This is a genomic window from Pontibacter chinhatensis (genome assembly GCF_900113285.1).
Classification (GTDB): Bacteria; Bacteroidota; Bacteroidia; order Cytophagales; family Hymenobacteraceae; genus Pontibacter; species Pontibacter chinhatensis.
Genome location: NZ_FOOT01000001.1, coordinates 1 through 115,343, shown reverse-complemented (window position 1 = coordinate 115,343; position 115,343 = coordinate 1). Strand labels below are relative to the sequence as shown.

At 51.0% G+C, this 115,343-nt stretch carries 91 protein-coding genes and 3 tRNA genes (1 of these 94 running past the window's edge); 38 read left to right on the top strand and 56 right to left on the bottom strand.

The genetic code is table 11. The features are described from left to right. A protein-coding gene (ispG, locus tag BM040_RS00475; RefSeq protein ID WP_092097962.1) for a (E)-4-hydroxy-3-methylbut-2-enyl-diphosphate synthase crosses the window boundary here: on the bottom strand, positions 1–1,616 show its 5' portion. Its footprint begins 385 nt before the window's first position; the window shows 1,616 of its 2,001 coding nt (coding positions 1–1,616); its start codon is at positions 1,614–1,616; its stop codon lies beyond the left edge, outside the window. 174 nt (positions 1,617–1,790) lie between these two features. On the opposite strand from ispG, the gene BM040_RS00470 reads away from it, so the two are divergent. Further along, positions 1,791–2,156 (top strand): hypothetical protein, encoded by a 366-nt coding sequence (locus tag BM040_RS00470; protein WP_092097960.1) that lies wholly within the window; start codon positions 1,791–1,793, stop codon positions 2,154–2,156. Positions 2,157–2,202: 46 nt separating this feature from the next. Here the strand turns inward: BM040_RS00470 and BM040_RS00465 are convergent, their stop codons facing one another. Then, positions 2,203–4,392, bottom strand: coding sequence for a glutamine synthetase III family protein (locus tag BM040_RS00465; protein WP_092097958.1), 2,190 nt, complete (start codon positions 4,390–4,392; stop codon positions 2,203–2,205). 269 nt (positions 4,393–4,661) lie between these two features. On the opposite strand from BM040_RS00465, the gene BM040_RS00460 reads away from it, so the two are divergent. The 5 genes from BM040_RS00460 to BM040_RS00440 all read left to right on the top strand — a co-directional run bounded on the left by BM040_RS00460 (position 4,662) and on the right by BM040_RS00440 (position 9,818). Then, complete coding sequence (locus BM040_RS00460) at positions 4,662–6,503, top strand: LTA synthase family protein (RefSeq protein WP_092097956.1); 1,842 nt, start codon at positions 4,662–4,664, stop codon at positions 6,501–6,503. A gap of 153 nt (positions 6,504–6,656) precedes the next feature. After that, positions 6,657–7,979, top strand: a complete 1,323-nt coding sequence (gene mtaB / locus BM040_RS00455; RefSeq protein WP_092097953.1) for a tRNA (N(6)-L-threonylcarbamoyladenosine(37)-C(2))-methylthiotransferase MtaB — start codon at positions 6,657–6,659, stop codon at positions 7,977–7,979. Between the two features lie 81 nt (positions 7,980–8,060). After that, positions 8,061–8,669: an OmpH/Skp family outer membrane protein gene (locus BM040_RS00450; RefSeq protein WP_092097951.1), complete on the top strand. Its 609-nt coding sequence runs from the start codon at positions 8,061–8,063 to the stop codon at positions 8,667–8,669. A gap of 316 nt (positions 8,670–8,985) precedes the next feature. Beyond that, a complete protein-coding gene (locus BM040_RS00445; RefSeq protein WP_092097949.1) occupies positions 8,986–9,306 on the top strand; it encodes an ArsR/SmtB family transcription factor in 321 nt (106 codons plus the stop codon). Further along, positions 9,303–9,818 (top strand): SRPBCC family protein, encoded by a 516-nt coding sequence (locus tag BM040_RS00440; protein WP_092097947.1) that lies wholly within the window; start codon positions 9,303–9,305, stop codon positions 9,816–9,818. The genes BM040_RS00445 and BM040_RS00440 overlap by 4 nt, the downstream gene beginning before the upstream one ends. Before the next feature lie 97 nt (positions 9,819–9,915). Here BM040_RS00440 and BM040_RS00435 read toward each other — a convergent pair whose 3' ends face one another. Next, positions 9,916–11,160 (bottom strand): ABC transporter permease, encoded by a 1,245-nt coding sequence (locus BM040_RS00435; protein ID WP_092097945.1) that lies wholly within the window; start codon positions 11,158–11,160, stop codon positions 9,916–9,918. 133 nt (positions 11,161–11,293) lie between these two features. Here BM040_RS00435 and BM040_RS00430 point away from each other — a divergent pair, with 133 nt between their 5' ends. Then, the gene (locus tag BM040_RS00430; RefSeq protein WP_092097943.1) at positions 11,294–12,559 is read left to right on the top strand and encodes an asparagine synthetase B; all 1,266 of its coding nucleotides are present in this window, start codon (positions 11,294–11,296) and stop codon (positions 12,557–12,559) included. Between the two features lie 74 nt (positions 12,560–12,633). On the opposite strand, the gene miaE is transcribed toward BM040_RS00430, so the two are convergent. The 3 genes from miaE to lpxK form a co-directional block, all read right to left on the bottom strand. Next, complete coding sequence (gene miaE / locus BM040_RS00425; protein WP_092097941.1) at positions 12,634–13,242, bottom strand: MiaE family protein; 609 nt, start codon at positions 13,240–13,242, stop codon at positions 12,634–12,636. A 159-nt stretch (positions 13,243–13,401) separates the two neighbouring features. Beyond that, a complete protein-coding gene (locus BM040_RS00420; protein WP_139217733.1) occupies positions 13,402–15,378 on the bottom strand; it encodes a putative porin in 1,977 nt (658 codons plus the stop codon). 39 nt (positions 15,379–15,417) lie between these two features. Further along, positions 15,418–16,470: a tetraacyldisaccharide 4'-kinase gene (gene lpxK, locus BM040_RS00415; protein WP_092097937.1), complete on the bottom strand. Its 1,053-nt coding sequence runs from the start codon at positions 16,468–16,470 to the stop codon at positions 15,418–15,420. A gap of 67 nt (positions 16,471–16,537) precedes the next feature. Between lpxK and BM040_RS00410 the strand changes: the two genes are divergently transcribed. The 11 genes from BM040_RS00410 (at position 16,538) to groL (ending at position 28,773) form a co-directional block, all read left to right on the top strand. After that, positions 16,538–17,638, top strand: a complete 1,101-nt coding sequence (locus BM040_RS00410; protein ID WP_092097935.1) for a Nif3-like dinuclear metal center hexameric protein — start codon at positions 16,538–16,540, stop codon at positions 17,636–17,638. A gap of 3 nt (positions 17,639–17,641) precedes the next feature. Further along, entirely contained in the window at positions 17,642–18,373 is a 732-nt protein-coding gene (locus BM040_RS00405) for a zinc ribbon domain-containing protein (protein ID WP_092097933.1), read from the top strand. A 51-nt stretch (positions 18,374–18,424) separates the two neighbouring features. Beyond that, the gene (locus BM040_RS00400) at positions 18,425–19,894 is read left to right on the top strand and encodes a tetratricopeptide repeat protein (RefSeq protein WP_092097931.1); all 1,470 of its coding nucleotides are present in this window, start codon (positions 18,425–18,427) and stop codon (positions 19,892–19,894) included. After that, complete coding sequence (pabB, locus tag BM040_RS00395) at positions 19,891–21,186, top strand: aminodeoxychorismate synthase component I (RefSeq protein WP_092097929.1); 1,296 nt, start codon at positions 19,891–19,893, stop codon at positions 21,184–21,186. The genes BM040_RS00400 and pabB overlap by 4 nt, the downstream gene beginning before the upstream one ends. 217 nt (positions 21,187–21,403) lie before the next feature. Continuing rightward, a complete protein-coding gene (gene miaB / locus BM040_RS00390; RefSeq protein WP_092097927.1) occupies positions 21,404–22,846 on the top strand; it encodes a tRNA (N6-isopentenyl adenosine(37)-C2)-methylthiotransferase MiaB in 1,443 nt (480 codons plus the stop codon). Between the two features lie 95 nt (positions 22,847–22,941). Next, positions 22,942–24,219 (top strand): sigma-54 interaction domain-containing protein, encoded by a 1,278-nt coding sequence (locus BM040_RS00385; protein ID WP_092097925.1) that lies wholly within the window; start codon positions 22,942–22,944, stop codon positions 24,217–24,219. Then, the gene (gene lptE, locus BM040_RS00380) at positions 24,203–24,733 is read left to right on the top strand and encodes an LPS assembly lipoprotein LptE (protein WP_092097923.1); all 531 of its coding nucleotides are present in this window, start codon (positions 24,203–24,205) and stop codon (positions 24,731–24,733) included. The genes BM040_RS00385 and lptE overlap by 17 nt, the downstream gene beginning before the upstream one ends. Before the next feature lie 28 nt (positions 24,734–24,761). After that, positions 24,762–26,165 carry a hypothetical protein gene (locus BM040_RS00375; protein WP_092097921.1) on the top strand — a complete coding sequence of 468 codons (1,404 nt, stop codon included), beginning with the start codon at positions 24,762–24,764 and terminating at the stop codon, positions 26,163–26,165. A gap of 1 nt (position 26,166) precedes the next feature. Beyond that, positions 26,167–26,547 (top strand): preprotein translocase subunit SecG, encoded by a 381-nt coding sequence (secG, locus tag BM040_RS00370; protein ID WP_092097919.1) that lies wholly within the window; start codon positions 26,167–26,169, stop codon positions 26,545–26,547. Positions 26,548–26,808: 261 nt separating this feature from the next. Beyond that, entirely contained in the window at positions 26,809–27,099 is a 291-nt protein-coding gene (groES, locus tag BM040_RS00365) for a co-chaperone GroES (protein ID WP_092097918.1), read from the top strand. 39 nt (positions 27,100–27,138) lie between these two features. Further along, positions 27,139–28,773, top strand: coding sequence for a chaperonin GroEL (groL, locus tag BM040_RS00360; RefSeq protein WP_092097916.1), 1,635 nt, complete (start codon positions 27,139–27,141; stop codon positions 28,771–28,773). A gap of 88 nt (positions 28,774–28,861) precedes the next feature. Here groL and BM040_RS00355 read toward each other — a convergent pair whose 3' ends face one another. Together BM040_RS00355 and BM040_RS00350 are read right to left on the bottom strand one after the other, a co-directional pair. After that, complete coding sequence (locus BM040_RS00355) at positions 28,862–29,458, bottom strand: hypothetical protein (RefSeq protein ID WP_092097915.1); 597 nt, start codon at positions 29,456–29,458, stop codon at positions 28,862–28,864. A 196-nt stretch (positions 29,459–29,654) separates the two neighbouring features. Then, on the bottom strand, positions 29,655–31,229 hold the full coding sequence (locus BM040_RS00350) for a peptide MFS transporter (RefSeq protein WP_092097913.1): 1,575 nt from the start codon (positions 31,227–31,229) through the stop codon (positions 29,655–29,657). A gap of 224 nt (positions 31,230–31,453) precedes the next feature. Between BM040_RS00350 and pckA the strand changes: the two genes are divergently transcribed. From pckA to BM040_RS00335, 3 genes are all read left to right on the top strand, one after another. After that, positions 31,454–33,067 carry a phosphoenolpyruvate carboxykinase (ATP) gene (gene pckA / locus BM040_RS00345; protein WP_092097912.1) on the top strand — a complete coding sequence of 538 codons (1,614 nt, stop codon included), beginning with the start codon at positions 31,454–31,456 and terminating at the stop codon, positions 33,065–33,067. Between the two features lie 280 nt (positions 33,068–33,347). Further along, positions 33,348–34,064, top strand: coding sequence for a 16S rRNA (uracil(1498)-N(3))-methyltransferase (locus BM040_RS00340; RefSeq protein ID WP_092097910.1), 717 nt, complete (start codon positions 33,348–33,350; stop codon positions 34,062–34,064). 23 nt (positions 34,065–34,087) lie between these two features. After that, complete coding sequence (locus tag BM040_RS00335) at positions 34,088–34,750, top strand: DUF4159 domain-containing protein (RefSeq protein ID WP_092097909.1); 663 nt, start codon at positions 34,088–34,090, stop codon at positions 34,748–34,750. A 213-nt stretch (positions 34,751–34,963) separates the two neighbouring features. Here the strand turns inward: BM040_RS00335 and BM040_RS00330 are convergent, their stop codons facing one another. Next, positions 34,964–35,491, bottom strand: a complete 528-nt coding sequence (locus tag BM040_RS00330; RefSeq protein ID WP_092097907.1) for a hypothetical protein — start codon at positions 35,489–35,491, stop codon at positions 34,964–34,966. A gap of 144 nt (positions 35,492–35,635) precedes the next feature. Between BM040_RS00330 and smc the strand changes: the two genes are divergently transcribed. Beyond that, positions 35,636–39,172: a chromosome segregation protein SMC gene (gene smc / locus BM040_RS00325; protein ID WP_092097906.1), complete on the top strand. Its 3,537-nt coding sequence runs from the start codon at positions 35,636–35,638 to the stop codon at positions 39,170–39,172. A 92-nt stretch (positions 39,173–39,264) separates the two neighbouring features. On the opposite strand, the gene BM040_RS00320 is transcribed toward smc, so the two are convergent. The 5 genes from BM040_RS00320 to BM040_RS00300 all read right to left on the bottom strand — a co-directional run bounded on the left by BM040_RS00320 (position 39,265) and on the right by BM040_RS00300 (position 43,319). Continuing rightward, on the bottom strand, positions 39,265–39,816 hold the full coding sequence (locus tag BM040_RS00320) for a 1-acyl-sn-glycerol-3-phosphate acyltransferase (protein ID WP_092097904.1): 552 nt from the start codon (positions 39,814–39,816) through the stop codon (positions 39,265–39,267). Between the two features lie 97 nt (positions 39,817–39,913). Next, entirely contained in the window at positions 39,914–40,546 is a 633-nt protein-coding gene (locus BM040_RS00315) for a hypothetical protein (protein ID WP_139217732.1), read from the bottom strand. A 90-nt stretch (positions 40,547–40,636) separates the two neighbouring features. Then, a complete protein-coding gene (locus BM040_RS00310; protein ID WP_092097901.1) occupies positions 40,637–41,401 on the bottom strand; it encodes a patatin-like phospholipase family protein in 765 nt (254 codons plus the stop codon). A gap of 1 nt (position 41,402) precedes the next feature. Continuing rightward, on the bottom strand, positions 41,403–42,245 hold the full coding sequence (locus BM040_RS00305) for an MBL fold metallo-hydrolase (protein ID WP_092097900.1): 843 nt from the start codon (positions 42,243–42,245) through the stop codon (positions 41,403–41,405). A 123-nt stretch (positions 42,246–42,368) separates the two neighbouring features. Then, a complete protein-coding gene (locus BM040_RS00300) occupies positions 42,369–43,319 on the bottom strand; it encodes an acetyl-CoA carboxylase carboxyltransferase subunit alpha (RefSeq protein WP_092097899.1) in 951 nt (316 codons plus the stop codon). A 224-nt stretch (positions 43,320–43,543) separates the two neighbouring features. Between BM040_RS00300 and BM040_RS00295 the strand changes: the two genes are divergently transcribed. The 3 genes from BM040_RS00295 to BM040_RS00285 all read left to right on the top strand — a co-directional run bounded on the left by BM040_RS00295 (position 43,544) and on the right by BM040_RS00285 (position 43,887). Next, positions 43,544–43,617: transfer RNA gene (locus BM040_RS00295), tRNA-Asp, on the top strand. 61 nt (positions 43,618–43,678) lie between these two features. Next, positions 43,679–43,752, top strand: a tRNA-Asp gene (locus BM040_RS00290). A 61-nt stretch (positions 43,753–43,813) separates the two neighbouring features. Beyond that, positions 43,814–43,887 (top strand) — tRNA-Asp (locus tag BM040_RS00285). A 126-nt stretch (positions 43,888–44,013) separates the two neighbouring features. Here BM040_RS00285 and gmd read toward each other — a convergent pair. The 5 genes from gmd to BM040_RS00260 all read right to left on the bottom strand — a co-directional run bounded on the left by gmd (position 44,014) and on the right by BM040_RS00260 (position 50,133). Beyond that, positions 44,014–45,132, bottom strand: coding sequence for a GDP-mannose 4,6-dehydratase (gene gmd / locus BM040_RS00280; protein ID WP_092097897.1), 1,119 nt, complete (start codon positions 45,130–45,132; stop codon positions 44,014–44,016). Positions 45,133–45,181: 49 nt separating this feature from the next. Next, complete coding sequence (fcl, locus tag BM040_RS00275; RefSeq protein WP_092097896.1) at positions 45,182–46,117, bottom strand: GDP-L-fucose synthase; 936 nt, start codon at positions 46,115–46,117, stop codon at positions 45,182–45,184. A 37-nt stretch (positions 46,118–46,154) separates the two neighbouring features. Next, the gene (locus BM040_RS00270; RefSeq protein ID WP_092097894.1) at positions 46,155–48,530 is read right to left on the bottom strand and encodes a GumC family protein; all 2,376 of its coding nucleotides are present in this window, start codon (positions 48,528–48,530) and stop codon (positions 46,155–46,157) included. Positions 48,531–48,538: 8 nt separating this feature from the next. Further along, positions 48,539–49,321, bottom strand: a complete 783-nt coding sequence (locus tag BM040_RS00265; protein ID WP_092097892.1) for a polysaccharide biosynthesis/export family protein — start codon at positions 49,319–49,321, stop codon at positions 48,539–48,541. A 137-nt stretch (positions 49,322–49,458) separates the two neighbouring features. Next, positions 49,459–50,133 (bottom strand): DUF481 domain-containing protein, encoded by a 675-nt coding sequence (locus BM040_RS00260; RefSeq protein WP_175490935.1) that lies wholly within the window; start codon positions 50,131–50,133, stop codon positions 49,459–49,461. 309 nt (positions 50,134–50,442) lie between these two features. Between BM040_RS00260 and BM040_RS00255 the strand changes: the two genes are divergently transcribed. Both BM040_RS00255 and BM040_RS00250 read left to right on the top strand, forming a co-directional pair. Further along, a complete protein-coding gene (locus BM040_RS00255) occupies positions 50,443–50,904 on the top strand; it encodes a UBA domain-containing protein (protein WP_175490934.1) in 462 nt (153 codons plus the stop codon). Between the two features lie 63 nt (positions 50,905–50,967). Then, positions 50,968–51,621, top strand: a complete 654-nt coding sequence (locus tag BM040_RS00250; protein WP_092097887.1) for an HD domain-containing protein — start codon at positions 50,968–50,970, stop codon at positions 51,619–51,621. 41 nt (positions 51,622–51,662) lie between these two features. On the opposite strand, the gene BM040_RS00245 is transcribed toward BM040_RS00250, so the two are convergent. Beyond that, entirely contained in the window at positions 51,663–52,250 is a 588-nt protein-coding gene (locus BM040_RS00245; RefSeq protein ID WP_092097886.1) for a DUF4136 domain-containing protein, read from the bottom strand. A 243-nt stretch (positions 52,251–52,493) separates the two neighbouring features. Here BM040_RS00245 and BM040_RS00240 point away from each other — a divergent pair, with 243 nt between their 5' ends. The 5 genes from BM040_RS00240 (at position 52,494) to alr (ending at position 61,968) form a co-directional block, all read left to right on the top strand. Continuing rightward, the gene (locus BM040_RS00240; protein ID WP_175490933.1) at positions 52,494–53,324 is read left to right on the top strand and encodes a DUF1206 domain-containing protein; all 831 of its coding nucleotides are present in this window, start codon (positions 52,494–52,496) and stop codon (positions 53,322–53,324) included. Positions 53,325–53,631: 307 nt separating this feature from the next. Next, complete coding sequence (locus tag BM040_RS00235) at positions 53,632–54,990, top strand: sigma-54-dependent transcriptional regulator (protein WP_092097884.1); 1,359 nt, start codon at positions 53,632–53,634, stop codon at positions 54,988–54,990. Positions 54,991–55,134: 144 nt separating this feature from the next. Beyond that, complete coding sequence (locus BM040_RS00230; RefSeq protein WP_092097883.1) at positions 55,135–59,469, top strand: PAS domain-containing hybrid sensor histidine kinase/response regulator; 4,335 nt, start codon at positions 55,135–55,137, stop codon at positions 59,467–59,469. Positions 59,470–59,646: 177 nt separating this feature from the next. Further along, positions 59,647–60,810, top strand: a complete 1,164-nt coding sequence (locus BM040_RS00225; RefSeq protein WP_092097881.1) for an amidohydrolase — start codon at positions 59,647–59,649, stop codon at positions 60,808–60,810. 6 nt (positions 60,811–60,816) lie between these two features. Further along, positions 60,817–61,968 carry an alanine racemase gene (alr, locus tag BM040_RS00220; RefSeq protein WP_092097880.1) on the top strand — a complete coding sequence of 384 codons (1,152 nt, stop codon included), beginning with the start codon at positions 60,817–60,819 and terminating at the stop codon, positions 61,966–61,968. 19 nt (positions 61,969–61,987) lie between these two features. On the opposite strand, the gene BM040_RS00215 is transcribed toward alr, so the two are convergent. After that, the gene (locus BM040_RS00215) at positions 61,988–63,661 is read right to left on the bottom strand and encodes a DUF748 domain-containing protein (RefSeq protein ID WP_092097878.1); all 1,674 of its coding nucleotides are present in this window, start codon (positions 63,659–63,661) and stop codon (positions 61,988–61,990) included. A gap of 176 nt (positions 63,662–63,837) precedes the next feature. On the opposite strand from BM040_RS00215, the gene BM040_RS00210 reads away from it, so the two are divergent. Continuing rightward, positions 63,838–64,710, top strand: coding sequence for an alpha/beta fold hydrolase (locus tag BM040_RS00210; RefSeq protein WP_092097877.1), 873 nt, complete (start codon positions 63,838–63,840; stop codon positions 64,708–64,710). A 50-nt stretch (positions 64,711–64,760) separates the two neighbouring features. On the opposite strand, the gene hisIE is transcribed toward BM040_RS00210, so the two are convergent. From hisIE to hisH, 4 genes are all read right to left on the bottom strand, one after another. Next, positions 64,761–65,366, bottom strand: a complete 606-nt coding sequence (gene hisIE, locus BM040_RS00205; RefSeq protein WP_092097875.1) for a bifunctional phosphoribosyl-AMP cyclohydrolase/phosphoribosyl-ATP diphosphatase HisIE — start codon at positions 65,364–65,366, stop codon at positions 64,761–64,763. A gap of 236 nt (positions 65,367–65,602) precedes the next feature. Beyond that, the gene (hisF, locus tag BM040_RS00200; protein ID WP_092097873.1) at positions 65,603–66,361 is read right to left on the bottom strand and encodes an imidazole glycerol phosphate synthase subunit HisF; all 759 of its coding nucleotides are present in this window, start codon (positions 66,359–66,361) and stop codon (positions 65,603–65,605) included. Then, positions 66,355–67,077 carry a 1-(5-phosphoribosyl)-5-[(5-phosphoribosylamino)methylideneamino]imidazole-4-carboxamide isomerase gene (gene hisA / locus BM040_RS00195; RefSeq protein ID WP_092097871.1) on the bottom strand — a complete coding sequence of 241 codons (723 nt, stop codon included), beginning with the start codon at positions 67,075–67,077 and terminating at the stop codon, positions 66,355–66,357. Before hisA ends, hisF begins: the two co-directional genes overlap by 7 nt. Further along, positions 67,074–67,655, bottom strand: a complete 582-nt coding sequence (hisH, locus tag BM040_RS00190; RefSeq protein WP_092097869.1) for an imidazole glycerol phosphate synthase subunit HisH — start codon at positions 67,653–67,655, stop codon at positions 67,074–67,076. Before hisH ends, hisA begins: the two co-directional genes overlap by 4 nt. A gap of 700 nt (positions 67,656–68,355) precedes the next feature. Here hisH and BM040_RS00180 point away from each other — a divergent pair. After that, positions 68,356–70,404, top strand: a complete 2,049-nt coding sequence (locus BM040_RS00180; protein WP_092097866.1) for a S9 family peptidase — start codon at positions 68,356–68,358, stop codon at positions 70,402–70,404. A 190-nt stretch (positions 70,405–70,594) separates the two neighbouring features. On the opposite strand, the gene BM040_RS00175 is transcribed toward BM040_RS00180, so the two are convergent. From BM040_RS00175 to BM040_RS00135, 9 genes are all read right to left on the bottom strand, one after another. Next, on the bottom strand, positions 70,595–71,605 hold the full coding sequence (locus BM040_RS00175; protein WP_092097864.1) for a bifunctional 3-deoxy-7-phosphoheptulonate synthase/chorismate mutase: 1,011 nt from the start codon (positions 71,603–71,605) through the stop codon (positions 70,595–70,597). A 1-nt stretch (position 71,606) separates the two neighbouring features. After that, positions 71,607–72,383: a tryptophan synthase subunit alpha gene (gene trpA, locus BM040_RS00170; protein WP_092097863.1), complete on the bottom strand. Its 777-nt coding sequence runs from the start codon at positions 72,381–72,383 to the stop codon at positions 71,607–71,609. Continuing rightward, positions 72,373–73,563 carry a tryptophan synthase subunit beta gene (trpB, locus tag BM040_RS00165; protein WP_092097861.1) on the bottom strand — a complete coding sequence of 397 codons (1,191 nt, stop codon included), beginning with the start codon at positions 73,561–73,563 and terminating at the stop codon, positions 72,373–72,375. Before trpB ends, trpA begins: the two co-directional genes overlap by 11 nt. A gap of 112 nt (positions 73,564–73,675) precedes the next feature. Further along, positions 73,676–74,296, bottom strand: coding sequence for a phosphoribosylanthranilate isomerase (locus BM040_RS00160; RefSeq protein WP_092097860.1), 621 nt, complete (start codon positions 74,294–74,296; stop codon positions 73,676–73,678). Next, on the bottom strand, positions 74,293–75,108 hold the full coding sequence (gene trpC / locus BM040_RS00155) for an indole-3-glycerol phosphate synthase TrpC (RefSeq protein WP_092097858.1): 816 nt from the start codon (positions 75,106–75,108) through the stop codon (positions 74,293–74,295). Before trpC ends, BM040_RS00160 begins: the two co-directional genes overlap by 4 nt. A 46-nt stretch (positions 75,109–75,154) precedes the next feature. Continuing rightward, positions 75,155–76,162, bottom strand: coding sequence for an anthranilate phosphoribosyltransferase (gene trpD / locus BM040_RS00150; protein WP_092097856.1), 1,008 nt, complete (start codon positions 76,160–76,162; stop codon positions 75,155–75,157). A 51-nt stretch (positions 76,163–76,213) separates the two neighbouring features. Next, on the bottom strand, positions 76,214–76,777 hold the full coding sequence (locus BM040_RS00145; protein WP_092097855.1) for an anthranilate synthase component II: 564 nt from the start codon (positions 76,775–76,777) through the stop codon (positions 76,214–76,216). A 1-nt stretch (position 76,778) separates the two neighbouring features. Further along, on the bottom strand, positions 76,779–78,191 hold the full coding sequence (locus BM040_RS00140) for an anthranilate synthase component I family protein (protein WP_092097853.1): 1,413 nt from the start codon (positions 78,189–78,191) through the stop codon (positions 76,779–76,781). A gap of 280 nt (positions 78,192–78,471) precedes the next feature. After that, the gene (locus BM040_RS00135) at positions 78,472–79,875 is read right to left on the bottom strand and encodes a M20/M25/M40 family metallo-hydrolase (RefSeq protein WP_175490932.1); all 1,404 of its coding nucleotides are present in this window, start codon (positions 79,873–79,875) and stop codon (positions 78,472–78,474) included. A gap of 358 nt (positions 79,876–80,233) precedes the next feature. On the opposite strand from BM040_RS00135, the gene BM040_RS00130 reads away from it, so the two are divergent. Next, complete coding sequence (locus BM040_RS00130; protein ID WP_092097851.1) at positions 80,234–80,644, top strand: hypothetical protein; 411 nt, start codon at positions 80,234–80,236, stop codon at positions 80,642–80,644. Positions 80,645–80,718: 74 nt separating this feature from the next. Here BM040_RS00130 and hisB read toward each other — a convergent pair whose 3' ends face one another. From hisB to BM040_RS00105, 5 genes are all read right to left on the bottom strand, one after another. Continuing rightward, positions 80,719–81,822: a bifunctional histidinol-phosphatase/imidazoleglycerol-phosphate dehydratase HisB gene (gene hisB, locus BM040_RS00125; RefSeq protein ID WP_092097849.1), complete on the bottom strand. Its 1,104-nt coding sequence runs from the start codon at positions 81,820–81,822 to the stop codon at positions 80,719–80,721. A 79-nt stretch (positions 81,823–81,901) separates the two neighbouring features. After that, positions 81,902–82,957 carry a histidinol-phosphate transaminase gene (gene hisC / locus BM040_RS00120; protein WP_092097848.1) on the bottom strand — a complete coding sequence of 352 codons (1,056 nt, stop codon included), beginning with the start codon at positions 82,955–82,957 and terminating at the stop codon, positions 81,902–81,904. Further along, the gene (gene hisD, locus BM040_RS00115) at positions 82,950–84,239 is read right to left on the bottom strand and encodes a histidinol dehydrogenase (protein WP_092097846.1); all 1,290 of its coding nucleotides are present in this window, start codon (positions 84,237–84,239) and stop codon (positions 82,950–82,952) included. The genes hisC and hisD overlap by 8 nt, the downstream gene beginning before the upstream one ends. Positions 84,240–84,243: 4 nt before the next feature. Then, positions 84,244–85,095, bottom strand: a complete 852-nt coding sequence (hisG, locus tag BM040_RS00110; RefSeq protein WP_092097844.1) for an ATP phosphoribosyltransferase — start codon at positions 85,093–85,095, stop codon at positions 84,244–84,246. A gap of 761 nt (positions 85,096–85,856) precedes the next feature. Continuing rightward, positions 85,857–90,359 carry an MBG domain-containing protein gene (locus tag BM040_RS00105; RefSeq protein ID WP_394333073.1) on the bottom strand — a complete coding sequence of 1,501 codons (4,503 nt, stop codon included), beginning with the start codon at positions 90,357–90,359 and terminating at the stop codon, positions 85,857–85,859. 517 nt (positions 90,360–90,876) lie between these two features. Here BM040_RS00105 and BM040_RS00100 point away from each other — a divergent pair. Further along, the gene (locus BM040_RS00100) at positions 90,877–91,722 is read left to right on the top strand and encodes a DUF2911 domain-containing protein (RefSeq protein WP_245756055.1); all 846 of its coding nucleotides are present in this window, start codon (positions 90,877–90,879) and stop codon (positions 91,720–91,722) included. Between the two features lie 63 nt (positions 91,723–91,785). Here BM040_RS00100 and BM040_RS00095 read toward each other — a convergent pair whose 3' ends face one another. From BM040_RS00095 to mnmA, 6 genes are all read right to left on the bottom strand, one after another. After that, positions 91,786–94,218, bottom strand: coding sequence for a TonB-dependent receptor (locus BM040_RS00095; RefSeq protein WP_245756054.1), 2,433 nt, complete (start codon positions 94,216–94,218; stop codon positions 91,786–91,788). Between the two features lie 13 nt (positions 94,219–94,231). Further along, positions 94,232–94,885 carry a ribulose-phosphate 3-epimerase gene (rpe, locus tag BM040_RS00090; protein WP_092097837.1) on the bottom strand — a complete coding sequence of 218 codons (654 nt, stop codon included), beginning with the start codon at positions 94,883–94,885 and terminating at the stop codon, positions 94,232–94,234. Between the two features lie 141 nt (positions 94,886–95,026). After that, positions 95,027–96,208, bottom strand: a complete 1,182-nt coding sequence (locus BM040_RS00085) for a hypothetical protein (RefSeq protein WP_139217731.1) — start codon at positions 96,206–96,208, stop codon at positions 95,027–95,029. A 29-nt stretch (positions 96,209–96,237) separates the two neighbouring features. Continuing rightward, positions 96,238–97,911, bottom strand: coding sequence for a S8 family serine peptidase (locus BM040_RS00080; RefSeq protein ID WP_092097832.1), 1,674 nt, complete (start codon positions 97,909–97,911; stop codon positions 96,238–96,240). Between the two features lie 3 nt (positions 97,912–97,914). Continuing rightward, complete coding sequence (locus tag BM040_RS00075; RefSeq protein ID WP_092097830.1) at positions 97,915–98,679, bottom strand: hypothetical protein; 765 nt, start codon at positions 98,677–98,679, stop codon at positions 97,915–97,917. Beyond that, positions 98,679–99,806: a tRNA 2-thiouridine(34) synthase MnmA gene (mnmA, locus tag BM040_RS00070; protein WP_092097829.1), complete on the bottom strand. Its 1,128-nt coding sequence runs from the start codon at positions 99,804–99,806 to the stop codon at positions 98,679–98,681. Before mnmA ends, BM040_RS00075 begins: the two co-directional genes overlap by 1 nt. Before the next feature lie 212 nt (positions 99,807–100,018). Between mnmA and trpF the strand changes: the two genes are divergently transcribed. After that, positions 100,019–100,642 carry a phosphoribosylanthranilate isomerase gene (gene trpF / locus BM040_RS00065; RefSeq protein ID WP_092097827.1) on the top strand — a complete coding sequence of 208 codons (624 nt, stop codon included), beginning with the start codon at positions 100,019–100,021 and terminating at the stop codon, positions 100,640–100,642. 234 nt (positions 100,643–100,876) lie between these two features. On the opposite strand, the gene trmB is transcribed toward trpF, so the two are convergent. The 9 genes from trmB to holA all read right to left on the bottom strand — a co-directional run bounded on the left by trmB (position 100,877) and on the right by holA (position 112,128). Beyond that, positions 100,877–101,533 (bottom strand): tRNA (guanosine(46)-N7)-methyltransferase TrmB, encoded by a 657-nt coding sequence (gene trmB, locus BM040_RS00060; RefSeq protein ID WP_092097826.1) that lies wholly within the window; start codon positions 101,531–101,533, stop codon positions 100,877–100,879. 2 nt (positions 101,534–101,535) lie between these two features. Further along, complete coding sequence (locus tag BM040_RS00055; protein WP_092097824.1) at positions 101,536–102,831, bottom strand: bifunctional folylpolyglutamate synthase/dihydrofolate synthase; 1,296 nt, start codon at positions 102,829–102,831, stop codon at positions 101,536–101,538. An 18-nt stretch (positions 102,832–102,849) separates the two neighbouring features. After that, the gene (locus tag BM040_RS00050) at positions 102,850–103,773 is read right to left on the bottom strand and encodes a hypothetical protein (RefSeq protein WP_092097822.1); all 924 of its coding nucleotides are present in this window, start codon (positions 103,771–103,773) and stop codon (positions 102,850–102,852) included. Between the two features lie 11 nt (positions 103,774–103,784). Continuing rightward, positions 103,785–104,186, bottom strand: a complete 402-nt coding sequence (locus BM040_RS00045; protein ID WP_092097820.1) for an ExbD/TolR family protein — start codon at positions 104,184–104,186, stop codon at positions 103,785–103,787. Between the two features lie 2 nt (positions 104,187–104,188). Next, complete coding sequence (locus BM040_RS00040; protein WP_175490931.1) at positions 104,189–104,899, bottom strand: MotA/TolQ/ExbB proton channel family protein; 711 nt, start codon at positions 104,897–104,899, stop codon at positions 104,189–104,191. Between the two features lies 1 nt (position 104,900). Beyond that, complete coding sequence (locus tag BM040_RS00035) at positions 104,901–106,004, bottom strand: HU domain-containing protein (protein ID WP_092097817.1); 1,104 nt, start codon at positions 106,002–106,004, stop codon at positions 104,901–104,903. Positions 106,005–106,013: 9 nt separating this feature from the next. After that, on the bottom strand, positions 106,014–107,705 hold the full coding sequence (locus BM040_RS00030; protein ID WP_092097816.1) for a TonB-dependent receptor: 1,692 nt from the start codon (positions 107,703–107,705) through the stop codon (positions 106,014–106,016). Positions 107,706–107,736: 31 nt separating this feature from the next. Further along, the gene (locus BM040_RS00025) at positions 107,737–110,856 is read right to left on the bottom strand and encodes a tetratricopeptide repeat protein (RefSeq protein ID WP_092097814.1); all 3,120 of its coding nucleotides are present in this window, start codon (positions 110,854–110,856) and stop codon (positions 107,737–107,739) included. A gap of 225 nt (positions 110,857–111,081) precedes the next feature. Continuing rightward, positions 111,082–112,128, bottom strand: a complete 1,047-nt coding sequence (holA, locus tag BM040_RS00020) for a DNA polymerase III subunit delta (protein WP_092097813.1) — start codon at positions 112,126–112,128, stop codon at positions 111,082–111,084. A 101-nt stretch (positions 112,129–112,229) separates the two neighbouring features. Between holA and BM040_RS00015 the strand changes: the two genes are divergently transcribed. Continuing rightward, positions 112,230–113,489, top strand: coding sequence for a hypothetical protein (locus tag BM040_RS00015; RefSeq protein ID WP_139217730.1), 1,260 nt, complete (start codon positions 112,230–112,232; stop codon positions 113,487–113,489). Positions 113,490–113,495: 6 nt separating this feature from the next. Here BM040_RS00015 and BM040_RS00010 read toward each other — a convergent pair whose 3' ends face one another. Both BM040_RS00010 and BM040_RS00005 read right to left on the bottom strand, forming a co-directional pair. Continuing rightward, positions 113,496–114,416, bottom strand: a complete 921-nt coding sequence (locus BM040_RS00010; protein WP_092097810.1) for an arginase family protein — start codon at positions 114,414–114,416, stop codon at positions 113,496–113,498. A gap of 350 nt (positions 114,417–114,766) precedes the next feature. Continuing rightward, a complete protein-coding gene (locus BM040_RS00005) occupies positions 114,767–115,039 on the bottom strand; it encodes a hypothetical protein (protein WP_139217729.1) in 273 nt (90 codons plus the stop codon). Between the last annotated feature and the right edge of the window lie 304 nt (positions 115,040–115,343).

Genomic DNA, 115,343 nt, shown 5'->3' with positions numbered 1-115,343 from the left:
TGCAGCTCGTCCTGCTTCTCCTGTACGGGCAGCAGCTCGGTGCTCAGCAGGATGCCGTCGCCCAATCCATCGATAAGCAAACCACCTACATCGGTGGCAGCGTACAGCTGCACCTGGTCTGGTGTCAGCTGGCCATACTCCCGCTTCACGATGCAGGGCGTTTGCACCCCGTTATTCATCAGGCGGATAAAGCACTTGCGCAACTCCGGCATGGCGTGCTCGTTCTGCGTGTGCAGCACCAGCACGGCGGTATTGTCTTTCTTCAGTGCATCCATCAGCCCCGGCGTCAAATCATGCACGGAGGCAAGTATAAAATTCAGCTTGCTGTGCCTACTAGCCTCGCTCAAGTATACTTCCGGGGTCAAGAGCGGATGCCGGTCCTCCTGGTGTTCTGCCTGCTGCCAGGCGGTGTAATTCACTATTTCCTTCAGGCCGTTGGGCAGCATAAAAGTGACAGGGTTGTCGCCGGTATAAATATAGTCGGCCCCCAGGTCGTTCATGTTGAACTTGTCGAGTAGCATGGAGTACAGGTGCCCGACGGCTTTTAGGTCGGCATACTTTACATCCGTTAGTCGGCTCAGGTCGGCTACCACGCGCGGCACGTTCAGCCCGCCCAGGTTCTCCACCTCCACCGTCTCGCGGCGGCGGTACTGGAACGGATCGATCAGGTTATGGCAGATAGGTTTGATGGGCTGTGCCTTTTCAGCACGGTGCGTATAGCGGTCTATCAGCGCCTGCGCTACCGGTGCCTCTGCCTCCGGCGCCTCCGTCAGCGACACGCGCACGGTATCGCCCAAACCGTCCTCCAGCAAAGTGCCGATACCAACCGCCGACTTGATGCGTCCGTCCTCTGCCTCTCCGGCCTCTGTCACGCCCAGGTGCAGCGGATAGGGCTGCAGCCCCTCCTCGTCCAGTTTCCGCACCAGCAAACGGTACGCCTGTACCATCACCTGCGTGTTGGAGGCTTTCATCGAAATCACAATATCGTAGAAACCCTCATCCTCGCAGATGCGGATAAACTCCAGCGCGCTCTCCACCATACCCAGCGGAGTGTCGCCATAGCGGCTCAGGATACGGTCTGACAGTGAGCCGTGGTTGGTGCCGATGCGCATGGCCGTGCCGTGCTCCTTGCAGATGCGCACCAGCGGCACAAAGCGCTCCCGGATCCGGTCCAGCTCGGCCTGGTACGAGGCATCGTCGTACTCAATTACCTGAAATTTCTTCTTATCAGCATAATTACCGGGGTTTACGCGCACCTTCTCTACAATTCGGGCGGCCACCTCGGCAGCGTTTGGCGTGAAATGGATGTCGGCTATAAGCGGCACGTTATAGCCACGTTTGCGGAGCTCCTCCTTGATGTTTTGCAGGTTTTCGGCCTCTTTTATACTTGGGGCCGTGATGCGGATATACTCACAGCCAGCCTCTATCATGCGGATGCACTGCTCCACAGAGCCCAGGGTGTCCATGGTGTCAACGGTGGTCATCGACTGCACCCGGATAGGGTAATCGCCCCCCACAGGTACTCCTCCAATATTCACAACGCGCGTTCTGCGGCGCTTATACGCTACCAGGCTAGGGCAGTAAGTTTTATCTGTGCGATCAAGTTGACACTCCATATGTCTCTAACTAATGTATCGTCTGCTTTGTTCAATCGGCAAAATACGGAATTTTCCGGGCATCCTCCTGCTAAAGGGAAGCTTTAAAGTATAGCTGAACCAGCAGAAGTATAGAATAACAGCCTCCTCCCCGATGCTGCCTGATTTACGTACAAAAAAGAAAACGTTAAAACCATGATTTACATGCACCAGTTCATCCCCCGAAACACATCCCATAGGCTGCAGCAGCTGCAGCACTGGGGCCGGCTGCGGCAAGAGCAGGTTGGCCAGGCCTACTACCTCACCAAAGACACCGTGCTTCAGTTTCTGCGCCGGCAGCTGGAGCGCGGCAACTGGCGTGAGGTGCAGGAGGTGCTTCGGGGCAAGCCCATGACACGAGCCGGACAATTCCTCTACCACGAGCTCCGTGACCGGGTAGTGGGGAAACTAATCATGCGGCTGGGTTTGCGCAAGATTATTGCGGTTGGCCTGGCCATGGTGCTGCTTCCGGTAATACTTGCGCAAGTGGCCGGCGAGCTGCTCAGGCGCATCAGAAAATAAAAAAGGCACCCGGTGCGGGTGCCTTTCTTCATTATAAAGTATAGACTTAGTGGCGGAACAGCAGCTCGCGGTATTTTACCAGCGGCCAATCGTTGTCGTCTACCATCAGCTCCAGCTTGTCTACAGCGTAGCGGATAGGCTCGAAGTAGCTTAGCACCTCTTCGTTGTACATGATCGCACGCTCACGGGCATCCTCAATCTTGTTGGCCACCTTACGGGCGTTCACCATGTCGCGCACGTTTTTCTGAATAGCTGTGATATAGCCGGACATTTTCTTGATTCCCTGGATGGTGCTTTCGGTGTACTCATCCTCCAGGCCAAGTTCCTTCAGGCCGCGCACGTTCTGGATCAGCTTGTTCTGGTAGGCAATGGCCGTTGGTACCACGTGGTTCATGGCCAGGTCACCCATAATGCGTGATTCGATCTGGATCTTCTTCACATATTCTTCCAGGAGAATTTCATGGCGTGCCTCCAGCTCCAGTTCGGTGTAAATACCGTGCTTGCTGAAAACCTCCTTCACTTCTTCCCTCTCAAATACATCCAGCGCTCGCGGGGTCGACTTGATGTTGGAAAGTCCGCGAAGGGCGGCTTCTTCTTCCCATTCTTTGGAGTAACCGTTGCCTTCAAAAATGATGTTTTGGGAAGCAGCCACGTACTCACGCAGTATCTGAATGATGGCCAGTTCTTTCTTCATGCCGCTTTCGATCAGCTCATCCACCGACTTGCGGAACTCCTGCAGCTGATCGGCCACGATGGTGTTCAGAGCCGTAACCGGTGAAGAGGAGTTGGCAGAAGAGCCTACGGCACGGAACTCAAACTTATTGCCTGTGAAGGCGAACGGAGAAGTACGGTTGCGGTCGGTGTTGTCGCGCAATACCTCCGGAATCCGGTCGATGCCCAGCTTCAGGTACATGTTGTCGCCTTTCTCAATTGGAATCTTTGACGTGCGCTCAAACTCGTCGAGTACCGCAGAAAGTTGCTGCCCGATGAAAACCGACATGATGGCCGGAGGCGCCTCGTTGGCACCCAAACGGTGGTCGTTGCTGGCTGAGGCAATGCTGGCGCGCAGCAGGTCGGCGTGCTTATGCACGGCCATGATGGTATTGATGAAGAAAGTCAGGAATTGCAGGTTTTCCTTCGGCTTCTTGCCCGGGCTCAGCAGATTGACACCAGTGTTGGTGCTCATTGCCCAGTTGTTGTGCTTGCCGCTGCCATTTACGCCTTTAAAAGGCTTCTCGTGCAACAACACCTTAAAGTTATGGCGCTCCGCCACACGACCCATAATATCCATCAGCAGCTGGTTGTGGTCAACGGCCAGGTTGGCATCTTCGAAGGTTGGGGCGCACTCATACTGGTTGGGGGCCACCTCGTTGTGGCGCGTTCTCAGCGGAATGCCCAGGCGCAGGGCCGAACGCTCGAAATCAACCATGAACGCGTGTACGCGGCTTGGGATGCTGCCGAAGTAATGATCCTCCAGCTGCTGGCCTTTTGCCGGCGCATGGCCAAAAATAGTGCGGCCTGTAATTACAAGGTCCGGGCGCGCCTCGTACAGCGCCTTGTCTACTAGGAAGTACTCCTGCTCTATACCCAGCGTAGTGTTTACCTTCACCACATCCTTGTCGAAGTACTGGCAAACCGGAACAGCCGAATCATTGAGCAGCTTCAGCGACTTAAGAAGCGGCGTTTTATAGTCAAGGGCCTCACCGGTGTAAGAAACGAAAATGGTCGGGATACAAAGGGTCTTGGATCCGGCGTTCTCAATCAGGAAGGCGGGGGAAGACGGGTCCCAGGCGCTGTACCCACGGGCCTCGAAGGTATTACGGATGCCGCCGCTTGGGAATGAAGAAGCGTCGGGCTCCTGTTGCACCAGTGCACTGCCTTTAAAGGTTTCAATGGCCTCACCATCGCCGGAAAGATCGAAAAAGGAGTCGTGCTTCTCGGCAGTGGCGCCATTTAGTGGCTGAAACCAGTGTGTGTAGTGGGTAGCTCCTTTACTGATGGCCCAGGTTTTCATGGCCGCAGCCACAGCATCGGCCAGTTCACGGTCTACCCGCTCTCCTGCCTCGATGGTGCGCTGCAGGCGCTTGTAGTTCTCCGAGGACATGGTAGAACGCAGGGCACCGTTGCCAAATACGTTTTCGCCGAAAAAGTCCGAGATGATGTGAGAAGGCAGTTTTACCTCTCCTGGTTTGTGCTGGTTAGCCTGCTCCAGCGCTTTGATACGGATGGTTGCCATGGGCGTGTGGGTTTGGGTTTTAAATCTGCTCCAAATTTAAGCACAAAATTCAAAACCAAATTATATACCCTCTATTTTTTTAGGGGGTACCTGCAATTTTTTTTGACTTAACCTCCAACACCCCCTTCTTTTACATACCCCCTTTATAACAAACACCTAACATTCACCTAATCCCCCTATTAAAAACCAACCCTCTATACTTTCGCATAAATAAGTGCATTCCGGAAACTCTTGTAGACTGCTGCAGAGTTATAGGCTATATTTGTGTCGTGAAACGCCGTATCTTCTACCAACCCTTATACTTTCTGTTCTGGATACTTTACTTTATAGTGGCCAGAGCCATCTTCCTGGTATACCACCTCGACCGCAGCGCCGACCTAAGCTCCTCGGAAGTGCTTTATACTTTTATGTACGGTCTGCGGATGGATGCCTCCTTTGCTGCTTATATAAGTATAGTGCCATTCCTGCTCCTGCTGCTTTCCAGCCTGTGGAAGCGCCTGCCGGTAGCAAAGATTATCCGCTACTACACCACTATATTACTGGTACTGCTGTCTACCCTGCTTACGGTGGATTTGGAGTTATACAACCACTGGGGGTTCCGGCTGGATGCCTCGCCGCTGCAGTACCTGAGCTCCCCGGCCGAAATGGCTGCCTCCGCTGCTGCCGCTCCCCTGTTTATACTTTTCATCGTGACTTTTGCCGTCGCTACAGTATTTATACTTTTCTTCCGCCGTTTCATCGACCTGGCAAAGTATAAACCAGATGCCAAGCCATGGGTGCTGGCCGGCTTTTCGCTGCTTTTCGCTGCCCTGCTGGTGCTCCCGCTGCGCGGCGGGTGGCAGCAGATCCCGATAAACCAGAGCGTGGTATACTTCTCGGAGAAGCCTTTTGCCAACCACGCCGGCATCAACATGCCCTGGAACCTGATGCACGCCCTGCTCAAGTATGAAAAGTCGGGCAGTAACCCCTATCAATATATGCCTGAGGAAGAGGCCGCGGAGCTGGTGCAGGCGCTGTATACTGCTGCCGCCACGGATTCGTCTGAAAACCTTTTGCGGGTACAGCAACCGAATGTACTTTTCATCATCCTGGAAAGCTATACCGCCAAGTTTGTAGGAAGCCTGGGCGGCGAGAAGGGCGTAACGCCAAACCTGGACAAGCTAGCTGCTGAGGGGATTAATTTTACCAACATCTACGCCTCCGGCGACCGCAGCGAAAAAGGGATGGTGGCCCTACTGAGCGGCTACCCGGTGCAGACGACCACTTCTATTATTAAGTATCCGCAGAAAACGGAAAAACTACCCCAGCTAAGCCAGGTTTTACAGGAGCAGGGCTACAGCACCAGCTACTATTATGGCGGTGAGTTGGAGTTTGCCAACATCAAGTCGTACTTGCGCAACGGCGGCTACAAAAGGCTGATCGACAAGTATGACTTTGACCCGAGCACCTATAACTCCAAGTGGGGCACCCACGACCATGTGCTGTTTGCGCGCGTGCAGCGGGATCTAAAGTCGGAAAAGCAGCCCTTTTTCTGCACTGTTTATACTTTGAGCAGCCACGAGCCCTTCGAGATTCCAATACCGGCCAAGTTTCCGGGCACGGACGAGGAGGCGCAGTTCCGCAACAGCGTATACTATACCGACTGGGCGCTGGGCAAGTTTATAGAAGAGGCCAAGCAGCAGGATTGGTGGCAAAACACGCTTGTGGTGCTGGCCGCCGACCATGGCCACCGCCTGCCGGGCAACGACCCAAATCACGTTCCTTCCAAGTTCAAGATTCCGTTTATACTTACGGGGGGCGCCTTGGCTAAGGGAGGCATCACCATCGACGCTATCGGCAGCCAGGCTGATATTGCCGCTACCTTACTGGCGCAGCTACAGTTGCCGCACCAGCAGTTTACCTGGAGCCGCAACCTGCTGTCGCCTACAGCCTCCCCTTTTGCCTTTTATGTCTTCAACGATGGCTTTGGCTACATCACCCCCAACGGCGTGCTCACCTACGACAACGTGGCCAAACAACCTATTATAAAGGAAGAAGGCGTAACAGAGGAACAATTAAAGCAAGGGCAGGCTTACATGCAGGCTTCGTTTGAGGATTTTGTTAGAAAGTAGTGTTGTTCAGGAGATCGGAATGCAGGTAAAGTGCTGATGGACTTGGCTGAAGTATAGCCCCAGCTATACTTCGTTTATACTTTGTAACAGCGCTCATTTCGATTCTCTGATCCGCACATCTAAAAATTTATTTCGTACCTTTGCCCCCTGATTATGAAGAAGAAAGTTGCCTTTTATACTTTAGGTTGTAAGCTTAACTACTCCGAAACCAGCACAATCGGGCGCATTTTCCAGGAGCGCGGGTTCGAGAAAGTGGAGTTTACCGATGCGCCGGATATTTACGTTATCAATACCTGCTCGGTAACCGATAACGCCGACAAGAAGTGCCGCAAGATTGTGAAGGAGGCGCAGAAGCACTCCACTAATGCCTTTATCGCCATCCTCGGATGCTACGCGCAGCTTAAGCCGAAGGAAATCTCTGAGATTCCGGGGGTGGATGCCGTGCTGGGTGCCGCCGAGAAATTTCAGCTGGTAGATATCCTGGAAACCTTCGAGAAGAAAGACAAGGCGGAAATTTTTGCTAGCCCGATATCGGAGGCTAACACTTTCCATAACTCCTACTCTTTCGGCGACCGCACCCGCACTTTTCTGAAAGTACAGGACGGATGCGACTACTCCTGCACCTTCTGCACCATTCCGCTGGCGCGTGGCAACAGCCGCTCCGATAGTATAGAAAACGTCGTGAGGTCGGCAAACGAGATTGCGGAGTCGGGAGTGAAGGAAATTGTGCTGACCGGCGTGAACACCGGCGACTTTGGCCTGCAGGACGGCAAACGCGTGGAGACGTTCTACGAGCTGATTCAGGAGCTGGACAAGGTGGAAGGCATTGAACGTTTCCGCATCTCCTCTATCGAGCCAAACCTGCTGAAAGACGAGGTGATTGAGTTTGTGGCCGGCAGCCGCCGCTTCATGCCGCACTTCCATATCCCGCTGCAGTCAGGCTCCAACAAAATCCTGAAGCTCATGCGCCGCCGCTACCTCCGCGAGCTGTATGCCGACCGTGTAGCTAAAATTAAATCGCTGATGCCTCATTGCTGCATTGGTGTGGACGTGATTGTGGGTTTTCCGGGCGAGACGGAGGAGGATTTCCTGGAGACCTATAACTTCATCAACGGCCTGGATGTGAGCTACCTGCACGTGTTCCCATACTCTGAGCGCGAGAACACCTTGGCCCCGGAAATGGAGGGCAAGGTAAGTATAAAAGACCGCAACCGCCGTGCCGACATGCTCCGCATACTTTCTGAGAAGAAAAAGCGCCACTTCTACGAGCAGAATATTGGCCGCGAGTTTACGGTGCTGTTTGAGGACGATGTGAAGGACGGGCAAATGGAAGGCTGGACGGAGAATTACGTGCGTGTGGTAGCCAAGTATGACCCTGTGCTGGTGAACGAAATGAAGCACGTGCGCCTGACCAACATTAACGCTCAGGGGCTGATGGAAGCTGAGGAAACTTACCAGGAGGTGCTCCGGCATTAGGTTTTTGCCTCAGAAATCATTTATATTTAGGCTGCGAAATATTCCAACTAAAAATTAAGCTAAAGCGTGAAACTTTTAAAAATGACATTAGGTCTGGCTGCTGCCTCTGCCATGATGGTAGCCTGCAACCAGAAGGACAGCACCCCAACTGCTGCATCACCTGCCACTGAGACAACCACAGCCGCCAACCCGGATATCGTTTACGTAAACTCTGATTCGCTGCTGGCTAACTACGAATACTTTAAGGATGTGCGTAGCCGCCTGCAGAAGAAGGCCGAGCAGAAGGAAAAAGACCTGCGCACCCAGGCCGAGTCCTTCCAAAAAGAAGTACAGCGCTTCCAGCAGAACGCCCCTACCATGACGCAGCAACAGGCTCAGGCCACCGAGCAGCGCCTGATGCAAAAGCAGCAGCAACTACAGGCACTACAGCAGAGCTCCGGCAACGAGCTGATGACAGAGGAGTCTGAGGAGATGAATAAAATTTACGACCGTGTAGAAGAGTATCTGAAGCAACTGAGTACCGAGCAAGGTTATAAAATGGTACTTACTTACCAGCGTGGCAACAGCGCCATCCTATACGGCGACTCTACCCTGGACGTAACCAAAGAAGTGGTGGATGCCCTGAATAAGACGTATGAGTCTGAGAAGGCCGAAGCCGACAAGAAGAAAGAAGCAGAAAAGAAGAAATAGCTTTCCTGAAGCAACTATGATAAAGCCTGTAGCTTAAATGCTGCAGGCTTTTTTGTTTCTGTTTATACATGCTCCATCTGAGCCATCACAGCTCAACTCCGGCCTCCTTCAGCATTTTATACTTTGATTTATACTTCAAAAAGGTAAGAATTCAGCTTTTGCAGTTCATACTGCCAGTATAAAAGATAGAAGCCCCCACTACACTAGCAGGCCGATTTTGCCTAAGCTATACTTCTTCAGAAGAAAATATAAAAAAATATTGCGCAACCTATTAGCTGCACATAACTTGCAACCATTCAGTTGCGTATTATACTATATGAGGCGAGACGTATTTCAGGCCATAGCAGATCCTACCCGAAGAGCCATTATCGGGCTTATAGCGGTGCAGGCGATGACACCCAATGCCATCGCCGCGCATTTTAATAGCAGCAGACAAGCTGTGTCAAAGCACCTTCAGATACTGACCGAGTGCCAGTTGGTAAAGCAAGAGCAACAGGGAAGAGAAGTATACTACCATCTCGAAGCAAGCAAAATGAAAGAGGTGGATCAGTGGCTGGAGCAGTTCAGGAAGATATGGGAAGGCCGCTTCCAGGAGCTCGACAATGTGTTATCCACTTTAAAACAAAATAAACAATGAAAGAAGCCTTAGCATTTGACTTTTCTGTAGATAAGGAAAGCAAAACAATTACCGTAAAAAGAGAATTTGCAGCAGAGTTTGCGCTCGTGTGGGATGCCTACACCAAAAGTGAGCTTCTTGACCAGTGGTGGGCGCCCAAGCCATGGAAGGCAAAAACCAAAACGATGGACTTCAGGGAAGGCGGCTCGTGGCATTATGCCATGGTCGGGCCAGAAGGAGAAGAGCACTGGGCTTTGGCTAACTATAAGCGCATTCAGCCCCATAAAGGTTTTACCGTAGAGGACGCTTTTGCAGACGCAGAAGGCAACATCAACGAAGAATTGCCCCAATCGAGATGGGAAGTGACTTTCACTGGCAACGGCAATGTAACATTAGTAAAGAATATCATTACGTTCGATGACCTGGCACAATTGGAAACCACCATCCAAATGGGCTTCAAAGAGGGTCTGACCATGGCCATGGAAGGCCTGGATGAGTTGCTGGCTCAATGGCAGGGAGCAGCGGGAAAATAGCCGTATCTCGACGAGTTCTACTTTAAAAGTATAAAAAGGGTCCAAACAAGAAGAGACGCAGTGTGTGCGTCTCTTCTTGTTTGGCTGCTCCTGGTCGTTACTCGTAGCGCAACGACTCAATCGGATCAAGTTTGGAAGCTTTGTAAGCCGGGTAATACCCGGATACTACCCCAACCAGCACGCAGATTGTGAGGCCAGTGATAACCCATAGCCAGGGCACGAAAAAGCCGGAGCCTTCGGCAATCAGGGATGCGATGCCGTTGCCCATCAGTATACCGAGTAATATCCCCACCAGGCCACCTAGTACACAGATCACAATCGCCTCAATCAGGAACTGCTGGCGAATCTGGAAAGAGGTGGCACCAAGTGCCTTGCGAACACCAATTTCGCGGGTGCGCTCGTTTACCGAAACCATCATAATGTTCATCAGGCCCACAGAGGCACCCAGCAGGGTAATAAAACCAATCACACCGCCACCCAGCTTCAGGTAACCAGAGATCTCATCCAGACTTTGCACCAGCGAATCGGAACGGCGAATCTCAAAGGAATCCTCCTGCCCTAGGCCATCCTGCCGTATACTGCGCATTTTGCCTGTCGCCTCCCCCATCACATAGTTCAGCTCATCTGCTCTATAGATAGCTGTCTTGATATCGAAGTTAAGCAGGGCGTTGCCGTTGCGGGGAATTTGCCGACCAGTCTCGAGCGGAATTAGTATGCGTCTGTCGCTGCCGCCGCCCATGCTGCTCCCCTTTTTCTCTATCTGCCCTACAATTTTAAACCTGCGCCCCAGAAAGGTGATGTACTCGCCTATTGCGTCTTTGTCTTTAAATAGTGTTGTGGCTATTTCATCCCCTACCACGGCCACATTAATGCCCTGCTCCTGCTCAAAAACTGAGAAATCACGTCCTTTGGCCAGGTTCAGGTTGTTGTTGAGCATGTAGTTTTCGTCAACACCCACCACACTGATGTTGGGGTTAGTTTTCTCCGTCTGGCTTTTCACCACGGTGGCCCCCGAAATAAAGGCCGAGAGGCTCACGCGCGCGTCCCCCTCCATCATGCGCTTATACTGGGTAGCCTGCTCGTAGGTAATATTAGGGTATACCCGCTCTGTGCGGCCTCCCTGGCTTCCACGGTTATCCATCCCTTTCCTGCGGATGTCAAACGCGTTGGCACCCAGGTTAGAGAATGTCTGTGTTAGCGACTGCTTCATCCCGTCCACCGCCGTAAGTATACCCACCAACGACATGATGCCAATGGAGATGATTAGCCCCGTCAGGATGGTGCGCAGCAAGTTACTCTGGATTGCCCGGAGGCCCTCTAAAATGTTTTCGGCTAGGTTCATGGGTTGAAAAGATGTGCGCTTTTGTTTTCTTTTACGTTAAGTATAAAAATCGGCACGCTGCTTCTAAGTTAGTTGCATTTTCTGAAAAAAGAACCACTTTTATACAGTTATTGACTTTTTAAAGACCAAACAGATGTTTTTCCGTACCACCGCACTTCTACTTTGCCTCCTCACCTTCTGCCTGCCGGGTTGGGCCAGCACCATCCTGATTCCGATGGATGAGACGCAGAAGGATCACCTGAAGTCTTATGGTATGGCGTACTGGGTACTGGAGCAAAACATCCCTGTGGATTGGCTGCTGAACTACCGGGGGGGCAGTTTTGCCTTTAATCACATGCCGCAGCTGGAGAATGAGCTGATTGTGCGCGGCGTGAGCTATACCGTTATCTCGGACGCACAGTATAACGGCGTGCTCAGCGAAATCGGCAACCCGGAAGCCAACATGGACATCATGAAGCTGGAGAAGGTACCGAAAGTGGCGGTGTATACGCCGAAGTCTAAAATGCCCTGGGATGATGCCGTAACACTGGTTCTGACCTATGCCGAGATTCCCTATGATATTATTTACGACAAGGAGATTATAGAGGGCGCCCTGCCAAAGTATGATTGGCTGCACCTGCACCACGAGGACTTTACCGGGCAGTACGGCAAGTTCTACGCCAGCTACCGCCACTACCCCTGGTACCAGGAACAGCAACGCGAGTCGGAGGAATCTGCCGCTGAGCTGGGCTTTGCCAAGGTGTCTCAGCTAAAGTTAGGGGTGGTAAAGAAGATAAAGGAGTTTACCGCGGGCGGGGGTTTCCTGTTTGCCATGTGCTCGGCCACCGACACCTATGACATTGCCCTGGCCGCCGAAGGGGTGGACATTGTTGAGGCGATGTTTGATGGCGATGCCGCCGACCCGAATGCGCAGGAGAAGCTGGACTTCAGCCAGACTTTTGCGTTTCAGAACTTCCGGATTTCGCGCAACCCGCTGGAGTACGAGTACTCTGACATCGACATGCAGCCGCAGGAGCGGCCGGTAACGGAGGCCAACGATTTTTTTCAGCTCTTTACCTTCTCCGCCAAGTGGGACCCTATTCCGACGATGCTGACCCAGAACCACGCCAAAACCATCAAAGGCTTTATGGGTCAGACGACTGCCTTCCGAAACAGCCTGGTGAAGCCGGAGGTGGTGGTAATGGGTGAGAACAAGGAACTGGGCGAGATACGTTACATGCACGGCACCTACGGCCGCGGCACCTGGACCTTCTATGGCGGACACGACCCGGAGGATTATCAGCACCTGGTAGGCGAAGAGCCCACAGACCTGGCCCTGCACCCTAACTCGCCCGGCTACCGTCTCATCCTGAACAACATCCTGTTCCCGGCAGCCAAAAAGAAGAAGCAGAAAACGTGAGTTATAGTTTTGAGTTATGAGTTAAAAGTTAAGAGTCTAGCATACAATTATAAACTCTTAACTTTTAACTATACTTAGTGCATCCTGTCCGGGCGGGGCTCCAGGCTGCGAATGATATCGGCTTCTATGGCCAGCAATTCCTTCAGGCGGGCGTCTACTTCGTCAGCGGGCATGTATTCCTTGGCCAGCTTCACGAAGCTCACATAGTGCCCTGCCTCTGACACCATCAGCTCGTAATAGAATTTCTGCAGCTCCTCGTCCTGGATATTTTTCCAAAGCAGTTTAAAGCGCTCGCAGCTGCGGGCCTCGATCAGGGCGTTTACCAGCAAGTGATCCATGAGCTGCCGCTCGCGCTTGCCACCTTTGCGGATGTGCTTAGCCAGTTCCACTACGTATTCGTCGGGTCTGTTACGGCCCAGTTTATAGCCGCGCTTCTTCAGTTGTTCCATAACGCGCTCAAAATGGCTCCACTCCTCGGCCACCAGTTCCGTCATCTCGTCTACCAGGCGCTCCTTGTCGGGGTACTTCACAATCAGCGAGATACCAGACGTAGCCGCTTTCTGCTCACAGTAAGCATGGTCTACCAGGATTTCCTCAATGTTCTTCTCGGCGATATTTACCCAGCGCGGGTCGGTAGGCAGCTCCAGCCGAAGTATGGTTTTGGTTGGTTGTGTCGTGGACATGGGTAATTAATTTTGAATGAGAGGGTGAGTGAATGAGTGAATATTAGAAATGCTCTTCTAGAAGTATAATGTGAGGTGGCTGCGTGTTCAACTCTTCCTTACACTTCTGAGACTCTTAATCCACCTGCAGCAGTTCAGCCAATTAACAAGTTGCCAATATTAATCAAAGAACCTCCATGTTACCCCAAAGGTAAAGCTGCGGCGCAGGCCAGGGTATAACGGCGTCAGGAAGTATACTGGCTCAGTTAAGCCTTGGTTGATGTGGCTCATTTTCAGGAACACGTTTACCGTTTTGATGTCGGCGTTGAGGAAAGCCTCTGCCACCGGGTAGCCCTGCACGGCAAAGTTATCCTGCACATAGAATTGCTGAATAACCGGCATGTAGCCATAGCCATAGTACTCCGACATATAGGTACCCTGCACACCCAGTTGCACAAACAAGGCGTTCTTAAACAGAGGCCCCTGCAAGTATAACTTCGACTCCACCAGCCAATCCGGTGTCCGGATATACTTGGCTTCGTCGGTGTTGGTATAGACAACGTAATTATCAAAGTATAGCGGGCCAAAGTTGATCTTATGCGCCAGGCTGATACCCCAAAATCGCTGGTCGTCTTCATCCTGTTTGGGTATAACATTCTCGTTAAAGTAAATCCAGCGCCTTAAATCTGTAAAATGGCCATCCAGCTTCAGGTACTGGCGTTTACCGATTTTCTGATGAAGACCTGCCCCGATACGGTTTACCGCAATATTGGCCCAGTCCTTAGTCTCAATTTTGCCTTCCGTATCCCTCCACACAAAGTGGTTGCTCAGCATGAAACGCTGCACTCGTGAGGGTGAATAATTTACACGCTCAAGTGAGCCATAAACTCCCCCTATCCTGGCCATACCCTTGATGCGGTAATCACCGGCCAATTGGTACTCTGCGCTGCCCGTCAACTCCGCCAGTTCCTTATAGAATAGCCTGATATCCCCACCTATAAATACCTGAGTAAAGTTACCGTCTGTTTTAAATTCATCCCCTGGAACTACCTCCCGGTATACCGTTCCAGCCTGCACCGAATCTGGCAAAAGCGAAGCGGGAACCTGCTGAATAGCGCTATACTTAAGGCTTGCATTTCGTAACTTTACATATGCTTTATAAGACGAGAGCTTATTATTGCCTGTTAATCCAAAGGTGTTCTCCAGCTCCCTGTAATTCGTCGCATCGCGGGTGCGGGTGGTGTCAAATACAATACTTGGGTAAAGGTATGCAGCCGAGTCAACCAGACGTCTAGGCAAGGCGTCGTCAACATACTCGTTCTTCTGGCGGCCGAAATCAAAGGTGTGGTATACTTTCAGGTTTTCCTGGGCGAGACGGTAAATGTGCGTCAGGTGGAAGTTGTTTCTCGCTTCGTTGTTCAGGGCCTGGTTCAGGTAGACGGGTGCTTCCTCAAACTGCTCCAGTTCGCCTCTACCCCTGCCCCCAACCAAGGTCGTGTCCACGCCCCCTGTTTCTACCTGCTCCACTTTCATGGTCGTAAAGTTGAAGAAGAGATCATACTTCTCGTTCGTGGAGCGGTAGTGCGTAAAAACTTTCACAGACTGGTTGTCCAGAAAGTCGCGGAGTTGCCTGTTGCGCGAGGCGGGGCCTATTTGCTGGTTGGCGGATAAAATTTGGTAAGCGACGCCAAAGTTCCAGTTGGGGTTGATGTTGCGCGTATGCAGGGCCTCAAACACTGTTTCGCCGCGCCCGCCCTGCACATACTTTAAATGCGTGTAGGGTGAGCGGGTGTTGTAATATAGTGTTTTGTGAGGATCATAGGCATAGCGGTCAAAGATGTTTTTGCCCAACCGTACACCAATTTTCTCCGGCATCTGAAAAAAGATGGGAGTAGCTGCCGTGCCGATATTGCCCAGGTGCTGGTAGAAAGCCGTGTCGTTATACCAGTAGCGCTCGTTGTTGTGATTATTCAGCGACGTATCGATGGGCACCGCCTCATAACGCCCCATCAGCACATCCTGCTCATAGAACCTCAGAACCGTTTTAGGCCCGTAAAGCATCTTAGTGGTATCATCGATGATTTGGGCAAAGCTGACAGTGTTTACCAGCAGTAGGCCCAGCACTAAAAGTATAAAGGCGGATAGTTTTCTCTTCACGTCTCAAAAATAGTGAAATAATAATGTAAATCTGCAGCCTTAGGCTGGTAACAGCTGTTTTACGTGCCCCAGCACCAGCTTGTCAAACATATCACCGTCTGCCAGGAATTGTACCTCAATCGGCACAAAAAAGATGGGCAATTGCCTAGTAATGGCTTCCAAACCATCATCCGTCAGCTTCACAGCGTCCTTTCTGGTGGTCAGTACTGCGGCTCCTCTATAATCCTCCTGCTGCAGCAGTTCCTCCAGGTCCTGCAGGTCTTTGGAAGTATACGGGTGATGGTCAGGGTACGCGATATGCCGCAGCAACGTATAGCCCTGGCCGCTCAGGTATTTTTTAAGTGGCTCCGCATTGGCAATGCCCGTCAGCAGCAACACCTTCTGCCCCGGCTTTGCGCCAGACCCCACCGCCACAGGTGCTCCGTAGGTAAATGTAGAGAAAAAGACAGGAGTGCCTGCAGTGGTATACTGCGTCACCTGTTGCGCTATCTCCTCACGCTCCCGCTGCCCTAATTCCGCCGGGCACTTGCTAACAATAACAGCATCGGCACGCTTTGCCCCCGTTCTTGGCTCACGTAGCCTGCCGGCAGGAAGCACATGGTCCCTGTAGAAAGGCCGGTTGAAATCCGTTATCAGCAGGTTCAGCGAGGGTGCTACCGGCCGGTGTTGCATGGCATCGTCCAGCACCACTACCTGCAGCTCCGGCACCTGCTGCTGCAGCTGCTCTACCCCCTTCACGCGATCCTCGCACACAGCCACAGCAACGCCTTTAAAGTCAAGGTGGTATTGAAAGGGCTCATCTCCCAGTATCGAGGCCGTCACCGTATCATCGGCAAGTATAAACCCTTTGCTCTTTCGCTTGTAGCCCCGGCTTAGTGTGGCTACTTTGTACTGGTGCAGCAGGCGCAGCAGGTACTCTACGTGCGGGGTCTTGCCCGTGCCCCCCACGGTCAGGTTTCCGACAGCGATAACAGGTAGGCCGAACCGCCGCGACGGGCGCACTCCCTTGTCGTACGCCAGGTTGCGGAGCCGCATAATGCCCCCGTACAGCTGCGCGAAAGGCCAGAGTGGTATGTGCAGATATTTGTGCATGGTTTTGTAACGCGTGCAATTTACGTTAATTTTAACGAGCCGAAGGGTACAACGAAAGAGAAAAACTATGGCAAAGATACACGAGGTAACCGCACTTTTGGAGCAACTGGCCCCGCTCCGCTACCAGGAAAGCTACGACAATGCCGGTCTGCAGACTGGAGACGCCAACGCAGAAGTTACGGGCGTGCTGGTAACGCTGGACTGCACGGAGGCTGTACTGGAAGAGGCCATCGAGAACGGCTGTAACCTGGTGGTGGCCCATCACCCGATTATCTTTAAAGGATTAAAGCAACTGACAGGCCGCAGCTACGTGGAGCGCACCATCATCAAGGCTATTCAAAACAACATCGCCATTTATGCCAGCCACACCAACCTGGACAACGTGCTAAACGGGGTGAACACCAAAATTGCTGATAAACTTGGCTTGCAGCAGCAGCGGATACTGGTTAATAAGCCCAACACACTCATGCAACTGGTAACTTTTGTGCCCGCAGAGCATACGGAAGAGGTGCTGGCCGCCCTGCATGCGGCTGGCGCCGGGAACATCGGGGAGTATAGTGAATGCAGCTTCAGCGTTACCGGCACCGGCCGCTTTACGCCTTCGGAGCAGGCAAACCCCACGATAGGCGGTGCCAACATGCCGGAACAGGTGCAGGAAGACCGACTTGAGCTTTTGTTTCCGGCCGTGCTGCAGGGTAAAATCATGGCGGCACTAAAGCAGGCACACCCTTACGAGGAAGTGGCCCATTACCTTTATAACCTGGAGAACCAGAACCAGGAAGTGGGCATTGGCATGATTGGGGAACTGGAAAGGGAGCTGACAGAGCAGGAGTTTCTGGCTTACCTGAAGGAGAAAATGGGGCTACAGGGACTGCGTTATACTTCCATCGGGAGCAAAAAAGTGAAGCGTGTGGCCGTTTGCGGCGGTGCCGGAAGTTTCCTGATAAAAGACGCCCTGCGACAAGGGGCTGATGCGCTCGTAACCGGAGATGTAAAATACCACGAATTCTTCGATGCCGAGGGGAAATTGATGATTGCAGACATTGGCCACTACGAAAGCGAGGTATATACAAAGGAGATATTTTATGACGCTATTTCAAAAAGTTTTACTAATTTTGCAGTCTTAATATCGCAAGTAAACACTAACCCCGTCAGATACACTTTTTAATACATGGAAAGTACTGTAGCCAGCAAACTGGAAGCGTTATCCAAGCTTCAAAGCATCGATTCGCAGCTTGATGAAATTAAAAGAGTCAGAGGAGACCTGCCTGAAGAGGTTCAGGACCTGGAAGACGAAATTGAAGGCTATGAGGTGAGGGTTCGTAAGTTTGATGATGAGGTAGCTGCCCTGAACGATGCCATCGCGCAGCGCCGTCAGGCTATCAAAGATTCTGAAGGCCTTATCCGCAAGTACGAGGACCAGCAGCAGAACGTACGCAACAACCGTGAGTACGACGCCATCACAAAAGAAATTGAGCTTCAGAAACTGGAAATCCAGATCTCGGAGAAGAAGATAAAGGAAGCCCACTACCAGATAGAGCAGAAAAACTCTGAAATAGAAGAAACAAAGCACCGCCTGGAAGAGCGCCGCAAAGACCTGGAGAACAAGCAGAAGGAGCTGGAGCAGATTGTAGCGGAGAGCCAGGAGGAGGAGAAAAAACTGGAGGAAGAGCGTCAGGAGGCAGCCTCTGTGGTAGAAGATCGCCTTTTAAGCGCCTACAGCCGTATCCGCAAGAACGTGCGCAACGGCCTGGCCGTGGTAGCCGTGAAGCGTGACGCCTGCGGAGGTTGCTTTAACACCGTGCCGCCTCAGCGACAGGCTGACATTGCGGCTCAGAAGAAAATCATCGTTTGCGAGCACTGCGGTCGTATTCTGGCTGGCGTGGAGCTGCGTGCTTATTAATTTGTATCTATCTTGAGCGAATATCGCTTGCATACAACAAACCGAAAGAGGATGGCTAAACCCCATCCTTTTTTTTTGTTGCCGGCCCTCTGGCTCCTGAGCCATACCTTGTTCGCCTCCCCGACTATCTCCCCCCAGCACAATGCCATTTACCAGCAACTGCTGAGGCTGCAGGTTGCCCAGGCCCAAACACAACTAGAGCAGCAGGCGCAAAACAATGCCACTACCCTGCTGCTGGCCAACTACGCCGACTTCCTGGAGCTTTGCGTGCAGCAGGATCAGAGAAAGTATGCGCCACTGCTGGCGGCACAGGAAGCACGACTAGAGAAACTGGCAGACCTGCCAAAGGAAGTATGGCGCGACTATGCCCTGGCAGAAGTAAGACTTCAGCTTGGCATGTCTAAACTACTATTCGGAAACAGGTTATCTGCTGCATGGGATATCCGGAGAGCTTACCTGCAGTACCGCCAGAACGAACAGCAGTACCCGGACTTCATCGCCAACAAAAAGAACCTGGGGGTATTGCAGGTGCTCATCGGGTCTGTGCCGGACAAGTATAAATGGTTCCTGAACATCATCGGCCTGAAGGGAAGTATAAATCAGGGAGTGGCTAATTTAAAAGCAGCCTCCTCCAGCGACAACCCATTTTACCAGGAGGCCCGGTTGCTGCATGCCGTTATACTTCACCTGACTGATCCGGAGAAACGGGAGCAGGCCGTTCGGCAGGCAACCGCCTTGGCTAAGAAAGATTCCGACAACCTGTTGTTTCAGTTCGTGGCCATGCACCTGCTCAAGAAAACACAGGCCAGCGAGCAAGCTCTGCAAGTATACCTGCACCGTCCGCATGGGAGCGCTTACCTTACCTTCCCGTACCTGCACCACATGGCTGCCGATTTATACTTGTATCGCGCCGATTTTGACGCCTCTATCCAGGAGAACCGCAAGTTTCTGAAGCTGCATCAGGGGCAGCACTACCTTAAATCGGTCAACTATAAGCTATACCTGGCTTATGCACTAAGCAATCATAAGCCACAGGCACAGTGGCATTTTAAGCAAATAGCTGAAGTAGGCATTGAAGACACTGAAGAAGACCGCTATGCAGCCAAGTACGCCCAAAAACAGGAGGCCCTGGTAAAGCCGCTGATGCAGGCCCGTCTCCACTCCGATGGCGGGTACTTCCCGGAGGCGCTGCAGGCCCTGCAGCGGTTAAAACTTACTCCGGCCACACCGGCGGCTGTGCAGGCGGAGTATTTTTACCGCAAGGCCCGCATCTACCACGGCACCGACTCGCTGCAGCAGGCGCTTCCGCTATATAAGAGAGCCATCGAACTGTGCCAGGGCACCGATTTATACTTTGCCCCGAGCGCTGCCCTGCAGGCAGGTTATATTTACAAGGAGCTACATCAACCACAAAAAGCCAGGCTATACTTTAAGCAGGCAATCAGTTATAAAAACCACGAGTATAAAAACAGTGTCGACGCCAAAGCAAAACTGGCACTGGCGGCCATGCAAGGTTCATGAAGTATAAAATAGACATAAGGCTCACTGATTTACCGGTACCAGTGGCGGAGTTCCGGCTGAAGGCGCTGGCTTGGGCTGATGCGCATCCACTGGCGGCGTACTATACTTCCAACGGCATCGCCTACCCTCACCAAGGCTTTGAAGAAGTCCTGGCTGTTTCTGGCGGAGACATACTTCCGCTGCAGCAGGAAAACGCTTTTGAGGAGCTGCGCCGGCTCCTGGAAGCGCAACACCCGCTGCTGTGCGGCTTCCTGAGCTACGACCTTAAAAACCAGACCGAGCGCCTCAGCAGCCACAACCCGGATGGACTTGGCTTTCCCCTGCTGGCTTTCTTTGCCCCGAAAGTATACTTATACTTTAAATCAACAAGTATAAGTATCTATACTTTAGACAATAATTCATCTTTTATACTTGACAACATACTTGCCACTCCTACGCCCAAACCGGCTGCACCACAAAGTATAAAACTGCAGCAGCGGGTTTCCAGGGAGCAGTATGTAGCACAGGTGAAACGGGTACAGGAGCATATTTTAGAGGGTGATGTATATGAGCTGAACTACTGCATGGAGTTCTTTGCCGAGCAGGTGCGACTGCAACCTTTGGTGCTTTATTTGGCCCTGAACGCCGCTTCCCCCACTCCTTTTTCTGGTTACCTGAAGCTGCACGACAAGTACCTCCTTTGTGCCTCGCCGGAACGCTTTCTCAAAAAAGAAGGGCAGAAGCTGATATCGCAGCCAATTAAGGGCACCATTCGCCGGGGCAACACATCGGAGGAAGATCTACAGCTAAAGCACCGGCTCCGGCACGACGAAAAGGAACTGGCCGAAAACATGATGATCGTGGACCTGGTCCGTAACGATTTAAGCCGCTCCTGCGCCACCGGAACCGTGCACGTGGAAGAAATGTTCGGGATTTATGGCTTTCAGCAGGTCTGGCAGATGATTTCGACGGTGGCAGGCGAGCTGAAGCCAGAGAAGGACTTGGTGGACGCCTTAAGGGGTGCCTTTCCGATGGGAAGTATGACCGGAGCCCCTAAAATCAGCGCCATGCAACTGATTGAGGAATTAGAAGACTCCAGACGCGGGCTGTACTCCGGTGCCTTTGGCTACATCAAACCCAACGGCGATTGCGATTTTAATGTGGTGATCCGAAGTATACAGTACAACGCCAGTAACGGCTACCTCAGTTTTATGGTGGGAAGCGCCATCACCTACGACTCTGATCCGGAATTGGAGTATGAAGAGTGCCTGCTGAAGGCAAAAGCCATGTTCAAGGTGCTCTCTAATGAATAATCAATAATGAGTAATGATTAATAAGTGCTGATGTGCCGGGAAGGTTAAGAAGTCGATGAGCAGGCCAATTTAGACAGCCAGAAGCTGGGATTCTCCTTCCATATCAGTTCATTTCTCATTATTCATCCTTCATTATCAATTACTAATCACTTCTTCTCTGCCATTCTGTCACGTTTTTGAATTCATTATAGTATATTTGCAGCTATACTAACGTATTATGGAGCCAATAGTAGATTTAGACTTTATAGATAACCGCACACCGGAGCAGGCCGCAGCCGCTGCCAACTCCTGCGATACCAAAGTAACCGAGGAAACAAACACAGGTAAAAGCCGCAAACTATACATCGAGAGCTACGGCTGCCAGATGAACTTCTCCGACAGTGAGATTGTGTCGTCGATTATGTTTGATCAGGGTTTCGATACGACTTCCGACATCGAGCAGGCCGACCTGGTGTTTCTGAACACCTGCTCCATCCGCGAGAAGGCGGAGCAGACGGTGCGCAACCGTTTGGGCCAGATAAACTACTATAAGAAGAAAAAGCCGGAAATGATGGTGGGCATACTTGGCTGTATGGCCGAGCGCCTCAAAAAATCATTGCTGGAAGAGGAGAAAATCGTGGACCTGGTAGTAGGCCCGGACGCTTACCGCGACCTGCCGAACCTGGTGAACCATGTGGATGGCGGTCAAAAAGCCGTGAACGTACTCCTGTCGCGCGAGGAAACATATGCCGACATCAACCCGATTCGCCTGAACAGCAATGGCGTGAGCGCTTTCATCTCGATTATGCGCGGCTGCGATAACATGTGCTCTTTCTGCGTGGTGCCGTTTACCCGAGGCCGTGAACGCTCCCGCGACGCCCACTCGATTGTGCGAGAGGCAGAAGCATTGGTAGCGCAGGGCTATAAGGAAGTGACGCTGCTGGGCCAGAACGTGGACTCCTATAAATGGGCCTCTGAAGACGGCTCCGAAAATGTAAATTTTGCCCAGCTGCTGGAAAAGGTGGCTTTGGTATCGCCAGATCTGCGCGTGCGCTTCTCCACCTCCCACCCGAAAGACATTACCGACGAGGTGTTGTATACGATGAAAAAGTATGACAACATCTGCAAATACATCCACCTGCCGGCTCAGAGCGGAAACTCTCGAGTGCTGGAGCTTATGAACCGTACCTACGACCGCGATTGGTATATTAACCGCGTGGACGCCATCCGCCGCATATTGGGTGAAGACTGCGGTATCTCCTCGGATATGATTGCGGGCTTCTGCTCCGAAACTGAGGAAGAGCACCAGGACACGCTCTCGCTCATGGACTACGTGCAGTACGATTACTCCTACATGTTCTTCTACTCTGAGCGCCCCGGCACGCTGGCAGCGCGTAAACTGGAGGATGACGTACCGTTGGAGGTAAAAAAACGCCGCCTGCAGGAAATCATCGACAAGCAGCGCGAAACGTCGCACAACCGCAACAAGCGCGACGTAGGCAAGGTGCACAAGGTGCTGGTAGAGAACTTCTCTAAAAAATCTGACGAGTTCCTGAGTGGCCGCAACGACCAAAACAAGGTGGTTATCTTCCCGAAAAAGCACTACAAGAAAGGTGATTACGTGAACGTGTTTGTGAACGACTGTTCGGTAGGCACCCTGTTTGGCGAGGCGGTAGATTAGATTTGGAGATTTGGAAATGTGAGGATTTAAAAATAAAAGTCTTCACAACACCTCATCTTCAAATTTCCAAAAAGTCTAATCTTCAAATCTAAAACATGCGCAATATCGATATTCAAAGTATAAAACAACGATTCGGCATCATCGGCAACTCGCCCCTGCTGAATTATGCCATCCAGGTGGCCGCGCAGGTTGCCCCTACCGATATGACGGTGCTTATCACCGGCGAGAGCGGCAGCGGCAAGGAGTCCTTCTCCAAGATTATCCACCAGTTGAGCCCACGCAAGCATGGCCAGTTTATTGCCATCAACTGCGGCGCCATCCCTGAGGGTACCATCGACTCCGAATTGTTCGGTCACGAAAAGGGCTCTTTTACCGGTGCGCACGATACCCGCAAGGGTTATTTCGAGGTGACTGACGGCGGCACTATTTTCCTCGACGAGATCGGGGAAATGCCGCTGGGCACGCAGTCGCGCCTGCTGCGCGTGCTGGAAAACGGCGAATTCATTAAAGTTGGATCCTCCAAAGTACAGAAAACCGATGTGCGCGTGGTGGCAGCCACGAACGTGAACCTGCTGAAGGCGGTGGAGAAGGGCGAGTTCCGCGAAGACCTGTACTACCGACTGAACACGGTGCCGATTACGGTGCCCTCCCTCCGCGACCGCGGGGACGACATACATCTGCTCTTCCGCAAGTTTGCCGCCGACTTCTCTGAGAAGTATAAAATGCAGCCCATCCAGCTCACCCCGGAGGCGGTGCAGGAACTGCAGGCCTACCGCTGGCCCGGCAACATCCGCCAGCTGAAGAATATTGTCGAGCAGATTTCGGTGCTGGAGTTTGAACGCTTGGTAAATGCCGATACCCTGCGCCGCTACCTGCCCAAGGAGACCAGCTCCTCGCTGGCCGTGATCCAGCAGAAAGAGGGTTCTGGCGAGGGGGCTTTCTCCGAGCGTGATCTGCTCTACAAGGTGCTCTTCGACATGCGCCGCGATGTATCTGAACTTAAGAAGCTTGTTTTTAACATGCTGGCCCATCAGCCAAACGATGAAGACCTGCTGCGCGAGCACAGTCACTTGTTTGAGAACATGGAGCAGCCGCAGTTTAACGGGCGTTCCTACAAACCCGAGCCTGTGCAAAGCGAGCCGCTGTACCTGCCCATCAAGCAAAGCCCGACGCGGGAGTATGAGGAGGAAAAGGTGGAGGATATTCCGCACGAAACCGAGGAAGAAAGCCTTTCTTTGGAAGACAAGGAGCGCGAGCTGATTTTAAAGGCGCTGAAAAAGCACAATAACAAGCGCAAGTATGCCGCCCAGGACCTGGGCATATCGGAGCGCACCCTTTACCGCAAATTAAAGCAGTATGACATCGAAGATTAATTCCCGCTTTTTAGGCCAGATATTGCTGTTGCTGCTGTTTATAAGTAGCAGTGGCTGCGGCATCTATTCTTTTACCGGCACCAACCTCTCTCCGGATATCAGGACAATGTCCATTCAGAACATTGAGAACAGTACCGGAGAAGGGCCTTCTAACCTGACGCAGGTAGTGACCGACAACATGAAGGATTATTTCCGCCGCAACACCAACTTAACGATTGTGCAGAGCGAGGGAGACTTGCAATTAGCTGGTCAGATTGTTAGCTTTACCTACTCTCCGGCCGCCATTCAGCGCGACGGGCAGCAAGACATTGCCTCTCTTAACCGCTTAACGCTGGGCATTCAGATAAGATATGCCAACGTGAAGCAGCCAGAGAAGGATTTTGAGAGAACATTTACCATTTCGCAGGACTTCCCGCAGAACGTGGACGTCACCCAGCTTTCGACGGCGCAGATAGAACAGCTGACGGAGCAGTTGGTGGTAGATGTTTTCAACAAAACCGTGGCAGATTGGTAATGCCGTTTTTTCCGGAACCTAAGCAAGTATGAATAAATCGGCATTTTTACAACTGATCAAGCAGGCCTCCAGCATCTCCGACCAACAGACGGAAGAACTGGAGAAGGTGGCGGCTACCTTCCCCTACTGCCAGACGGCGCACCTGCTGCTGGCCAAGTCAGCCTACGACAAGGGAAGCATGCTCTCCACGCAGCGCCTGCGCAGGGCCTCTGCCTATGCCACTAACCGCCAACTGCTCAAGCGCATCATTTATACTTCACCGGTAGCCGAGCCGCAGTTTGATGAGGCCGCAGTGGAAGATCAGTACATAGCACAAGTCGAGGAACTTCCCGAAGCACCTACTGCACCTGCAGTAGCAGATGAACCTGAAGAACATAACATCGCTATTGTAGAAGAAGTTATACTTTCGGAGTCGCTTGCTGAACCGGAAGAAGTTGATCCTGTGCAGGCAGAAGTAGCAACTACTGAAAGTATAGCTGAGGCACCACTGGCAAGTATAAATAAGGAAGAGGAAGTTGAAGATGCCATAGTTCTGGAGGAGACCGAAGAGGAAAGTATAAAAAGCTCCTTCCCGGCTGACAAGGCCATTCTGGAGCAGCCTATGGAAAAGCTTGACTCCGAGCTTGCCCTGCTGCTTACCATAAAGAGCCTGAGCCCCTCCTTCACCGACCTGCTGGCCCAAAAGCCCGATGTAGACCCAGCACCGAACTTGCCAGTAGCCGAGCTGCCGCAGCAGACAATTCAGCAAGAGGTTATTGAGCCGCAGCAGGAAGAGGACACACCGGTACCCCAACCTGCTGATGACCTGGCTAGCATCATCGCAAAAGAGGCCGCTGCAGCAGCAAGCACTTATTATAGTATAGAAGACGCCGAAGAGGAGGCTGTTCCTACCCTGCCCCATGCGGAGCCGGAGGCAATAAGCCCGGAGCCTGAAGAAGCTGAGGTAAAGTATGCCTTCGATGAGATAGACATGATGTACCAGCAGGATGTGCTGGGATACTGGATGTCGTCGAGCCGGACGGGCGAGGTGCTGGTGTTGAAAGAAGAAAATGAGTTTGTGCGCGAGCGGCCTGCTGCTTTCCACCCAGAGCTTATACTTGAGTACAGCAAGGTGCATGGTCTCTTAAAGGTGGAAGACGACCGCACGCCTGCCCTGCACGAGCAGCAGGACATCATTGACCAGTTCCTGAAAATCAGCCCGCGCCTTAAAACGCTTAATAACATTAAGCTAAAGCCCGAGCCCCAGGAAGACTTGTCGCTGAAAAGCACCAAAATAAAGCGGGGAATCGCCTCCGAGAGCCTTGCCAACATCTTTGTAAAGCAGGGAAAGGCGAAGAAAGCCATCAAAATATATGAGCAACTCATTTTGAAATATCCGGAAAAAAAGAGTTACTTTGCCGAACAGATCGAAAAATTACAAAACATAAGCTAACATGTATATCGCCCTTATTAGTATCATTATCTTTATCTGCGTGCTGCTTGTATTGGTTGTACTTGCTCAGAACCCTAAGGGAGGCGGCCTCTCAAGCCAGTTTGGCGGTAGCACCAGCCAGCTAATGGGCGTAAAACGCACCGGCGACCTGCTCGAGAAACTGACATGGGGCTTTGCAATCGGCCTTGTGGTACTTACTTTAGCTACGCATATGCTGGGTAGCTCTGGAAGTGGAGCCGTAAGAAGCGTTAACGAGGAGCGTGCCCGCCAGTCCCAGTTACCGGCTGCCCCGGGAGCGCTGCCAGGTGCTGCCACTGACACGACTGCTGCCATACCAGGTGCCGGTGAAATCCCAACGATGATTGACACCGCTGCCGAGTAAAGACATATAGCCCATAGGGTGAAAAGCCGGTTCTGCCAAGAGCCGGCTTTTTTATTTGCTCCCCTCCTGCCGCAGTCTGACAGAATTACAAAAAAGTTCCTGGTAGTGGCAGAAAATGACAAACCTGACAGGGAAACGGGCGTTAGAGACTGAAAAATTGGCTTAAAATGGCAGCTTTGCTGCATTGGCACAGGAAATGATAATACACCGGTAGTTATTGTAGATTCATAACAACATAACATAACTAAATAACCAAAAACTATGTCGATCAACATCAAACCATTAGCAGACAGAGTGATTGTGGCTCCTGCTGCAGCAGAAGAAAAGACTAAGTCTGGTATCATTATTCCTGACACTGCTAAAGAGAAACCTCAGCGTGGAGAGGTGGTAGCCGTTGGTGAAGGCAAAGTATCAGAGCAAGGTGCCCTGATGAAGCCACAGGTTAACGTTGGCGATACCGTGTTGTACGGCAAGTATGCCGGTACGGAGATATCCATCGATGGCAATGATTACCTGATCATGCGCGAGTCTGACATCCTGGCTGTTCTCTAATCAACCCAAACTTAAACCTAATCCATAAAAAATAAAGATATGGCTAAAAACATCACATTCGATGCCGATGCACGCACCAAAATTAAGTCTGGTGTAGATAAACTGGCTAACGCTGTTAAAGTAACCCTGGGCCCTAAAGGCAGAAACGTTATCATCGACAAGAAATTCGGTGCCCCTACCATCACCAAGGACGGTGTTTCTGTTGCAAAGGAAATCGAGCTGAAAGACGCTATCGAGAACATGGGCGCGCAGCTGGTGAAAGAGGTTGCCTCTAAAACAGCTGATCAGGCTGGTGACGGTACTACTACCGCTACCGTACTGGCGCAGGCAATTTACACTGCCGGTATTAAGAACGTGGCTGCAGGTGCCAACCCAATGGACCTGAAGCGTGGTATCGACAAGGCTGTTGAGGCTGTAGTAGAGAACCTGCGTTCACAGTCAAAGAAAATCGAGAACTCTTCTGAGATCTCTCAGGTGGGTACTATCTCTGCCAACAACGACGCTGAGATCGGTAAAATGATCGCTGATGCGATGGACAAAGTTGGTAAAGACGGGGTAATTACCGTTGAAGAGGCCAAAGGAACTGAAACTGAGGTTAAAACTGTGGAAGGTATGCAGTTTGACCGCGGTTACCTGTCTCCATACTTCGTGACGAATGCGGAGAAAATGGAAGCTGACTTCGACAACCCGTTCATCCTGATCTACGACAAGAAAGTGTCTACCATGAAGGAGCTGCTTCCTGTACTGGAGCAAGTAGTTCAGACTGGCAAAGGCCTGGTAATTGTTGCGGAGGATGTAGACGGCGAGGCGCTTGCCACACTGGTGGTTAACAAACTGCGCGGTTCCCTGAAAATCGCTGCCGTGAAAGCCCCTGGCTTCGGCGACAGAAGAAAAGCCATGCTGGAGGACATTGCTATCCTGACTGGCGGTACTGTAATCTCTGAGGAGCGCGGCTACAAGCTAGAGAACGCTACCCTGGATTACCTGGGCCAAGCAGAGAAAGTGATCATCGACAAAGACAACACCACCATCGTGAACGGTGCCGGTACAAAAGACGATATCACGGCTCGCATCAACCAGATCAAAGCCCAGATGGAGACAACTACATCTGACTACGACAGAGAGAAACTGCAGGAGCGCCTTGCCAAGCTTTCCGGTGGTGTAGCTATCCTGTACATCGGTGCTTCTACTGAGGTAGAGATGAAGGAGAAGAAAGACCGCGTAGACGATGCCCTGCATGCAACACGTGCTGCTGTTGAGGAAGGTATCGTAGCTGGCGGTGGCGTTGCCCTAATCCGCGCTATTGATGCCCTGGAGAGCCTGGAAGTTGAGAACGCTGACCAGAAAACAGGTATTCAGATCATCAGAACGGCTATTGAGGCTCCTCTGAGAACTATCGTGGCTAACGCTGGTGGCGAAGGTTCTGTAGTTGTTCAGGCTGTACGCGAGGGTAAAGGTGACTACGGTTACAACGCCCGCACCGACAAGTATGAGAACATGTTCGCGGCCGGTATCATCGACCCAACTAAAGTTACGCGTCTTGCCTTGGAGAACGCAGCCTCTATCGCTGGTCTTCTGCTTACTACCGAGTGTGTAGTTTCTGAAGAGCCTGCTGAGGAAGGTGCTGCTCCAGCTATGCCAGGTGGCATGGGTGGCATGGGCGGCATGATGTAATCAGCCCCCGCGCTTTAAGTATAAAAAAGGCCTAAGCTCATCGCTTAGGCCTTTTGCTTTTTACCATACTTTGAAAGTATAAAAGCGGCTATTGCAGCTCCTTAATACTGATGGTGATATCATGCGGGGCTGTTTCGTCGCCGCCAAAGTATGGGTAAAGCTGATAACCCTCTGCTGTACCGGTGCAGGCGCGTGGCATCGCTACCTGTTGCCCATACATCACAAAAACATACTTGTCCTCTTCCACACGCAGCTCCAGCGGAACCGGCTGTCCCAGCGGCACTGCACCCAGCAGTTTATAATCCCACTTCTTGTTCAGGTAAGTATAGGCCAGCACTTCCAGCCTGTTGTTGTGCCATCGCCAGCCAAAGCGCGCACTGTTCACCTGGTGGCTGGTGCTGCAGTCTGAGAACCCATAAAGCTTGTTGATGTCGGCTTGGTTGTTAGGCTTTGCGGAAGTATAAACGGCCGAGCTGTCAAATGTTACTTCGAAGCGGAGCGCAGTTGCGTTTACCTGCTTCACCGCGTTCTTATCCGAGTAATGCGACCCTTTTTTGATGGTATGTACAACGGCAGGCTTTTCCTCAATTTTTGGGCTAACTGCTTTTTCGGTTGTGCAACCAGCTAGGCAAAGTATAAACAGCAACGACAGCAGAGCCCCAAGAGGCTTTACAGTAAATAACATGGCTAAAAGTATAGAAATTAAAAGTTGTTACCTCGGCAAAACACCAAACAGTGTCTTAATGGTTCTACGCTGCCCCACTAAGTATAAAATAAATGATAAAAAAAGCCCCTGACGAAATACATCAGGGGCCTTGAAAAAGTATAAATCAAAATTATTCATCTCACTACTATTTCCAAGTTAGGAGATAAAGTATGGATTAATGAATGCCGTGCATCCACTTTCTCATGATCGGGGTGAGCAGGAGTGCCAGTAAGGCAAATCCGAAGGCCACATAGCCAATCTGCTCAAACACGCTAGTATACACTAACAGCGAATCCATGCCTCCTACTTCTCCATCTCCGCTGCCGCTTACAGAAGTAAGCTTGGCGATAATGCCCGCAATGTGGTGGGCAAATGAAGAAGACAGGAACCAGATACCCATGATGAATGATACAATCTTAACTGGAGAAAGCTCCGTTACTTTTGAAAGGCCTACAGGGGAAACGAAAAGCTCACCTGTTGTGATAAACATGTAACCTAGAATCAGGAACCAAATAGACACTCTACCATCGGCATCAGCATAATTGGCGCTCCAGGCAAAAATCATGAAACCCAAACCCAGCTGCGCTATACCTAAGGCAAACTTCACAGGCGTGAACGGGTTCATGCGCATCTTAGAGAAAAACAGCCACATGGCCGAAAACGGAAGCGCAAAAAGCACGATGAAGAACGGGTTGATGGAGTTCGTTTGTGCCGCGTTCAGGAACGTCAGGTTAACGTTACGCTCAGCGAAAAGCGTGAGAGAGGAGCCGGCCTGCTCGAAGAACGACCAGAACACGGTAATGAAGAACGTCAGCAGGATTACCACAATTAGCCTTTCCCGCTCTACCTTATCCACCTTAACCAGGTTATAGAAGAGCACAATGGCTATAACTGGCAGCAGGATGTAGTACATAATAATGTCTATCAAACTACCATCAAGCGACACCTGACCCAGACCAGGGATATCCATTGTTCCGTTAAACAGGAGAATGGCGAAGATTGGCAGCGACACAACTGAGAGTATGGAAACCCATGCACCTCTTGTTACCCCAGCCACTTTTTCATTAAGCACTTCCTGGCTAGGTGGCAAACCGTTCTGACCAAACACACCGCTTCTGGTGCCGTTCCAGAACATGATCAGTCCGATTAACATACCAATACCGGCAGCGCCGAAACCGTAATGCCAGCCATACTCGTGGCCCAGGTAACCACAGATAAGCGGCGCCAGCATGGCTCCTATGTTAATACCCATGTAGAAGATGGTAAAACCGGCGTCTCTTCTCTTGTCGCCCTGCTTGTAAAGGGAGCCTACAAGGGTAGAAATATTTGGTTTAAAAAAGCCGTTACCAACGATAATAAGCGCTAGCGCGCCGTAGAAGAAGATAGGATGTTCGATAGCCAGGGCAAAGTGACCAAGCGCCATCAGAACAGCACCCAGCATAATGGCCTTACGATAGCCCAGCAGTTTATCAGCAATCATGCCTCCCAGAACAGGAGTGGCATAAACTAAGGCTCCGTAAGCTGCGTAAATACCGATAGCTACATTGTCGCTATAAAGCAACTCGTTTACCATATAGAGAACCAGCAGCGCGCGCATGCCATAAAAGCTGAAGCGCTCCCAGAGTTCTGCGAAAAAGAGGTAAAAAAGCCCCTTTGGGTGACCGAACATTTCGGGTCCTGTCGGATCTGCACCAATCGGGGCACTGTGCTCCGTAATCACATCGGTAGCAGTGTGTTCTGTTAAAGACATAGATTTAGATTAGTTGATTGTTAGTTTATGTAAGTATAAGCCCGCTTACAAAGAAGGTAAATATATCAGGTTAGGGTCAAACAGCCAAATATTTTACGTTTTATAAACCGCCGGGTATATCGTATTATATTAAAATCATATCTAGTTTTTGGATATACTATTTTTTATATTTTTGTGTAATAGTTGCGAAAAACCTATCATTTTAATCAAACCCATAATTTTCAATGAAACAATCTGGAGATAAAACTAACACAGTAGGTCTCGAGAATATCGGCATTAAGGAGGCCAGGGAAGTGCTCTGGAACCTAACCCCTGCTGAGTTGGTGGAGGAGGCCATCAAAAATGGCGAAGGTGTGCTTACTGACAATGGCGCGTTAATGTGCGATACCGGTAAGTTTACCGGCCGCTCGCCCAAAGACCGCTTTATCGTAAAAGACGCCAAAACAGAGGACTCTGTTTGGTGGGGGGACATCAACATACCATTCGACCCGGAGAAGTTTGATAAGCTTCATGCCAAGATGGTGGACTTCCTGAAGGACAAGAAGCTGTATGTTCGCGATGCCTATGCCGGTGCTCACCCGGACTACCGCCTCAACCTGCGTATCGTGAATACCCAGGCCTGGCACAACCTCTTCTGCAACAACATGTTCCTGCGTTTGTCGCAAGAAGAGCTTGAAAACCATTCTCCGGATTTCACCATCATCTGTGCCCCAGAGTTTGAGGCTGACCCGGCTGAAGACGGCACCCGCCAAAGCAACTTTGCGATCATCAACTTTACTAAAAATATGATCCTGCTGGGAGGCACGGGCTACGCCGGCGAAATGAAGAAAGGCATTTTCGGAGTGCTTAACTACATCCTTCCTCACGAGAAAAACACCCTTTCGATGCACTGCTCCGCAAACATTGGCGCAGATGGCGACACAGCCATTTTCTTCGGGCTTTCCGGTACTGGTAAGACGACGCTCTCGGCAGATCCGAACCGTGGCCTTATCGGCGACGACGAGCACGGCTGGACAGAAGACAGCGTGTTTAACTTTGAAGGTGGCTGCTATGCCAAGGTTATCGACCTGACCCGCGAGAAAGAGCCGCAGATCTGGGACGCTATCCGATTCGGGTCTATTGTGGAGAATACCCGCTTCTTCCCAGGCACCCGTACCGTTGATTACACGAACAAAACTGTTACAGAGAATACGCGCACGGCCTACCCTATCAACTTCATCGATAATGCGATTGAGCCTTCGAGAGCTGATATTCCAAAAAATATCTTCTTCCTGACTGCGGATGCTTTCGGGGTGCTGCCTCCTATCTCCAAACTGAACGCGAGTCAGGCCATGTACCACTTCATTTCGGGCTATACTGCAAAAGTTGCCGGTACCGAAGTGGGTATTACGGAGCCGCAAACAACCTTCTCCGCCTGCTTTGGAGCAGCTTTCCTGCCACTGCACCCTACCAAGTATGCCGAAATGCTGGGCAAGAAAATGGAAGAGAACAATGTGAACGTGTGGCTGGTCAACACCGGTTGGACGGGCGGACCTTACGGAGTAGGAAGCCGTATGAAGCTGGGCTACACCCGCGCCATGATCACGGCAGCCCTGAACGGAGAACTCAACCAGGTAGAATACACGAAGCATCCTGTATTTGGCGTTGAAATGCCTGTTTCCTGCCCTAATGTTCCGGAGGAAGTGCTCAACCCGCGCAACACCTGGGCAAACAAGGAAGAGTACGATGCCAAGGCAACCGACCTTGCTTCTAAATTCGTGAAGAATTTCCAGAAATTCGCTGATTTTGCCAGTGATGAGATACTGGCAGGCGCTCCGAACGTGGAAGTAACTGCTTAAGCGGGTAAATATTTTACTTTAAAGAGGCCTCTCTGCTTCCTGCAGAGGGGCCTCTTGATTTAAAGAGAGCCACAGGATTACTCCATCTGGAAATCGCTCCATTTTCACTGTAGAATACTCTGAAAAGATGGTTTTTATTAAATCCTATACAGTCAGTTGAGGTGTGTGGAAGAGCCGGGATTACAGTATAAAGCCTTCAAAAGAAAACTTTTTATCCCGAGGAAGCATATATTTGTATAGTAAGTACAATAATAATCATCTACCGCTACAATATAAAACCGTGCACCTGTTCTACACACCTGACATCCAAGGCGAAATCTATACTTTAAGCGAGGAAGAGTCAAAGCATTGCACGCGGGTGCTGCGGCTGAACCATGGCGATACGGTGTACTTAATAGACGGCTTTGGTGGGATGTATACGGCTATCATACAGGATGCACACCAGAAACGCTGCCAACTCCAGATCATTGACAAGCAAATGGAGTATGGCAAGCTGCCGTACGTGTCTCACATAGCGGTGGCCCCTACCAAAAACCTGGACCGCATGGAGTGGTTTGTGGAGAAAGCAGTAGAGATTGGAATTAGTGAGATAACGTTTCTGCTTTGTGAGCACTCCGAGCGCCGCAGCCTACGCCTTGACCGGCTTGAGAAGATTGCCGTGAGCGCGATGAAGCAATCAAAGAAAGGCTACCTACCGCTGCTGAATGACCTGACTCCCTTTGATCGTTTCATTCAGAAAGCTGTACCTGAGAACACTTTTATTGCTCATCTGGAGGATGATGCTACCAAAAGTATAAAGGATTACTACAAGCACGGATTGCCGCACTGCATCATGATCGGCCCAGAGGGAGACTTCTCGACAGAGGAAATTAAGGCAGCCTATGCGGTGGGTATAAAGCCCGTAACCCTTGGCCAGAGCAGGCTGCGCACGGAGACGGCCGCCCTGGTAGCTTGCCATACCCTGAGCGTACTACATGATATTTACGCACCGTTATAAAGTATGAACCAGTACATCCGCCTATGAAAAGCTTCCTGCTCCTGTTTTTTATACTTGCAACAGCCCTTTCGCCAGCCTTTGCACAAAACTACGGCTTTAAGATTGCCAAGCTCAAGTATAACGGCGGCGGCGACTGGTATGCCAACAAAACCTCGCTCCCTAACCTGATCCGCTACTGCAACCAGAATTTAAACATGAACATTGCTGCACAGGAAGATGTGGTGGAAGTAGGAAGCCCGGAGCTGTTCTCCTACCCTTTCGTGCACATGACCGGGCACGGCAACGTCGTTTTCTCGGAGGCGGAGGCACGCAACCTGCGAAATTACCTTATCGGCGGTGGCTTCCTGCACATTGACGATAACTATGGCCTTGATAAGTACATCCGCAAGGAGATGAAGAAAGTGTTCCCGGAACTGGAGTTGGTAGAACTTCCCTTTGAACACCCCATCTACAAGCAAAAGTATAACTTCCCCAGAGGGTTGCCAAAAGTGCACGAGCATGACAACAAGCCTCCACAGGGCTTTGGCATTATTTACGAGGGGCGCCTGGTGTGCTTCTACACGTATGAGACCGACCTTGGCAACGGCTGGGAAGACCAGGAAGTACACAATGACCCGGAGCCAATCCGGCAGCAGGCTTTACGCATGGGGGCCAACATACTTACCTTCGCGCTAACGCAGGAGTAGGTTAGGAATGTTGAGAGTAGCCTGAGACTAAGTATAACTAAAATAGGTTAAAGCATAATAAGTCACGCAGTTAGACTTTAGTAAGATGAAAACCATCGGATGTCAGCACATGTACCTGAAAGTATAAATTTTAAGGCACTGCATATCCTGCTGCAAAGAGAGAAATTAACCACCCGTGCAGGGTAAAATCACTCCTTCAGAATTCATACTTAACTAACTATACCTTCTGTTGAAGATCTCTGAAAGTATAACGGCATCACGCGCCGAGGCGGGGTTTCGCAGCATCTCTTTGTAACGGTTGGTCCGTGTAACACGGGCAGGCTCTGCTTCCCTTATACTTTTCTGCTCGCGCAACTTCGATTGTTTGGCTGCTTCAATCGCTTCTGCACGCTTCTCCCAGGATAACGCTTTAGGAGCTACCTCATCATAGTTTTTATACTTTCTGGCTGGGGCTTCGGCCGGCACCATAGCAGGCGCAGTCTGTACAATCTCTCGTGTGCGCTCTTTTGTCTGCTGCACTACCTCCTGCCCCTGCCGGTTTGCCTGGTCTAACTTAGGTTGTAACTCCCGGAGGATGTCCTCAAACGAGGTTACGGGCTTGGGCGGTTGCTGCTGCGGTCGCGGCCTTCTGGGTTCCACGTCCACGTCCTCATCCCCGCCACTAAACGCCTTGCGCCACTGCGTGATGATAAAGTAGGCCACGGCTGCCAGTATATAAATGATTATCTGAAGATCTTCCATAGTCACCGGTTCTTATCCAAATATAGCAAAATAAATGGGTGCCTCTACCCCATATAACCATTAATTATACCTTTGCAAGAGATGTTCTATTGAAAATTCGTCTTATTTTTGAAGATAAGATCATAGAGTTTCCGCAATACGCGAATGCAAGTTTCAAGATTAGAAATCAAAGGGTTCAAGAGTTTTGGCGACCGCGTCGTCATCAACTTCGACAACGGGATTACCGGCATTGTGGGGCCCAATGGCTGTGGCAAGTCCAACATTGTGGATGCCATACGCTGGGTGCTGGGTGAGCAGAGAACACGTAACCTCCGCTCCGATAAGATGGAGAACGTAATTTTTAACGGCTCCAAAACCCGCAAGCCCGTGCAGATGGCCGAGGTGTCTATCACTTTCGACAACAACAAAGGCATCCTTCCGACAGAGTACTCGCAGGTAACAGTGACGCGTAAATACTACCGCACCGGCGAGAGTGAGTATATGCTGAACGGAGTAACCTGCCGCCTGAAAGACATCAACGAGCTTTTCCTTGATACGGGTATCGGTTCCGACAGCTACGCCATCATCGAGCTGAAAATGGTGGACGAGATCCTGAACGACAAGGAAAACTCTCGCCGCCTGCTGTTTGAAGAGGCTGCCGGTATTTCCAAGTTCCGGGTGCGCAAAAAGCAAACGCTGAAGAAACTTGAGGAGACTGATGCTGACCTGGAACGCGTGGAGGACCTGCTGCACGAAATCGACAAGAACATGAAGACGCTGGAACGACAGGCAAAGCAGGCCGTTAAGTATTTTAACCTGAAGGACGACTACAAGAAGCACAGCCTGGAGTTTGCCCGCCGCAACATTGCCCAGTACCAGCAAACGCTGGAGCGACTGGAGCAGGATGTGCAGCAGGAAGCCTCGCTGAAGGAGAACTATATCGCCGTCGTAACAGAGGCCGAAGAGGCTATCGCCGGACAGAAGGAGGAGCTGAACGAGACGCAGGAAAGGCTGGCCGAGATGCAGCGTACCATGCAGGTGCAGACGGCCAAGCTGCGCCAGCTCGAAAACGACATCAAACTCAGGTCAGAGCGTAGCACTTACCTGAAGGAGCGCATGCAGCAGCTGCGCCAGCAAATCAGCCAGGACACGGCTAACGTAGAGCACACCCAGGAAAGTATACTGGAGCTGCGCGACGAACTGGCGGCCGTACAAGACAACTTTGCCGAGGCGGAAGAGCAGGTAGCTGCCATGAAAGAGCAGCTGCAGGAGGCCAACGAGCAGAAAGCAAGTATGCAGGAAGTTTACCAGGAACTGGTGCAGCAGCAGAAAGCCAAGCAGAACGAAGTATACCAACTGAGCAAATCGCTTGAGATTAGCCAGGTACAGATACAGAACATCAACCAGGAGCTCGAACGCTTGCAACAGCAGCAACTAACCGCCGACGAGGATGGTCGCGTGCTGCAGGAGCAGTTGCAGGAAGCCCAACAGGTCCTGGAGGAGCGCACTTCTGAGCTGGTGCGCCTGCAGGCCAAAGAGGAAACGCTGCAGCAAAGTATAGAAACCACCGAGGCTAACATTGAAGAGCTAAAAGGCGAGCTCGTAGAGCAAAACCGTACCCTAGACTCCAAGCAAAACCAGTATAACCTGACCAAGTCGCTGGTGGAGAACATGGAGGGATTCCCGGAAGCGATTAAGTTCCTGAGCAAGGCCGACAGCTGGAGCAAACCTGCCCCGCTCCTATCCGATATACTTGTCTGTAAGCCTGAGTATAAAGGCCTTATTGAAAGTTACCTGGAGCAGTACATGAACTACTTCGTAGTGGATGAACTGCAGGACGCGGTGGACGCAGTTGCCCTTTTGAAGACCGAAAATAAGGGTCGCGCCAACTTTATTATATTTTCGGAAATTGAAGATCTGGAGCCGACGGCCACCTTCAGCGAGGGCAACCTGCAAGCCGCCTACGAACTGGTTTCGGCAGACAAAAAGTATAGCACCCTGCTCAAGTATATGCTCCGCAACGTCTACATCACCGACGACGCGGAGGAGGAGCTTTATGGACACGAGTATAAAACCATCATCCTCAAAGACGGCAGTGCTATCCGTAAGCCATTAAGTCTGACAGGCGGTTCAGTGGGTGTATTCGATGGAAACCGTCTGGGCCGTAAGCAAAACCTGGAGAAACTGGCCGAAGAGGTCGCTGAGCTACAAGAGCAGGTAGAGGTATTGCAGGGCCGCATCAACACGCAGCACCAGATCCTGCAGAACTACCGAAATGAGTCGGAGCGGGAAACTATAAAAGCGCTGGAAAAAGAAGTTAGTAAGTTGCAGCAGGATTTGCTTACGGTGCGCATCCGGCACGAGCAACACCAGCAGAACATCCGCAATTTTGATCAGAAGCGTGATGAGCTGCAAGAGCGCCTGCTGGAACTGCGCGAGCAAAGTATGGAAGTATCGCCGCAGGCCGAGGCGGACCAGCGGGATCTGCAGCGCCTGGAGGAGGAAATTGCCGTGCATGCTGCCAACCTGGAGCGCCAGCAGGAACAGATTGCCGTTATCTCGGGCCGCTATAACCAGGAAAACATCCAGTTCCACCAGCTCAAGAACCGTTTTGCCAGTTTGCAGCAGGAAATCAGCTACAAGCAGAAGTCGGTGGAGACAAACCTGGAGCGTATTGAAGGGCTGAAGCAGGAACTGGTTAAATCGGAACAGGAAATATCAGAGGCAGAGGGATTTATACTTGAAAACCAGCAGGTGGTGGAAAGTATGAACGAAGCCCGCCAGGCCTATGCCGAGGAGTTGGAGGAGATAGAGAAGGAATACTTCTCCCTGCGCGGCGACCTGGACGAGAAAGAGAAAAGTATACGCGAGATGCAGCGCAAGCGCCAGAACTCTGATGAACTGCTGATGCGCATGCAACAGGCCAAAAACGACACCCAACTGAAGCTGGTGGCGATTAAAGAGCGCCTGGCTGCCGAGTTTAACATTTCAGACGAGGATTTCGCGAGCCCACTGCCGGAGGAAGACCTGCTGATCCCGTTATCGAACGACGAACTGAGCCAGCACATTGCCAGCGTCAGATCGCAGCTTGACAAGATGGGGCCGGTAAACGCCATGGCTGCCGAAGCCTACGCCGAGATTGAGGAGCGTGAAAAATTCATCACCGAGCAGCGCAATGATCTGGTTAACGCCAAAAACGCGCTGATTGACACTATCAACGAGATTGACACGGTGGCTAAGGAGAAGTTCATGGACTCGTTCAACCAGATTAAGGATAACTTCAAGCACGTGTTCCGCAGCCTCTTCACCGAGGAAGACAACTGCGACCTGGTTATCTCCGACCCGAAAAATCCGCTGGAGGCAAAGATAGAGATCATGGCCCAGCCAAAAGGCAAGCGTCCGCTCACGATCAACCAGCTGTCGGGCGGGGAGAAAACGCTAACAGCCATCTCGCTGCTGTTTGCCATCTACCTACTCAAGCCAGCGCCGTTTTGTATCTTCGATGAGGTGGACGCGCCGCTGGACGACGCCAACATCGACAAGTTTAACAACATCATCCGCAAGTTCTCGAACGAGTCGCAGTTCATCGTGGTAACGCACAACAAGCGCACCATGTCCTCAACCGACGTGATGTACGGCATCACCATGATTGAAGCAGGCATCTCCAGGGTAATCCCTGTGGATTTGCGCCAGATTGCCTAGCACCAGAACACAAGTATAAAAACAAGAAGAGCCGCTAACGTATAGCGGCTCTCCTTGTTAAATGCAAAAGTATAAATTGAGCTTCGTAAGGCTTACCTTACCCCCTGCTCCGGAAACTTACCCGTCTTGGTGCGATAGAAAGCCAGGATTTTCTCCATGTCAGCCTCTATGTCACCCGTAGGAATAATGGTGGGCCCGATGCCAGCCTCCTTTTTGGCATAATCGAGATATCCGAGCACAATAGGCACATTAGCGCCTTGGGCAACATAATAAAAACCCCTGCGCCAACGCGGCTGGTATTTTCGGGTTCCCTCCGGCGTCACCATTACACAGATGTCCCCCGGGTTCTCCTCGAACATTTTAATCATGGCGTCTACCATGCGTGTGTTCCTGGCCCTGTCAATCGGTATGGCGCCCATCGCCTTCAGTAGCGGCCCAAAGGGAAACTTCATGAACTCCTTCTTAATGGTATACTTGATAGGTGCTCCCATCAGGTAAAAGGCGGCGCGGGCATAGATAAAGTCCCAATTGCTAGTATGTGGGGCCGCTACCATCACACAGCGTCGGTTCTCAGGAGTAAGATTGCCTTCTAATCTCCATCCCGCTACTTTAAAAATCAGCTTCGAAATAAACTTTCCGACCATGAATTGTTAAGGGTGTAAAGTAAAAAAGTAGGCTAGGTAAAAACCAGCCTACTTTATAGGTTAAATAGAATGTATAGATACGCACTTCTGCGCTTTTTTACAACGACTCTTTAATAGTATGCGAAGTTTTGCGCCACAGGTATGCCTGTACCCCTACTCCCAGCACCGGTCCGAAGGATGTGTTTGCGTTGTCGCCTCTCCACTCGCGGGTATACCGGAAAGATAGCATCGGCTCCACGGATATTTTCTCATTTACAAACAGGGCATACCCAACACCTAGTGCCCCTTGGGCAATGTTTGTTTTACTACCCCCTGAGGATAGCGACAACAGGCCGCCTTTCAAGTTGAGCTCCCCAAACACGCCATTATCCAGGTAATAGCGCGTAAAGGGCCCTGCCAGCAGGTACGTCTGCCTGAAACTCTGCTTGGCCCCTTCCACTGATACAATGTAGCTGTCGTGGCTCAGCCCAATGTCTACCCCTATGGCAAAGTCGTGTAAAGGGAAATACCCGCCCTTAAAGTTGAGGTTGGCTAGTATATTCGTTCCCTCTTCCGGCCCCAGGGGTAGGTTGAGTTCCCGCGTGGTCTTCTGAATCGAGGCATCCATGTTGCCTCCTATCAGTATAGAGCCATGCTTTACTTTCGCCTTCCACATAAAGCTCTTGTTCTCCTGCGCCATTACAACCGCCGGAAACATTATCAATAAAAGTATAAGCCTTAGTGATTTCATGTTTATTTTGCCCATTCCTTCAGCACAATTCTACGTTATAAAGACAAAAAAATATACAATATTTAATATTTATTTATTAAAATGTTGCAGCTATTTGTTGACATGCTGCCTGATGTACCGCTCCATGTGCATAGCGTACCGGTAGCCCACATCAAATATCTCGTCTGCTTTGCGGAAACTCGTTAAACGGTAAGATTTCAGCTCCTTCGGCTCCAGAAACAAATCGCATTTATTCAACCGGAGTTTCACGTTGTTGTTGATGGCCAGCATGACGGTGCGCTCTATCATGCCAGTTAGCGAGGTAATCTGCGCCTGGTGGTTTACAGGGTTCACGTGTACGGCAATCTTCACGTCGCAGTTATTATGCAGCGGCTCGATAGGCAGGTTGTTGAGCAGTCCCCCATCATTCAAGGTCTTGCCCTCAAACAAAACGGGCTGATAAAGTATGGGCACGGCAGAAGAAGCCAGCAAAGGTTTGATTACATTCCCGGAAGAAAAATAGGCTGTTACGCCCTCATTCATTTCTGTTGCGCTCACCACCACCGGAATTTTCAGGTCTTCGAATCGCAGCTGCGGGCCCAGGTACTTGTTGAAAAGCTTCTCCACCTCTTCCAGGTGCAGCAAGCCCCGCTTCCCGAACACCGGCCGCATCACATGGAAAACGCTAAGCTCTTTGATCAGCTTCAGGATTTCGTCAGGAGCATACCCGTAGGCATACAGCACGCCTGCAATTGCCCCAGAGCTGACACCAGAAATCATACTGACCTTCACCCCCTGCTCATCCAGCGCCTTTAAAACACCCAGGTGCGCGATACCTCTTGCCCCGCCCCCAGATAACGCAAGCCCCACCCGCATGTTATACTTCTGAAAGACTAAATGTCTCTCTCACGCGCACGCCTTTCTCGGTGTGTTGCACAGAGCAGCACTCGTTTACCGCATCATGCTCCAAAAACAGCACCATCTCCTCGTCTGCTGCCTGGTTCAGGAAACGTGCTTTCTCATCCAAGGTAAGCAGCGGTCTGGTGTCATAACCCATCACATAAGGCAGCGGAATGTGGCCAACCGATGGGAGCAAATCAGCCATATACGCCAGTTTCCGGCCCTTATACTTAAGTATAGGCACCATCATTTTATCGGTGTGGCCGTCGGCAAAGAAGATATCGAACTGCGGGAAAGGAGAAGGCGCCGCAGGGTCAATAAATTTCAGCTGGCCGCTCTCCTGCATGGGATATATGTTTTCTCTCAGGAAGGAAGCTTTCTCCCTTGGGTTCGGTTCTGTCGCCCATTTCCAGTGGTCAGCGTTAGACCAATAAGTAGCATTGGGAAAGACGAGCTCAAGCCCCCCGTTACTGTTTTTATACTTTACCCCGCCTCCGCAATGGTCGAAGTGCAGGTGCGTCAGGAACATGTCCGTCACGTCCTCCGGGGAGAAGCCAGCTGCCTTAAGAGAACCCAGAAGCGTGTCATCCCCATGCAGGTAATAATGGCTAAAGAACTTCGCGTCCTGCTTATCCCCTATCCCATTGTCAATCAGTATCAGCCTGTCACCGTCCTCAATCAATAAACAGCGCATGGCCCACGTGCACAGGTTGTTCTCATCAGCGGGATTGGTCCTTTGCCAAAGCGTTTTGGGTACTACGCCGAACATAGCACCGCCATCCAGTTTAAAAAATCCTGTGTCGATAACGTGTAGTTTCATTTTGCTGTGTGGTTGGGTTAGGGTTTATACTTCTGACAGGCTATAAATAAAAATGAATTAGAGCGTAGCACTGGTGCTCCCGCCTCTAATTCATCCTTATAAGTGTAGGTATTTATGCTGAATTTATGCCTCCAGCACAACGCCCATGTTAGAGAACTTCTCGATACGCTCCATGATACGTTCCTCCGGGTCCATGGTTCCGAGCTCGTCCAGTAATCTGATAACTTCCTTTTTAAGGGTTGTCATCATCTTGTTCGGGTCCAGGTGTGCGCCCCCGAGCGGCTCTTTGATGATGCCATCAATAAGCTTGTGCTTGAGCATGTCTGAAGCCGTTAGCTTAAGCGCCTCAGCTGCCTGCTCTTTGTAGTTCCAGCTGCGCCAAAGTATAGACGAGCAGGATTCCGGAGAAATAACCGAGTACCAGGTATTCTCCAGCATCATCACACGATCGCCAATAGCAATGCCAAGCGCACCGCCTGAGGCTCCCTCGCCAATAATGACGCAGATAACAGGAACTTTCAGCATGAACATCTCCTTCAGATTTCGGGCAATTGCCTCACCCTGTCCGCGCTCCTCTGCCTCCAGCCCTGGAAATGCGCCCGGTGTGTCGATGAAGGTAACGATAGGCTTGTTAAACTTCTCAGCCATTTTCATCAGGCGCAGTGCCTTTCGGTACCCCTCTGGGTTAGCCATACCAAAGTTGCGCATCTGGCGCTGCTTGGTGTTGCGGCCCTTCTGCTGACCGATGAACATCACGCTACGGCCATCCAGCTCGCCAAAACCACCAACCATGGCCTTGTCGTCGCTTACAGTGCGGTCGCCGTGCAGCTCAACAAACTTCTCGGTGATGCCGTGAATGTAGTCTAACGTATAGGGTCTGTCGGGATGACGGGAAAGCTGAACACGCTGCCAGCGTGTAAGGTTAGCGTAAGTCTCTTTCTTAAGTGTCTTGATTTTCTCTTCGAGCGCCTTAACCGCCTCGGAAACATCTACCTGACTCTCCTCGGCCAGTTTTTTCATCTCCTGCAGTTTGCCCTCCAGTGCAGCTATAGGCTGTTCAAAATCTAAAAGCATAGTTTCGTAGCTGTGTTTAGCGTTACAAATTTAAGATTTTCTGCCAATGAACGCAGTAGAACCGTAAATTTATACTTGCCCTTTAAAATAATTGGGCTGTAAATGAAGCTGTTCGCTAAAATGGTTCAAAATATAGCTCCAAAATGATGCTAAGCATTTGCACAATTGAATCCGAGAACATACCTTTGCATCACTTTAACAGTCACAGTTAAGGAAAAACATTAGGTCTGGTAGTTCAGTTGGTTAGAATGCCGCCCTGTCACGGCGGAGGTCGCGGGTTCGAGTCCCGTCCAGACCGCAGCTTAATAACTGCGGTAGACGCAAAGCAGCAGCAAAAGGCACTGCATCATAAAAACATTGGTCTGGTAGTTCAGTTGGTTAGAATGCCGCCCTGTCACGGCGGAGGTCGCGGGTTCGAGTCCCGTCCAGACCGCAGCTTAATAACTGCGGTAGACGCAAAGCAGCAGCAAAAGGCACTGCATCATAAAAACATTGGTCTGGTAGTTCAGTTGGTTAGAATGCCGCCCTGTCACGGCGGAGGTCGCGGGTTCGAGTCCCGTCCAGACCGCTCCTTTAAAAGAGCTTATACTTAAAGTATAAGCTCTTTTTTTGTGCCTATACTTCTGCCATAAAAAAAGCCAGCTGCTGTTTGCAACCGGCTTTTTTATACTTTAAAAGTATACGTTATACTTTGTTATTGAAGCTCGTGGTAGTTGTACACTTTATGTCCCCCTTCTACCAGGTAGCTGTCACGCTTGAACAGCTCAATATCCGAGTCCATCATGTCTTTCACCAGAGCTGGCAAGTCATACTTTGGAGTCCAGCCAAGTTTCTCCTTGGCCTTGGTGGCATCCCCTATCAGCAGGTCCACCTCGGTCGGACGGAAGTAGTTCGGATCAACGCACACTACCTCTTTGCCAACTTCCACCTGGTAATCGGGGTTGTTGCAGGCGGCTACGTAACCTCTCTCCTCTACTCCTTCGCCTCTGAACTCAATCACAATTCCAAGCTCTCCAAAAGCCATCTTCACGAAGTCGCGCACGGTAGTAGTTACACCCGTCGCAATTACGTAGTCCTCCGGCTCGTCCTGCTGCAGGATGCGCCACATTGCCTCTACATAATCTTTAGCATGGCCCCAGTCGCGCTTGGCATCCAGGTTACCTAAGTATAGCTTTTCCTGAAGGCCCAGTCCAATACGGGCAGCTGCGCGGGTGATTTTTCTTGTCACGAACGTTTCGCCTCTGAGTGGCGACTCGTGGTTAAACAGGATGCCGTTGCAGGCAAACATGCCGTAAGCCTCACGGTAGTTCACCGTAATCCAATAGCCGTAAAGTTTAGCTACTGCATATGGCGAGCGAGGGTAAAATGGCGTCGTCTCAGACTGCGGTACAGCCTGCACCAGGCCATAAAGTTCAGAGGTAGAAGCCTGGTATACCTTTGTTTTCTTAGTAAGGCCGAGTATACGGATTGCCTCCAGTATGCGCAGCGTGCCTAATCCATCAGCGTTGGCTGTATACTCAGGTGTGTCGAAGCTCACCTTCACGTGGCTCATGGCCGCCAGGTTATAAATCTCATCTGGCTGCGTTTCCTGTATAATACGGATCAGGTTTGTGGAGTCAGTCAGGTCGCCGTAGTGCAGCTTAAAGTTGATGTTCTTTTCGTGCGGGTCCTGGTATAAGTGATCGATCCTGTCTGTGTTGAAGCTGGAGCTACGGCGCTTGATGCCGTGCACTTTATATCCTTTGCTGAGAAGCAACTCTGCCAGGTACGCTCCGTCCTGGCCGGTCACTCCGGTAATAAGGGCAGTTTTCATCTGTAAAGGGTTCGTAATAAGTATAGATTTCAGTAAACGGGTATATATACTATACTTCTACAAATTTGTTTTTAAAATCTGCGTATGCCAACGCAATTCCTTCTTCCAGGTTTGTAGAGTGTTTAAAACCAAGTGAATGCAGTTTGGAGACATCCATCAGTTTTCGTGGGGTGCCGTCCGGCTTGGAAGTGTCAAACACAATTTCCCCTTCATACCCTGTTACCTTTTTTACCAGCAACGCCAGGTCCTTGATAGTAATATCCTCCCCAGTGCCAATATTAACCAGCTCCCGACCATCATATTGATCCATCAAAAACAGGCAGGCTTGGGCCAGGTCATCGGCGAAAAGGAACTCACGGCGCGGACTACCAGTTCCCCATACTGTTACGGTAGGAGCTCCAGATTCCTTCGCCTCATGGAACTTCCGGATTAAGGCTGGGAGCACGTGGGAGTTATTCAGGTCGTAGTTATCGTTGTAGCCATACAAGTTAGTAGGCATAACGCTGATAAAGTTACAACCATACTGGTCCCTATATGACTCACAAAGTTTGATACCGGTGATTTTAGCAATAGCGTAAGGCTCGTTTGTCGGTTCCAGCGGCCCAGTCAACAAGTAGTCCTCTTTCAAGGGCTGAGGGGCCATTTTAGGATAAATACAGGAGGAACCGAGGAACATCAGTTTCTGCACCTTATGCTTATAGGCGGCATGTATGATGTTAGCCTCTATCATCAGGTTATCATACAGAAAGTCGGCGCGGTAGGTGTTGTTAGCGTGAATGCCGCCCACCTTGGCAGCCGCCAGGAAGACATACTCCGGCCCTTCTTCTTCAAAAAAGTGCTCTACAGCACCTTGGTTTCTGAGATCAAGTTCTTGGGATGTGCGGGTGATGATATTGGTGAATCCCTCATTCTGAAGGGAACGTACGATGGCAGAGCCAACCATCCCTCTATGGCCCGCCACGTAAATTTTAGAGTCTTTATGCATAAAGTATTACACGAAAGTTAAAAGCGAAATAAGGCAATTACCCCCTTATTCGTTTCCACCAAGACTTTGTTTCGTTATCCTCGGCATAATACCCGTAGCCATACCCATACCCGTAGCCGTAGCCGTAGTTCAACTTCTTGTAATTGACGTCGTTGAAAAGTATAGCTGTGTTACGAATTTTACCTGACTCATACTGTAGCTGCACATTCTTCAGGAAGTCGCGGATAGTGTAATCCTGCCGCACCATGAACACGTTGGCATCCGCAATCTGCATCAGTTCCAGTCCGTCAGAAAGTATACCAACAGGCGGGGTGTCCATGATGATATAGTCGTAGCGACGCTTCAGTTCTGCGACCAAATCAGTCATTCGGCCGCTTAGCAATAACTCCGACGGGTTAGGCGGTATATCGCCCGATGGCAATACATGCAGGTGTTCCTGAATAGTTGTGTTGATGACATCATCCAATGTCGCATGCCCCGCAAGGTAGTTACTGAGTCCAAGGCTGCTCGCCACACCCAGATCCGTGTTGTTATTTGGCTTGCGCATATCTGCGTTCACCAGCAGAGTCCTCTCCCCTGATATAGAGATAATATAAGCAAGGTTTTTAGCAGAGAAGGTTTTACCCTCGCCGCTGATTGAGGAGGTGATAACAATGATCTTTCCGCCGTCTGCAGTTGCGTCATTAACCCCAGTCATGTATCTCAGGTTGGACCTGACAGTTCGGAATGCCTCTGCCAGTGCAGATTTCGGGCTGAGGTTAGCCAGCAGGCTCTCCTCTTTTTTGTTATGCCCCACAAGACCAAGTAGCGGTAGCTCGGTATACTTGCCGATATCCTCCACAGTATGAATCTTATTGTTCATCAGCTCCTTCACAAAAATAAGGGCAAAGGGCAGGCCGAGTCCAATGGCCAGGGCTATCCCGTAATTCCGGAGCGGCAGCGGTGCAGTCTGGTTAGTGATAGAGGCCTCTCTAAGAATGGTTACGTCCGAGGTGTTGGCAGCTTTGGCAATTCCGGCCTCAGCACGCTTCTCCATCAAGAACACGTAGAGGTTTTCACTCAGGCTATAAAGTCTTTGGATGTTGATCAGCTGTCTTTCTGAAGAAGGCAATTTTTGCAGCTCGGCTGCCGCAGTATTTATACGCTGGTCCAGATTTCTCAATGCTATCTGGTTTGCATCCTTCAGGCTGTTAAGGTTCTCGAGTAAAGAAGCCCTTACCTCATTTAGCTGCTGCCGCTTTAATTTAATGCCCGGATTATCCTGCCCCTGGCCAGTTGAGGCCACACTTAGTTCTGTTTGTATGGAAACTAATTGCGAAACCAAAGCATTTAATACTGGATCGCTAACGCCCAATGTTGCAGGAGCCTGGATAACTTCTTCAGGGTTCTCTTTGCTAAGGTACGTGGAGAGGTAGTCATAATAGCGGGAGGTTAACAGCATCTCTGCCTTCCGTTGCTCAAGCGACTGCAACTCGCCAGCAACTTTTGCACCGGCAGCACTTAGGTCCATTGCCGCTGTGCGTCTTTTAAAGTCCTCCAGTCGGGATTCGATGAAGTATAACGAATCACTAATCTGCTGCAGTTGAAGGTCAATAAAACTAAGGGTACCTACCGCCTTGGAGTTTTTTATATCCAGGTTATTCTGCCTGTAGGTCTCCATATGAGCATTCAAGTAATCTATATCCTTCTTTGGTGTAGAGCCAGCTACGGTTAGTACGAGAGCCGAGGCATCGCCACCATAAGGCTTTACAGCAAGGTTGGACGCATACCTTCGGGCAAGATCATCCAGGTTGTTAATGGAGAACATGACCTCATTCCCGTTAAAGGCCTCTGGCTTCAATAACTCAATGGAAAAAGCAAAATCATCGATCAGGTAAGACTGCCCAAACTTGAAAGACTTATCTGCTACCTTGTCATTCCACTTCAGGTTTTCAGTTGATAAACTATACCCCTGCCCATCCTGCAGGCTTACCTTAAACATGACGCTGTAGGGAATAGCGGCTGCAGTCGTATCGAAGGTTACCTGAATAGGTGCTTCCCCCTTATAGGCCTCCAACATCAGCACATTGCCTTTCACATAATAGCTGACACGGAAGTCCAGTTTATCTAATGTCTGGCGAGCCAACGACTTTGTCTTTAAAAGTATCGACTCATTAGTAAGCCCTTGAGCGCCTTTAAACAGCTCTGTTCCATAGAGTAATGCTGCTGCGGAGGCACCTTTTGTAGGATCCCCAGAAAACATGACAGAAGAAGACACCTCATACTGTGGGACAGTATACCGGTTCAGCAACCAGGCTGCTGAAAGGGCGATAACAGCACCAATGACAAACAGATACCATTTGGAAATGGCGGAGTTTAAAAGTGCCTTAAAATCTATGAAGCTGTTTTCTTCGGGATTGAATGTAGATTCCAACTTATATGTTATCTTGAAAGTCTAGTATAGAGAAGTACAACGGATGCAATTAAACCGAAGCCAAGTGAGAAGGTACCCAATACGTTCTCCCGGAAGAACTTGGCAGGCAGCGGATCTACCACAATCATATCATCTGGTTTGAGGTAGAAGTTGTTCATCGCTAGGGTGTTCTCATCCAATAGGCTGAAAGCATATATTTTAGCCTGGCCCTCTTCGTAGCGTATCAGTTTAATTTTTCCGCGGTTCGCATAGCTGCCTAGGCCGCCGGCATTGGCGATGGCCTCCACCACATTAATATTGTCCTGATAGGTGGTAAACTGCCCCTGATTTCCTACCTCTCCCACAATTGTATAGCGGAAAGTTAGCAGGCGCAAATTAACGGTCGGGTTGGCCAGGTAAGGTTTTAGCGCCTCTGTTACAACCCCTCTGGCTTCGGGCATAGTAAGACCACCTAAACGGATCTTGCCCACAACAGGTAGCAAAATGTCTCCGGCCTCGTCAATGGTGTAGCCGTCTAAAACCGGATCGGTTGCGCCAAAAGTGGTAGTACCAGCACTCAAGAAGTCGTACTCCTGTGGAGTGGTGGACTGTACTCTAAGGGAAAGGACATCGCCTGTTCTAAGGGTATAAACAGGCTTCTTTAAATCAAATGTTTTCAGAAGCTCATCTGCTTTGCCCTGGTCTTTCACTTCAGGGTTCTCTTGCAGCAGCAGGAGCTTTTTTTGTGGAACGCAGGAGGCAAAAAGAGCCAATCCTACAACGAACCACCATGCGATAAGGGTTTTGCGCATTGGATTATGATTCCTCACTTCGTAAATAAGCCAAATGGCTATTTAATCTCTAGGTATAGTAATGTCTGAAATGGTAAAATTATGAAATTATTGTTTCCGCTTGCAGTTTTTTGTCTATTTATATTTATCGTTTCCCCTTAGAACTGCACCTGAATGCCGTTTGAAATGGAATAAACGAACCTAGTGACTGGTACTATAGGCTTATCTTCATACACGCAGTTGAAATTTGTCTTGAACGAAAACACATTCGTGAGCTTCACCTGCAGGGAAATATCTCCGCTTATCCTGTTTCTAAACCTGTCTATGGTTTTGTCGTGCCCCACCTGATAGTAAGCAATGCCTTCTGTACTTACCTGCTCATTAAGCTTTAATTTTCCGCTTAGATAGTTTGTCGATTTAAACAGGTCGGACACAATGAGCTGCTGCTCCATGTCCGGATTCTCCCATTCCTCGTGTTCATGCATCAGGCCCGTGCCGAAGTATACACTGCCGTCGTCCCCGGAAAGCAACCGGTAGCGGACGCCCCCACCTGCCAATGTCCGCAGCTCCAGCCCCCTGGCCTTGTCCGCCTGTACCTGGGTAAAAGCCTCATAGGAAAGCCTTTTCTTGCGCATAAAGTTTACCCTGAAATGGGAGTAACCGGTGCTGGCAACTGTATTGCGAAGTTCTTTGGAATCATAGTTAACCAGCAGGTAATTATAGTAGTTAAGCAATAGGTAGCTATGCTTTTCAGCAATGTAGGCTACATCGCCATTGAAGGTCAGTTGCAGGTAGTTGTTTGGGTTATCCTTGCCAGCGTTCCGGTTAAACATCGAAAAGCTTAGCCCTCCCTTCCCCGTAAAATAACCGGCAGAATCGCGATCTACACGGGAGCGCTCAATATTCAGAATCTGAGCCGAGGCTCCCTTGGGGAATAGGCATAACAAAGCACCTACCGTGGCAAATGCAAAGGAAAATTTTTTAACAAAAGCTTCCAACTTGGAGATTTTGAGCTTTAATTTCTGCTGTGGGGTAAACATTTAGCAAATTCTGACGGATATATTACAAAGGAACAAAGACAGAACCGCTTATAAAAGCCGTGTTCCTGAAAATCCATTCTATACTTTTTAACTATCGAAACTATGGCAAGGGGCTCTTACAGACTTATCAGGGCATTGCGTGAGACTGCTGCAAGGCTGGCAGGTGGCGCAACGTATGAATGGGGGCACATGGGAAGCTGCAACTGCGGCCACCTGGCCCAAACCATCACCCAATATACAAAAGGCCAGATACACGGTGCTGCCATGTGGCGCTACGGCGACTGGCGGGAACAACTCCGGGACTACTGCCCGCATAGCTGCCTCCCGATGGACGAAATCATAGATCAGATGCTGGACATGGGCTTTACGCGCGAAGAGCTGGCGCACCTGGAGGCTCTCTCCCAACCTCTGGTTACAGCACGTTTGCCACAACACCGCAGGCTCCTGAAGCATAACCTTCGCAATGATGTGGTTCTGTATTTAACCACGTGGGCTGATGTGCTGGAGGAACAGCTGCCGGTTTATACTTTGACCGATAAAACGCCTGAACCTGCCTTGGCCTGATTTTTCTTCGATGCTCCCAAAAGGATTTTCTGTAGCTTTGAGGCGGACAAAGTATAAAAGAGCATGAATTCTGTTTCCATTGTAGCAGCAACGGAGGAGTACGTACAAAAGAAACTATCCGGCGAAGGCTCGGGGCACGACTGGTGGCATGTGCTTAGAGTATGTAACAACGCCAGAACGATCGCTAAAAAAGAAAACGCTGACTTATTTGTCGTGGATCTGGCCGCGCTGTTGCACGACATCGGCGACCATAAATTTCACAACGGGGACGAAACCGTTGGGCCACGCCTGGCGCGGGAGTGGCTGGAGCAGCAGCAGGTAGAGGAGAAAACCATCGAGCACGTGTGCAGCATTATCAGGGACCTTTCCTTTAAAGGAGCTGGCACCTCTTCGGATATGCCCACGCTGGAAGGAAAAGTAGTGCAGGATGCTGACCGATTGGACGCCATCGGGGCCATGGGCATTGCCCGTGCTTTTGCCTACGGGGGTCACAAAAACCGGGAGATGTATAACCCAAGTATAAAACCTGTTCTGCACGACAGCTTTGAGGCGTATAAAAGCAGCACTGCCCCTACCATCAACCACTTCTACGAAAAACTGCTGCTACTCAAAGACCGCATGCACACCGAAACTGCCAGGCAAATGGCCGCGCAACGGCATCAGTACATGGTGGATTTTCTCAATCAGTTCTACGCTGAGTGGAACGGAGAGCGGTAATACAGCCGCTCTCAAAGCCTAATTTATACTTTCCCTATACTCTATAACTGCTCCAACACCTCCTCCACCTTTTTGCCCACGGCTCCTGCTCCGGCGTTAAAGTTGATGGCGCCCTCTGCCCATCCGCGCCATAGCAGCATGTTCGATCTGGGGTTTATCAAATCAATGATCAGGGTTCCCTCCTTGAAAAGATCCACGCTACGGTAGCCGGGCATATCGGCATGGCCATACGTATAGCGAAAACCGCTCATATAGGCGTATCCGTAGCCAAACCCTGATGCGAAGTTTTCAGCCTTATCCTTCTCTTCCGGCACCGACACGCTGACGTCGTAAGCCACCAGCACATCTGGATTTTTCTCCACCTTCGTATAGCCGCGATCCTGCAACTCCTTCTCCACCGCCTTCACCAAATGGTCATGCAGAGCCGGTTTATAACCTTTCAGGTACTCCGGCTGGGCTGCCGGGCTGGGCTGGTACCAGGCAAAGGTTTTGGCATTGCGCAAACTTGACGCATAAGGCGCTTTGATAGCTTTAGCCCCCAACGAGGCGGAAGTTGTGACACAGGAAGTTAGCGTTGCAGCTCCAAGTATAAAAAGACAGGCAAGTATAGACGAAAGCAGGTTTTTCATAGTGTTCAAAGTATAAAAGCAAAGGCTATAGCTCACTTAGGAGCCCAGCCCGGGTACATGTACAAATATAATAAAAAGTATACATGTAAGACCGATGGACATGCAATGCCTCATTGTTCCACATACTGCACTGTTCCGACTTTAGTTTGAGATGATCCCAGCCACCCGTTAAAGTATGGGAAGCGCCAGCAACCATGAACAGTACAAATCCGTGTACGGGAGTATAAACTATGGACAAAACTTATGACAGATCTTACTTCTTATGTTCCCAGCCCGCCGCCGCAGTGGGTGGAGAACTTTGCCCGATTTGGCCTAACTGCCAAAGGGGTAGTATATAGCCTGATAGGACTTCTGGCCTTTATGGCTGCTTTCGAAATCGGCGGGCAGTCGACCGATGATACAAAGCGTTCCGGGGTTCTGAGAACCATACAGGACTTGCCTGCCGGCGATGTGCTGCTGGGGCTAACGGCGGTTGGACTGCTGTGCTACGCTATCTGGCGTTTTATACAGGCCATCAAGGACACCGAGGACAAAGGCTCTGATGCCAAAGGCATAGCCAGGCGCTTGCGGTATGCTTTTAGCGGCTTGGTATATGGCGGGTTTGCCTTTCTGGCCGCGCGCATGGTGCTTGGCGACAGCAGTGGCGGAGGCACAGACTCCCGGGAAACCCTGACTGCCAAGCTCCTGGAGCAACCGTTTGGGCAGTGGCTGGTGGGCATTGTTGCCGTAGGAACCATAGCAGCGGGGATTTACCAAATCTATTACGGCTTCTCTGAGAAGTATAAAAAGGAGGTCCACACCAGCCGGGTGCAGCACGAGGCAGAGCTCCTGCTCATCCGGGCGGGCAAGTTGGGCTACATGGCCCGTGGTATAGTATGGCTTCTCATTGGCTACCTCTTACTGCAAGCCGCCCTCAAATCAAGGGCCTCAGAGGCAGGCGGCAACAGCGATGCCTTTGCGCTGCTCGAGAACTCCTCCTATGGCTCATTTATACTTGGCGCCGTGGCCCTCGGGCTTATCTTTTACGGCGTGTTTATGTTTTTGCGGGCTAAATACCAGCCTATCAGGTCATAGGCAAAAAAGGTAATCCCTGCACGAGCGCCTTCTTAGTTCTATTCCTAAGAAGGCGCTCGTGATGTACACCCATCAGCAGGTGAATATAACCTAGTTTATAATATAATCTTTCTTGAAAGTATAAAGCCTACCATTGGCCCTATATCATCCTCAAAAAAGAGTTTACTGTTTTGCAAAAGCGCGTTAATTTCAATTACTTAGCGCAAAAATCACCCATACCAGAGATTAAGTGTCTGTTGTATTATTTCAACCTAATTGCAACACGCTATCTTTATAAACGGGTACCCTGCTACTACCTGATTGCTACATGAAAAACAGCTCTTTTAAGATCTTTATACTTGATGATGATGTGTGGTACAGCGAACTGCTGGAATATCATCTATCCCTGAACCCTGATTACGAACTTAAGAAATTTCATTCCGCTAAAGATTGCCTTGGCAGCCTCTACGAGCGCCCGAATGTATTAACACTCGACTACTCGCTGCCCGATAAGAACGGGGCCGAGGTGTTGAGCAAGATAAAAGAGCAGAGCCCCGATACGCAGGTCATCATCATCTCCGGGCAGAACGACGTGGCCACCGCAGTAGACCTGCTTAAAAAAGGGGCCTACGATTATATTGTAAAAGACGAGGATACCCCGGAGCGCCTTTGGAATACTATCAATAAAATCCGTGAAAACGTATCGCTGCGCGAAGAGATTGACCAGTTGCGGGAGGAGATCGGGCAGAAGTATGATTTCAGCAACTTCATCATCGGCAACAGCGATGCCATGAAGCGGGTGTTCACGATGATGGGAAAAGCGGCCAAAACCAACATCACCGTTTCCATCAGCGGCGAAACCGGCACCGGCAAGGAGCTGGTGGCCAAAGCCATACACTACAACAGCGCAAAAAAGAAATCGCCTTATGTGACCGTGAACGTAGCCGCCATCCCGCGCGAACTTATCGAGAGTGAGCTTTTCGGGCATGAAAAAGGCGCATTTACCGGGGCAATAGCACGCAGGTTGGGCAAGTTTGAAGAAGCCAACAAAGGCACCATCTTCCTCGATGAAATTGGCGAACTGGACATTAGCCTACAAGCTAAGCTGCTGCGGGTGCTGCAGGAAAAGGAAATAACGCGCGTGGGCGGGAACAGCGTGGTGCCCGTAAACACCCGTATCATTGTAGCCACCCACAAAGACCTGGCGGAGGAAGTAAAGAAGGGCAATTTCCGCGAAGACCTTTATTACCGTTTGCTGGGCCTGCCCATTCACCTCCCTCCGCTGCGAGAGCGCGGCCCTGATATACTGGTGTTGGCCAAGCACTTTATGGATGCCTTTGCCAAAGAGAACGGCCTCGGCAAAATGACACTTTCCACGGAGGCGCAGGAAAAACTCCTCTCCCACGCTTACCCCGGAAACGTGCGTGAGCTGAAGGCCTTGGTGGAACTGGCCGTCGTGATGGCTGACGACAATATTATCATGCCGCACGACATTAACCTGACGGTCAGCAACAGAGAGGTCGATTTCCTGGCTAAGGAGCGAACACTGCGCGAGTACACTACCGAAATCATCCAGCGCTTCCTGAACAAGTATGACCATAATGTGCTGCTGGTGGCAGAGAAGCTGGACGTCGGCAAATCCACCATTTACCGGATGCTCCAAAACAAGGAACTAGTATCTAAATAGTCAAAGTATAAAACCTGCGCTTTGTCATACTTTATCCAGTAAAGTACTGCTACTTTTGCCACAAAATAGTAAAGTATACAAAGTATAGCTTACTAAGCATGATAGCCTGCCGTCACTCTTCGGTTAGGCAACTATCCCCTGTATATGGTACAATATGAGGAGCTGCTGAGGCAGTTAGAGGAGGAAAAAAAGGCCCGGAAGGCTGCCGAAGCACTTTTGCAAAGCCAGCAGTCTGAGATTGCGCAGCTAAAGCAGCAGCTGCAACCTGAGGGCCGTGACCGCATACTTTACCCAGACCAGGCCGCCGCTGGGGAACCTGAGTGGCAAAAACTGCATGCCGAGGTGCAGGACGAGTATCCCAGCCCGGTATTACGACTGAGCTTTACAGGAGAAATTCTTTCGGCCAACCTGGCTGCGCAGGATTTCATGTATGGCGTGATCAGGCAGCGGCTGCATGGCCTCCGCCGATTATTGCTGATGCACATCCGGCGGGTGGAGAAGAGACACAGTAACAGGTCTGCCTCTTTTGATATCTGCATTTCCGGCCGCTACTACCACGTACTTTTCTATCCGGTTGCCAAAAGAGGATACTTCAACCTGTACATGACCGATTTTACGGAGAGACGCAAGGCAGAATCAGCCCTGCTGGAAAGCCAAAGCCTCCTCCGGAACATCGCCCACACTATTCCTAACATCGTTTATATCTATCAGATGGAGGGGAATAGCTGCATTTACATAAACGAGCAGATCATGTCGGCACTTGGCTATAGCGTCATGGATATAGCCGAGATGGAGGGGCAGATATTCAAACATATTGTTGTTCCTGAGCACCAGCATAGGATAAAGGAGCACACACAGCGAATGCTGGGCGCTCGTGATGGCGAAGTGCTGGAAGTAGAGTACCTGGTGCATAAGAAGGACCGAAGCGTAAGAAACCTTTTCTGCCGCGAGAGTGTGTACAAGCGCAAAGAAAACGGGCAGGTAAAACTTGTTATCGGCTCGGCAGAGGATGTCACGCAGATCCGGCAACAAAGCCTTGAGCTGCAACACCAGAAGGATTTTTACGAAGCTATCCTCAACCACATCCCCTCCGACATAGCTGTTTACAACAACCGCCTGGAGTACCTCTTTGTGAACCCGGCAGCCGTCATGGACAAGGAAATGCGGCATTGGCTAATCGGCAAAACGAACGAAGATTACAGCCGCTTCCGCAACATTCCGGCGGAACGTATGAAACGCCGCTCCGAAGCCCTCCGAAGCGTGCTCGAGAAAAAGCAGTACTCGGAGTTTGAGGAAAAAATGCAGACCCGGGAAGGTGAAGAATCCTACCACATCCGCAGACTGAACCCCGTCCTAAACCAGCAGGGCGACGTGGAGCTAATCATCGGGCATGGCATGAATATCACGGAGCTGCGCCAGGCCCAGGAACAAATGCTGGCCAGCGAGAAAAAAAACAGTGCCATACTTGCCGCTATCCCAGACCTGATGCTCATCATCGACAAAGATGGCCGCTACCAGGGGATGCAGAACGAGCGTCAGGAACGTTTACTGTTTCCAAAACACAAGGTGATTGGCAGCCACGTTTCAGAGCTCTTGCCAAAGGTCCTGGCTGAAAGATATGTGTCGCTTGTTCAGAAGGTGATCGAAACCGGCCATCATGAAAGTATAGACTACGAACTTGAATTCCCGGACGGGCTGCATTATTACGAAGGTCGAATCCTGAAGTATAATGACAACGAGGTGCTCACGATTGTGCGCGAGCTAACCGAGGAGAAAAAGGCAGCGCTGGAGATAAAAGAGAAAAACGAGTTGATCCGGCAGGTTCTTAACACAAGCTCCAGCCTTATTTATGTAAAAGATGCAGAGGGCAGGATTGTGATGGCCAACCAGGAGTATGCCCGACTGTTTAATAAGCCGCTGGAAGAACTGATAGGCAAGAAAATAACCGACTTTCATCCGTACAGAGAGGAGGCCGAACTTTACCTGGAATCAGACCTGCGTGTTGTTCAGGAGCTGAAAGAAGTAAGGCTACAGGAGTGCTATAGCCAGCCGGACGGGGATCCGCAGTGGTTTAACACCGTGAAAAAGCCCCTTATCACCAGCGATGGAAGCGTAAACATGCTGGGCGTTTCCAACAACGTAACCGAGCAGCGCCTGGCGGACAGACGCCTGCAGGAGAGCGAGGAACTGCACCGGCTACTATCCGAAAACTCAAAAGACATGGTGAGCCTGCACCACCTGGATGGCAGCTACATCTATGTTTCCAAGGCGGTGGAGGAAATTCTGGGGTATACCCAGGAGGAAATACTGCAGCTGCAACTGCACGAGGTGGTGCACCCCGATGACCTGGAGCACCTGAAAGAGCAAGTCTGCTATGAGGCCCTGAAGCACAAGCAGTACATCACCCTGCAGCACCGGCTCTTACGCCACGATGGCAACGAGCTTTGGGTGGAGAGCAATGTGCGGCCTATCCTGGATGAAGCTGGAAATCCGGTGAAGCTACAGTCATCGATACGCAACATCACCCAGCGTCGCGCAGCTAACGAGGCCCTTAGGAGCAGCGAAAAAAGGTACCGCGACCTGATCAACTACAGCCCGGCTTTTATCTGCACCCACGATCTGGAAGGGAATATACAGTCGGTAAACCCATACTTGCTGCAAATGCTGGGCTATACCACCGAGGAGATGGTAGGACACAATTTAGCTGAGTTCATTTCAAGGGACAGCAGCAACGTCTACAAAGATTATCTGAGAGCAATCAGTCAGGCTAAACTGGTAGATGGCATTCTCCCGCTCCTGAGCAAGGAAAAAGATATCCGCCACCTGTACTACAAAAACTATAAAGTAGAGGAGCCCAACCAGCCTCCCTACGTTATCGGAATTGCGCAGGACATCACCGACCGACTCCGCACGGAGCGGGAACTGAAAAAGGCCAAGGAAGCGGCAGAGGAGTCGGCGCGCGTGAAAGAGAACTTCCTGGCCAACATGAGCCACGAAATCCGCACCCCGATGAATGGCATTTTGGGTATGGCTGGCTTGCTGAAGAAAACGCAGCTGACGGACGAGCAACAAAACTACCTGGATATTATCACGCAGTCGGCAGACAACCTGCTGGTTATCATTAACGACATCCTGGACATTGCCAAGATAGAGTCCGGCAAAATGGAGCTGGAACAGATTCCGTTTAGTCTGTGCGATACTGTGCAGATGGCCTTTAAAAACTTCATCTACAAGGCAGAGGAGAAAGAAATTGCCTATGCGTATAAACCTGACGACCAGCATCCTCCTATTGTAATAGGAGATCCGTATCGCCTGAACCAGGTGCTCCTGAACCTGCTGAGCAACGCCATTAAGTTTACCCAGGAAGGCAGCGTGACCCTCTCCTGCCAGGTGCTGGATGAGACTGAAGACAATATTACAGTAGAGTTTGCTGTAGCGGATACCGGCATCGGCATTCCGCCTTCTAAAATGGAATACATCTTCGAGGGCTTCAGCCAGGCCTACTCCAGCACCACCAGAAAGTATGGGGGGACCGGCCTCGGCCTGAGTATCTCCAAAACGCTCATCGAGATGCAGAACGGCCGCATTTGGGTGGAGAGTAAAGAAGGCAAGGGAAGCACCTTTAAATTTGTGCTTACCTACCCTAAGTCGAAAGAAGTATACCAGGAGGTACGCGAAGACAATATCGATTACAAGAGCCTGGGGCCTATACAGGTGTTACTGGCCGAGGATAATGAGGTAAACGTTTTTCTTGCCAAGTCTATCCTGGAGGGATGGGGTGCTGAGGTGACCGTAGCTTACAACGGGATGGACGCGCTAGAACTGGTGGAAAAGAACCGGTATGACATCATCCTGATGGACATCCAGATGCCGGAGCTGAGCGGAACAGACGCTACGGAAGCCATTCGGAAGTTAGAGGACCCCGTCAAAGCCCATACGCCGATTATTGCCATGACGGCCAACGCCATTAAGGGCGACTCGGAGAAGTATCTTGCCTCAGGCATGGATGACTATATTTCAAAGCCTTTTGAGGAGGCCAAGTTGTTCCGGAAGATTGAGGCGCTGATCCGAAACAATAAACCAGCTACTACTCCTGAGCCAGAAACTCCAGCTACTTCAGAAAGTATAAATCCTGTACAGCTCTACGATCTGGCGGTGCTGGAGAAAATAGCACGCGGCAACAAAGCGTTTATCAAACGCACAAAGCTGCTGTTTATCGAGACAGTGCCCGTCACCTTGCAAGATATGCGCCAATGCCGAGACAGATCTGATTGGCAGGGGGTTAGCGCGGCGGCGCACAAGATAAAGTCTACCATCGACACGCTGCGTATAGCAAGCGCGAAGGAAGTGGTGCGCCGGATAGAGGAAAACGCGAAAAAGCAGGAGAACGTGGAGGCCATTAAAGTAGATATCAACTGCCTGACAGATATTCTGAACCGGGTGCTGGTTCAGCTACAGGATTCGCTGGCGGGAGAGTAGTTTTCAGAAGTTGCTCAAAATGCCCTGTTTGCGTTGAAAGTAGATAATTACTTGCGTTGGTTACGTTATAATTAAAAGCCGTCGTGCCAGCAACTGACGGCTTTTTAATTTACCGAGCAACGTAAAGCTGTGTGTGGCTAAGTTTTAGTAACTTCCTTGTCCTGAAATGATACCAATATGGAAACATCTACCCTCCCCGACCTGAGTTCTCTGACTGCATTTCGCCAGACACTTCACCGCTACCCTGAGCTTTCCGGCGCTGAGGAAGCTACCGCAGCACGAATCCTGGAACAGCTGCAGCAGTACAAGCCCACTAACATACTGACACAGCTGGGCGGCACAGGCCTTGTCGCAGTTTTTGAGGGCGATGCACCGGAGAACGGTCCAACCATACTTTTCAGGTCTGAACTAGACGCCCTGCCCATCTCAGAGGACAATCCGGACTTGGCTTATACTTCGGCGGTTAAAGATGTGGCGCACCTCTGCGGGCACGATGGGCACATGGCTATACTTTTAGGATTGGCTAGTTTGCTGCACAAGTATAAACCGGCCAGAGGACGCGTGTTGCTGCTCTTTCAGCCGGCTGAGGAAACGGGCGCCGGCGCCCGGGACGTGCTGCAGGATGAACGGTTACTGGCCCTGCAGCCGGATTTCGTTTTTGCCTTGCACAACCTACCCGGCTGGCCGCTGCACCAGGTAGTAGTGCGGGAGCAGGTATTTGCTTCGGCCTCCACAGGGATGATCGTGGAATTGCAGGGATACCCCTCCCACGCCGCAGAGCCGGAGAACGGGTTAAACCCTGGTGAGGCCATGGCCGAAATTATACTTTCATTTAACGACCTTATCCGTCAGAAAACGCATTTTGAAGACCTCACGCTCCTGACAGTAGTGCACGCGCGGCTGGGAGAAGTGGCCTTCGGTACTAACCCTGGCTACGGCACGGTGATGGCTACCCTCCGCTCCTACCTCAGCGCTGATCTGCAAAAGCTGAAAACCCTAACAGAGGAGCAAGTGCAGCGTATCTCCCAAAAGTATAATCTGAAGTATAAAATCAACTTTGTAGAAGAGTTTCCGGCTACCGTAAATGATGGATCGGCTTTGGAACTGGTACGACAGGCCGCTGAAGAACTGGGGCTAGACGTGCAGGAAACGGCACAGCCTTTCAGATGGTCGGAGGATTTCGGGCATTTTACAGGGAAGTATAAAGGCGCCCTCTTCGGACTCGGGGCTGGAACGACGCAGCCGCAGCTGCACCACGCCAACTATAACTTCCCGGATGAGTTAATTCCAACCGGAGCCACCATGTTCTACCAAATTGTGAGGCAGATCATCCAGCCATAAAAACCTATGCTGCATAGCTCTTACATCGAAATAAGTAAATCAGCACTTCAAAACAACATCGATTTCATCCGAAGCGAAATTGGCCCTGACGTTCTGCTGTCATCAGTGGTGAAAGGGAACGCCTACGGCCATGGCATCGAGCAGTTTACCCCGCTGGCGCAGGCCTGTGGCATCAATCATTTCTCTGTCTTTAGTGCGGATGAGGCCGACCGCCTGCTCAAATCCATCCCCCGGCCCTCCACTATCCTGATTATGGGCTACTTGGACAACCCTGAGTTGGAGTGGGCCATCCGTCACGACATGGAATTTTTTGTGTTTGAGCTGGATAGGCTGCAGGAAGCCGCGGCTAGGGCCAGAAAACTGAGGAAACGCGCCAAAATACACCTCGAGCTGGAAACCGGCATGTACCGCACCGGTTTCGACAAAGCCGCGCTGGCTCGCGCAGAAACATTCCTCGCCAGCCACCGAACCGAGCTGGAATTACAAGGCATCTGCACCCACTTTGCCGGCGCAGAAAGCATGCAGAACCATGAGCGGGTGTTGCGGCAGCTGCAAAAGTATAACCGGCAGGTAGCACGTTTGCAGCAGGCCGGGCACCTGCCCAACCAGCGCCACACGGCTTGCTCTGCCGCCATGATCTCCTATCCCGATACCCGCATGGACATGGTGCGCGTGGGCATCATGCAGTATGGTCTCTGGCCCAGCCCCGAAACCTATAGCCGGTACATCAGCCAGCAGGAGGGAAAAAAAGACCCGCTGCAGCGCCTCGTTAACTGGAAAAGCCGCATCATGAGCCTTAAAAGCGTGCCTAAGGGTGAGTATATTGGCTACGGCACCTCGTTTCAGGCGCCGCGCGATATGGTTTTAGCCATCGTGCCCGTGGGGTATGCCTGGGGCTACAGCCGTTCCCTCAGCAACCAGGGGCAGGTATTGGTAAAGGGCACACGCGCAGCCGTAGTAGGCACCGTGAACATGAACGTGATGATGGTAGACGTAACGGACATACCGGATGTGGGGAAAGACGACGAGGTGGTGCTGCTGGGCAAACAGGGTGAGGAAAGTATAACCGTGGCCTCATTTGGGGAGCTTAGCACGCAGCTGAACTATGAGTTACTCACGCGCCTGCCGCTGAATATACCCCGCCACGTGATAGAGTAATATACTTTTATACTTAAAGCTATTTCTCAGCCATACCATCCAACCCCATACTCGACAAAAACCCGCTGCTCAGGCACTCTTTCCAATAGTTAAAAACCGACTTCTGTGGATCCCGGGAAACAGAAATCTCGCCGACGCGCGGCTCTTCCCCTTTGCTTGGGTTGCTCTCCTTTATAGCCACTTTGTTGGCCAACTTAGAGAGTACTTTCTTCCCAAAGCTCTGGTCTTTATCTGCATCTTTGCTTAATAGCTCTACCTTTAAATTGTTGTAAATAAGCGTCATACTTCCGTTAGCAGCCGCCTGACTCAACTCAGCCCTAAAATTACCGCTCCTCACCTGCCCGCTTTCCAGCTTCACAAACGACGTGGGAATCAGGATCGGATTCAATAGCTGCAGGTTTGTCTCTCCAATGGTGCCCTCAATCGTGTGGTAACCCGCATCGTGCAGCAGCGGCAAGCGAATGGTTACATCCAGATCCGCACGGTCCATCACCCTGGTTTTAGCCTGAATAACCGCAGGTTCCTTAATTGTTACCTGCTCTGGCATATTAGACAGGTTTGTAATCAGTGCATTGATATGGTGAAAGGCGATATGGCCCCGCTCCTCAGCCTCTGGCACCAGTTCCGCGTAGCGGATGTACCCGCTCCTTACTTCTATAGAGTCTATCCGGAACGGGGTTTTTATACTTTGCGCCATCTCATGCGGTAGTTTTTTGGTGCCCTTGTCCCGGAAGTTCTGCTTGTCTTTAAAGGCAGTCAGCGTGGGAGTTTGCAGCAACGCATGCTTGATATGTACTTTATTGGTGCGGGAGTGTTCCCCAAAATCAACTCCTCTTAGTGTTAGAAGTTCCGCCGCTGCCTCCTGGTGTGTCACGGCCTCCCCTTTGGCGCGTGCCATAGCTGCGGGTTCAGCCAGCGGCGTAATCTTAACCTGTTGCAGCCCCACCTCCCCGGATTGTGTATCGATGTGGAGTGAATCCGTGCTAAGCTTATAGAGTTCGTCGGAGAGCAGCAGGTGCGAGTTAGCAGCAGTCAGTTTGTGCCTTCTCGCATAGTAGGCCCTGTCTTTTGCCGCAAAAGAAGCGCTATCCAACCTGAAATCATCTACAGCAAGCTGGAAGTCGCGTACAGAGGAAAGGGTGTCGGTTGTTGCTCCGCGGCGGTAAAACATACTCGCCTGCTGTACTTTGATGTTCCCGATGGCCAGCCCCTTTAAAAAGCCTTTAGCCGTTTCGTGCAAGGCCAGATGAGAGGTAGTGGTATCAGGCCGCATCACCGACAACAGCAAAACAGGCTTCTGCACTTCCAGCTCCGCCAGCTGCACCTGCCGCTCAAAAAGGGCCTTTATATGACTTAGGTCGCGGAGATATACCGGACCGGTGCGCAGGTCGAGCAGTACCCGGGGCACCTCCTGCCCCTGCTGGCTCAGCTCCTTCCATTTAGTATAATCGGGTTGCAGGAGCACACTGTCCGCGGCTAAATTTCCCAGAAAGGGGGATAACTTCAGCCCATGCAGTTGCAGTTTATAGACTCCCTTAGATTGTTCAGTCACCATACGCTCTACCTTCTGTTCCAGCCAGATGGTGAAAAAGAATAATCCTACAAAAAGTATAAGCGCTGCTCCTGTTACCCAAGCGGCCACTTTAAGCCATTTATTTACCTTGGGAGATTTTTCGGTGCGGATGTCGTACATGCGGAAGTATGATTTAGACTACCATACGTGAATTTTTACCGGAGCGCTTTGTATACTCCTTTGCCAAAGTATAAACCCAGGTATAATTTTGCTGGTCCGCCGGCTACCTTTTGTGATCGTATTATAAGTTTCGTCTATATTTATACTTATTTGCTCATCCACAGAAACGCAAAAATATGAAATCTCCGAAGTGGCTCGACCGTTTGCTCTATCCTTTCGCACCCCATCCTTTTGAAGTTAGCGGCAGCACAATGCATTATGTGGATGAAGGGACCGGGGAACCAATCGTGTTTGTCCATGGCACGCCCACCTGGTCATTTTTGTGGCGACAGCAAATAAAGGCTTTAAGCCGGAATTTCCGTTGCATCGCGCCGGACCATCTGGGATTTGGGCTTTCTGATAAGCCGGCTGACTTTGCTTATACACCAGAGGCACACGCCGATAACCTGGAAAAGCTTATAAACCACTTGCAGCTGAAGAACATCACGCTGGTCGTGCACGATTTCGGCGGACCGATAGGGTTACGCTATGCATTGCGCCACCCGGAGAATGTAAGAAACCTCGTTATCCTGAACACCTGGATGTGGAGCCTGGAAGAGGAAGCAAGGGTTATGAAGGTAAGTCGGTTTATGGCCGGTAGTATTGGCCGGTTTTTATACTTGCAGCTAGGGTTCTCGGCTAATGTATTGCTGCGGCAGGGCTACCACGAGGGCAAACACCTGACCAAGGACATCAAGTTGCATTACCAAAAGCCGCTCTCCTCTGCTTCCCGCCGCTTGGGAACCTGGGCCTTTGCCAAAGCCCTGCATGACTCGAATCCATACTTCAACGAGCTGTGGCAGCAGCGCGATAAGCTGAAAAGTATAAACAAGCTGTTCCTGTGGGGCGAAAAAGACAAACTACTGCCTGTACATTTCCTGGACAAATGGCAGCAGGCGTTCCCAGAATCCAAAACCATCAGGTATAAAGCTGGCCATTTTGTGCAGGAGGAGCGCGGCGGCGAAGTAGCAGATGCCATCCGCGACTTTGTTACTCAAAACAAGGTATAAACCTGCCGGAAGTATAAAACCGCCGGCAGGTTGAATGCCAGGCTAAACGGCTACTTCTGGTGGCGCTCCTGCAGTACTGCTACCACATCTTTAAGCTCTAAACCGGTTGCCGCCAGCAATACGAGCAAGTGGTAAATCAAGTCAGCCGCCTCGCCCTTCATCGTATCCAGCTTTCCGGCTACAGCGTCAATAACGGTTTCTACAGCTTCCTCCCCTACTTTCTGGGCTATTTTGTTCACGCCCTTCTCAAACAGGAAGTTCGTATAAGAGCCCTCCGCCGGGCTGGCCTTACGCTCCTGAATCACCTGTTCCAGCTGCGCGATAAACTGAATGGCCTTTATGCGAGTGGCAGCTTCCTCCTCTCCAAAGCAGCTGGTGCTACCGGTATGGCAGGTCGGGCCATTCGGATTAACTTTGATGAGCAGCGAATCGTTATCGCAGTCTCCGGCTATACTGACCACCTGTAGGGTGTTTCCGGATGTTTCGCCCTTGGTCCAGAGGCGGTTTTTGGAGCGGGAGAAAAACGTCACCAGCCCCTGCTGCCTTGTCTTGTCCAGCGCCTCCTGGTTCATATAGCCCAGCATCAGCACCTGGCCAGTAGTATTATCCTGTATCACGGCGGGTAACAGACCGCCGGCTTTATCGAAATCTAACATAGTTAGAGAGTTAAAAAGTTAGAGAGTTAGAAAGTTTATGAAGTATAAGTATAAATACCTGGCGCCGGCATCCAGCCGGTGACGCTTCGTGCGTGCGAGTCTCCAGACTCGCTTTTATACTTCTAAAAAGTGAGTCTGGAGACTCACCCCCACCCGTAGTCACCGAAAAGATTCCGGCGTCAGAATAAATATAAATCCAGTTAATCCTTTCTAATCCTGAAAATCCTGGTCCAAAATTAAATCCGCACGGCCACGCCCTGCGCTTTCAGGTAATTCTTCAGGTCTGGGATGGCCAGCTCGCGGAAGTGAAACAGGCTGGCGGCCAGCGCTGCATCGGCATGGGCTTTCAGGAAGGCATCGGCAAAGTGCTCCATACTTCCGGCACCGCCTGAGGCAATCACCGGAACGGATACGGCCTGGGCTACCTCGCTGGTAATATCCAGCGCAAAACCCGCCTTGGTACCATCATTGTTCATACTTGTCAGCAACAGCTCGCCGGCCCCTAACTCCACTACCTGCTTTGCCCAATCCACCGTTTGATGCTCGGTTTCAATGGTGCCGGCGCGGGTGTATACTTTCCAGCCGGTCTCCTCTTTATACTTGGTATCAATCGCCACAGTCACGCATTGGCTGCCAAAGTGCGTGGCCAGTTCTTCCACTAGCTGCGGGTTTTTAATCGCCGAGGAGTTCACCGAAACCTTGTCGGCGCCGTTCTGCAACAGCACCTCCACATCGGCCACCGAGCTAATGCCACCCCCCACAGTAAACGGAATGTCGATGTGACGGGCAATGTCGCGCACCAGTTGGGCAAAGGTTTTGCGGCCTTCATTGGTGGCAGTGATGTCGAGGAACACCAACTCGTCGGCCCCTTGCTCGGCATACCACTTGGCCAGTTCCACCGGGTCGCCGGCGTCGCGGATATTCTCGAACTGTACCCCTTTTACAGTGCGGCCATCTTTAATGTCCAGGCAGGGAATGATTCGTTTAGTTAACATAAGAATCGCACTAAATCTTTTAAGGCAATAGTACCCTCATAAATGGCTTTGCCAATGATGGCTCCTTTTACGCCGATTTCCTGCAGCTGCTCCAGGTCGTCTACAGTCGTGACGCCGCCACTGGCAATAATACCGGCTTCAGGCAAGGTAAGCTTCAGGTGGCGGTAAGTGTTGAGTGATGGGCCCTGCAATTTACCGTCCTTGCTCACGTCAGTACAAATAAACAGCTTTGCCCCTGTCTGCACGTAGCCGGAAATAAAATCCTGCAGCGGGTATTTACTCTCCTCGGTCCAGGCGGAGATGGCGATGTTGGTGCCCTTAAAATCTGCCCCGATGATGATTTTCTCCGGACCATACTTTAGAAGCCAGCTCTTTACCGTTTCCGGCTCGCGCACGGCGATACTTCCGGCAGTAATTTGCGCTGCCCCCGCATCAAAGGCCTGCTTCACCGCTTCATCCGACTGCAGGCCACCGCCAAAGTCAATGGTCAGGTTTGTGTTGGCAGCTATACGTTCCAGCACAGCCACGTTTACGGGCTTCTTCGCACGGGCGCCGTCCAAGTCTACCAGGTGCAGCCGCTTGATGCCACTGGCTTCGAAGCGTTTGGCTACCTCCAGCGGGTTGCTATCGTAGGTGGTTTGCTGCGCAAAATCGCCTTCAGTCAGACGCACACACTGTCCGCCAATTATGTCTATGGCAGGGATAATCTCCATCATAAGGCAAGGAAGTTTTTCAGGATTTGTGAACCGGCAGGCCCGCTCTTCTCGGGGTGAAACTGCGCGGCGTAGAAGTTTTTATACTGTAAGGCAGCCGAAAAGGGCGCCGGGTACGAGGTTTGGGCAATGGTGTATTCGCTCACCGGCACATAGTAGCTGTGCACGTAGTAGACGTAGTCTTGCTCCTCCAGCCCCTCGAACAACGGCGAAGTCAGCTGCTCCAGCTGGTTCCAGCCCATGTGCGGCACTTTCAGGTCGGTCTCGAAATGTTTTACCGGCAGGGGAATGATGTTGAGCAGGTCGGTATCGCCCTCTTCGGAGTGCTGGCAAAGCAGCTGCATGCCCAGGCAAACCCCAAAAAACGGCTGCTCCAATGTAGGCAAAAGCTTGTCCAGGTTTCGGGCCTTCAGCTGCGCCATGGCCGAGGCCGCCTGCCCTACCCCCGGAAAAATCACCTTATCGGCGGCCTTAATGGTTTCAGCATCCGCGCTGAGCGTGGCCTGCACGCCCAGCCGCTCCAGCGCAAACTGCACCGACTGCACATTACCGGCCTTATAATCAACTATAACCAGGTTCATTTAGTTAGTTATGAGTTAGAGATCATGAATAAAGTAGTATAGCTTTAAAATATGTTATTTGTCCTATATATTTACTTATCGACTGATATTATAATAAGGAAGCTGATAAGCGTGAAAACGGTATATAACACATTAAAAGTGAATCCACTAAAAGTATCATTATCATGCTTATTGATAATTTGTTCTCTCCTTAAATGAGCACTAAAAGTATAAATACCTGAAAATGCCATGGTTAGCAGAAAAGCATAAAGCTCCTCATCAAATAATTTATAGTTGAAGCGCTTCATTACTTGTTCAACACATAAATATACCGTCATGAAATTGAGAAAGAGCACGAAGTATACAAGGCGTAAAGTATAACTATAGCCCTTTCCTTTATTCTTTACTGAATACTTTATCAGCTCAAAAAATATATAGTCTAAAAACATCACATTTTGTTTGGCTGAAAACAAAAAAGCCTGACTCTTATCGGAGTCAGGCTTTTGAATATGTATAGTTTTATACTACTGGCAAATCCATAGGCTATCGGCTCCGAAACTTTTGCTTCGTGCATGATGATGGTGCATATGAGCCATGGTGCCTTTCATAGATGCAAATATAAGGGCTGCAAAGTATAAAACCACAAAACAATCGCTATTTCTTCTGGCCACATCCATCATACTTCATTTCAGAATATCAGCAATTGGCTTAAATTTGAAGTATGAAAAAGACACTTTTACTGGCTGGTGTGTTTGCCGTAAGCTTTGCGCAGGCACAGCAGCGCATGACACCCGAACTGCTCTGGAAACTGGGCCGGGTTTCTGCTGAAACGATAACTCCTGACGGAAAATCCGTGATCTATGGCGTGAGCTACCCGAATGTGGAAGAAAACAGCAGCGAGCGCAACCTCTACGCGATTCCTGTGACAGGCGGACAGGCAACGCAGCTGACCTCAACCAAAGGCGGCGAGAGCGTAGTACATATTGACAAGGCTAGCGGCAATATTGTGTACCTGCACAAAGGCCAGCTGTGGCAGCTGACAGGTGGCAAAGGCGAACCAAAGCAGCTTACCAACGTGGAAGGCGGCCTGAGCAACGTGCGCTTCTCCCCTGACGGCAAGCACCTGCTCTTCTCCCGCGAAGTGCTTATCAAAGAAATGCACAGCTCGGATAAGCACCCAGACCTGAAAAAGGCGAATGCTTACGTGTACGATGACCTGAATTACCGCCATTGGGACACCTGGGAAGATGGTAAGTTTCAGCACGTTTTCTTCGCGACTTACAACGATGGCAAAGTAGGCACTCCTGTAGACATCATGGAGGGAGAACCGTATGACACTCCGCAGATGCCTTTTGGCGGCAAGGAAGATGTTATCTGGAGCCCGGACAGCAAAGCTATACTTTACGTGAGCAAGAAAAAGTATGGCAAGGAGTACGCTGTGAGCACCAACACCGACATTTATCGCTACGATATCGCCAGCGGCAAAACCACAAATCTGACTGAGGATAACAAGGGCTACGACACGCATCCTGTCTTTAGCGCGGATGGATCTAAACTGGCCTGGTTGCAGATGGATGAGGAAGGCAACGAAGCCGACCAGAATGAGCTGATCGTGCTCGACACCAAATCCGGCAAAAAGTATAGCCTGACCAAAGACTGGGACGAGACCATAAACTCCTTTGAGTGGAGCAACGACGGCAGCAAGATCTGGTTTGTAGCTCCTACCAAAGGCACGATACAAGTATACGAAATTGCCCTTCCGAAGAACCTGGACAAGTTCTCCGCCAAAAGTATAAGACAGGTTACCAAAGGCCAGTTCGACGTAAACGGCATTGTAGGTCAGGCCGGCAAGGAGCTTATCGTGTCGCGCAACGACATGAACCACGCCCCGGAGCTGTACCGCCTGGAGCCAAAATCGGGCAAGCTGACGCAGCTCACCAAGGTAAATGACGAAGTATTCTCGAAACTGGCGAAGAGCAAAGTAGAGTCGCGCGTAACAAAAGCAACTGACGGCAAAGACCTACTCTCGTGGGTAGTATATCCGCCGGACTTCGACCCGAACAAGAAATACCCTACCCTGCTATACTGCCAGGGCGGTCCGCAGTCAGCCCTTACACAGTTTTATTCTTATCGCTGGAACCTGCAACTGATCGCGGCACAGGGCTACATTGTGGTAGCGCCTAACCGTCGCGGCATGCCGGGCCATGGCGAAGAGTGGAACCGCCAGATCAGCGGCGACTGGGGTGGCCAACCGATCCGCGATTACCTGTCTGCCATTGATGATGTAGCTAACGAGCCTTATGTAGACAAAGACCGCCTGGGTGCGATTGGCGCCAGCTACGGTGGCTACTCGGTATTTATGCTGGCAGGCGTGCACGAAGGACGCTTCAAGACCTTTATCTCCCATAACGGCCTGTTCGACATGCGCAGCTGGTATGGCACTACAGAGGAAATGTTCTTCGCCAACAACGAGCTGAAAGGACCATACTGGGACACTAAGTCACCGCAGAGCTACAAGGATTTCAACCCAAGCGAATATGCCAATAAGTGGGACACGCCAATCCTTATCTTCCAGGGTGGCAAGGACTACCGTGTGCCGATTGAGCAAGGCCTGCAGGCTTACCAACTGGCGCAGCTGAAAGGCATCAAGAGCCGCCTGGTATACTTGCCAGACGAGAACCACTGGGTACTACAGCCGCAAAACGCCATTGTGTGGCAGCGTGAGTTCTTCAACTGGTTAGACGAGACGCTGAACAAAGAAGTAAACTAAAGTATAAAAGCCCGGTGCAGATAATGTACCGGGCTTTTATACAACCACTATATTGATTTTGCTGGTTCGGATTTGCAATCCGAACCTTACTATAAAACCGGATTTGTAATCCGGCTGGGCCAGAGGCCCAAGCTATACCCGGACACGAGCGAGGACGCTCGCGCCATAAACCCGATCAACGATTAACGAACTAAAAACTCTCCCGCAGTTCATAAGCCTGACGCATCCGCTTAATCAAACGCTCCGACTCCTGAAAATTCAGGGTTTGCTGCCCATCCGAGAAAGCCTTTTCCGGGGTATAATGCGTTTCGTAAATTACGCCGTCTGCCCCGGCCATTACCGAGGCCAACGCCATACTTGCTACGTAGTCGCGCAGGCCGATGCCGTGCGACGGGTCTACAATTACGGGCAGATGTGTTTTCTCCTTCAGTACCGGCACCGCATTTAAATCCAGTATGTTACGGTAGGCTTTTTCGTAGCCGCGGATGCCGCGCTCGCAAAGCATGATTTTCTCGTTGCCGTTGGAGAAGATGTATTCCGCCGCCTGCAGCAATTCTTCCAGCGTTCCCGAGATGCCGCGCTTCAAGAGTACTGGCTTCTGCGCCTCTCCCAAGGCATCTAACAGATTAAAGTTCTGGCTGTTGCGCGCGCCCACCTGGAACACATCCACATAATCGATCATCTCCTCGATCTGCGACACCTGCATCACTTCCGTGATGATCTTGATACCGTTTTCGCGACAAATGCGGTGGAACATTTTCAGGCCGTCAATCCCCAGACCCCGGAAGGCATAGGGTGAACTGCGCGGCTTAAACACCCCGCCCCGCATGATTTTCACATTATTCTCCACCAGGTGCGCCACCACACGCTCCACCTGCTCTTCGCCTTCGATAGAGCACGGCCCGGCCATAATGCTGAAGTTGCCTTCGCCCACCATCACCCCGTCACCTAAATCGATGCGGGTTGGCTCCACGCGCCACCTGCGGGAGATAAGTTTATACTCTTCCGACACCCGGTGAATATCGGCCACGCCCGGCAGCTGCCCGATCTGGCGAATATCGAACTCCTTTTTTCCGATGGCCACCAGGTAGTGCGCCTGCTGCGTAACGACTTCATTGGCTTTGTAGCCGATTTCCTGTACCTGCTTCAGAATATTCTCCTTCAGTTCCGCCGGAATCCCTTGCTGCAGTTGTATGATCATGTTAGTTTTTGATGCTTTGGATGAATGATTTGATGTTCTCCGGGAGGCTTCCCTCCCGATGCAGCGCCTTCACAAAAGCACTGCCGATTATGGCGCCGCTGGCATGCGTACAGGCAGCCTCAAAAGTATCCTTGTCGTGGATGCCGAAGCCGATAACGCCCGGGTTTTGCAGCTTCATTTCCGACACACGCTGAAAGTATGCCTGGCTCTGCTCAGCCAAGCCCACTGTTTTGCCCGTGGTAGAGGCCGACGACACCATGTAAATAAAGCCGTTGCTGAGGCTGTCGATTTCACGGATGCGGGCCTCCGGCGTTTGGGGCGTGATTAGGAAAATTTTGCTCAGGTTATACTTTTCGAACAGCTCCTTATACTCCTCCACATACTGCTGCAGAGGCAGGTCGGGCAGGATGATGCCGTCTACACCTACCTCAGCGGCTTTCTGGCAAAACCGCTCCACGCCGTACTGCATCACCGGGTTCAGGTAGCCCATCAGTACCAGCGGAATCTGCGTTTTCTGGCGGATGTCCTGCAGTTGCTCGAAAAGTTTCGGAATGGTCATGCCATTCTTTAAGGCGACGGTGCTACTGGCCTGTATCGTAGGCCCATCAGCCAATGGGTCGGAGAAAGGCATGCCAATCTCCAGCAGGTCCACGCCGTTTTTCTCCAGCTCCAGGATGATGGTCTCGGTATCGTTCAGGTTCGGGAAGCCCGCTGTAAAGTATACCGAAAGTAAGCCCTTTGGCTTCTGTGCAAACAGGCGCTTAAGTCTATTGCTCATCGAAGTGAAAATGCTTTAGGTAAGTAGATAAGTCTTTGTCGCCGCGACCGGAGAGGTTTATTACCACGATATCGTCGGGCTTGGCCTGCAGTCGCTCCAGCACCGCCAGCGCGTGCGCACTCTCCAGTGCTGGGATAATGCCTTCCAGACGGGTTAGCTCCAGCACAGCCTGCAGGGCCTCTTCGTCGGTGGCGTTCTCGAAACGGGCGCGGCCACTTTCAAACAGATGTGCGTGCAGCGGACCAACACCCGGGTAATCCAAGCCGGCGGAAATAGAGTATGGCTCTGTGATCTGCCCGTCCTCAGTCTGCATGAGCAAGGTGCGGCTCCCGTGAATGATACCGTCTTTGCCAAGTATAGAGGTCGCCGCCGACTCGCCGGAATGAATGCCTTTGCCGGCTGCCTCTACGGCTACCAACTGTACTTCAGGCTCATCGAGGTAGTGGTAAAAAGCACCCGCCGCATTGCTGCCGCCGCCCACGCAGGCCACCACATAGGTTGGTAACTCGGTGCCTTCTTTTTCCAGCAGCTGCACCCTTATCTCCTCCGAAATCACCGCCTGGAAACGGGCGACCATGTCCGGGTACGGGTGAGGCCCTACTACAGAACCAATGATATAGTAAGTATCCTCTGGGTTGTTAATCCAATCACGGATAGCCTCGTTGGTGGCATCTTTTAAAGTCTTGCTTCCACTGGTGGCTGCTACTACCTGTGCGCCCAGCATTTTCATGCGGGCCACGTTCGGCGCCTGCCGCTCGATATCCACCTCGCCCATATACACGATGCACTCCAGGCCCATCAGCGCGCAAACGGTAGCCGTCGCCACCCCATGCTGCCCGGCTCCGGTCTCGGCAATGATGCGCTTTTTGCCTAAGCGCTTGGCCAACAACACCTGCCCGATGGTGTTATTAATTTTGTGGGCACCGGTATGGTTGAGATCCTCGCGCTTGAGGTATACTTTGGTGTTATACTTTTCGGAAAGGCGCGGGGCAAAGTATAAAGGCGAAGGCCGACCTACATAATCCTTTAGCAGCGCCTGCAGCTCCTGCTGAAAGTCCGGCTCCTGTATGATGCGCAAGTAGTTCTGCCGCAGCTCCTCCACATTGGGGTACAGCATCTCGGGGATGTAGGCTCCGCCGAACTTGCCGTAAAAACCTTTTTCGTTAACGTGATAGCTCATTGCTCTTTAGTTAAGAGTTAAGAGTTATGAGTTATGAGTTTTATGAACTCAAACTCTAGCCCTATAACTCATCGCGTTCATGTTTTATACTATTACTTATAACTTTTAACTTTCAACTCTTCACTTGCTCAAAGAGCAGCTTCAGCTCCTCCACCTTCTTCAGCCCTGGCTCCTGCTCAAAACCGCTGTTTACATCGATGGCGTAAGGCTGAGGGCGTACTTTATCGAGGTATTTCACATTCTCTAGGTTCAGACCGCCGCTCAGGAAGTATGGCTTTGGGGAGAGATAGCCTTTGAGCAACTCCCAGTCGAAGGGGATGCCGTTGCCGCCGTACTCCTGCCCTTTGGTGTCGAACAGAAAGTAGTCGGCGCAGGATTCATGAAGTAGCGTGTTCTCGAAAGCAAAGCGGTCATCCACCGAAAAAACCTTGATTACCTCCACGCCTAAGCCCTTTACCTCAGCACATGCTCTTGGCGACTCCTTTCCGTGCAGCTGCACCGCATCGAGTTTATACTTCTCCACGGCAGCTTTTATACTTTCAAAAGGAGCATTCACGAACACACCGGTCTTTTTTATACTTTGCGGCAGCTCTGCCAGCAACTCCGGCGAAATGTGTCCTTCCGCATAGCGTTTAGAGCCCTCGTAGAAGATAAAGCCCATGTAATCGGGCGTGAGCGCCGCCACCTGACGGATATTCTCCGGATCGCGCATGCCGCATACTTTTATTTTCATGCCGATACCTCCCGTTGCGCCAGCAGCTGCTTAAACTCTTTGATGAAGGCAGCAGCCGATTGACCCGGACGGCTGTTCTGCATAAACGTCTCTCCAATCAGGAAGCCGTTGTAGCCTGCCTGTCTAAGTGTAACCAGGGTTTCAGGCTTGCTGATACCGCTCTCCGAGATTTTGGTGATGCCGCTCGGGATATGGTTAGCCAGTTCCAGCGAGGTATTCACGTCTGTCACGAAGTCTTTCAGGTTGCGGTTGTTCACGCCCACCACGGTTACCTCGTCGCAAAGCGTTTGCTGCAACTCTTCCAGGTTGTGCACTTCCAGCAGCACTTCCAGGCCCAGCGAGCGGGCAAAAGCGGCCAGTTGCTTTAGGCGGGCAGGCTCCAGCGCAGCGGCAATTAAAAGTATAGCATCGGCCCCAATCGATTTGGACTCCACAATCTGGTATTCATCCACCGTGAAATCCTTGCGCAAAATGGGGCAATAGTTAAACTTACGGGCCGTCATCAGGTCCTCATTTTTGCCGCCAAAGTATGGACCATCCGTCAGCACCGACAGTGCCGAGGCGCCCGCCTGCATGTAGCTAACTGACGTGCGCTCCACCGACACATAGGGGTTGATATCGCCTTTGGAAGGAGACTTGCGCTTGATTTCGGCAATAATACCGCTCTTGTCAGCGCGCAACAGGTAACGCTCCAGCGAAATGCAAGGGGTCTCAAAGTATAAACTCTTCTCCAGCAGCTTTACCGGGTAAAGTTCCTTGCGTTCGGCTACTTCTTTATACTTGGTGGAGATGATTTGTTCGAGTATGTTCATGATATTCTGATTTGAGAATTTGGAGATATGGAGGTTTGGAAATTAACTAGGCCTCCACCAGTTTCTGGTCGTTTACCAGGCTGTTAAATAACTGGTAAGCCTTACCTGATTCAAGTGTTTCTTTGGCTATACTTACCGCTTCCTGCAGCGCCAGTTCCGGACGCGCGCATTGCAAGGCCATCGCTGCGTTGGCCGACACGACGGCAGTCTGGGCCTCGGTGCCCTCTCCTTTCAGTACCTTCAGAAAGATATCGGCAGCCGATGCGATACTTCCGCCCCCTTTAATTTGCTCTTGCATTAAAGTAGGCAAACCAAGCGCAGCCGGGTCTAGCAAAGCCTCTTTGCTGTCGGAAATTACTTTGAAGGGGCTGGTCAGCGAAACTTCATCGTAGCCATCGAGGCTGTGCAGAATAGTATAGCGGGTGTCGGTTTGCTGGTACAGGTAGCTGTACATGCGGGCCAGTTCCAGGCTATACACGCCCACCAGCTGGCGCTTCGGGAAGGCCGGGTTCACCATCGGGCCGAGTATGTTAAAGAACGTCTTTACGCCCAAGTCTTTCCGGATGGCTCCCACCCCTTTCATGGCCGGGTGGAACAGCGGCGCGTGCAAAAAGCAGATGTTATACTTTTCGATACTGCGTTCCAGGGCATCTGTATCGGTCGTAAACTTAATGCCCAGCGCCTCCAGCACGTTCGAAGAGCCACACGACGAAGACACGCCATAGTTGCCGTGCTTGGCCACCGCCACGCCATTAGCCGCTACCACAAAGGACGATAGCGTGGAAATATTAAAGGTATCCTTTCCGTCGCCGCCCGTGCCGCACAGATCAATCGGGTTGTAGGCATCCAAATTCACGCGGTGGCAGAGCTCCAGCAGCGCGTCGCGGAAGCCTTCGAGTTCCTCCACCGTTATGCTGCGCATCATAAACACGGTCAGGAAGCAGGACACCTGGCTCTGGTTATACTTGCCTTTGGTAATATCGGCCAGCACCTCCCGCGCCTGCTCCTTGGTCAGGGTTTTATGTTCGAATAAGTGGTTTAGTATTTCTTTCATTTCTTTTCTTAGTATCAAGTATCACGACTCTTAACTTTTAACTCTCAACTCTTAACTCTCTAACCAGTTCTTAATCATCTCCCGGCCATGCTTGGTCAGCACTGACTCGGGGTGGAACTGCACACCGCGTACTTTGTGCTCTCTGTGGCGCAGCGCCATGATGCGACCTTGCTCGTCCACGGCTGTGGCGACTAGGCACTCGGGCAATTCCTGCTCTACCAACCAAGAGTGGTAGCGGCCAGTTTCGAACTCTTTAGGCAGCCCGTCAAAAAGCGGATCTTCCTCACAAATCACCTGCACCGGTGTGGCTACTCCGTGCCATACATCGTTGCTGTTAAACAACTTACCGCCGTATACTTCGCCTATGGCTTGATGGCCGAGACACACGCCAAGCAGGTCTTTACTCGAACCATAAGTGCGGATGATTTCTTTCAGCAGCCCCGCCTCGTCCGGAATACCCGGACCCGGCGAAAGCATGATTTTGTCAAATTGGCCTACCTCTTCGAGCGTGGTTTTGTCGTTGCGGCGCACGGTAACAGTGGCCCCTAGTTCCTGCAGCAAGTGCACCAGGTTAAAGGTAAAGGAGTCGTAGTTGTCGATTACGAGTACGTTCATGTTAGTTGATGTTTTGGGCCAGTTCCAGGGCGCGGCGCAGCGCCATCAGTTTATTGTCTACCTCCTGAAGTTCGCTCTCCGGGTCAGAGGCCGCCACAATGCCGGCACCTGCCTGGAAGTATAACCTGTAGTCTTTGCTCAGAAACGAGCGAATCATGATGGCGCTGTTGAAGTTGCCGTTGAAGTCGAGGAAGCCGATGCAGCCGCCGTAGAAGTTACGGTTAGTGGTTTCATACCTGTCGATGAGCTGCATGGCTTTGTGCTTAGGTGCCCCGGAGAGTGTGCCGGCCGGAAAAGTACTGGCCACCATTTTCAGCGCATCTTCCTGGTTGTGCAGCGTGCCCGTTACTTTAGACACCAGGTGAATCACGTGCGAGTAGAACTGAATCTCGCGGAAAGTCTCTACCTCCACGCTGTGGCCGTTGCGGCTCAAGTCGTTGCGGGCCAGGTCTACCAGCATCACGTGCTCGGCGTTTTCCTTGGGGTCGGCCAGCAGTTTCTCCGCCAGCGCGGCATCGGCGGCATCGTCGCCGGTTCTGCGGAACGTGCCGGCAATCGGGTAAATGCTCGCCTTCTGGTCTTTTATCACCAGCTGCGCCTCCGGCGAAGAGCCGAAAATCTTGAAGCTGCCGTAGTCGAAGTAAAATAGGTAAGGCGACGGATTGATAGAGCGCAGGGCGCGGTACACGTTAAACTCATCCCCTTGGAACCCTTGGGCAAAACGTCGTGATAAAACCAGTTGAAACACATCGCCCCGGAAGCAATGCTCCTTGGCTTTGGCAATGTTCTGCAGAAACTCCTGCCCCGAAATGTTATGCTCCTCCTGGCCGGTGGTTTTGAAGGTAAAACTCGGGATGTTGCGGCTGTTCAGAATCGCTTCCAGCTGCGCAATGCCATCGTCATCGCCCTGGTTGTAGTTGTGCGCAAAAATATAGGCCTGGTTAGTGAAGTGGTTGATGGCGATAATGTGGCGGTACACGGCGTAGTATAAATCCGGAATGCCGGCGCGCCCTTCTTTCTTGGTGATGGCTATGTCCTCGTAGTAGCGCACTGCATCGTAGCTCATATAGCCAAACAGGCCGTTGTGGATGAAGTTAAACTGCTTGTTCTCCTCCACCTCAAAGCTCTTTGAAAAAGCTGCCAGCAAACCCGGTACATCAGTTTCTTTGGTAATGGCAGTGGTTCTCACCGTTCCATCCGGGAAGGTTTCTGTCAGCACCTCCTGCTCGGCTTTTATACTTGCCATGGGGTTGCAGCAGATGTAGGAGAAGCTGTTCTCTGCCCCGTGGTAATCCGAGCTTTCGAGCAGAATGCTGTTGGGAAACTTGTCGCGCAGCTTCAGGTACACGCTCACCGGCGTCAGCGTGTCGGCCAGTAATTGCTTGTGTGTGGTGGTTAGTTTATACTTACTCATGTTGCTTTAAGGTGATAGAAAACAAAAAAGCCTGCCATTCTCGTGAACAGCAGGCCTTTTATACCCTTGGATTAATGCTTTTATATGTTACTTCATATTCGGCATAGAATGGCTGTCCACGATACTTTTTGTAACGTGCCACCACCATGCCGTATGAAGATTTTGAATCATTGTGTCTTTTTCTGAATATATGGGAAATCGTTTTTCGCTTACCCTACACTTGCAAATGTAGAAGCTAAAGCGGAAAAAACAAACCTTCCCTTAAATTAATTTTCCGGGCTCACTCCGAGATTATACCATAGAAGGCATCTTCCAAGTCAGCTAAGTGCTCTATCTCAGCACTGCCACAGGTGTTTAGCACAAGAGTAGTATAAAAGCCTATACTTTTCTCCAGCACATCCATTCCTATCCGCTCATTCACATTATGGACCAGCTGGGCAGACTCCCGGTTCACGACCTGTGGCGCAAACCTAAAAATATTGGAGGTTAGATTGCTGTAGTGCCTGGCATCTGTAGCGCCGGGGAAGAGCGCAGGCACCACCAGCGCATCCGGGAACGTATGCAGGATGGTGCTTTTCAAGGCATCGTACACCCAGGTATCGGTTGGCGTTTCGGGGGAAGAGGGCGTGTACACACCATATTGGGAGATTTCTACCCGCTCATCCTTTATCACCTTTCGCACATAGTCTATCACGGTTTGGTCGGTCTCTCCATTGAGGATGCGAACGTTGAGTACAGCGGTTGCCTGCCGGGGCAGCACGTTGTTTTTCTCGCCCCCGGCAATAATGGTGGGCACCAGTTTCGTGCGAATCAGCACATCCGTGGCTTGGTCTTCTGCCAGTTTCTTGAGTATCTTTTTCTTAAACAGCCCATAGTGCCGCATCGCAAATTTATACTTGCCACCCATCCGCTCAGTTAGAATTTCCATTGATTCTCGGGTGGTGGAGGTGAGCCTTGGCTTGAAGGGGTTCTGGTGCAGGCGGCTGATGGCGCGGCTCAGTATACCGATGGGCGTTTCGGAAGGTGGCGCGGAGGAATGCCCGCCCTCCCCTTTTACAGTGAGCAGCAGGTTCAAACTACCTTTAGCAGCGGTGCCCACCAAAGCCAGGGGCTCCTTAATACCAGGGATAACGTCTTCGGCCACGGCCAGTCCCTCGTCAAATACGGCTTCCAGTTGCACCCCCAGTTGCTGCAGGTGCTCGCTTATTTTCCCAGCCCCTTCGTCGCCGCCGATTTCCTCATCGTGCCCAAAAGCCAGGTATAATGTCCGTTCCGGCTCATAGCCCTGCTCCAGAAGCCGCTCTACCGCTTCCAGCATCGTCACCACTCTATACTTGTCGTCCATAGTTCCGCGGCCCCACACGAAGCCATCCTTCACCACGCCGGCAAAAGGTTCCTCCAGCCAGTCCTCCTCCGAGGCGGCTTCTACGGGCACCACATCCATGTGCGCCATAAACAGCACCGGTTTTAAGGCGGAGTTCTGTCCCTGCCAGGTAAATAGCAGGCTGTAGTTGTTTATCACCTCCACCTGCAGCCGCTCATGCGCCAGCGGAAAAGCATCAGCCAGGTAGGCGTGCAAGTTGGTAAACTCCTCGTATTTGAAATCTTCGGGCTCTAAGGCAGAAATCGTTTTAAAGCGAACGGCAGTAGCCAGTTTTTCTGCCACGGCATAGCGAGGTTTCACAGCAGTGCTATCCGGCCCGGAATATGCTTTAAAGGAAAATAAAAAGGTAAGGAGGAAAATAAAATACTTCATGATGGCTCGGGCGCTATGGTAACAGAAGCTTACCAGGCGCGGGCATGCTTAATGAGAAAAATAATCAGCCTTTAAAAAAGCTAAAATCCTAAATTATTGATTATCTTCTACATTTGCAAAAATAGGTGGCGAAGTACAAGCGCACATGCACGTTTTTATGGCAGCTTTCCACTAGTGATTTACGTGGCAGCTGCCCTCTCTGGCTGAAGAAAGGAAATATACTTTTGCTTGAATTCCTGCCTTTGCAGTGTTTACTTTGTAGCCCTTCCGTAAAGCTGGCAATTTTATGAGACGAACCCGCACCCAACTTCTATATCGAGATAATACCATCGCCATCGAGTTTAATCAGATGGAGGAGTGGCTTTATGTCAACTGGAGAGGCTATCAGAACTACGATTCGGTAGTAACGGGCTGTAACAGAATACTCGAGTTGATGAGAGAGCACGCCTGCTTCCGGATTCTGAACGATAATACCCAGGTGGAGGGCCAATGGTCTGCTGCCTCGAGGTGGTTGGCTGAGGAGTGGTTTCCGGAGATGGAGCGGCAGGGCCTGAAACTCTTTGCCTGGGTGTACTCGCCCAGTGTGCTCAGCCGCCTTTCGGCGGATAAGGCCGTGAAATTGGCCGACTACCCCAGCTACATACAAGCTTTTGAGGACATTGAGCCCGCCAAAGACTGGCTCCGCTCGCATGTATAATGCACGACAAAGTATAAAACAGAAAGAGGGCGCTACTGAATGGTAGCGCCCTCTTTCTGTTTTATACTTTCTGACTACAAAGTGCCTTTGGTGCTGGGGATAGAAGTGTCTTGCAGGTTGCGCTCCACGGCCATGCGGATGGCGCGGGCAAATCCTTTGAAGATAGCCTCAATCTTATGGTGCTCGTTGTCTCCCTCCACCTTGATGTTCAGGTTGGCTCTGGCCGTATCGGAGAAGGACTTGAAGAAGTGGAAGAACATTTCCGTGGGCATACCCCCTACTTTCTCGCGTTTAAACTCCGCCTGCCATACCGTCCAGGGGCGACCGCTGAAGTCGATGGCTACCTGCGCCAGGGCCTCATCCATGGGAAGTATAAAAAAGCCATAGCGGCTGATGCCCCGCTTATCGCCCAGCGCCTGCAGGAAAGCCTCCCCTAAGGCAAGTCCGGTATCTTCGATGGTGTGGTGCTCGTCGATGTGCAGGTCGCCTTTTACCTGTATGGTTAAGTCCACTTTGCCGTGCCTGGCCACCTGCTCCAGCATGTGGTCGAAGAAGCCGATGCCTGTCTGGATGTTTGACTTCCCGGTACCATCCAGGTTCAGGTCCACTTGGATATCTGTTTCGGAGGTACTGCGGCGGACGCGGGCCGTGCGACCAGTGCGCTGTTGCTTCAGGAAAGTATAAATCTCATCCCAATTGGTGGTGCTCAAGGCTGCCCCGTCGGCAGAAGCTTCCCCGATGAAGATGGCTTGTGCCCCCAGGTTCTGAGCCAGCTTTACATCCGTCTGCCTGTCGCCGATTACGTAGCTATTAGCCAGGTCATACTCCCCGGCCAGGTAGTTTTTCATCATCCCGATGCCGGGCTTACGTGTCTCCAGCCCCTCGTGCTCAAAGCTGCGGTCGATGAGGATTTCATCGAACTTGATGCCTTCGCTCTCCAGGATCTCGAGCATCTTGTTCTGATAGGGCCAAAAGGTATGCTCCGGGTAAGAGTCGGTACCAAGGCCATCCTGGTTGGTCACCATCACAAACTCATAGTCCATTTCCCGGTAAATGCGGGCCAGGTTGGTGATGGACTTCGGGATAAAGGCAAACTTCTCGAAGGAATCCACCTGGTAATCAGTAGGCGGCTCCACCAGTATGGTGCCGTCACGATCTATAAAAAGTGCTTTTTTCATTTTATGGTTTGGCAAAGAGTGTTTCGATATAGGACAAAAGGCTATAAGTTATACTTTGTGGACAGTGCTAATTGCCTCTTTAATCTTTCGTCTCAAACTCAGCTATTGCCTGCAACAGGCGTTGGTTCTCTTCCAGCGTACCGACGGAGATGCGCAGGCAGCCTTCGCAGCCTGGCAATGAGGAGCGGTTACGTACCACAATGCCTTTATCTAAAAGGTAGTTATACACCACATTTGGATCTATTACTTTAACAAGTATAAAGTTAGCATCAGAGGCGTAAACATGCTCAACGGAAGGCAGATCGGGCAAGGCTTCCAGCAGCAGTTCGCGCTCCTGTACAATCTCTTCGACCATGTCTTTCAGCGCCTCGCCACGCTCCAGGGCCTGCAGCGCCAGCTCCTGCGTGGCTTCGTTGATGTTGTATGGCGGCTTTATTTTATCCAAAACAGCGATAATCTCCTGAGAGGCAAAGGCAAGCCCTAACCTGAGTCCGGCCATGCCCCAGGCTTTGGAGAAAGTCTGCAGCACCACCAGGTTCGGGAACTCCTGCAGGCGGGAAGCCCAGCTGCGGGCGTCGGCAAAGTCGATGTAGGCTTCGTCTACTACCACCAACCCGTTAAAGGCGCGCAGGATGTCCTCTATACTTTCGGGTTCTATCAGGTTGCCGGTGGGGTTATTGGGCGAGCAGATGAAGATGATTTTGGTGGTGGGCTTTACGTTAAGCAGCACCTCCTCCACCGGAATCTGGTACTCCTCGGTCAGTTGCACGGCCTGCAGCGCCACCTCGTTCAGGTTAGCCGATACTTCATACATACCATAGGTGGGCGGCAGGTGCAGCATGCTGTCCTGCCCGGGGCGGCACACCATCCGGAACAGCAGGTCGATGGCCTCATCCGAACCGTTGCCCAGGAAAATCTGCTCCGGCTGCACGCCTTTGATTTCGGCAATGCGCGCCTTCAGTTTCTTTTGGTGCGGGTCGGGATAGCGGTTATACTTTTCGCCGGCCAGGCTGCCGAGGTTATTTTCGTTGGCATCCAGAAAAATGCTGGCGCTGCCTTTAAATTCGTCGCGGGCCGAAGAGTAGGCTTTCATCTTCAGCACATTCGGACGAATGATATCGTTCAGGTTAAACACGGTCTAGTTCTTTAAGTCGGATACTTACGGCATTTTTGTGCGCCTCCAGCCCTTCGGCCTCGGCCATGGTTTCGATGGTTTTGCCAATATTTTGCAGCCCCTCGCGCGTAATATACTGGAAGGTGATTTTCTTCACGAAGCTGTCCAGCGATACGCCGCTGTAAGCGCGGGCGTACCCATTGGTCGGCAAAGTATGGTTGGTACCGGAGGCATAGTCCCCAGCAGATTCCGGGCTGTAATGGCCCAAGAAAACAGAGCCAGTGTTCGTAATCCCCTCCATCAGTTCCTCAAAATCAGCTACGGAAAGTATAAGGTGCTCCGGGGCGTACAGGTTCGAGAAGTTAAGCATACTTTGGCGGCTGTTAAGCACCACGCCCAGGCTGTTTTCCAGGGCTTTTGCGGCAAACTCCCTGCGCGGCAGCACGTTCAGCTGTACTTCCAACTCCTGCTCCACCTGTTGCAGTATTTCTTCCGAGGTTGTCAGCAGCACCACCTGTGAGTCGTCGCCGTGCTCGGCTTGCGAGAGCAGGTCGGCGGCCACGAAAGCCGGGTTTGCACTCTCATCGGCCATCACAAGCACCTCAGAAGGTCCGGCTGGCAGGTCAATGGCAACACCAGTTTTGCTGACCAATTGCTTGGCTACTGTGACATATTGATTTCCGGGGCCAAAAATTTTATACACCGCAGGCACACTCTCCGTGCCAAAGGCCATGGCAGCTACCGCTTGCGCGCCTCCGGCTTTTACGATGTGGGTGATGCCCAGCAAAGAGGCGGTATATAGTATAGCCGGATGGATGCTGCCGTCTTTGGCGGGCGGCGTGCAAAGGATGATTTCCCGGCATCCGGCAATGCGGGCCGGCACCCCTAGCATCAGCAAAGTAGAGAACAGCGGCGCAGTACCTCCGGGTATGTATAAACCAACCTTATCAATGGCTACGCTCTTGCGCCAGCAGTTCACCCCATTCATGGTTTCTACCTGCCGCACGGGCTCCGCCTGTTGCGTATGAAAAAGTTGAATATTGCTGTAGGCCTGCAGAATAGCCTCTTTCAGTTCCTGCGGCACTTTAGCTTCTGCTTCCGCGATTTCCACTTCCGAGGCCAGCAGACTTTGCAGTTGCACCCCGTCATACTTTTGGGCCAGCTGTAGCAAGGCCGCGTCGCCCTGCTCCTGCACCAGCTGAAACGTTTGCAGGATGCCGGGCTCCAGTTCTTCCAGGTTCTTGGTCGGGCGCTTTACCAGCTCTGCCCATATGTCCGGGCTTGGGTTTATGAATTTGCGCATGGCTTTATACTATCATTTTTTCAATCGGAACAACCAGAATGCCCTGTGCCCCGGCTGCCTTTATCTTCTCGATAATCTCCCAGAAATCATCCTCGTTCACTACCGAGTGCAGCGAACTCCATCCCTCTTCCGCCAAGGGCAGCACGGTAGGCGCTTTTATACTTGGAAGCAGCCTGCTTATCTCAGCAATTTTATCGTTCGGAGAGTTGAGCAGAATATACTTGGCGCGACTGGCGCGCTGCACGGCATGAATCCGGAACAGGAGTTTATCGAGTATCTCCTGCTTTTCCTGCGGCAGCTCCGGGTTGGCAATCAGCACAGCTTCCGACTTAAACACGCGCTCCACTTCCCTTAGTCCGTTACTGATCAGGGTGCTGCCCGAGCTCACAATATCACAGATGGCATCAGCCAGGCCTATACTTGGTGCTATCTCCACGGACCCGCTAATAGTATGAATATGCGCCTGCACGCCCCGGGCATCCAGGAAGGCCTGCAACAGGTTGGGATAAGAAGTGGCGATGTTTTTGCCGTTCAGGTCCTGCACCGACTCGTATTCAGAACCCCGTGGTACTGCCAGGGAAAGGCGGCACTTGGAGAAGCCAAGTCGCTCCACGGTCAGCGCTGCTTTTCCTTCCTCCACTAGCACGTTCTCGCCTACGATACCAATATCGGCCACACCGTCGGCCACATAGCCGGGTATATCATCGTCGCGGAGGAAAAGAATCTCCAGCGGAAAGTTAGTGCACTCTGTTTTGAGTTTGAGGGAGCTATAGATAAAGGAAATACCGCACTCGCGGATTAGGTTCAGCGACTCCTCGCTCAGCCTACCCGACTTTTGGATTGCTATTCGTAGCATTATGGTATCAAAGGTATGATGTAGAAAATAAGGCTATATACCCTGCTGCTGGCAAAGTATAATACGGGCAACGCCCGTCGGGGGCAATATGGTAGTATGGATTCCTCTTACGAGGAATGATGGAAATGGTGGAAATGTACATGAGCAGCCGGAGCAACGGGCGTTGTCCAGGTAGAAGTGGTGCTATATGTATATACCATGCTCATGTTTCAGCACAAAGTAAATGTATTTTGTCTGAAATTAAAAAAGAAGTCCCGGCTAATTTTATAACGTGCCGGAAATGTTGTTGTGCTGTTGTTTAGACTTTCAGGCAATGCTTCGTCCCCTACTCTGCAATTAACCTGATAAGCTTTTGCAAAATAAACCTACAAATAATCATAATAAATTATACTTCAGTACTTTGGCTAAATACCCTCGCCACTTCCCCTCAGAATGGCGACATGCATACTATACCCTCCTTAAAATAATTGGTTGCCAATTTTTAGTGAACGGAAAGCATACTGCTTTTTTATATAGATTTATACTTCTTAAAGCAATAGGCCTTAGAAGTATCACATTCAAACAGATAAGGAAGAGCGTAAAGTGATGCTTGAAGTATAATTAAGGCTAAATTATTTTTTTGTTTGGTGCGGCTCGGTAATCAAAGTATAGGTCAGGCAATTTACTTATTGTCTACTTCGCCTCCAGCCATAGTATAAAAAAGTATAGCCGGCTACATTGTGCAGCCGGCTATAATTGAAATAATGGATATGCAAGGGCTGTTACTTTTTCAGCACCATTTTAATCGTTTTTACGCCTGACGAAGTGGTGAGCCTGGCAAAGTATACGCCTTCCGGCAGCGAATTCGCAGAGAACTCAAACTCGTATACTTTTCCGGCCTCTGCCACACCTTCCTCGGTCTTCCGCACGCGGGCTCCTTTCACATCGTACACCTCCAGGGCAAACTGCTCGTCTTTCTCCACGGAGAACGTGATGGTAGTTCTGTCGGTGTAGGGGTTCGGGTAGTTGAGGAAGCTGGCAGAAAGCTGCTCCGGTGTAACAATGGCTGCCAATTTCTTGGAACCGGAGCCGCCATTCAGTGACTTGTTCTCATGAATCACGATGGAACCGCCTCCGAGTTTGGCCGCATCACCCAGTTCCGCGTTTTCTGCCGCGCCTCGGGCGTTATCATACACTACATCGCCTCCGTTCCAGATTTTAATGCGGAACTTGTCGTAGCCTCCGCCGCCGTTGATGTCGCCGTCTGTGGCCACCACCATGAAGTCATACTCCATGCCGCCGCCGTTGATGAAGCCCTTGCCCTTGTAAGTAGCTTTGGCGCCGGAAATGACGAGCGTGGCAGCCGTATGGGATGAGCTCTTAAAGTTGATGTTACCATTCTGGAACTGGAACTCGGTGTTGCCATCCACTTCGTTTTTGCCCTTTTTATACTTGGCCACAAAGCCGAAATTCGCTTTTCCGGTAGCATTAAGATCAGCGGCGAGCGCGTCTTTAGGAGAGTTTATCCAGCCGCCGCCAGTTACAAAACCACCATCCGGGTCGTAAATGGGCAGGTATACTACCTGAGAGGCTGCGCATGCGCTTCCGCCTGCCACGGCCTGAACGGAATACACTTTCGCCACCTGTTTGCCCAAAGTAAATGTCGCAACACCATTTTCACTGCTTTTTGTGAATCTACGGGTTTCCCCGCCTGCCTCCATAACAAGCTCAACATTTACTCCATCAATTGCTGTTTCACCGTCTTTTACAGAGATGTTTATGATAACATCCTCATTCACACTACGTGGTGTGCTGGCAGAGCTGGCATCGAGTGAGAGGCCGTTGATGGTCAGCGTGCCCTTAACAAGTGCTACATTGTAGTTCACCAGTTTGGCGTCTTCTGAGGCAGGGATTACCTCGGTACCTGCAATCGTATAGCTTGTCAGGATTTGCTCCTGGTTTACGGCGCCTGTCACCGTGCAAGTGTAACCTGTTAATGGGTCTACTTGGCCGCAGTACTTGCTCATACTTGGGGCGGTGATAATCAGTGGCGCCCTGCTGATGTTGGAAGTGGCTGGGTTTACTTGCTTCAGCACGTAGTTGGCTGCATCGGCACCCTGCAGGGTAACGGTAGCGCTAACTGTCCGCTCTCCCGCATTAGGACTGCTAAAGGCAGCAGCAGATACAAGGGCCGTTACATCATCACCAGAAACAACACCCATAAGCGTAGCCGAAGTGCCCGGAGCGTCTGTGGTGCCATCGTATACTTTGCCAGAATTGCTCAAATCAGCTGTTAGCTCCTTCTGCGCGATGACGAACTCACCCTTGGCGTCCGGTGCTGTATAGTTGCTGTTGGCCAACTTTGCCACTACAGTATAGGAGTCGGCTTTTGTGGGAGCAACGGCCTCTGCGTTGTAGGTAATGTTCACGGCCAGTCCTTCGGGCACAGTGGTTACCGTTACACCCTGCGGCTGTCCGTTGTATACTGTCGACAGGTCACTCAGATATATCTCTGCTTCAGCAGGCAGGATATTTAAAACACCATCGGTTATACTTACATCGTAGTTATCAAGCTTTCCTTTAGGATCCAGAAGCGAACCCATTATCGCATATTCACCTACATTTGTGCCTGCGCCGGCTGTTGTGCTGTAGCTTGGCGTGATGGGGTCACTGTTCTTCAAACCGGTAAGCGTTCCGTCAAACGCAGGGTTTTCCTCGCCATACTTTCTCGTCTTGTCGTTTACCTGCAGACTTAAAGGAGCCTTTCCAATGGTCAGGATGCCATCAGTAGCTAATACGGTGTAGTTTACCAGCAACGCACCCGACAACACAGGAGTTATCGCATAACTGCCAATAACGCTTTCTGGCTTCGCTACAGAAGTATAGCTTATCTCAATCTCATCCTCTCCTACGATGCCAGACACGCTGCCCGTGAACTCAGGGTTGGCATCACCATACTTTCTGCTGGCGTTATGAGCAGTTACAACCAGCTCGGCCGGGGTAATTTCCAGAAAAGCCTCGTTATAGGTAATGTCATAGTTGCTCAGTGCTTCTTCTGGATGCAGCGTGACCAAAATGTCAATCTTGCCCACCCACTCGCTTAATGGACGGAAAAATTCTGCTGTAATTTCATCAGTTTCAACGAAGCCTTCTAATGTACCAGTCAAAACGGGATCTCGGGTGCCGTATACTTTCGTAACGGCCTTTGGTGTTACTGAAGCCGGCCGCTTCGTAATATCCGCTAAGGCTTGCTCAACATTTGTCAAAGTATAGTTATTCTTATCTTTACCAGAAAGAGCCGCACCTGCCAGCGTTACAGTCTTGCCAGAGTTTGCGTTTTTATCCGCAAATCTCGCCTCTCCCCCGGTTAGTCGAATATCATCTCCTGCTATAATGCCCACCAGTGCCAGGTCAGTTACAGTTGCCGCTGTAGTGCCGTCGTATACTTTGCTAGCAGCTGTAAAGGTACCCACAATGGGTTTAGCCGTGATGTTGGCAGTAGTGGAAGCGGTGGCATTGCTGAGGGTATAGTTGCCGTGCGTGATAGAAACATCAGCAGTTACCGTTTTCCCTGGCCCTGCATTTTTGTCTGAGAAAGCAGCGTTTTGGACCATTACTTCCAATTGGTCGCTTCCAACTAGTTCGCTTGCTGCAATGTAGCCGCTCGCAGTGGCCTGTTCTGAACCGTCGTATACTTTATCTTCTGCTGAGATCCGGGCAGTAACCTGCTTCGGGTTGATGGTGAACTGAGCGCCTTCGAAAGACAGGCTATAGTTGCTGCCGAGACTGAGTGTGCCTTTGTTAATCGCATACCCGCGAACGTTTTCCCCTGACTCTCTTTCGAGGCTTCCGGAGAAACTGTCGCCATTCACGACAGTGCCAGCAGTAATGGTATAAGTTAGCGTAGGATCAGCCTCGCCGTATACTTTCGAGAGGGCGTTGGCAGCCACTGAAACAGGACGAGGGGTAATGGTGAGGGTACCAGTTGCCTGACGTGGAAGGTAATTATCATTCCCTGTAAAGGAAGCTATAACTAAATACTCACCAGCATCAACCGGAGAAGTTACCGGGGCACCATCTTTACTATAGGTAACGGTGGCGGTTCCAATGTTTTCATTTTCCAGCACACCTCTAAGTTCTACGCCAGCAATATGTTTAGGCGTTCCGTCATAGGTATGTGGTTCTCCTATTGTTAAGGTGAGCGTAGGCGTGGCCTTTTCTACCTGAAGTATGACAATAGCTTCGGCAGCATTGTAGTTTGTAGTTGCGGCTGCTTTGACTCTCAAAGTATGGGAGCCTACGCCGAGTATATTTCCTGCAGCCGGGCTATAAGTTAAACTTCCTTCTCCGGCAGTTAAGGCTGCATTAAGCTGTGTTGCTGACAGCGCTGTGCCAAAGACGATGCTCTGAGGGTTTGTCCAGCTAATCGCCTGATTGGCCTTGGAGATAATCATTTTCCCATTTACGGCTTCAGCTTCGTAAAGAGGATTGTTTAATGTAGCAATCACATCATATTCACCTGCATCTGTTGGCGCTATAGTTGAGCCATTATAAGTAATACTTACGCCTTCTAAATCTGCCGGATTAGTAACAGCTGTTGCATGTTTTTGTCCACCATTGTAGGTGTATTCTATATCTTGCAGGCTTATGGTAGCAAATTTTTTAATGATTTTTTGGGAAATGGTTGATTCACTATTCATATAACCATTGGGCCTATCATTATTTGTACCTACAAACTCTGCCCTTATCTTATGCTCACCTGCAGAAAGAGCATTAATAGTTATAGACTTTGTATTATTGTTATTCGAGATTGCTAGAGCATTTCCATGTGCTACTCCGTTTAAGTAGAATTGTAACTGTCCGGCTACATTGTTATTACCATTAGGAGCTCTTCTAACAACAGCTGTAATGTTTACATTCTCACCGGCTAAAGAAGGGTTGTTGCTCGACGATAAAACAATTTCTGTAGGCTGCGCATCTGTAAAGGACGTTTCAGCCCTCGCACCGCTCTGTTGACCAACTGCAATCACAGTAAAAGTTACTCCTAAGTGTCTTTCTAATATCTCAAACTCTATCTTCCAATTCCCATCTGCATCTACTGATGTACCATGATGTTCATGGGAATGATCATACTCAGGTTCTTCCTCAAAATGTACATCTACATATTCATCATTTATCCATCCTGAACCGGTAATGATTGCGACCTCGCCAGGTGCATAATCATCCTTATCAGAAGTTACCGTCTGCGCCAACAAGGGTGGCAGCGCCAGAAAAAGGAGCGCCATGATAAGGAACATGCGCCTCATCACACTTTGCCCCACAAAAAAGTACAGGTGTAAAGGTTTCAGATTCATATAAAGGGTTGTTAGGTTTCTATCTTGTATGCAAAATTGCCAGCACGCTCCTTCATCGTTTGAGCGTGTCCAGAACTACTTTGTCTTATAAGTTTCTATGCTTAGGCCTTTGCTATGCGAGGAGGCTGTTGAAAATTTCCTAGTTTTTATATAACCAGACTCAATAACCCACAATCCTATACTTTTACAAGTTTATAAAGTTACATTTATCAGATATATTTTTTAATTTTGCAAAGTTTACACATGGTTTAGTTGAGCATATGCTTCTTGCATAGTTCTATGCTCTTAGGCAGAAGCAAAAAGTAGAGGCTGATCCTGTAAACTTTACTAGCTTTGCATCCGAATTTATTGGTACAGGCCGACTGTATTGGCATAGTTTTTTCGGTTAGGGGAAATACGTGCAACCCATTCTTAGACTACCATGAAGAGACCCATACTTTGCTTTTTCTTGTTAACGATAGCTTTCCTGTTTGCACAGAGCAGCGCCTTTGCGCAGGTAAAACTGCCGCAGGCCAGTCCTGCAGCTTACCTGCGCCAGACAATTGGGCTAACCGATGTTACAGTGAACTACCATGCGCCAAGCGTGCGGGGCAGGCAGGTCTTCGGAGGGCTTGTACCTTATGGGCAAATGTGGCGGGCTGGTGCCAACGAGGCCACCTTGATAAGCTTTGAGGATGAGCTGTTTCTGAACAACGAGCGCGTACCGGCAGGCACCTACTCCTTCTTCATCATCCCTCAAAATGATTCTGTATGGCATGTGGTACTAAACCGTGATACCACCCTTTGGGGTCTGGAAGGTTATAATGAACTGGATGATGTGGCATATTTAGAGGTGAAGCCATCCAAGACAACTGAGTTTGTGGAGACCATGCACTTCTCCTTCTCCGACATCAACATGAATAAAGCAAAGCTGAACCTGGCCTGGGAGAATACCAAAATCAGCCTGAGCATAGAGACAGATGTTGAGAAGAAGGCGCTGGAGAATATTAATTACGCCCTTTCCACCGCCGCCAGCGACGATTGGTATACCTGGGCACAATGCGCAGAGTACATGCTGCCTCGCAAAGAGCATCATCAAAAGGCCTTGGAGTGGATTAACAAGTCTATCGCGATTAAGGAAAACTTCTACAACAACTGGATTAAGGCAAAGCTGTATGCTTATAACAACGAGTACCAGATGGCGGCCACACTTTCAGCAAAGGCGATGGAACTTGGAGGGGCAGAACCGGAGAGTTACCAGACGTATGCCAAGCAAATAGAAACCGCGTACAGCGAGTGGAAGAAAAGACGCTAGAGATTATTTATACTTAGAAAAGTGAGGGGAGGCCGAAAATTGGCCTCCCCTCACTTTTTATACTTAGAACTTGGCCACGAACCTGACGTTCAGGCGGCGACCGGTGAGGTAGTTGGGTACGGCATATGTTATGTCGTTCACGTCGCTCACGTAGTTGTACGACATCCAGTTTTTGGCATCAATTAAATTGAGCACCTCCAACCCTATCCAAAGGCTCTCCAGCCCCAGCTTTTTCCGCTTCACCACATCCCCTTCTACCACAAGTACTTTCGAAAAACCAATGTCGATGCGCTTATAAGAGCGGCCATCAAAGGCACTTCTATACTCCGGTTGGCGCGGCGGGCCAAAAGGTAAGCCACTGCCATACACCAGGTTCAGGTACATGCGCACCGTAGGGTTGTCGGGCAGGTGGTCCTGGAAAAACAAGGAGAAGTTCACTAACTGATCTGTGGGCCGTCGGAGGAAGCCCTGCTCCCGCATGCCGATTTTCTCGCCCTGCGCATTGTGAACTGAAATTGAGTCACCCTCCACATTCTCTTTCGTTGTCAGCAGCCCCAGGCTCAACCACGACTCAGCCCCCGGTATAAACTCCCCGTTCACCCGCACGTCGAAGCCGGCGGCATAGGCCTTGGCGTTGTTGCGGGCATAGTAACGCAGCCGCACGTTATCCAGGTCATACGGAATCACGTTGGTCATCCACTTGTAATAAGCCTCCGTGGCAAGTTTAAAGTCGCGCCCCCAGGCCTGGAAAAGATAATCGCTGCCCACGATGGCGTGTACCGATCGCTGTGCCTTCAGGTCCGGGTTGATAACCCCATTAAAGTCGCGCAGCTCGCGGTAAAACGGTGGTTGATAGTATAAACCCAGTGCAGTTTTAAAGGAAAGGTTGGGGTTGCGACGGGTAATAAAGGAATACTGCACGCGCGGCGAGATATTCAACTCCCCTGTAAAATCCCAGTACGTGGCGCGCATCCCATAGGTAAAGGTTCTCAGCGAGTCCAGGGCGATGGTATGCTGCAGGTAGCCGCTATAGCGCAGGGTGTTAAGATCCAGTTGGGAGCGCAGGTAATAATCCTGCGTTACGTAATCGGCCGAGTCCGTGAAGCCATACTCCTGCAGTTGGTCTTCGATGCGCTCAGAACCTACCTTCAGACCGAACTGCACATTGCTGCGCGGACTTGCCTGCCAGGTATTGCGAAGCTCCGCTGCCAATATCCGGGCCAGCAGGGTATTGCGGGCATGGTTGAAGGAGCTCCCCACCCCGCGCTCCTGCAGGCAGTCGCCAATGCCGTCGCCGTTGGTGTCCACATCGCACAGGCGGTAGCCGGCCTCCACGTCCCGGAACTCCCGCTCCCGCGAGTGCACCCCCGAAAGTATAAGCTCAGAAGTATAAAATGCTGTGAAACGGTGCGTCAGGTTTAGGCCGGCCTGGTAGGTAGCGTACTCCATCCGCTCCTGCCCATCGAAGGCTATGAGCAGGCGCAGCGGCGTGTTGCGGGTGCCAAACGTAGTTGCCTGCGTTTCGGGCTCCACCCGGAAGTCGTTGTTGGCGTAGCTGGTCAATATACCCAGGGTGGTGCGGCCACGGTTCAGGGTGTCTTTGGTCAGGTCGAAGTGCACATAGGCCTGCGCGTCTGTAAAGATGGGGTTATACTTTCCCTCTGTCTGCAGCCCCTTCAGAATGTATTGCCCGTTTTTGTGGCGGGCGCCAAACAGGTAGGAAACTTTTTTATTTTTGGAAGCCGACTCCAGGTGCAGCGCTCCTCCGGTAAGGCCGCCGCTAACCGTAGCGCCAAATTCTGAGGGCTGTTTATACTTGATGTTCAGCACCGAAGAAAGCTTGTCGCCATACTTTGGTTGCCAGCCACCCGAGGAAAACTCGATGTTACCAACCAAATCCGGGTTTACAAAGGAAAGTCCCTCCTGCTGCGCCGAGGAAATAAGAAAGGGCCTGTAAATCTCGATGTTGTTGACGTAGACCAGGTTCTCGTCGTAGTTGCCCCCGCGCACCGAGTAGGTGCTGGAAAGCTCGTTGTTGCTCGACACACCCGGCAGCGTGACCAGCACTTTGTTAAAGTCGCCGAAGGTGGACGGCAGGTGCTCCACATCGCGCGGGTCCAAGGTAATCACACTCACCTGCTCGCGACTCTCTTCAGCTTTGCCCTGCACATCCACCGTTTGCAACTGCTGCGGGTCTGGCTCAAGTATAAAGCTTAAATCACGACTTTCACCAGGCTGGAGTATAAACTTTTGTTCCAGCGCTTTATACCCCAGGTGGCGCACCACAAGCGTCCACTCCGTACCTGCCGGCACTATTAACTTAAACGCTCCTGCTGCATTCGTCCGGGTACCCGTTGAAGTTCCCTTCAGGGCTACCATAGCCGACTCTAGTGGCTCCTGCTGCTGGTTCAGCACCCTGCCGGATAAGGTAGCCTGCTGTGCCAAAACACCAAAGGGCAAAAGTATACACCACCATCCCAGTAAATATTTCAGCATCTGCAGCGGTTTATTATTTAGAGGATTTTAGATCGGCGATGGTTTGGGCTGGGTCTTCGGCAGAGAAGACAAAACTGCCGGCCACCAGAACATCGGCGCCCTTCTCCAGCAGCAGCGGTGTGTTGTGCTGGTTCACGCCACCGTCAATCTCAATCAGTGCCTGTGAGTTGCGCTGGATGATCAGGTTCTTGAGTGCCTCAATTTTGCGGTATGTGTTCTCGATAAACTTCTGCCCGCCAAACCCCGGATTTACCGACATCAGGCAAACCAGGTCGGCATCGGCTATAACATCTTCCAGCAAGTGCACGGAAGTATGCGGGTTTACGGCGATACCTGCCTTTGCCCCGGTGGCTTTAATCTGCTGCAGGGTGCGGTGCAGGTGCGTGCAGGCCTCTACATGCACCGAAATGGTGTCCGCGCCCGCCTCCCGGAACCGCTCAATATACAGTTCCGGCTCCACAATCATCAGGTGCACATCCAGCGGTTTCTGCGCGTAGCGTTTAATAGCCTCCAAAACCGGAAAACCAAAGGAAATATTAGGCACAAAACGGCCGTCCATGATGTCGATGTGCAGCCAATCGGCCTGGCTGTTGTTGAGCATCTCTACCTCCGACTGCAGGTTGGCAAAATCAGAGGCTAGTACAGAAGGGGCAATTAGTGGTCTCATACCTGCAAAGGTAAATTTATAATTGATATTTGGGAGCAACGTCGGTACTTACGCAAATCTTTGCTAGCCGCGCTCTCCTTTTTACTTCATTCTTATCGTGCATCAGTCGCAGCAAGTGCATACGTTCTCCAGTGCATGATGTTAAAGTGCAGACGTTTCCTTTAGATGATACGTCCGGATGTAATCCGTTAAATACGGTTCCACTTTGCTTTCTTTCATCCGCATCACCTTCGCCATGGTTTTAATAAGCGACTCGTAGGTGTTGTCGCTCTCCTCTACTTCCCGGAAGCCTTTTACTCCTTTTTTCTCGTGCACCAACTGGTACACTACGGCGCCGGCTACATAGCGTGGGCTCTGGTTGCCGGCATACCGGAAGCTGCCATCGTAAAGGTTTTTGAAAGTGACCTCGGGATGGTTCCTGTAGATGTCTCTGGATACTTCTCTTAACGTTTCCTGGTAAGGGGTATGTCCGTCAACACCTCCGAAGTATGTGGCGATGCCCTCTCCCAAAAAGTGATTTTTAACTGGATGATAGAGGATATGTACGAACTCATGCAGGTTATCCTCGGCTCCATGCGCGGAAAAGATGCGGTTATACTTTGCTCTGGCAAAGCCAGTTTGGTAAGCCAGCCAATAGTCCAGGTTGAAGAGCCTGCCTAGCTCCTCTTCCGAGTTCATCACATAAAAATCAAATGGTTTGGCATCGGGGATGTTCAGCGTCCTGACAAAAGACTCCACAAAGGCATCTGCCTTCTCCGCCCGCTCCTGGTTAAACTCAAAAGTCGGTGGAAAATGGAAGGTGATCCATTTCGTTTGTTGCTGTTTCCACTTCTTCAGCTCATTAGCCCAGGCATTCTCCAGTTTCCAATCCCCTGCTTCATCTTTAGCCGCATAGTAGCGAAGTATAAAAGGCGGGTTCATTTTATTCGTTACCATCCACGGCTCCAGTTTGTCGGTCGCCAGCAGAATCCTGGCAACATACTTCTCCCCCACAGGCTCTATACTTAAAACGGTAGGCTTAAAGTAGCTGAAAAGCTGTTTGCTATTCAGGCCAAAGAACAGGTGGGGAGCAGCCTGATCAAAATGTTCCTGATGTTGGCCGTAGTAAAAGTCTACTTCTTCCTTATTCCAATAGGGGTTGTGGTAGAGGCTGTCAGGTTGTGCGTTTAGGTAATTCCCGATGAGTTCGTACACAGCCTTTACCTCCTGTTTCGTAGTATCAACCCGGGCGGTAAGATAGGGCTTGACCTGGCAAAGGCCTGGTACGGCGGTGAAAAGTATAAATCCTAAGACCAAGGTGACGTGGGTAGCGCTTGCTCTCATAGTTGGGTTTTGAGTTACCATCAGGGCTTCTACAGTTTCACAAACCTGAGGGTAGCTACTCTATTACCCGACCGGATGCGGCACAGGTACAGGCCGTTTCCCAGGTGCTGCGGCTCTAGTTTTAGCGGCTGCTCCTTTTGTGCCAGCACTATACTTTGGCGGAACATTTGCTTGCCCGTGGCATCCAACACCTGCACTTCTATGGCTTGCTGCAGCCAATCCTGGCCCAGGTAAAGTATAACCGGATCCTGTCGTACCGGGTTTGTGATGTATAGCTCCTCTCCTGTAGCTGCTCCGGGAGAGGCAGTAAGGGTGCGCCTGTAGTTCGGGATGCCATAGCCGATGCTGTTGTCCGGGTTAGTAGCGTTGCTCCCACTCTGCCTTAGAAGCTCAATCAGCTCCATGTTTGTTCTGAAAGGATTGGCTTGCCACACAGTGGCGGCAAAGCCAGCCACAATAGGGCCTGAAAAAGAAGTGCCGTTGCCCCGCGCAAGCGATCCGTTTGGGAGTATAAAGTATACCGCCTGTCCCATGGCCGCCACATCCGGCTTAATCCGCCCGTCAGCCGTAGGACCAAAGGAGCTGAAAGCGGCCTTTACACCCAGCGAGTCTACAGCACCCACGGCCAGCACCGAGTCGGCATCGGCGGGAGCAGAAACGTACTGCCAGCTTTTGTTTCCTTCGTTGCCAGCGCTTGTCACCACCAGCATCCCCGTAGCGGCAGCAAAGTCAGCGGCCTTGCTAATAAGGGAGGTGTTGCCGTCCATGTCCTGGTACGTATAGCTTTGGGAAGGGGCATCGAACAAAGTATAGCCCAGTGAAGAATTAATGACATCAGCCCCAGCACTGTCGGCAAATTCTGCGGCCAGCAGCCAGTTAATTTCCTCTATGTTATGCTCTGTGGCGGCATCCTCGGTACGAAGCAAGAGGTAATTGGCGCCATAGGCCGTACCCACCATACTCCCCGGGGCATAAGCAGCCATGGTAGAAAGTACCGCTGTGCCATGCGCATCGGCAGTAAACACATCTTCCTGCTTCCTCACAAAATCAAAAGTGCCCGCCAGCTGGTTTCGCTCAAAAAGGTGGGCAAAGGCCGCTATCGTTGGCACTCCCGGGAAACCGGCATCCAGCACGGCAATGGTCATTCCGGCCCCTGTGTAACCATCGGCATGCAGTTCGTCAACACCAAGCATATCAGCCTGATGGAATGCAGGGCCATAGTCTGACGGGTTAAGGGCGGGCCAGTAAGGAGCGTTAGAGGTAGTGCTAGCTGCTGCTATGCTTTGAAGTGCGGTCCCTTGGGTTGATGTACCGGTCGGAGACGCCACGCGGTTCAGGGATTGCGTACGGAGCACGAACGGGAGCTCTTCCAGCGCCTGCAACTGCTCGTCGGTGCACTGCACGACAGCCGCGTTAAACCACCGGGAAGTATACCATACCGTAGCGCTAGCTTCTTGAAGCGCGGCCACATAGGCAGGGTTTACCGGAAGATCGCGCGGCGTAACAGTGATGTTCTGACGTTTGCGCCGCTCCACCGCTTTTGGCGACAGGAATTGCAGTGGTTCTGAAGTAGTAAAGGGGGTGTCTGCCTTATCGGCGAAGTATATTAAACGTTTCTGCTCCTCTCTAGCTGCGTTACCAGTGTCCTGCGCCTTTACGGGCAGGTACAGCAGCAGGCAGGTAAAGAGGAGCAGCAAACGCATACCTTATTCCTTTCCGTGGTCGATTAGTTTCTCGTGCCGCTCATGGCCGTGGAGTCTGTAGCCAATGCCATACGTACAGTCCTTCGACTCTGAGGCATTACAGTAAACAATCCTGGTAAAGAGCCTGTAAACCATACCCACTCCCTCAGCATATACTTCCTTGCGGTCATTGAGCCCAATCCAGGTTTCGATAGGCGTACCCTGAATGACAGTTGCTGTGTTGCTAAAGGTATTACCATTCACAGTGTAAGGCTTGCCTACGTTCTCGAACGTATAATCTTCCTTGGTCAGGTAATACTCAGCTCTTTTGTTGGTGTTTGGATCGGGTTTATAGTCTTCGCCTGTATTGTTATTATAGGCATCTCCCAACCACGTCTGCCCTTCCTTCACCGGAAACACCATCTTCACATACTTGGTGTTGTTCTTGGTCAGCATGACCATGGCGTCCGACTTGGTTACCACCATCACAGAGTCATCTATCCAGTTCATGTTTTCGTTTGCACGAACGGAGCGGATGATCTTATAGTTGAGCTTGCCGGTTTGGTCGACAAAGGTGGTATCTACCCGCTCGCGAAGCTGGAAACGGCTGGTATCCCCTACATCGCTCATAAAACGGATATCCATCACATCATAGACACGGTACTGCCCCACTTCCAGCGGAAAGTAGTCGTAGCCCATTATCTTCGGATCGGGATCCTTGTACTTGTCCTCGCAGGCGGCCACCAGGCCAGCCAGCGCAACCACCAAAAGCAGCAGGGCTCTTCTCATTATTGCAACACGTTCAGGTTATATGCTGAGTTGTAATTTGTCTCAATCCAGCCGCCGCCCACTACGTCGTTGCCTTCGTAGAATACTGCAGCCTGCCCTGGCGCGATGGCGTGTACCCCGTGCAGGAAGTGTACTTTCATCTTGTCGCCCTCCTGCTCAATGATGGCCTCTGTACCCGGGTCGTTGTAACGCACTTTCGTAACTGTTGGAATTGGCTGCCCGATCAGGTTTTCATACTTGAGCATGTTCAGCTTGCCAACCGTCATGGCATTTTTAGCCAGTTCCTCATAGTTTCCAAGCACCACACGGTTTGTATCTTTCTCAATGCGTGTTACATAGGCCGGAAAACCTAAAGCAATGCCTAAGCCCTTACGCTGCCCAATCGTATAGAACGGGTAGCCCTCGTGCTTGCCAACTACGGTACCGTCTTCGAGCACAAACTCACCACCGGCCACGCGCTCCTCCAGCCCCTCTACGCGGCGCTTCAGGAAGCCACGGTAGTCGTTGTCCGGGATGAAGCAGATCTCATAGGACTCTGGCTTGTTTACCAGCTCGGTAAAACCACGCTCACGGGCCATTTCCCGGATCTCAGTTTTATGCAGGCCTCCCAATGGGAAGATTGTGCGGCTCAGGCTCTCCTGCGAAATGCCCCACAGCGCATACGACTGGTCTTTACTTTCATCCAGGCCTTTGGAAATAATGTAACGTCCGTTTTCCTGACGCAGGTTGGCGTAGTGGCCCGTGGCTATAAAATCACAGCCCAACTGGTCGGCGCGACGCAACAGGGCATCCCACTTAATGTGCGTATTGCAGAGCACGCACGGGTTTGGCGTTCGCCCAGCCAGGTACTCATCCGTAAAATGATTGATCACATAGTCGCCAAACTCTTCACGGATATCGATTATGTAGTGCGGGAAACCAAGTTGAACGGCAATATTTCGGGCATCGTTGATGGAGTCGAGCGAGCAGCAGCCAGTTTCTTTCTTGCTGGCTCCGCTGGAGGCGTAATCCCAGGTCTTCATGGTCATCCCCACTACCTCATAGCCTTGCTCATGCAGCATAACAGCCGCCACCGAACTATCGATGCCGCCGCTCATGGCCACAAGAACCCTTCCTTTTGTACTCATTTATTTAGTAACTTTCGATTTAAAATTTAGCATTTTGATACAAATATAGCAACAACAACACAGTTATAAAGTTTCAGGTTCTATTTTATAGGGGCAGCCGGCGCAATAAGTATAAATAGTGGAAAAAGGTTGGCTGTAAAGGAAAATCGCTTTTACTTTGGGCTAAAGATATTTGTGCATAAACTGAATATATAACTTAAAGCAAAATTACCATGGCCCTACGTACTTCTGTGATAGTGAACGGCGTAAACAACCTAAGCGACGCAAGATACTGCGCTGGCATGGGTGTAGATATTATTGGCTTCAACCTCAAACTCGACGACCCGAAACATGTGCAGCCGCAAACGCTGAAGGAGATCATGGGCTGGGTGGCCGGTGTGCAGACCGCCGGGGAGTTCCTCCGCGCCAGGCCGGACGTGATAAACGAGCTGGCTGATGAGTTTAACCTGGACCTGATCCAACTGGACCTGCCCTACCTGATTGATGAGATAGAGGAAATCAACCGCCCGGTGATACAGAAGGTGGTTATCAATAAAGATACCGTGGAAAGCGAACTGCACGAGACAATGGAGCTTTACAGCCCCTACGTGCACTCCTTCATCATCTGCTCCGACGACTTTGACACGATTGACGAGACAAACACGCGTTTTCTGGCGTCGCTTGCCAAGAAGTTCAGGATCTACCTAGGATTTGGAGTAGACAAGTCCAACGTTCATCAGGTATTGAAAACCATCAAACCAACAGGCATCGTCCTTATCGGTGGCCACGAAATCAAGCCCGGCCTGAAAGACTACGACGAACTAGCCGAGATCTTCGAGGAAATAGAGGAAGCGTAGAAGGAGCTTGGGAGTTAGAGAGTTTAAGAATTAGAGAGTCAACTTACCACATCTTCTAATCTATAAAGCGAATCGGCCTGACGAAGTATAAACTCGTCAGGCCGATTCATTTTTTTTCAAAGTAGAGCCAACTATACTTTTGACTTAGCTGATTTATACTTTCAAGAGTATCAACCCTCTAACTCCCAAACTCTCTAATTCCCCAACTCCTAAACTCCTAAACTCTTAAACTCTCTAACTCACCTTGTACTGTAGGTATTTGATAGGAATGCCGTCAGCCAGGTAACGTCTCTCGTAGGTGGTGTAGATGCCCATGGTATGCTCCTGCAGGTCTGAGTTGTAGAGGTCTGAAGTATGAATCAGGTCCTTTACTTTGCGTTCCTGCAGCACCTCCAATGTATACTCGTACAGGCCCAGGTTATCGGTTTTAAGATGAATGATGCCGCCGGGCTTAATGATGCGCTCATACAGATCCAGGAAGCGGGGCGAGGTAAGGCGTTTCTTCTCGTCACGGTCGCGGGGACGCGGGTCCGGGAAGGTAATCCATACTTCGTCTACTTCATTCTCAGCAAAGTTGTCGGCTAAATTCTCAATGAACGTTCGCAGGAAGGTCACGTTTTCCAGCTCCTCCTCTTCAGCCAGGGTACTACCTTTCCAGAGGCGGGCACCTTTAATATCTAAGCCGATAAAATTTTTCTCCGGGAACAGGCGCGCCATCCCTACCGTATATTCCCCGCGGCCACAGCCAATCTCCAGCACAAGCGGATTATCATTCTCAAAATGCTGCTCACGCCACTTCCCAATCAGTTGTCCATAGCGCTCGTCACCTGGTTCTATAACATTCTCACGCTCAGCAATAGCGGCAAATTTTGCCAGTTTAGATCTTCCCATTCCTATAGTTCGTCAATTTCAGCGACCACAAAGGTACTACCTCCGATAAAAATAACCTCATCCGGAGCCGCATTTGCCTTTGCTGCCGCAATGGCCTCGGCCACTGTCTGGTAAGCCTCCCCTATTAAACCCACTGTTTCAGCCTGTTGCACCAGTTCCTGCACTGGCAAGGCGCGTGGGATGTTAGCCTGGCAAAAGTAGTATTTATACTTTGCCGGCAGCATTTGCAGGATTTTCGTCACATCTTTATCGTTCACGGCCCCGAAAACCAGGTGCACCTGCTTTGAATGCAGCTGCTCCAGCCCCAGCAGTATCTGCCGGATACCGTCTTCGTTGTGTCCTGTGTCGCAGATCGTGAGCGGGGATTGCTGCAGCACCTGCCAGCGCCCTTTCAGGCCGGTTATACTTTTGGCATGGGCTAAGCCCTTGCGTATGGCAGCCTCCGGTATAGTATAGCCTTTCTGCTCTTGCAGCACCTCCAGCACCTGTAGCACCCCTGGCAAGTTATACTTCTGATAACCTCCGGCCAGGTCCAGCTCCAGGTTTTGCAAGTATAAATCACCCTCGCGGAACACCTGAAACATCTGCCGCTGCAGCGTGTTTTCCGTAACTTCCAAAGTATACTGGTCCTGGGCAAAGTATAAAAGAGCTCCCACCTCAGCGGCTTTGGCTATAAACACCTCCTCCGCCTCCGGCTGCCGGATGCTTACAACAGCAGGCACCTGGGGTTTGATGATGCCGGCCTTCTCTGCGGCAATGGCCCCAATAGTATCGCCCAGCATACTCTGGTGGTCGAAACTAATGTTGGTGATAAGCGATACTTCCGGTGTGATGATATTGGTGGAGTCCAGACGGCCGCCTAAGCCCACCTCTATTACGGCCACGTCCACCTGCTCCTCGGCAAAGTATTTAAATGCCAGGGCCACCGTCATCTCAAAAAACGAAGGCTTTATACTTTCGAAAAGCGGTTTATACTGCTCAACAAAACTTATAAGGTAGCTCTGTGGAAGCTCCTGCCCGTCGACGCGTACGCGTTCGGTAAAGGATTTCAGATGCGGCGAAGTATAAAGTCCGGTTTTGTAGCCGGCCTCCTGCAGCACCGCAGCCAGCATGTGCGAACTGCTGCCCTTGCCGTTGGTACCGGCTACATGAATGCTTTTGAACTGGTGCTGCGGCTGTCCCATCGCCTCGCATAGGGCAACAATGTTGTCGAGGCTCTTCTTAAAAGCAGCATTGCCGATGCGTTGGTACATCGGCAATTGCTGGTATAGATAATCAAGACACTCTTGATAGGTCATCAATAAGAAAGTATAAAATTAGCGCGCTGTAATGCGGAATGTTACGATACCGGTTGCTCCTGATGTGGCCATACCTGAGCCGGTTCGGCTAAAGGTGGTCTTGTATAGCTGATCCCGGTACCATCGCTCTACCTGAGGCGAAACGGTGCTTTCAACACGCTCCACATTTATCAGGTTACCGTCTGCGTCAATTTTGATTCTGAAACGAATAATACCGGTTTCGTTGCTGTATGGGTCGCGCTTGGGCTCGATGTCGTAGCGCCAGCCAGGCATATCCAGGGATCCACCTGCTCCGCCTCCGGCCTTGCCGTAAAGCGCCTTCGCATTCACATCGCCGTCCGGACTACCCTTGTCGCCCACTTTTCCGGTGTCATCACCGTTGTTGTTGCCGGTGGCAGCATCGGAAGTACCACTTTTACCAGTGCCAGTGCTTGTAGTTGGCTGACCCGGGTAAAGGGAACGTGGCTTTTCTGGTTCTTTCTTGGGCTCCTCCTTCGGCTGCTCCGGCTTCGGATCCGGCTTTTTCACTTCTTCCTTTTTAGGCTGCGGCTTCGGAACTGGCTTCGCCTCTTCCTTCACAGCAACCGGCTCAGGTGCCGTGGTGGTTACTACCTTCGGGGTTTCTACGGGTGCTGCCGGAGGTGTAGGCTTCGATACAGGCTCCGGTTGTGGCTCTGGTTCCGGTTCAGGCTGCGTTGGGGCAGGCTTGCTGTCCTCTACATTCTTCGACTCATTTGGAGTAGCCTTGGTCTGTATGTCGCCGCTGCCCACTGCATCCGTACCGAAGTTCAGCTCAATGCCATGCTCCGGGGCGGGTGGGTCTGGCGCACGCCAGGCCAACATGTATATCAGAAAAAGCAGGATAAGCACATGCACCCCGATGCTGACACCGGCTGCAATGCGCTTATTCTTTTCTTCTTCCTTCGAAAGGGCAATTGACATAGTCTGGTTCCTTATTCGTTTGGCACAGTGGCCAGCGTTACACTTGCATTAAGGTTTTTGGCGATACCAGCCACCCTTGCCAGGTGCTCCACCGGTACGCTCTTGTCTACGTGCAACACCACAGCTCCCTGCTCTGTTCCTGCGTCGCGCAACAAGGCAGTCAGCTGGGGCTCTACCTCTTCCGGCGAAATCTCTTTGTCGTTCAGGTAGTATCTCAGGTCCTCAGAGATGGTAATGCTGATTTTCTGCATCACAATATCGGAGGTCTTGCTGCTTGGCAAGCTAACCGGCAAGCCCGAAGGTGTCACGAAGTTAGATGTCAGCATGAAAAAAATCAGCAACAGGAAGATGATGTCGGTCATAGACGACATGCTGAACTCTGCATTTATCCTGTTTTTAGAACGTATATTCATTCTTAAAGCTGTGGTTCTTGTAATAGATCAAGGAACTCGATAGAGGAGTATTCCATGGAGTGAACAATGCTGTCGATCTTAGACACCAGGTAGTTGTAACCCACATAGGCTGGCAGACCAATAATCAAGCCAGTTGCTGTTGTTACCATGGCCTCATAGATACCGCTGGAGAGCAGCTTTGGGCTCACAGAGCCTTCTGCCTGTGCGATAGCGATAAAGGCGCCAATCATACCTGTTACCGTACCCAAGAAGCCCAGCATCGGAGCAGCACCAGCTACTGTCGCCAAGGCAGCCAGGTTTTTCTCCAAAAGGCTGATTTCAATCTTACCCTGGTTTTCGATCGATGTCTCGATGTTTTTCAGCGGGTGTCCGATACGGGTAATTCCCTTGGAGATCATTCTGGAAACAGGGGTGTTGGTCTGGGCACACAGCATTTTTGCACCGTTGATGTCGCCGGCCAACACCATGCTTTTAATGCGGTCGTTAAAGCCCTCCGGGTTTTTGGCGGCCTTTTTAAGCGTCAGGTAACGCTCCACAAAAATGTAAATGCCTACCAGAGACAGGAGCGCGAGCGGGATCATGGCCCATCCGCCGTTCATTGCCAAATCCAATAGAGAAACGGATGTTTCTGCAGCAGCTTCAGTCCCCTCTGCCAGTGCTACTGTAGTGTCGGCATCTGCCGTGGTCGTGATTTGTAATAAGAGTGATGTCATGTTAATTGTTAAGTACCCAAAGTGTTTCTCCGAATTGTTTTCTGTAAGTATTTAGTGCATTCTGCGCCTCATCTGCCGTGTCAAAGTCAGCCAGCGACACGCGGAAAAGCCTGCTGCCAGGCTGAGGTAAAAGTATAAACACTTCCTTGTGTCCTTGCTCCAGCAGTGCGCTTCTGTATTGCTCTGCATTCTCCAGACGGGCGTAGCCCCCGGAGATGATATAAGAACGTCCGTCTGTCGTATAAATTATATGCGCCGGAGCCGCCTCTTCTACCTCCGCTGCTGGTGCTGGCTCTTCAACAACTACATCACCAGGCTCAGCTACAGCAGATTCCGGCTCATTGCTTAAAGTCATACCTTCAGCGTCAGCGGAAGCAGTCTCAGGCGATTCCTGCGTCGATTGTTCGGCTTCTACACCGGCCATTTCGGCAGCAAAGAATTCCTGTTCATCGATCTCACGAGCCGTGTGTTCCGTCGATTTTAAGAAGAAAACCGGATTGAGGCTGCTCAGATTATAGTCGGCCTGCAGCGAGAGGAAATATACGGCAGAAGCACACAGCCCCACCAGTGCCAGCCCCGCTGCAACATTATAAGCCCGCTTAATGCGTCTGCGTAACGGTTGTTTCTCCTCTTCAAGTTCCTTTTGGCGCTCTTTAATTAAGGTGCGAAGCACGGCAGGCTCTTCTGACTTTCTAACAGGCCTGGCAGAGATCTCGGGCAAACCAAAGCTGTCCTCAAGCATGTTATCAGTCTCCGTGTGCTCAAATACCAGCCGGCGCTCAGGGTTATACCGGAAGATGCCGATATCGCTGAGCTCAAACCTGTTTTGGGCTTGCAGGTTATTTTTGGCCTGATGCACAAAAGCAGCCACACGCTGCTGCGCCTCCTCCTTGGAGATCCGGTTGTGGTGCGCAATGGTGCTGATGAGCAGGCCATCGTTGAGCACAAGCTTCTCGTTGAAAGCTATTTTTTTAGAAGGCGGTGAGAGCGTGTGCTTTGTCGAATTGATTCGGGCAGGCACGTACCGGGTAATCAGTCCGCCAAAATCCGGAATGATGACGCAGTCGTGCTCATAGAGCAGTGACTTGATGTGCTTCTCAACCATACGCTATGTTTAGAATGAGTAAGTTATGCCTCCTATCAGGTTTATACTTTTGTTCGGGTAATTTACAAAGCGCTCATACTTTTTCCCAAACAAATTGTTGGCCATCAGGAACACCGTGAAGTTATTGGTGAATCTGTAGTCACCCTTCAGGTTCAGGTCCACGATAGAGTCCGATTTTCTCAACTCAGTGGTCCCGTCTGCACGGGTGATACGGCCAAACGAATCACCAATATAATAAAGTTCTGTATTAAAGAGAATCTTGTCGTAGAAGTTGTAGGTGCCGTAAACGCTCGTTATCAGCTCCGGACGGTGGAAGGGTTGCTCCAGGCTGGCTGTGTTATAGCTATTATAATCAGCTTTTAATCCAAGCCTCACCTCATCCGAATAATTGAAAGAAGCCTCTGCAAAAATATTCAAAACATTTGTCACGCCGTCGTCATACACCAGCTCAAACTTAGACGGGTCTACCGCAGAGTTGTTGTAGAAGTATAGGTTGCGGAAGTTTTGGTAGGCTACGCGGCCGTTAATGTGCACATAATTGGCAATATTGGCCTGCAAACCACCGTAAATCTCCAGTCCTTTGTTCACGTCGGCTACCTGCACGTTCGGAGCCAGGAACGGGTTCTCCTGCGTCAGGTCATATAAAGTGGTTCTTTCAAGGTCGCCGCCTATCCCCGCGTATAACAACAAGTTACCCTTTATCGGCTCTAAGCCAACACGCACCATTGGGTACACATTAAACTGGCGGGCATCGTTCACCTCATCGCCGGTGTAGGCTACCTTGGCGCCAATGGTCAGGCGCACCACATCAAACTGACGCTCATAGGCCGCGTTGAGCTTAAATAGGCCACGGCTCACGTCTGTTGAATCCTTGTGCGAGAGCAGGGACAGGTCTGCATCCACCTTAAAGGCCGATACATCGTCGATGCCATACTCGCTTCTGAAGTCAACGGCAAAATTGCTCTCGCTCATGTCATACCTGTCGTTGATGTAGCGGAAGCGGGCGTTGGTTCTGTAAAGGAAAGGAGCGTTGGAATTCTGGTTGTGGAAGAAGCCCTGTGCGTGGATGCGGTTAAACACCTGCTTGATGGTATCTTTGTCCACCTCCACACCTTCCACTGGCTCGTAGCCGTAGAAGTGGCGCTTTTCGCGGCCATACTTCAAATCGCCGCCAATGGTAAGCCCCTGCAGGTAGCGCTCGCCGTGCAGACTGATATCTGACTGGCTGGCAGCAGAGTTAGACTTATCCACCGGACCTTTTGCTGAAGCTACATGGCTGAAATTTGCCCCGATGCTGGCATCCTTGCTGCGTTTGTTGTGGAAGTAGCCCTTCAGGTAAAGGGTGCCGTAATTCCCAATACCGGCCTTCAGGTAGTTGCCATACAGCTTGTTGAGCTCATCCTGTTTAATGGTCAGCACCTTCATCTGCAGATCCACATTCTGGTCCGGCAGGCGGTAATCAGAAAAGCGGTAACGAACATTGCGCTCGCCTACCTGTGGCGGGTTAATGCGGAACTTCTCGTAATTACGGGCAGCCTGGGGCAGTTCAATCACGCGGTCCTTCTCCACAACCACTTCGGCGTCCTGAAGCTTGCCTCCCTCCGACCATCCTTGCTGGGTCTGCGCCTGCGCTGTATTCAGATAGCTGTACCCTACGCTCAGCACAATGGCAAGTGATGCTAATCTCAATTTATTTCTCATGGTGATCTTTCTCTTCTAAATAAAACGCTGCTTAGTTCTGCCAACCGGTCGTGTCTACTGGTTCGCTGCTCGTATCTACCGGCTCCAGGATAATAGTGTCCTTTTTATTTTGCTGCAGATTCTGCGGCTGCACACCCTGGCTGCCGTTGCCTTCGAGCTTGGCCAGCTTCTGCTTCGCCTCCGCCACAATTTCCTGATTTGGCGCATTCTCAATGATAGAGTTGAGCGTGGCACGTGCCTGGAACATCTCCTTCTGAACCGTGTAAATGTCGGCAATCAGCAGGAAGGTCTTGCCCAGCCAGTAGTCGTAGTTGCCAAATTTATTGCTGAACTCAAAGGCATGATCCAGTGCTGGCTGATACTGCTTCTGCTTGTACATGGTCTCAGAGATGAGGTAATGTGCCTCCGCGCCGTGTATGTCAGTAGCTGAAGCGGTGGTTTCGCGCAGCTCTGTGAGGGCCTGGCTCATGTTGCCCTGTGCCAACGTGGCTTTCGCCCGGTGCAGCAACGCCGAGTTGTAAGCGTTCAGTGAGGCATTGCCCTGGCTGATCAGCTCACCGGCCACACGCTTGGTTGCGGCAAAGTCCTTCGTATTGTAGTAGCTCTGCATCAGGCCAAGAAGAGCGGTCTGCTGCTCGCGGCGGTTGGTGGCTACATCGCGCAGGCGGCTATAGTATTTGATAGCCTCCGGATAGTTGCCTACCTCAAACTCCATGTCAGCCACGCGCTGGATGGCGCGGTTCGTGAACTCGGAGCGGTTCTCCTGTACCACCTGCTTCATCACCTTCACACCCTCCTGCTTTCTCTCGCTGCGCAGGTAGGAATCGGCCAGGTAATAACGTGCGTCCGGTATAAAGCTGCTCTTCGGATACGTGTTGATGTAGTTCTCTAATTTGGCGGCTGCCTCCTTGTAGTTTTGGTTGAAGTATAACGTCTTAGCAGCCTCAAACTCTATACTTTCCAGCGCATTGCTTTCTGGGTTAGCAGACTTGTAGCGCTCCACATACTTGTCGAACTCGCTGCTGCGGTTCTCCTGCCCCAGCACCTCCTGCAAACTATAAAGCGCACCGCTGGCTACCCTCGAATCCGGGAACTCGTCGAGTACACGTTGCTGGTCGGCAATGGCCAGGTCGTTGCGGCGCAGGTTAGAGTAGGCAAGGCCACGCTTCTGCAGGGCGTTTGGTACCAGTCTGCTGTCCGGCATCTCGTTTATCACTCTTGAAAAGCCCTGCACTGCTGCCTGGTAGTTGCCTGACTCAAAGTCGATGATGGCGTACTGGTACATGGCATCGTCGCGGTAGCGTGAAGTCTTGTAGGAGTTCATCAGCTCCAGCAACGCGTCCTTGGCACGCCCGCTCTGATTCTGGATGCTGAGCACTACGCCTTTCTGGAAGAGGGCATAGTCACGGTCAGGGGAGCTGCTGGAAATAACACGCTCGTACAGGCGCAGCGCCTCGTTGTAATTCTTGTTTACATAGTAGGTGTCCGCCAGGCGCACCGTCGCATCGTTGTAGTTCGGGTTACTTGGCTGCACATTGTCCAGGAAGGCCTTAAAGTGGGTTAGGGCCTTGTCATACTCCTTCGTGTTAAAGTAAGCATAGCCTATACCGTAGCGGGATTTGATGTAGTAATCCTCTTTAGCGTTAGGGGCTGTGCGGAATACGGCAGCGTAGCTGTTGATAGCATCGTTGTAGCGCTGCCCAATGGAATAGGCTTCACCCTTCACGAAATGGCTGGCCGCTGTCACCTCCTTGTCATAAGGATACTGGAGCGACTTATCGAGCATGGCCACCGCCTGCGGGAATTTGCTGTCGTTAAACAAGTTAACGCCGTGATAGTACGTTACCCGCTGGTAGGTCTGCAGTATGCGCCAGCTTTTCTTGTCCATTGCCTCGATGTGGCGGATGGCGGCGGCATAGTCGTTAGAGCCAAAGTATGATTCGCTTAGCAGGCGGTCGGCCTCCTCTGCCTCTTCTGACTTAGGATACTTGGCAGAGAAATCAGAAAGTGAGTTGATTACCTCACGGAAATTACCCAGGTCGAAGTTTACCTGTGCATACTTGAGGGTAGCTGCCTCCGTAACTGCTTTATCCTGGTCGTTTTTACGGGCCTGGTCAAAAGCGGTAAGGGCAAACTGTTTGTTGTTATCACGCAGGTAGCTCAGGCCCAGGTAGTAGGCTGCATTCTGCCCCAGCGAGTCTTTCTTAAGCGCCACTGTTTTGAAGTTAGCAATGGCGTTTTTGTAGTTATTGTTCTTATAGTCGGTATAGGCAATTTTATACTGTACCACCGGATCCAGAGAGCGCTTGCCCTTGGCATACTCGCTGAAGTATTTCTCCGCTGTTTTATACTCGGCGCGCTGGTAGTAAGCATCCCCCACGAGCAGAGCTATCTCATCGCGCTGCTGCACTTCCGGCTTCTGGGCCAGTGCTGCCTCGCCATAGCGTATCACCTCGTACACATCGTTCTCCTTGTAGAGGATCTCGGTGATCATGTAAGGCACGATACGGGCATAGGCCTCGTTCTTCTCGGCAATCTTCAAATCTTCCTTGGCCGCGGCATAGTCGCCTTTGCGGTACGAGATATAGCCGGCATAGTAGTTAGAGGCAAAGGCAAAACGATGCTCGTCCTCCCGGAAACCGGTTGTCTTGTTCTTGTCGAACCAGATCTTGGCGTTGTCGAAGTCCTTGGTAGCGAAGTAGGAATAACCCAGCTTAAACTCCAGCTCTTTGGTCTGCTTGATGCTGAGCAGGTGCAGCGGCGCATCTTTCAGCAGTTCCACAGCCTGCTTGTAATTTTTCTGCTCGAAGTAATACAAGCCCAGCTCGTAGTTAGCCAGCGCTGTTTTCGGGTGAGTCGGGTACTTGCGCACAAAATTTAGCACCAGCTGCTCAGCGTCCGGGTGCAACAGGTACAGACCGCTCAGGGCGTAGTAATACTGCGCATCAGCTGTTTTGGCATCATCCCCAATCAGCTCGATATACTTTTTAAACGCCTCCTGTGCCGCGCCATACTTGGCCCTGTCAAAAAGTTCTACGCCTTCATGAAAGAACCGCTCCTCGGAGGTGAAGGCCTGCGTGTGCTGCGCCACCACCACATGGGAACCGCCAGCCAGTACCGATGCAAGTGCTATTTTGTAACCTATCTTCATTTTTGCTCATTCGCCCCAAAGGGCAGCTCGTTAATGTCTGATTGAAAAGAAAGTATAAAAAAGCGATGGGTTGCCGCCGCTCATACTACCTCACTCAAAGTTAGTAATTTTTAGAAAGCCACAACGGCCTTTGTATTTTTTAAAAGTATAACCGCTCAGGATTAGCCAGATCTCTATAACAATGGCCAGTATAAGCCTTTTATTGTATCTGTGGAAAAATAACCCTTAGGAGGCCATCGCCCGCGGTACCGGGTGCAGGATCTTGAAAACCAGCTCGCGCAGGATATCGGCCTCACTCACATCGCCCCCGGTTATACCTTTCACCTGCAGGTCGGCCACCCGGATGAAGTGGATGATATCTACGCAGCGTGGCAGGGGGTATACCCGCATGGCCTGCATGTAATCCTTCACCTTCCAGGCCTGGTTGCCCAGGCTTTTCTTCAGCCCTCCCTCCGACTTGTCGGCCTGAGCATGCAGCACCAGAATTTTGGTGAAGAAGGTAAACAGCATCGTCAGGTTCGGGATGAGCGGGTTGTTCTTCGGGTTCGCCTCAAAATAATGGATGATGCGGTTAGCCTTCAGCGGGTCGCGCGCGATGAGGGCCGCCTGCAGCTCGAAGATGTTGTATTCCTTGCTGATACCTACGTTCTCCTGCACCAATCCTTCATCCACGGTGGCGCCCGGCCTGAGGTTTATCAGCAGCTTGTCGATTTCATTTGCCAGCCTGGACAGGTCAGAGCCGATATACTCGGCAAGGAGCTGCACGGCCTGCTGCGTGGCCTTCATGCCCTTGCTCCGGAGGTAGCTGTTGATCCAGGCGGGTACCTGGTTTTCGTAGAGCTTTTTGGTGGTAAGCAGCACGGCGTGCTTCTGCACCGCCTTTGCCAGCGACTTGCGCCCGTCCAGCGACTTGTGCTTGTAACAGAAGACAAGTATGGTAGAGGGCAGCGGGTTTTGCAGGTAAGCCTCTAGCTGCCTCATCCCTTCCTCTTTCTCAATATCCACGATACTTTGGGCTTCCTTCACTATTACCACCGAGCGGTCCGACATCATCGGGAAGCGCTTGGCCTGCAACAGCACCTGCGACACATCCACGTCTTTGCCGTAAAGCACCACCTGGTTAAAGCCTTTCTCGTGCTCCTGCAAGGCATGCGCCTCAATGTAACCGGCAATGGTATCGATGTAATACGCCTCTTCGCCCTGCAGAAAGTATACAGGGGCAAACTGCCGTTGCTTGAGCTGCTCTAAAATGCCTTCGGGTGTATGGGACATGGTAATGTAAGTATAGCGGGTAAACAGGCAATTTATACTTGCAGGGCCGCTTCTACAAATTTAAGGCCTCTGTCTTAAACATAAAGTATAAACCTGTACTTATGGTAGCAGAAAAGCAGAACTCAATTGCCTTCAGGGGTGTTTTATACCACACAGCCGGGAAAACCGTTTTTAAGGTACAGCCATTGGCTGGTTTAGTTTATACTTCCATGAGTTTCTTTAATAAAAATGGCCGCAAGGCGCATCGCAGCACCAGGTTTGTGAAGCAAGTCGCCCTTTGGGGGCTCATCCTCCTGCTGCTGGTTAGCATGATGTCCGCCATCTTGCCGGCGGATACTGGTATTACCCCTATTGTGCTGAAGACAGAAGCGCTCGGGTTTACGCCAAAGGAGTTTTTTGTGGCCCAAGTGGTGGATGAGCGCCCGAACAAGGCTGCCGTAGCCCATATCATACCTGCTCCCGTCCCAGGCAAGGCCATGGCAACCGCCGCTGTGCCCGTAGACCTGCAAGGGGGAGGCCTTCAGGCCGTGCAGCAGTTCATAGGCAAAGGCATTCCGGCAAATAAAAAGCTGCGCCCCATCATCATTACCCTGAAGGAGTTTGAGCTAAAGGAATCGCCAGCAGCAGGTGGCCGTGTGCAGGGGCAGGCGGTAACGGCCATGAAGTTCGAAATGCAGGGAAACGGCGAAATTATCCCCTTAACAGAGTATAAAGGAGGCGTTCGCTACAACAGGCCGGCCGGCCAGGAGGAGGCGATAGAACCTGCCCTTCGCCAATCACTGACGGGAGCGCTGGCATACTTTAACAAGTGGATGGAAGAGAATGCCAGCTCTAACCCACGGCTGGCCAAAAGTATAAAAGTCATTTTTTCGGATTACGCGGCCAGCGCTCCCTCCGACACTGTCTTTTACTCCCCCAGCCGCCCGCTTAATTGGGGCGACTTTACCGGCAGCCCCTCTAAGCCAAGCAAATTTGCAGCCGCCGTTTTCCCCAGCTTCGCTTACGAAGGCCGCAGCGAGGTAGTAAACGGGGAGCTGCAGCTATACCTCGACATGAAAGTATACGTGCTGCAAAGCTCCTCCTGGGTAAAGCCCGACGCGCGCAACGCCTACAGCCTGAACCACGAGCAAAGGCACTTTGACTTGGTAAAATTGGTGGCCGAGCGCTTTAAGAAAAAAATTACGCCGGAGATACTATCTGTGGTGGACTACAACAGCATCATCCAATACCACTTTATTGAGTCGTACCGGGAGATGAACCAGCTGCAGGACCAGTACGACGCTGAAACCCGCCACGGGCTCGACCAGGCGGCTCAGGAACGGTGGAACAAGAAGATTGCCCAGGAGTTAGGTAGCCTGTAGCTCGTATCACGCGCTGCCCTGCCGAAGGTTCTTCCGCGCCTCAAGGAAAGTATGGGTAAAGTGCCGCACGAATTCCTTGGTGTATTTCCCCGAATTGTCTAGATCCGGGTCCAATATGGTAATCTCTACTCCCGCTGCTTTCGGGCTGGATAAGAGCATGGTTACTAGTTGGTTGAACTCGTCATAACCTAGACCTCCGGGCGTTCTGCTATCCACGGCAGGCATGAGCTCGTCGTCCAACACATCTACGTCAATATGCAGCCAGAATCCATCCAGGTTTTCCCTTTCAACCATTTCAAGAAAGGAATTCACGCAGCGGCTGATTCCTTCTTTCCGGAGCATGGTCAAGCTCACATACTTTGCCTCAGCGTCAATGATGGAGCGCTCATACTCCGCATCATACTCCCGGTTGCCAACGCACCACACATACTTTTCCTGTATATAAGGCCTCTGCCCGTTGATGTTGACCAGTTTCTCGTGCCCTACTCCGGCGGCGACTGCCGCAGCCATGCCTCCCAAACCTCCTGTCTCAGAAAGTTCAGGCCCCATAAAATCAGTATGGCCATCCAAGTAAAACAAGGCATAGTTACCGCGGCTTTTCAAGGCCAGGGCGGCCCCTAGCAGTATACTGCAGTCACCACCAAGTATAAGGGCGAAATTCCCTTCTGATAAAACACGCGTCAGCACGGAGGCTTGCTCTTTCGCATACTGAATAAGCGCATCTGCATTCAGTACTTTGGATTCCTCGTCACGCTCCATGCGATAGGGCGGCGCTTCAAGCGACACGACCTCTGCCGGGTCTATCAATTGGTGAAAGCCGTGCCGCCGCAACCAAGTTGGCAACTTCCTAACACCGGGCTCCTGCCCCGGAATTGGCTCCCGCAGGCCCAGGTTGGAGGGAAATTCAAGTATGACAATGTTTTCCATAGCTATTGGTGTAGTTCACGGTAGTATAATTTATACTTCAGCTTTCAGGGGTGAACAGAGAGCATACAGGTAAGTGGAGGTTAGTACTTATTCCCTATGCCCCCCTCTTACCATACCTTATGCGCTCCCTTCGGTTTTAAAGTACTTCCTGCGTTGATGAGCTTATACTCAAATAATTTACTCTAACGGTGCTTGTATATAAGGCTGCGAACGAGGTGTAACAGAGTGGTGCCTGTGCCGTGTTGGTTTGAGCTTTTCTAATTTTTTTCTCAATTGTCATAGGAACAGTGTAAGTTATAAACCTGCTGGCTGAACTATATTATGTGCTTTTGTTATTTCTTTTCAAACTTTTATTTGCTGAAAATCCAGTCACCATTTTTGAATAATCCAGCTATCAATAGTAAAACAAAGCTTGAAGTATAGTAGAGAGCAATTACCAGTATAGGGTGTAGGCCGGTTCCCTGCCTGATTTCCATTTTATGATAATGTTCAATTATTCTTTCATACCTATTGCCTTGGAGATAATAAAACAGAACAATTAACACCAAAGCTAATGAAAAGAGATACTTATACTTTTCATCTAAATTGATTTCCATTAGTCCAAGCCCTTCTAAAGTGAGCATAACAGTAAAGAGGTTGAACATTAGGCATAGCACTAAAAATACTATACCACCTAATACTGGCATATCATCGAAGTTCCTTGACTTGATTGCCAGTTGGTAAGACTTATAGAATAGGTAGTTGTATATTCTCATTTATTAATCCCAATTGCACATAACGGAGTTAGTGCAGCCGATGAGCGAGGCAAAGCCGAGCATAAAGGCTGAACTTTGTTGCACTAAACCTTTGGTAAAGGGTTTTAAAAAGCAGCGGATAAGAGCTACCTTTTAATTCACACTTAACTCTTACATAAGATGAAAAAAAAGA

Bases quoted from the DNA above. Each gene is read 5' to 3' on its own strand.
- BM040_RS00470 (WP_092097960.1), top strand. From the start codon at position 1,791: ATGATTTACATGCACCAGTTCATCCCCCGAAACACATCCCATAGGCTG.
- BM040_RS00465 (WP_092097958.1), bottom strand. From the start codon at position 4,392: ATGGCAACCATCCGTATCAAAGCGCTGGAGCAGGCTAACCAGCACAAA.
- mtaB (WP_092097953.1), top strand. From the start codon at position 6,657: ATGAAGAAGAAAGTTGCCTTTTATACTTTAGGTTGTAAGCTTAACTAC.
- BM040_RS00450 (WP_092097951.1), top strand. From the start codon at position 8,061: ATGACATTAGGTCTGGCTGCTGCCTCTGCCATGATGGTAGCCTGCAAC.
- BM040_RS00445 (WP_092097949.1), top strand. From the start codon at position 8,986: ATGAGGCGAGACGTATTTCAGGCCATAGCAGATCCTACCCGAAGAGCC.
- BM040_RS00440 (WP_092097947.1), top strand. From the start codon at position 9,303: ATGAAAGAAGCCTTAGCATTTGACTTTTCTGTAGATAAGGAAAGCAAA.
- BM040_RS00435 (WP_092097945.1), bottom strand. From the start codon at position 11,160: ATGAACCTAGCCGAAAACATTTTAGAGGGCCTCCGGGCAATCCAGAGT.
- BM040_RS00430 (WP_092097943.1), top strand. From the start codon at position 11,294: ATGTTTTTCCGTACCACCGCACTTCTACTTTGCCTCCTCACCTTCTGC.
- miaE (WP_092097941.1), bottom strand. From the start codon at position 13,242: ATGTCCACGACACAACCAACCAAAACCATACTTCGGCTGGAGCTGCCT.
- lpxK (WP_092097937.1), bottom strand. From the start codon at position 16,470: ATGCACAAATATCTGCACATACCACTCTGGCCTTTCGCGCAGCTGTAC.
- BM040_RS00410 (WP_092097935.1), top strand. From the start codon at position 16,538: ATGGCAAAGATACACGAGGTAACCGCACTTTTGGAGCAACTGGCCCCG.
- BM040_RS00405 (WP_092097933.1), top strand. From the start codon at position 17,642: ATGGAAAGTACTGTAGCCAGCAAACTGGAAGCGTTATCCAAGCTTCAA.
- BM040_RS00400 (WP_092097931.1), top strand. From the start codon at position 18,425: ATGGCTAAACCCCATCCTTTTTTTTTGTTGCCGGCCCTCTGGCTCCTG.
- pabB (WP_092097929.1), top strand. From the start codon at position 19,891: ATGAAGTATAAAATAGACATAAGGCTCACTGATTTACCGGTACCAGTG.
- miaB (WP_092097927.1), top strand. From the start codon at position 21,404: ATGGAGCCAATAGTAGATTTAGACTTTATAGATAACCGCACACCGGAG.
- BM040_RS00385 (WP_092097925.1), top strand. From the start codon at position 22,942: ATGCGCAATATCGATATTCAAAGTATAAAACAACGATTCGGCATCATC.
- lptE (WP_092097923.1), top strand. From the start codon at position 24,203: ATGACATCGAAGATTAATTCCCGCTTTTTAGGCCAGATATTGCTGTTG.
- BM040_RS00375 (WP_092097921.1), top strand. From the start codon at position 24,762: ATGAATAAATCGGCATTTTTACAACTGATCAAGCAGGCCTCCAGCATC.
- secG (WP_092097919.1), top strand. From the start codon at position 26,167: ATGTATATCGCCCTTATTAGTATCATTATCTTTATCTGCGTGCTGCTT.
- groES (WP_092097918.1), top strand. From the start codon at position 26,809: ATGTCGATCAACATCAAACCATTAGCAGACAGAGTGATTGTGGCTCCT.
- groL (WP_092097916.1), top strand. From the start codon at position 27,139: ATGGCTAAAAACATCACATTCGATGCCGATGCACGCACCAAAATTAAG.
- BM040_RS00355 (WP_092097915.1), bottom strand. From the start codon at position 29,458: ATGTTATTTACTGTAAAGCCTCTTGGGGCTCTGCTGTCGTTGCTGTTT.
- BM040_RS00350 (WP_092097913.1), bottom strand. From the start codon at position 31,229: ATGTCTTTAACAGAACACACTGCTACCGATGTGATTACGGAGCACAGT.
- pckA (WP_092097912.1), top strand. From the start codon at position 31,454: ATGAAACAATCTGGAGATAAAACTAACACAGTAGGTCTCGAGAATATC.
- BM040_RS00335 (WP_092097909.1), top strand. From the start codon at position 34,088: ATGAAAAGCTTCCTGCTCCTGTTTTTTATACTTGCAACAGCCCTTTCG.
- BM040_RS00330 (WP_092097907.1), bottom strand. From the start codon at position 35,491: ATGGAAGATCTTCAGATAATCATTTATATACTGGCAGCCGTGGCCTAC.
- smc (WP_092097906.1), top strand. From the start codon at position 35,636: ATGCAAGTTTCAAGATTAGAAATCAAAGGGTTCAAGAGTTTTGGCGAC.
- BM040_RS00320 (WP_092097904.1), bottom strand. From the start codon at position 39,816: ATGGTCGGAAAGTTTATTTCGAAGCTGATTTTTAAAGTAGCGGGATGG.
- BM040_RS00315 (WP_139217732.1), bottom strand. From the start codon at position 40,546: ATGAAATCACTAAGGCTTATACTTTTATTGATAATGTTTCCGGCGGTT.
- BM040_RS00310 (WP_092097901.1), bottom strand. From the start codon at position 41,401: ATGCGGGTGGGGCTTGCGTTATCTGGGGGCGGGGCAAGAGGTATCGCG.
- BM040_RS00305 (WP_092097900.1), bottom strand. From the start codon at position 42,245: ATGAAACTACACGTTATCGACACAGGATTTTTTAAACTGGATGGCGGT.
- BM040_RS00300 (WP_092097899.1), bottom strand. From the start codon at position 43,319: ATGCTTTTAGATTTTGAACAGCCTATAGCTGCACTGGAGGGCAAACTG.
- gmd (WP_092097897.1), bottom strand. From the start codon at position 45,132: ATGAAAACTGCCCTTATTACCGGAGTGACCGGCCAGGACGGAGCGTAC.
- fcl (WP_092097896.1), bottom strand. From the start codon at position 46,117: ATGCATAAAGACTCTAAAATTTACGTGGCGGGCCATAGAGGGATGGTT.
- BM040_RS00265 (WP_092097892.1), bottom strand. From the start codon at position 49,321: ATGCGCAAAACCCTTATCGCATGGTGGTTCGTTGTAGGATTGGCTCTT.
- BM040_RS00260 (WP_175490935.1), bottom strand. From the start codon at position 50,133: ATGTTTAACCGGAACGCTGGCAAGGATAACCCAAACAACTACCTGCAA.
- BM040_RS00255 (WP_175490934.1), top strand. From the start codon at position 50,443: ATGGCAAGGGGCTCTTACAGACTTATCAGGGCATTGCGTGAGACTGCT.
- BM040_RS00250 (WP_092097887.1), top strand. From the start codon at position 50,968: ATGAATTCTGTTTCCATTGTAGCAGCAACGGAGGAGTACGTACAAAAG.
- BM040_RS00245 (WP_092097886.1), bottom strand. From the start codon at position 52,250: ATGAAAAACCTGCTTTCGTCTATACTTGCCTGTCTTTTTATACTTGGA.
- BM040_RS00240 (WP_175490933.1), top strand. From the start codon at position 52,494: ATGACAGATCTTACTTCTTATGTTCCCAGCCCGCCGCCGCAGTGGGTG.
- BM040_RS00235 (WP_092097884.1), top strand. From the start codon at position 53,632: ATGAAAAACAGCTCTTTTAAGATCTTTATACTTGATGATGATGTGTGG.
- BM040_RS00230 (WP_092097883.1), top strand. From the start codon at position 55,135: ATGGTACAATATGAGGAGCTGCTGAGGCAGTTAGAGGAGGAAAAAAAG.
- BM040_RS00225 (WP_092097881.1), top strand. From the start codon at position 59,647: ATGGAAACATCTACCCTCCCCGACCTGAGTTCTCTGACTGCATTTCGC.
- alr (WP_092097880.1), top strand. From the start codon at position 60,817: ATGCTGCATAGCTCTTACATCGAAATAAGTAAATCAGCACTTCAAAAC.
- BM040_RS00215 (WP_092097878.1), bottom strand. From the start codon at position 63,661: ATGTACGACATCCGCACCGAAAAATCTCCCAAGGTAAATAAATGGCTT.
- BM040_RS00210 (WP_092097877.1), top strand. From the start codon at position 63,838: ATGAAATCTCCGAAGTGGCTCGACCGTTTGCTCTATCCTTTCGCACCC.
- hisIE (WP_092097875.1), bottom strand. From the start codon at position 65,366: ATGTTAGATTTCGATAAAGCCGGCGGTCTGTTACCCGCCGTGATACAG.
- hisF (WP_092097873.1), bottom strand. From the start codon at position 66,361: ATGTTAACTAAACGAATCATTCCCTGCCTGGACATTAAAGATGGCCGC.
- hisA (WP_092097871.1), bottom strand. From the start codon at position 67,077: ATGATGGAGATTATCCCTGCCATAGACATAATTGGCGGACAGTGTGTG.
- hisH (WP_092097869.1), bottom strand. From the start codon at position 67,655: ATGAACCTGGTTATAGTTGATTATAAGGCCGGTAATGTGCAGTCGGTG.
- BM040_RS00180 (WP_092097866.1), top strand. From the start codon at position 68,356: ATGAAAAAGACACTTTTACTGGCTGGTGTGTTTGCCGTAAGCTTTGCG.
- BM040_RS00175 (WP_092097864.1), bottom strand. From the start codon at position 71,605: ATGATCATACAACTGCAGCAAGGGATTCCGGCGGAACTGAAGGAGAAT.
- trpA (WP_092097863.1), bottom strand. From the start codon at position 72,383: ATGAGCAATAGACTTAAGCGCCTGTTTGCACAGAAGCCAAAGGGCTTA.
- trpB (WP_092097861.1), bottom strand. From the start codon at position 73,563: ATGAGCTATCACGTTAACGAAAAAGGTTTTTACGGCAAGTTCGGCGGA.
- BM040_RS00160 (WP_092097860.1), bottom strand. From the start codon at position 74,296: ATGAAAATAAAAGTATGCGGCATGCGCGATCCGGAGAATATCCGTCAG.
- trpC (WP_092097858.1), bottom strand. From the start codon at position 75,108: ATGAACATACTCGAACAAATCATCTCCACCAAGTATAAAGAAGTAGCC.
- trpD (WP_092097856.1), bottom strand. From the start codon at position 76,162: ATGAAAGAAATACTAAACCACTTATTCGAACATAAAACCCTGACCAAG.
- BM040_RS00145 (WP_092097855.1), bottom strand. From the start codon at position 76,777: ATGAACGTACTCGTAATCGACAACTACGACTCCTTTACCTTTAACCTG.
- BM040_RS00140 (WP_092097853.1), bottom strand. From the start codon at position 78,191: ATGAGTAAGTATAAACTAACCACCACACACAAGCAATTACTGGCCGAC.
- BM040_RS00130 (WP_092097851.1), top strand. From the start codon at position 80,234: ATGAGACGAACCCGCACCCAACTTCTATATCGAGATAATACCATCGCC.
- hisB (WP_092097849.1), bottom strand. From the start codon at position 81,822: ATGAAAAAAGCACTTTTTATAGATCGTGACGGCACCATACTGGTGGAG.
- hisD (WP_092097846.1), bottom strand. From the start codon at position 84,239: ATGCGCAAATTCATAAACCCAAGCCCGGACATATGGGCAGAGCTGGTA.
- hisG (WP_092097844.1), bottom strand. From the start codon at position 85,095: ATGCTACGAATAGCAATCCAAAAGTCGGGTAGGCTGAGCGAGGAGTCG.
- BM040_RS00105 (WP_394333073.1), bottom strand. From the start codon at position 90,359: ATGGCGCTCCTTTTTCTGGCGCTGCCACCCTTGTTGGCGCAGACGGTA.
- BM040_RS00095 (WP_245756054.1), bottom strand. From the start codon at position 94,218: ATGCTGAAATATTTACTGGGATGGTGGTGTATACTTTTGCCCTTTGGT.
- rpe (WP_092097837.1), bottom strand. From the start codon at position 94,885: ATGAGACCACTAATTGCCCCTTCTGTACTAGCCTCTGATTTTGCCAAC.
- BM040_RS00085 (WP_139217731.1), bottom strand. From the start codon at position 96,208: ATGAGAGCAAGCGCTACCCACGTCACCTTGGTCTTAGGATTTATACTT.
- BM040_RS00080 (WP_092097832.1), bottom strand. From the start codon at position 97,911: ATGCGTTTGCTGCTCCTCTTTACCTGCCTGCTGCTGTACCTGCCCGTA.
- BM040_RS00075 (WP_092097830.1), bottom strand. From the start codon at position 98,679: ATGAGAAGAGCCCTGCTGCTTTTGGTGGTTGCGCTGGCTGGCCTGGTG.
- mnmA (WP_092097829.1), bottom strand. From the start codon at position 99,806: ATGAGTACAAAAGGAAGGGTTCTTGTGGCCATGAGCGGCGGCATCGAT.
- trpF (WP_092097827.1), top strand. From the start codon at position 100,019: ATGGCCCTACGTACTTCTGTGATAGTGAACGGCGTAAACAACCTAAGC.
- trmB (WP_092097826.1), bottom strand. From the start codon at position 101,533: ATGGGAAGATCTAAACTGGCAAAATTTGCCGCTATTGCTGAGCGTGAG.
- BM040_RS00055 (WP_092097824.1), bottom strand. From the start codon at position 102,831: ATGACCTATCAAGAGTGTCTTGATTATCTATACCAGCAATTGCCGATG.
- BM040_RS00050 (WP_092097822.1), bottom strand. From the start codon at position 103,773: ATGTCAATTGCCCTTTCGAAGGAAGAAGAAAAGAATAAGCGCATTGCA.
- BM040_RS00045 (WP_092097820.1), bottom strand. From the start codon at position 104,186: ATGAATATACGTTCTAAAAACAGGATAAATGCAGAGTTCAGCATGTCG.
- BM040_RS00040 (WP_175490931.1), bottom strand. From the start codon at position 104,899: ATGACATCACTCTTATTACAAATCACGACCACGGCAGATGCCGACACT.
- BM040_RS00035 (WP_092097817.1), bottom strand. From the start codon at position 106,004: ATGGTTGAGAAGCACATCAAGTCACTGCTCTATGAGCACGACTGCGTC.
- BM040_RS00030 (WP_092097816.1), bottom strand. From the start codon at position 107,705: ATGAGAAATAAATTGAGATTAGCATCACTTGCCATTGTGCTGAGCGTA.
- BM040_RS00025 (WP_092097814.1), bottom strand. From the start codon at position 110,856: ATGAAGATAGGTTACAAAATAGCACTTGCATCGGTACTGGCTGGCGGT.
- holA (WP_092097813.1), bottom strand. From the start codon at position 112,128: ATGTCCCATACACCCGAAGGCATTTTAGAGCAGCTCAAGCAACGGCAG.
- BM040_RS00015 (WP_139217730.1), top strand. From the start codon at position 112,230: ATGGTAGCAGAAAAGCAGAACTCAATTGCCTTCAGGGGTGTTTTATAC.
- BM040_RS00010 (WP_092097810.1), bottom strand. From the start codon at position 114,416: ATGGAAAACATTGTCATACTTGAATTTCCCTCCAACCTGGGCCTGCGG.
- BM040_RS00005 (WP_139217729.1), bottom strand. From the start codon at position 115,039: ATGCTCACTTTAGAAGGGCTTGGACTAATGGAAATCAATTTAGATGAA.